Here is a 110,878-nt window from a genome sequence, read left to right as displayed (position 1 = left end):
GCTGGCCGCCGAGGTTCGCGCGCCGCTGGACGTCCTGGTGCGCGACCGGATCGTCGCCGAGGCACGCGGCAACCCGCTGGCCCTGCTCGAGCTGCCCAGGAGCGCGCCGGCCCACCAGCTGGCGGGCGGGTTCGACGTGCCCGAGGTGCTGAGCGTCCCGCGCCGTGTCGAGGAGAGCTTCCGGCGCCGCTCCGCCACCTTGCCGGCCGACACGCAGCGGCTCCTGCTGCTCGCCGCTGCCGACCCGACGGGCGACGTCGCGCTGCTGTGGCGCGGGGCCGCGCACCTGGGGATCGCCGCGGACGAGGCATCCCTGCCCGCGGAAGCGGCCGGGCTGCTCGAGATCGGCTCCAGGGTGCGGTTCCGCCATCCGCTGGTGCGCTCGGCCGTCTACCGGGCAGCGACGGCTCCGGACCAGCGTCGTGCCCACGGAGCGTTGGCCGTCGCCACCGACTCACGCAGCGACCCCGACCGGAGAGCCTGGCACCGCGCGCGGGCTGTGCTCGGCACCGACGAGGCGGCCGCCGCCGAGCTGGAGCGTTCGGCCGGGCGGGTGCGCGCCCACGGCGGGCTGGCCGCCGCCGCCGCGTTCCTCCAGCTTGCCGCCGAGCTGACCCCCGACCCCGCTGCGCGAGCGACACGGGCGCTCGAGGCCGCCCACGCCAAGCACGATGCCGGTGCGTCCGATGCCGCGCTCGAGCTGGTGAGCATGGCCGCGTCCGGGCCGCTCGATGCCCTGCAGCGCGCACGGCTCGAGCTCCTGCGCGCCCGGATCGCCTTCCACCAGACGCGGGGAAGTGACATGCCGGGGATGCTGCTCGACGTTGCGAAGACACTCGTCCCGCTGGACCCGGCGCTCGCCCGTGAGACGTACCTGCACGCTCTCGACGCGGCGATCCATGCCGGCTACCTGGCACGAGGGCGCGGCCTGCCAGAGGCGGCCGAAGCCGCCCGTGACGCGCCCGCGTCGCCCGGTCAGTCGCGGCCGGTCGACCTTCTCCTCACCGGTCTGGCCACGAGGTACACGCAGGGGTTCGAGGAGAGCGTCCCGGCCTTGCAGCGGGCACTGGACATGTTCGTCCAGCGAGAGCCTGGCGTCGAGGACGACGACCGCCAGTGGCTGTGGCTGGCGTGCCACGTCGCCTCGATGCTGTGGGACGACGAGGCACTGTACGTCCTGGCCGGTCGCGCGGTCCGGCTCGCCCGTGAGGCCGGCGCCATGTCCACGCTCCCTGCCGCGCTCAACGCCGTCGCCTCGATCCTCGTGCTCACCGGTGAGCTCGCCCGGTCCAGCGAGCTGGCCGCCGAGGAGGCCGCCATCACGCAGCTGACCGGGGCACCACCGTTGCCGAACGCCCGGCTCATGCTCTCTGCCTGGAGCGGTCGACGGCTCGAGACGGTGGACCGGTACGACGCCATGGTCAAGGAGGCGACCGAGCGCGGTGAGGGGGGCAACGTCGGCCTGGCTCAGGCCACGCTGGCCGCGCTGCACAACGGCTTGGGCAACTTCGCCGAGGGTCTCGCCGCGGCGGCACCGCCGTGCGACCACGACGACCTGGCGTACAGCAGCCTGGCCCTTCCCGAGCTCGTCGAAGCAGCAGTCCGCGCCGGCGAACCGGAACGCGCGGCAGCCGCGGCGGAGCAGCTCTCCTCCCGGGCTCGTGCCAGCGGGACGGACTTCGCGCTGGGGCTGGCCGCGCGGTCACGTGGCCTCACGACGATCGGTCCAGCCGCCGAGGACCACTACCGCGAGGCCATCGTCCGGCTGACCAGCTGCCGGTGGGCCGTCTTCCTCGCCCGCACCCATCTCGTCTACGGCGAGTGGCTGCGGCGGCAGGGCCGCCGCCAGGACGCCGGCGACCAGCTCCGCACCGCCCACCAGCAGCTCTCCGACATGGGGATCGAGGCCTATGCCGAACGAGCAGCCCGTGAGCTTCGCGCCCTCGGTGAGCACCCCCGAGCACGCACGCCCGGGGCGGCGTCGTCGCTCACGCCCCAGGAGGCGCAGATCGCGCGCCTCGTCGCCACCGGCGCGACGTCCCGGGAGGTCGCGACGCAGCTGTTCCTCAGCCCTCGCACGATCGAGTCCCACCTCCGCAACATCTTCCGCAAGCTGGGGATCACCTCCCGGCGGCAGCTGGACGCAGCTCAGCTGCCGTGACGGCGTCGCCGTGCGCGCGCCGGGAGGGGAGCGGGACAACCCCGTCCCGGTGGTCCGTGTCCGCGGACCCGCGGGCGCCGACCAGGCCCCTCGCCGCGGAGCGGAGCGCCTCCTCGAAGGACCGAGCGCTCTGGAACCGGCAGCCCGGGTCCTTGGCGAGCGCCGTGAGGAGGACCTCGTCGAGCTCCGGAGGGATCTCCGGGCGGTAGGTGCTTGCTCGCGGAGGGGCCTCGTGCACGTGCTGGTAGGCGACGGCAACCGCATGGTCACCGACGAAGGGTGGCCGTGCGGTCACCAGCTCGTAGAGCAGGCAGCCCGCCGAGTACAGGTCGCTGCGCGCGTCGGTGCTCTTCCCCTGGACCTGCTCGGGGGAGAGGTAGTCAGCGGTCCCGAGGAAGCCCTGGGTCGCCGTCTCGACGGGATCACCGACGAGGTGCGCGATCCCGAAGTCCACGACCTTGATCGCGCCGTCCGGCGTGACCATGACGTTGGCGGGCTTGATGTCCCGATGGACGACGCCCGCGCGGTGGCTGACCTCGAGAGTCGCCAGAACGGCGGTGAGGTACCAGACCGCCTCCTCCAGCGTGGGCGCGTGCTCGCGGAGGCGGCCGCGGAGGGACTGGCCGGCGATGTACTCCATGACGATGAACGGGGCGCCCGACCCGCCCGCCTCGTGACCGTCGTCGTCCACCTGGCCGACGTCATGGACCGTGACGATCCCGGGGTGGTCGAGGCGAGCCAGCGCCTGCGCCTCCCGCCGGAAGCGGTAGCGGTGCAGGGGGTCTCGCGCGAGGTCGCTGCGGAGCACCTTGACCGCGACCGGGCGCTCGAGACAGATGTCGCGAGCCAGGTGGACGACGGCCATCCCGCCCTCGCCGATGACGTGGCTGAGGACATAGCGTCCGCCGAGGATGCGATCGGGACTCATAACCTCTCCTGAGGGTCCGGTGGTCGGGCGGGGCCGAGGACGGCCGGCTCGTCCGGTACGGCCGCCGTCGCGTGCCGGCGACGCTGCGAGCGTTCCACCGGCGGCAGCGGCCTCGCGTCGGTGACGACCACGCAGGTCGTCCCTGACTGCCCTCGAGGAGACCCGGGGGAGGCAGGTGCCTCAGCGCCCGCCCGGGCGGTGTCGGTCCTCACCGGAAAGAGCGTGCGACGCGCCGTAGACTGGTTGGCGCCGCGCGGCCGTCGTCGCCGGCACCCCACCCCCGAACGTCTCTGAGGTCTGCCTGTGATCACCGCCCACGACGTCTCGATGCGCATCGGCGCACGCGAGCTGCTCCACGAGGCGACGTTCCGCGTCGACGCCGGGATGCGGATCGGGCTGGTCGGGCGCAACGGCGCCGGCAAGACCACCCTCACCAAGCTGCTGGCCGGCGAGGACGCGACCTCCGGCGTCGTCCAGCACACCGGCTCGATCACCCGCACCGGCGAGATCGGCTACCTCCCGCAGGACCCGCGGACCGGCGACATGGACGTCCTCGCCCGCGACCGCGTGTTCTCCGCCCGCGGCATCGACGGGATCCTGCGCCGCATCCGCAAGGCCGAGTCCGACATGGGCACCAAGACGGGTGACGCGCAGGCCAAGGCGATGGAGCGCTACTCGCGGCTCGACGCGGAGTTCGACGCCCAGGGCGGCTGGGCCGCGGAGTCCGAGGCCGCGCGCCTCACCTCCAACCTCGGCCTGCCCACCCGGGTCCTCGACCAGCCGCTCCACACCCTGTCCGGTGGCCAGCGCCGCCGCGTCGAGCTGGCCCGCATCCTCTTCTCCGGCGCCGAGACCCTCCTGCTCGACGAGCCGACCAACCACCTCGACCACGACTCGATCGTCTGGCTGCGCGAGTACCTCGCCGCGTACTCCGGCGGCCTCATCGTCATCTCCCACGACGTCGAGCTGCTCCGCGCGACCGTCAACACCGTCTTCCACCTCGACGCCACCCGGGGCGAGCTCGACGTCTACAACCTCGGCTGGGACGCCTACCTCAAGCAGCGCGAGCAGGACGAGCGCCGGCGCCGCAAGGAGCGGGCGAACGCCGAGAAGAAGGCCTCGGTCCTCCTCGCCCAGGCCGACAAGATGCGCGCCAAGGCCACCAAGGCCGTGGCCGCGCAGAACATGATCCGCCGCGCCGAGCGCATGGTCGCCGGTCTGGAGGACACGCGCCGCGCCGACAAGGTCGCCCACCTGCGGTTCCCCGACCCCGCACCCTGCGGCAAGGTGCCGCTCACCGCCGAGGGCCTGTCGAAGTCCTACGGCTCGCTCGAGGTCTTCACCGACGTCAACCTCGCCATCGACCGCGGCGCGAAGGTCGTCGTCCTCGGGCTCAACGGCGCCGGCAAGACCACGCTGCTGCGCATGCTCGGAGGGGTCGAGGAGCCGGACACCGGGGAGGTCGTCCCGGGGCACGGGCTCAAGGTCGGCTACTACGCCCAGGAGCACGAGACCCTCGACGTCGAGCGGACCGTCGTGGAGAACCTCCGCTCGGCGGCCCCGGACCTCACCGACACCCAGGTGCGCTCGGTCCTCGGCTCCTTCCTCTTCTCCGGGGACGACGCCGAGAAGCCCGCCAAGGTGCTGTCCGGCGGGGAGAAGACCCGCCTGGCTCTCGCCGTGCTCGTCGTGTCCTCGGCCAACGTCCTGCTCCTCGACGAGCCGACGAACAACCTCGACCCGGCCTCCCGCGAGGAGATCCTCGGGGCGCTGCGCACCTTCACCGGTGCCGTCGTCCTCGTCACCCACGACGAGGGCGCCGTCGAGGCGCTCGAGCCGGACCGCGTCCTCCTCCTGCCCGACGGCGACGAGGACCTGTGGAACGACTCCTACCGCGAGCTCATCGCCCTGGCCTGAGCCGGTCCGGACGTCAGGGAGTGGTCGGGGACGCGTCCTGGAGGCGGTCGGACGTCTGCCAGTACATGTCGACGTAGGAGAACTCGGTCCGGTAGCACTCGTCGTCGGCGCCGCTCTCGACCGCATCGGTGGAGACGACGTAGCTGTACTCCTGGCCGTCGAAGATCACCGAGCCCAGCTCGTGGCCGGCCCCGCTCAGGCACTCTTGATATCGGGTGAACGCAGCCTGGTACTCGTCGAGGGTCACCTCCCGGTCGTCGAGAGCCGCCGCCTGCTCGCTGGACGCCTCGGACAAGTCCATGTCGGTTGGTGAGTCGTCCATGCTCCCAGGAGTCGAGGCCGTACAGCCGCCGAGCGCCAACCCGAGTGCGAGGACCGCCGCCGGAGTGCCGCTCCTCGCCGTTGCCATGCTGACACTCTCCTCTAGTCGTCATCGTCTAGTGCCGACGAACATACCGATCCGAACCGCTGTCGTCACCCGACAGGAACCGAACGGGAGCCGCCGTGCCGCTCAGCTGCGGGTAACAACTCAGCGCTCGGTGGTGGGGGCGGGGAACAACTCAGCGCTCGGCGATGGGGCGGGGCGGGGAACGACTCAGCGCTCGGCGGTGGGGGGGGTGGGCGTGGGTGGGGCTACCGGTCCTGGAGCTGGGCGTCGATGAGGGCGTCCTCCTCGTCGGCGTCCGAGCGTCGGCGGGGCTGGCGCAACGGCGCCGCCGGGCGCTCCGGCACGCCTGCCAGCTCCTTCGCCTCCCGGCGCGCGAGGACGACGTAGCCGACGATCGCGCCGAGCCCGAAGACCCACCACTGGAAGGCGTAGGACAGGTGCGAGCCGGGGCTCGTGTCCGGGCGCGGGAAGGGTGTCAGCCCCTCGACGGGGGCGCCGTCCTCGGCGGTGGCCAGGAGGTACCCGTCGAGCATCTCGCCGCCCTCCACCCCGGCCGCCGCGGCCACGGTGCCCGGCTCGATCCGGTACACCTGGCCGGCCGGCGCGGTCCGCTCGTCGGCCCCCTCGGCCGCGCGCAGGCGTCCCTCGAGCGTCACCTCACCGGCGGGGTAGGCCGGCAGCTGCGGGTCGCCCTCCCCGAGCGGCACCCACCCGCGGTCGACGACGACGAGCCGGCCGCCGTCGTCGTCCTCCACCTCGAGGAGCGCGAGGACGCGCGCGGCGGCACTGCCGTCGACGGGACGGTTGCGCACGACCACCTGCTCGCCGGTGTAGCTGCCCTCGAGGACGACGCTGCGCCACACGAGGTCGGCGGGCACGGTGTCCTCGACGAGCTCCTCGACCGGCACCGGGGCGCTGTCGTAGTTGCCGTTGACGAGGGCGTTGGCGGCCGAGCGCTCCTCGTGCCGGCTCCACTGCCACGCACCGAGGAAGACGCAGGCCACCGCGATGACGAGGAAGGTGACGGCGAGGCCGACCCAGCGGCGGGAGAGCAGGAAGCGGTAGCGGCTCATAGGTCGGTGACCGGCACGACCTCACGCAGGAACGAGCGCGACCCGAGGAAGGTCTCCAGGTGCGTGCGGTGCTCCTCGCAGGCGAGCCAGGTCTTGCGGCGCTCCTCGGTGTGCAGCCGGGGGTTGTTCCACAGCAGGCCCCACGCGGCGGTCCGGCGGCAGCCCTTGGCGCTGCACACCTGCTCGGCGGGCGCGGTCTCGTCGGCCGGCGTGCTCACCTCAGGTAGCCACCTCTCAGGTCGATGGGCGGGTAGGTCGGGCGCTGCGCGGAGGAGGGCGCCTCGATCTCGGGGGCTTCCATCAGCGTATCCGCTGGGGCGGGGCGCTCCTTGCCCGCGTTGGCCAGGACGACGGCGAAGTACGGCAGGAGCACCGCACCGGCGACCATGACCCAGCGCAGCCAGCCGTCGGTGAAGAGGATCCCCACGAGGCAGCCGGAGCGGATGGCCATCGAGATGACGTAGCGGACCGCGCGGCCGTGGACGTCCTCGCTCAGCGGTCGCCCCACTGAGGTGATCGCGTGAACACGCTGTCTCCTGCTCACTGAGCAAGGGTAGTCCCCGGACGCCTCCCGCGCGTCGGGGCCGCCGTCGGCTACCGTTCCACCGGACGACATACAGGAGGACATCGTGAACGACACCGACGCACGCAGCGTGCTCGTCACCGGCGCGAGCCGGGGCATCGGCCGCGCCGTCGCCGAGGCCTTCGTCGCCGCGGGGGACAAGGTCGCGACCATCCACCGTGGTGGGGACCTGCCCGAGGGCGTCCTCGGGGTCCGCGGTGACATGCGCGACACCGCCGCCGTCGACGCCGCCATCGGCGAGATCGAGGCGGCCCACGGGCCCGTCGAGGTGCTCGTCGCCAACGCCGGCATGACCCGCGACCAGCTCCTCATGCGGATGAGCGACGAGGAGTTCGAGGAGGTCCTCGACGTCAACCTCACCGGCGTCTTCCGCTGCGTGCGGCGCGTGTCCAAGGGCATGATCCGCAAGCGCGGGGGCCGCATCATCCTCATGGGCTCCGTCGTCGGCATGTACGGCAACGCCGGACAGGTCAACTACTCCGCGACCAAGTCCGGCCTCATCGGCATGGCCCGGTCGATCACCCGCGAGCTCGGCTCGCGCGGGATCACCGCCAACGTCATCGCCCCCGGCTTCATCGACACCGACATGACCCGGGCGCTGCCCGAGGCGCAGCAGGAGAAGCTGCGTACCGCGATCCCCGCCGGCCGTTTCGGCGACGTCTCCGACATCGTCGGCGCCGTCCAGTACCTCGCCTCGCCCGCCGCCGCCTACGTCTCCGGGGCCGTCATCCCCGTCGACGGCGGACTCGGCATGGGCCACTGACCTCACCCTCGCGACAGGAGACAGCAATGGGACTTCTCGACGGCAAGACCCTCCTGGTCACCGGCGTCCTCAAGGACAACTCGATCGCCTTCCACGTGGCGCGCCTGGCGCAGGAGGAGGGGGCCACGGTCATCCTCACCTCCTTCGGGCGCCAGCTGCGGCTCACGCAGGTCACCGCCCGCCGGCTGCCCGTCCAGGCGCCCGTCGTGGAGCTGGACGTGACGAACCCCGAGGACCTCGCGGCCCTCGCCGACCGCGTGCGTGAGCACGCCGACCACCTCGACGGCGTGGTCCACTCGATCGGTTTCGCGCCCCAGTCCGTCATGGGCGGCAACTTCCTCGCGGGGGAGTGGGCCGACGTCGCCACCGCGATGGAGGTCTCCGCCTTCTCTCTCAAGTCGCTCGCCGTGGCCGCCCAGCCGCTGCTCACCAAGGGCGCCGGGATCGTCGGGCTCACCTTCGACGCGTCCTTCGCCTGGCCCGTCTACGACTGGATGGGCGTGGCCAAGGCCGCCTTCGAGTCCACCGCGCGCTACCTGGCCCGTGACCTCGGCCCCGAGGGCGTCCGCGTCAACCTCGTCTCCGCCGGCCCGATCCGCACGACGGCCGCGACCTCCATCCCCGGCTTCGAGCAGATGGAGAGCGTCTGGGCCGAGCGCGCCCCGCTCGGCTGGGACGTCAAGGACGCCGAGCCGGCCGCCCGCGCCGTCGTCGCCCTGTGCTCGGACTGGTTCCCGGCCACGACGGCGGAGATCGTGCACGTCGACGGCGGCGTCCACGCGATGGGGCAGTAGGTGACGCCCCGCACCCTCGTCCTGCTGCGCCACGCCCAGGCCGAGCCGGAGAACGGCCTGGGCGACGCGCAGCGCCCGCTGTCGGGGCACGGCCGGCGCCAGGCGGCCGCGCTGGGACCCGTCCTCGCGGCCGAGGTCGGCCACCTCGACGCCACGCTCGTCTCCAGCGCGCTACGGACGACCGAGACGTACAAGCTCGTCGCCTCCGGCTGGGACGGCGCTCCCGAGGCCGACGTCCGTGACGAGCTCTACGAGGCCGGACCGCGCGACGTGCTCGCCGTCCTCGCCGAGCTTCCCGACGACGTCCGCCGGGTCCTCGTCGTGGGCCACGAGCCGACGACCTCCGCCCTCGCCCACCTCCTCGACGGCGAGCGCAGCACCCTCGCCGAGATGGTGTCCCTCGGGATGAGCACCGCGAACGCCGCCGTGCTCGAGGTGCCGGTGCCGTGGGCCGAGCTCGGCCGCTCGACCGCCCGCCTCGTCACGGTGCTGCGCCCCGAGCTCTGAGCGCCTGCTCCTGATCCGCGCACAAGTCCGGCAGAGGGGCCGCTGATCGGCACCTGTCCCGGCGTGTCGCTCGCGTGTCGCCGACTTGTGTGCAGGTCAGCGACGGCGGTGGTGCGCCCTCAGCCGCCGAGCAGGCCCAGCACGGCGTCCAGGCGCGGGAAGGTCACGGCGGCGCGCGCCTGCTCCTGGACCACCGGCTTGGCGCAGTAGGCCACGCCCAGCCCGGCGGCACCGAGCATGTCGAGGTCGTTGGCGCCGTCGCCCACGGCCACCACCCGCTCCAGCGGCACGCCGTCCTCGGCCGCCCAGGTGCGCAGGTGGCGCTCCTTGGCGGCGCGGTCGACGACCGGCCCGGCCGTGCGACCGGTGAGCCGCCCGTCCTGCACCTCGAGCCGGTTCGCGACGACGTGGTCGATGCGCAGCTCCTCGGCGATGGGCCCGACCACCTCGAGGAAGCCGCCGGACACGAGGGCCACCTTCCCGCCGCGCTCGTGCACCGCGGCGACAAGTTCGCGCGCGCCCGCGGAGAGCTCGACGGCGTCGCGCACGGCGTCCACCACGCCGGTGTCCAGCCCGGCCAGGGTCGCGACCCGCTCGCGCAGGCTGGCGGCGAAGTCGAGCTCCCCGCGCATGGCCCGCTCGGTCACCTCGGCCACCTGCTCGCGGGTGCCGGCGTGCTCGGCGAGCAGCTCGATGACCTCGGCGGTGATGAGGGTGGAGTCGACGTCCATGACGAGCAGGCCCACGCCGTCGGCGGCGAGGGGACCGGCCGTCACCGCGACGTCCACCGCCAGTGCCGTGGCCGGCCCGCGCAGCTCGGCGGTGAGCGCGAGGTCGAGGTCGGCGGCGGCGCCGGGGCGCGCCGTTCCCTCCACGACCGCCCCGGACCAACCGGGGCGGGACGTGTCGGCGGTCGTGACGTCGTCGGCGACGGCGGTGAGCAGCTCGCGGGCGTGCTCGACGAGCGCGGGCAGGACCGGGCGGGCGGAGACAAGACCGATGCGGATCACCGGCCCAGATTACGGGGGCCCGGCGATGCGTCGCCCTTCCCGCTCATCCGCGGGCGCCGAGAGGGGCGACCGACGACCGGGAAGGGCGACGCAAGCGGCGGCCGGGCGCCCGCTCAGCGGCGGACCGTGGCGCCCTTGGGCACGACGGTGATGCCGGACTCGGTGACGACGAAGCCCCGCTCCATGTCGTGCTCCGGGTCCACGCCCACCTGGGCGCCGTCGGCGATGTGGACGTTCTTGTCGATGATCGCCCGGTCGACGACGGCGTTGCGGCCGACGTCGACGTTGTCGAAGAGCACGGAGTCCCGCACCGAGGACCAGGAGTTGATCTTCGTGTTCGGGGAGATGACCGAGCCCACGACCTCACCGCCGGAGACGATGACACCGGGGGAGACGAGGGAGTCCAGCGCGTGGCCCAGCCGCTCCCGGTGGCCGTAGACGAACTTCGCCGGCGGCATGCCGGGGTTCCCGGTGAACAGCGGCCACTCGTTGTTGTAGAGGTTGAAGACCGGGGAGACGGAGATGAGGTCCTGGTGGGCGTCGAAGTAGGCGTCGATCGTGCCGACGTCGCGCCAGTAGCCGCGGTCGCGGTCGGAGGCGCCGGGCACCTCGTTGTCCTTGAAGTCGTAGACGCCGGCCTGGCCGCGGTCGACGAACCACGGCACCAGGCTGCCGCCCATGTCGTGCTTGGAGCCGGAGTCCTCGGCGTCCACGCGCAGCGCCTCGATGAGCGCGTCGGTCGACACGACGTAGTTGCCCATGGAGGCGAGCACCTCGTCGGGGGCGTCCGGCAGGCCCTGCGCCTTGGCGGGCTTCTCGAGGAACGCGCGGATCCGCCTCGGGTCGGCGGGGTCGACGTCGATGACGCCCAGCTGGTCGGCCAGCGAGATCGGCTGGCGGATGCCCGCGACGGTCATCGCGGCACCCGAGTCGATGTGCTGGTCGACCATCTGGGAGAAGTCCATGCGGTAGATGTTGTCCGCGCCGACGATGACGACGATGTCGGGCTGCTCGTCGTCGATGAGGTTGAGCGACTGGTAGACCGCGTCGGCGCTGCCGAGGAACCAGTGCTTGCCCACCCGCTGCTGCGCGGGGACGGGGGCGACGTAGTTGCCCAGGTGCGTCGACAGCCGCCACGTCTTGGCGATGTGGCGGTCCAGGCTGTGGGACTTGTACTGCGTGAGCACGACGACGCGCAGGTAGCCGGAGTTGACGATGTTCGACAGGGCGAAGTCGATGAGCCGGTAGATCCCGCCGAAGGGGACGGCCGGCTTGGCGCGCTCCTCCGTCAGGGGCATGAGCCGTTTTCCCTCCCCGCCGGCGAGCACGATGGCAAGGACCTTGGGGTTGTGGGTGCGCCGAGGTGACATGCCGCTGACTCTAGGGCTGCTTAGATGGTCCTGCAGGTCTAATCACCGGTCCCGACAGGAGGGTCCAGCATGCGCGTCGACATGCTCACCAGGGAGTACCCGCCCCACGTGTACGGCGGGGCGGGGGTGCACGTCGCCGAGCTGGCCCGCGTGCTGCGCAGCCGTGCCGACGTCCGCGTCCACTGCTTCGACGGACCGCGGGAGGACGACGGCGTGCGCGGCTACTCCGCCGTCGCCGAGCTGGCGGGCACCAACGCCGCCCTGCAGACCTTCGGCGTGGACCTCGCCATGGCCGACGCCGTCCGCGGCACCGACATCGTCCACTCGCACACGTGGTACGCGAACCTCGCCGGGCACCTGGGCGGGCTGCTCCACGACGTCCCTCACGTCCTGTCGGCCCACTCCCTGGAGCCGCTGCGCCCGTGGAAGGCCGAGCAGCTCGGTGGCGGGTACGCGCTGTCCTCGTGGGCCGAGCGGACCGCCTACGAGGGTGCCGCGGGCGTCGTCGCGGTGAGCGGCGGGATGCGCGAGGACATCCTGCGCAGCTACCCGGCCGTGGACCCGGACAAGGTCACCGTCATCCACAACGGCATCGACCTCGCCGGCTGGCAGCGGCCCGCCGGGGAGGAGGCCGAGCGCGCCGAGCGGGTGGCCCGCTCGCACGGCATCGACCCGACGCGCCCCGCCGTCGTCTTCGTCGGGCGCATCACCCGGCAGAAGGGCCTGCCGCACCTGCTGCGCGCGGCCCGGGCACTGCCCGAGGACGTCCAGCTGGTCCTGTGCGCCGGCGCCCCGGACACCCCGGCGCTCATGGAGGAGGTCCAGGCCGGCGTCGAGGAGCTCAAGACCACCCGCGGGGGCGTGGTGTGGATCGAGCAGATGCTCTCCCGCGCCGACCTCATCGCCGTGCTCACGGCCTGCACCGTCTTCGTGTGCCCCTCGGTCTACGAGCCGCTCGGCATCGTCAACCTCGAGGCCATGGCGGTGGGCCTGCCCGTCGTCGGCTCCGCCACCGGCGGGATCCCCGAGGTCGTCGACGACGGCGTCACCGGCACCCTCGTCCCGATCGACCAGGTCACCGACGGGACCGGCACACCGGTGGACCCGGCGCGCTACGAGGCCGACCTTGCCGCCGCGCTCACCGCCGTCGTCGGCGACGAGAGCCGTGCGGCCGAGATGGGCGCCGCCGGACGACGCCGCGCCGAGGAGCACTTCTCCTGGGAGTCGATCGCCGACCGCACGCTCGCGTTCTACGAGCAGGTGCTCGCCGGGTCCTGAGGGCCCGGGCTCAGCGCGGGCGGGAGACGCCGCCGGAGACGTGGCTGACGCTCGCGGCGGCCAGCGCCCGCCGGGCGGTGTGCTCGAGGTCGCGCAGCACCTCGGCGCGGGCCGCACCCTGCCGGGCGACGACCGCACCGCCGTCGTCCTCGAGCGCGAGCTGGACGACGGCGAGCAGCCGCGCCGCGCGGGTCAGCACCTCCACCCGGGCGGGCGAGAGCCCCGGGGGCAGGAGGGCGCTGGAGACGTCCTCCCGCAGCAGGTGGGCCGCCTCGCGGGCGACGTCGGGACGCCAGCCGGCGAGGTCGAGCTGCTCGAGCGCGTCACCGGCCGTCACGAGCGCCCGGACGATCTCCTGACGAGCCTGCCGCAGCGAGCCGACGAGCCCGAGCAGCGTGGGGACGGGACGCTCGGCGAAGGGGAAGGGGTGCAGCACCCAGCGCACGAGGGTGCCGGGCTCGAGCTCGCTGCCGAAGGACTCGACCTGCGGCACCACGGCCCACGAGCCGCCCTCGGAGCGGATGAGCAGGCACTGGCCCGCGTCGACGGCGTCGAGCAGCGCCACCCCGGGCAGGCCGGCGACGTGCCCGGGCGCCGGCAGCACCGCGCCGACGTCGGTGAGATGGTCGCCCACGAGGCGCCCGGCCATCTCCCGCAGCGAGCGGACCTCGCCGTCGGGGCGGAGGACGACGTGCGTGTCCTCCCCGGCGACGGCGCTCAGAGCGGTCGTGACGACGTCACCACCCTCGCCGCTGCTGGAGGGGGTAGCGGCGACGACGGACGGGAGCCACAGCGCCCCGAGCACGGCGTGGGGGAGAACGAGTTCGGGCACGCCCCCACCGTAGACGGCCCGCGGGCCGGGTGACGGATAAGGTCGGTCCATGAGTGATGTGCTGGAGCTTGCCGACGTGACCCTGCGACGCGGGTCGAAGACGATCCTCGACGGCGTGGGCTGGTCCGTGAGCGACGGTGAGCGCTGGGTGGTGCTCGGCCCCAACGGCGCCGGGAAGACCACCGTGCTGCAGATGGCCGCCGGTCGCCTCTTCCCCAGCGAGGGCACGGTCCGTGTCCTCGGGGACCGGCTGGGCGCGGTCGACACCTCCGAGCTGCGCACCCGGATCGGCCTCGCCTCGGCCGCCCTCGCCGACCGCATCCCCGGCCACGAGCGCGTGCTCGACGTCGTGCTCACCGCCTCCTACGGCGTCACCGGCCGCTGGCGCGAGTCCTACGACGACTACGACACCTCCCGCGCCCGGGACCTGCTCGCCGCCTTCGGGGTGGAGCAGCTCACCGACCGGAACTTCGGGTCCCTCAGCGAGGGTGAGCGCAAGCGCGTCCAGATCGCCCGCGCGCTCATGACCGACCCCGAGCTGCTCCTCCTCGACGAGCCCGCCGCCGGCCTGGACCTCGGGGGCCGTGAGGAGCTCATGGCCGCCCTCGGGGAGATCGCCACCGACCGCCGCTCGCCCGTCATCGTCCTCGTCACCCACCACGTCGAGGAGATCCCCGCCGGCTTCACCCACGGGCTGCTCCTGCGCGACGGCCGGGTCGAGGCGACCGGGCCGCTCGAGGAGGTCCTCACCCCCCAGCACCTGTCACGGGCCTTCGGCCTCGACCTCGAGGTCGAGCGGCACCGGGGGCGCTGGAGCGCCCGGGCGGCGGGACGCGCCGGTTAGGATCGAGGCGAGGGAGGCACGACGATGGCGTTCTTGTGGTGGCTGGGCGGAGCACTCGTCCTCGGTGTGGTCGAGATGCTCACCGTCGACCTCATCTTCCTCATGTTCGCCGGCGGGGCGTTGGCCGCCGGCGGTGTGGCCGCGCTCGGGGCGCCGCTGTGGGCGCAGATCCTCACCTTCGCCGTCGTCTCGGTGATCCTCCTCGTCGTCGTGCGCCCCTGGGCGCTGGGTTACCTCAAGCGCTCCACCCCTGACTCGCTGACCAACGTCGCTGCGCACGTGGGCCGCAGCGCCGAGGTCCTCGTCGACGTCACCGACCGCGCCGGGCGGGTCAAGCTCGCCGGTGAGGTGTGGACGGCACGTGCCGCCGAGCCGGGCAGCCTGCTTCCGACCGGCACCACCGTCCAGGTGGTCCGCATCGACGGGGCGACCGCCGTCGTCGCGCCACTGCCCGTCACCTACCCCGAAGGAGCCATGTGAACGACAACATCGGGGGCCTCGTGCTCACCGTCGTGCTCGTCCTGCTCGCCCTCTTCGTCATCGTCGCGATCTGGCGGGCGGTGCGGATCGTGCCGCAGGCCGTCGCGCTCATCGTCGAGCGGCTGGGCAAGTTCAACACCGTGATGTACGCGGGCCTGCACTTCCTCATCCCGTTCGTCGACCGGGTCCGCGCCGGGGTGGACCTGCGCGAGCAGGTGGTCTCCTTCCCGCCGCAGCCGGTCATCACCTCCGACAACCTCGTCGTGTCGATCGACACGGTCATCTACTTCCAGGTGACCGACCCCAAGGCCGCGACCTACGAGATCGCCAACTACATCACCGGTATCGAGCAGCTGACGGTGACGACGCTGCGCAACGTCATCGGCTCGATGGACCTGGAGCAGACCCTCACCAGCCGCGACCAGATCAACGGCCAGCTGCGCGGGGTGCTCGACGAGGCCACCGGCCGCTGGGGCATCCGCGTCAACCGGGTGGAGCTCAAGTCGATCGACCCGCCGCAGAGCGTCCAGGGCGCGATGGAGCAGCAGATGCGTGCCGAGCGTGACCGCCGCGCCGCGATCCTCACCGCCGAGGGTGTCAAGCAGTCCCAGATCCTCACGGCCGAGGGTGAGAAGCAGGCCGCGATCCTCCGCGCCGAGGGCCAGGCGCAGTCCGCGATCCTCGAGGCCCAGGGTCAGTCGCGCGCGATCCTCCAGGTCTTCGACGCCATCCACCGCGGCAAGCCGGACCCCAAGCTCCTCGCCTACCAGTACCTGCAGATGCTGCCGGAGCTGGCGAACAAGGAGTCGAGCAAGTTCTTCGTCATCCCCACGGAGTTCACGGCGGCGCTCGGCGCCATCTCCAAGGGCTTCGGCGGCGGCGTACCGGGAGGCGACTCCGACGACGACGACGGACCTGCCCCTCAGGTCGACTTCGGCGCGCACGACAGCTCCATGGCCGCCGGCCTGGCCGAGACGAACCTCGAGGACCCGGACGAGGCCCTGGCCCGGGCGCGCCGTGAGGCGCAGCAGGCCACCTCCGAGGCGAACGCCGCCGGGGAGCGCTCGGGCCGGCCCTTCTCCGAGTCCGCCGAGCGCGGTCAGCGCCCGGCCGAGGAGGAGCACCGCCCCGCGGGCCGCCGTGCCGAGGACCAGTCCCGCTTCGCGCCCCCGGCGGGCGCCCCCGCGAGCCCGCCGCCCGCCCCCGGCACGCAGCGCCAGCCGCCGCCGCCCAGCGCCAACCAGCCCGGCCCCACGGCCGGTCCGCCTGCCACTGCCGACCCGGCCCAGGACCCGGACTGGCCCCAGCAGTAGCCCACGACGACGACGGCGCACCACCCCTTGCGGGTGGTGCGCCGTCATCGTCGGTGCGCGCCCTGAGCGAAATCGGTCGGGGGATGTCGGAGGGCCGTCTTACCCTTCTCGGAGCCGACCCACCGGGCGGCCACCCGAAAGGCTGACATGCTCCTCACCCTGCTGCGGCGCCACCTGCGCCCGTACCGCCGCGACGTCACGGTGGTCGTGCTGCTCCAGTTCGTCCAGACGCTCGCCGCACTGTCGCTGCCCAGCCTCAACGCCGACATCATCGACAACGGCGTGGTCGTGGGGGACACCGGCTACATCCTGCGGGTGGGCGGGATCATGCTCCTCATCAGCGCCGTCCAGGTCGCCTGCGCGGTGAGTGCCGTCTACCTCGGCGCGCGCGCCGCGACGAGCGTGGGCCGTGACCTGCGCCGCGCCGTCTTCACCCGGGTCCAGCGCTTCTCGGTGGCCGAGGCGGGCCGCTTCGGCGCGCCCTCCCTCATCACCCGCTCGACGAACGACGTCCAGCAGGTCCAGATGGTCACCCTCATGACCTTCACCGTCATCGTCATGGCGCCGATCATGATGGTCGGCGGCGTGGTGATGGCGCTGCGCCAGGACGTCGGGCTCTCGGCGCTGCTCCTCGTCGTCGTCCCGGTGCTGCTCGGGCTCATCGTCGTCATCGCGCTGCGCATGGGACCGCTCTTCAAGCTCATCCAGGGCCGCATCGACCGGATCAACCTCGTCATGCGCGAGCAGATCTCCGGCGTGCGGGTCATCCGCGCCTTCAACCGTCAGCCCAGCGAGCGGCAGCGCTTCGCCCGCGCCAACAGCGAGCTCATGGGCACGAGCCTGAGCGTCGGCTACCTCATGGCGCTGATGTTCCCCGCGGTCCAGGTGGTCATCAACGCCTCGTCCGTGGCGGTCGTGTGGTTCGGTGCCGGGCGCATCGACTCCGGGGCGATGGAGGTGGGCTCGCTCGTCGCCTTCCTCAACTACCTCATGCAGATCCTCATGTCGGTGCTCATGGCCTCGATGATGTTCATGATGGTGCCGCGCGCGGCGGTCTCCGCCGACCGCATCGAGGCCGTCCTCGGCACCGAGCCCGCGATCGTCGCCCCCGCACGGCCGCGCCGGCTCCCCGCCGGGCGCACGGTCATCGAGCTCGACCGCGTGAGCTTCGGCTACGCGGGCGCTGCCACCCCCGTCCTCCACGACGTCTCCCTGCGCCTGGAGCCGGGATGCACGACGGCGATCATCGGCTCCACCGGCTCCGGGAAGTCCACGCTCGTCAACCTGCTGCCGCGACTCGTCGACGCCACCGGCGGCGTCGTGCGGGCCGGGGGAGTGGACGTGCGCGAGCTCGAGCCCGCCGAGCTGCGGGCGCGGGTGTCCGTCGTCCCGCAGCGCGCCTACCTCTTCTCCGGCACCATCGCCTCCACCCTGCGCTTCGCCCGCCCCGGGGCCACCGACGAGGAGCTGTGGGCGGCGCTGGAGGCCGCCCAGGCGAGCGAGTTCGTCACGGGGCTGGGTCTGGACGCCCGCGTGGAGCAGGGCGGGTCGAACTTCTCCGGCGGGCAGCGCCAGCGCCTGGCCATCGCCCGCGCGCTCCTCAAGCCGGCCGACCTCTACGTCTTCGACGACTCCTTCTCCGCCCTCGACTACGCCACCGACGCCCGCCTGCGCGCCGGGCTGCCGGTGGCCACCGCGGGAGCCGCGGTCCTCATCGTCGCCCAGCGGGTGGCCACCATCCGCGACGCCGACGAGATCGTCGTCCTCGACGACGGCCGGGTGGTGGGCCGCGGCACCCATGCCGGCCTCATGGAGGACAACCCCACCTACCAGGAGATCGTGCTGTCCCAGCTGAGCGCGCAGGAGGCCGCATGAGCCACCACCGTCCGGGCCCCGGCGCCGGGGTCCCTCCCGGCGAGAAGTCGGCCAACTTCGGCGCCTCGCTGCGGCGCCTGCTGCGTGCGATGGCACCCGAGCGGGTCCGCCTGGTCGCCGTCCTCGTCCTCGCCGTCGTCGCGGTGGGGCTGCAGGTGCTCGGCCCCACGCTCCTCGGGCGCGCCACCGACATCGTCTTCAACGGTGTGGTCGGCCGGATGCTCCCGGAGGGCGCGAGCCTCGAGCAGGCCGTCGCGAACCTGCGCGCAGCCGGTGAGGACCAGGTCGCGCAGATGGTCAGCGGCATGGAGAACGTCGTGCCCGGGCAGGGCATCGACTTCGGTGCGCTCGGCCGGATGGCGCTGCTCGTGCTCGCCGTCTACGTCGGCTCGGCCCTGTTCCTCTGGGTGCAGGGGCGGATGCTCGCCGGCATCGTCCAGCGCACCGCCTTCCAGCTGCGCCGCGACGTCCAGGCCAAGATCGACCGCCTGCCGCTGCGCGAGCTCGACTCCCGCGCACGCGGCGACGTCCTGTCCCGGGTCACCAACGACATCGACAACGTCTCCCAGACACTCCAGCAGACGCTCTCGCAGGTGGTCACCTCGATCGTCACGGTCGTCGGGGTGCTCGTCATGATGTTCGTGCTGTCCTGGCAGCTCGCGCTCATCGCCCTCGTCACCGTGCCGGTGTCCGCGTGGGCGACGGCCACCATCGCCAAGCGGGCCCAGCCGCACTTCGTGGCCCAGTGGACGTCCACCGGGGACCTCGGCGGCAAGGTCGAGGAGGCCTTCACCGGGCACGAGCTCGTCACCGCCTTCAACGCCCAGGACTCCGTGCGCGAGGGCTTCGACGAGGACAACGAGCGGCTCTTCCGGGCGACCTTCCGCTCCCAGTTCATCTCCGGGACGATCATGCCGATGATGGGCTTCGTCGGGAACCTCAACTACGTGCTCGTCGCCGTCGTCGGCGGCCTGCGGGTGGCCTCCGGCGACCTCAGCCTCGGCTCGGTCCAGGCCTTCATCCAGTACTCCCGGCAGTTCACCCAGCCGCTGGCCCAGCTCGCCTCGATGGCCAACCTCGTCCAGTCCGGGGTGGCGTCCGCGGAGCGGATCTTCGACATCATGGACGCCCCGGAGCAGTCGGCCGACCCGGTGCCCGGGCAGCGGCCGGCGCAGGTCCGCGGTGCGGTGCGCCTGGAGGACGTCGCCTTCAGCTACGACCCCGCGCGCCCGCTCATCACCCGCCTCGACCTCGACGCGCGGCCCGGGCAGACGGTGGCCGTCGTCGGCCCCACCGGGGCGGGCAAGACCACCCTGGTCAACCTCCTCATGCGCTTCTACGAGATCGACTCCGGGCGCATCCTCATCGACGGCGTCGACACCCGCGACATGACGCGCCAGGACCTGCGCGAGCCGATCGGCATGGTCCTGCAGGACACCTGGCTCTTCGAGGGGACGATCGCGGAGAACATCGCCTTCGGCCGCGACGGCGCCACCGAGGAGGACGTGCACCGGGCGGCCGAGGCAGCGAGCGTGGACCGCTTCGTCCAGAGCCTGCCGGACGGCTACGACACCGTCATCGACGAGGAGGGCGGCGGCGTCTCCGCCGGTGAGAAGCAGCTCATCACGATCGCGCGCGCCTTCCTCGCCGAGCCCCAGCTCCTCATCCTCGACGAGGCCACCAGCTCGGTCGACACGCGCACCGAGATGCTCGTCCAGCAGGCGATGACCCGGCTGCGCAGCGGCCGCACGTCCTTTGTCATCGCCCACCGGCTGAGCACGATCCGGGACGCGGACGTCATCCTCGTCATGGAGCACGGTGACATCGTCGAGCAGGGCACCCACGACGAGCTCCTCGAGGCCGACGGCGCCTACGCCCGCCTCTACCGCAGCCAGTTCGCCGCCCCCGTCCTCGCCGAGGAGTAGCAGCAGCCCTCTCGGGGCCGACAGCCGGATCCCGCACGGCAGAATGGTCCGGTGCCGCTCATCCGCATCACCGACCCCGCCGACGACCGCCTCCTCGACTACACCGGCCTCACCGACCTCGCTTTGCGGCGTCGCCTGGAGACCGAGCGCGGCCTGTTCATGGCCGAGAGCACCAACGTCATCACCCGGGCGATCGACGCGGGCCACCGCCCCCGCTCCTTCCTCATGGCCGAGAAGTGGCTGGACACCATGGCACCCGTCATCACCCGGGCCTGCGGCGCCGACGACGGCGGGCCGGACGTGCCCGTCTTCGTCGCCGAGGAGCCGGTGCTCGAGGCGATCACCGGCTTCCACCTGCACCGCGGCGCGCTGGCGGCCATGCACCGCCCGCCGCTGCGTCCGGTGGAGGAGGTCGTGGCCGGTGCACGCCGCGTGGCGATCTTCGACGGCATGGTCGACCACACCAACCTCGGCGCCGCCTTCCGCAGCGCCGCGGCCCTCGGAGTGGACGCCGTCCTCATGACGCCCACCTCCGCCGACCCGCTCTACCGCCGCTCCGTCCGGGTCTCCATGGGCACCGTCTTCCAGGTGCCGTGGACCCGGCTGGAGACCTGGCCGGGGGCGATCGAGGAGGCGCAGCGCCTCGGCTACACGGTGGCTGCCCTGGCGCTGAGTGACGACTCGATCAGCCTCGACGAGTACGTCGCCGAGGGGCACGAGCGCTCGGCCTTCGTCTTCGGTCCCGAGGGCCACGGACTGGCACCGCGGGTCCTGGCGATGGCCGACCGCGTCGTCCGCATCCCCATGGCCGCCGGCGTGGACTCCCTCAACGTCGCCGCCTCGGCCGCCGTCGTCTTCTACGCGACCAGGTAGCCGACGACGGCGCACGGGCGCCCGAGCGGGCCGCTACCGTGGGAGCGTGCTCACCCGCCGGAGTCGGCCGACGCTGGCCGCGACGCTCCTCACCGTGGTGCTCATGGCCGGCTGCGTCGACGCAGGGCCCAGGACCGCGTACTGCGGACCGGCCGATCCCGTCGTCGCCCCTGCGGCCCCGAAGCCCGGGAGCGAGCTGCGCGTCGAGGTGAGCGCATTCGTCGATGCCGACGGCTGCGAGCAGAACCTGCCGGACGGCGCCCGGTACGAGATCCGGCTGACGTCCGAGCGGACGGCCTGGGACTCGGCCGAGGGGCGCTACACGGAGACCCTGGGCGTGCTGCAGCCCGACGGCGCCGGTGAGGCGACTGGCACGCTCCGCCTCCCGGACGAGGTCCCGCCCGGCGGGGCCGAGGTGTCCGTCGACCTCACCGGCGCCGAGACGATCTGCGAGACCGACCCGACGATGCAGTGCGCGCAGCACCCCTTCGCCTGGATCGACATCACCGGCTGAGTGACGTCAGTCGACGACGGCGGTCGCCTCGATCTCGACGAGGATCTCGGGGGTGTACAGCGCGCTCACGCCGATGAGCGAGGCCGCGGGCATCGGCAGCGACAGGCCGACCTCCTCGGCCACCGCCTGCACGCCCGCCATGAAGTCCGCGATGCGCTCCACCTCCCAGTCGGTGACGTACACCGTGAGCCGCACGACGTCGTCGAAGGTCGCCCCGCCGGCGCGCAGCCCGACGGCGACGTTCCGCAGGGCCTGGGCCACCTGGCCGGCGAGGCCCTCGGCGAGGACACCCTCGGCGTCCTGACCGACCTGGCCGGCGACGTGGACGTGGCGGGTGCCGGTGGCGACGGCGACGTGGTGGTACGGGGTGTCGGGGGCGAGTCCGGCGGGGCTGAGGCGGTGGACGGTCATGGGGTCTCCTCTAGGGTGTGCCGGAAGGGGGGACCCCTTCCTACCGACCGCACGGCGAGCACGTCAACGGAACCAGGTGTCATGAGCGATACCGCGTCACTGTCCGCGCAGGTCAGCGCCTCCCACCGGGAGCTCGTCGGGCAGGTGCTCGACCGCTGGAGCCTCCACGTGCTCAGCGAGCTGTGCGAGGGTCCCTGCCGCTTCAACGACCTCCGGCGGGCCGTCCCGGGAGTGACCCAGAAGTCGCTCACCGCCACGCTGCGCCGCCTCGAGCGCAACGGGCTCGTCAGCCGCACGGTGCTGGCCACCCGGCCCGTCGCCGTCGAGTACGCGATGACGCCCCTGGGCAAGACCGTGCGGGAGCCGGTCGACGCGCTGCTCGCGTGGTCGGCCGCGCACGCGGCGGAGGTCGAGGCGGCGCGCGACCGCTTCGACCTCGAGTAGCGCCGCCGTCAGGCGCGGCGGACGGTGACCGGCGGGGGAGCGGTGAGCGTGCGCGCGACGACGCAGTAGCGCTCGGTGAGCTCGAGCAGCTTGGCGACGGTGTCGTCGTCTGCGTCCGTGTCGACGTCCACGAGCACCTCGACCGAGGACAGGCCCACGGGCGCCTCGCGGTCCACCCCGAGGGTGCCGCGGGCGTCCCAGGTGCCGTTGGCGGTGACGCTCGCCGAGCGCAGCTCGATGCCCATCGCCGTCGCGACGGAGGAGAGCGTGACGCCGGCGCAGGCGACGAGCGCCTGGAGGACGATGTCCGCCGAGCAGGCCTGGCTGCCGTCACCGCCGGTGGCGGGGTGGAGACCGGCGACGACGTCTCCGGCCCACGTCGGCACGGTCGCCGTCAGCGCGCCCTGGTCCACCCGCGCCGTCGCGGTGCTCGTGACGAGCGCCCCGGTCGGGTCCTCCTTGTAGGCGTCCTTGAGCGGTCGCTGACGAGCCCGCAGCGCGGCCGAGGGGGTCTGGGCGTCGTCGGTGCTGGTCGCGGTCATCGTCGGGCGTCCTCCGTCGGTGGCGTGAGCGCTCCGCGCTCGGGCGTGTGCATCAGACCACACGCGTTCCGCCGTGGGCAACGCTTGCTCACGCTCCGGCGTACCCCTGCTGGCGCCAGGCCTCGTAGACACCGATGGCGGCGGAGTTCGACAGGTTCATCGACCGCACGCCGGGCACCATCGGGATGCGCACCCGCCCGGTGACACGCGGGTCGGCGAGCAGGTCGGCGGGCAGGCCGGTCGTCTCGGTCCCGAAGAGGAGCGCGTCACCGGGCGCGTAGCGGATCTCGGCGAAACCCGTGGTCGCGTGCCCCGTGAAGGCGTACACGCGGCCAGGTGCGACGGCCGCCAGGGCGGCGTCGACGTCCGGGTGGACGACCACGCGCGCGAGGTCGTGGTAGTCCAGGCCCGCCCGGCGCAGGTGCGCGTCGCTCAGCTCGTAGCCGAGCGGCTCGACGAGGTGGAGCGTCGCCCCGGTGCACGCGACCATCCGGATGGCGTTGCCGGTGTTCGGCGGGATCTTCGGCTCGTGGAAGATGACATGGAACACCGGGACATCCTCCCACCGGCGCGCGGGGGCCCGGGCGGAGGACATAACCTCGGCACAGACGGAAGGAGCAGGACATATGGGCAAGGTGACGGCGATCGTCAAGGCCGCGGCGAAGTTCGGGCCGGTGGTCTACCCGCTGGTGAAGAAGGGGGCCGCGATGCTGCGTGAGAACCCCGAGGCCGCCAGGCAGGTGCAGAAGGTGATCGACGGTCTCACCAAGGCGCGCGCCGCCCGCTCCCGCCCGGAGGGGCTGCGCCGGTCCGTCAACGTGCTGCGCGGGCAGGCCCAGCGCGCCCTCGCCGGCGCATCCACGCCCGAGGAGGTCACCCGCGCCGAGGGGTGGCTCGCCCAGGCCGACAAGCTCGACGGCGCGATCGAGCTCATGGCACTGCACGACCGCAAGGGCCAGACCACCGACGCCGCCGCCATCGAGGCCCGCGTCGAGGAGCTCTTCGCGCAGATCTTCACCGCGCTCGTCGAGCAGGACGGCGACCAGCGGCGTCTGCCGCCCGCCTGAGGAAATCGTCAGACGATTCCGCGGCTGGTTGAAATGTCGCGTCCGCGGGATTGCCGGCGCGGCGAAACTTCCTCGTGCGAACGGCGGAAATCGTCTCCTGCGAAGGTGGCGTTGACATTCTGTCGACACGTGTGTCCCGCGCGGAGGGCTTGGATGGCTGATGCCGGGCGACGCGCGGAAATCCGCTGTATTCCGCACTTCCGGGCCACTCCTCGTCCGGAAGAAGGACCGCCCGGTGCGGGGCACGGCGGCCGCCGGAACGCCGACGGTGTGGTCGTTGACACACTTTTTCCTCGCTGCTAGAAATCAGGTCAACGGGCGGCTTGGTTTTACATGAACGTCGATGATCGACGCTCTCCAGCGCGTCCAAGAAGGGTGCGCAGTGGGGGGCATCTCAGTCTTTACACCGTTCGTGCCGCGACGGCCCGAGCAGCTCGTTCCTCTCGGAGAGCTGGTCGCGCAGGACGGTCGCGGGGCGTTGTGGCAGGGCCAGTCGACGCTCGTCGAGACGAACCAGGGATTCGCGTTCCTCGCGGGTGCCGGTGTGCGCGTGCCGATCGGTGTCGGCGTCACGCTGACCCCGCTCCGCCACCCGTACTACGCGGCGATGGAGGCACGGTCGCTGGCCCTCGCCACCGGGTCGCGGGTGACCTTCGGCCTGGGGCCGGGCGGCACCAGCTTCCAGGTGGCGCTGCGCGGCGCGGCCTACCCGAGCCAGCTCGGTGCCATGCGGGACTACCTCGTGGCCGTCAGGCAGCTGCTGACCGGGGTCCCGGTCCAGGTGGAGACCGCGGACTTCGCGTGCGCCGCACGCCTGCCGTCGGCGCCCTCGGCACCGATCGAGCTCGGCTTCGGGGTGCTGCGACCGCGGATGGCACGGCTCGCCGGTGAGGTGGCTGACGCCGCGATCACCTGGCTGACGCCGGCCCGGTACCTGCGAGAGGTCGTCGTGCCAGCCCTGGAGGAGGGCGCGGCCGCCGCCGGGCGTCCGCGGCCGCGACTCGTGACGATCCTGCCCATCGCGCGGCGCCGCGCGAGGCACGAGCCCTACCAGCTCGCCATGGCGAGCAACTTCGCCCACTCCCGGGCACCGCACTACATCGACATGCTCGGCAAGGCGGGGATAGCGGTCGACGCCGCTGACCCGGTTGCCGGCGCCCGTGCCATCGTCGCGGGTGGCGCCTTCCTGTGCGGCGAGCCGGACGAGCTCGCCGAGATGGTGCAGGAGTACTGGGACGCGGGCGTCGACGAGATCGTCCTCAACGTCACCGGTGTCTACAACGTCGAAGGGCTCGAGGCCGCCCTCGAGGAGCTGCGGGTCCTGCTCGCGATGCTGCCCGCGGGTGCCGACGTCGCCCTCGTTCCCTGACCGGCACTGCCGCCGGTCCGAAGTCATGGAGGAAGTACCCATGGTGCACAGCGCCAAGCAGACCCTCGCCCGGTGGGCGACCGGGATCCCCAGCGGCGACCCGGCACAGGTGGTCGTCGTGTCGGCGACCGAACAGGCGGCCCGTGCACGTGCCGCCGGGCTCGCGACGGCGGACGCCACGGTGCTCGCCCCGACGGACGGTGACGGCGTGAGCTGGCACTACGACGGCGGCGTCGTCGAGCCCTACGCCGAGGTCGTCGTCGACGACTCCTTCGTCCTCCAGGTCGTCCCCTACGCGCTCGGTCGGTACACGCCGATCGGTGGCCCCACGCTGCTGCGGGTCACCGAGGTCTCCGACCTCGAGGCCTATCTCGCCGACGCCGACGACGCCGTCGCCTCGGGAACCTTCTCCGCGCTGGTGGCGGGCCCGTCCACGCTCCTCGCTGACGAGCCCGCCCTGGGCGGGTGGAGCGGGGACGGCGGCCCGGAGCAGCGCCTGTGGGTGGCCGCCGACGGTGCCGTCTCCACCGGTCCCTGGGGTGCGCGTCTGGGCGACGTCGACAGCTCCCTGGAGGAGGTGACCCTCGCCTGGCAGGCAGCCCAGGAAGGACGTGTGCCCTGCGCCGTCGCCCTCTCCGCTGCGGTCGCCGACGACGTGCGCGACGCCGCGCTCCGTGCCCGCCCCTGGCTCGGGCGCTACCTCCGGGCCGTCGGCGCCCTGCGCGGGCTCGCCGGTCGCGGACGTGACGGGGTCCGGGTCTCGGGTTTCGGTGGTCACCTCGACCCCGCCCTCGACGGGGCGGCCGACGCCACCGCCGACGACGCCCCGGTGCTGTGCTGGGACGAGGACCAGGCCTACCTCAGCAACGGCGCGGCGCGGCGTACGGTGCAGATCAGCCACGAGCTCGCGACCGTCGTGGAGAAGCTCATGGTGCTTGGGCCGGAGGCGTCCGAGGCGGTGCCGGCCACCGAGGCGGAGCGCGTGTCGGCCTACTTCGCCCAGGCGGGCTTCCGGCTGGGCACCAGCTCCTCACGGCCCACCGTGACGGTCGGCGGCTGATCGTGGACGGCCAGGGGGGGCGTACCGCGCTGTGGCCGGCGCTGTTGGACCCGGACCTGCAGGGCAGGGCCGAGCTGTGCGCGCTGAGCGCCTCGGGTGTGCGTGTCCGCTTCGCCGACGGCGTCGAGCGGCTGTGCGGGACCAGCGGGCTGTGGAACGTGCCCCTCGGCTACGGCAACGAGGCGGTGGCCCGGGCCGTGGGTGACGCGCTGCGGGAGGCGTCCTACCTCAGCGTGTTCCGGTACGAGAACGACTACGCCCGTCGCGCGGCTGAGGCTCTCGTCTCGGTCGCGGGGGCGGACGCCTACCGCCGGGTCATGTTCTCCACGTCCGGCGGGGTGGCCAACGACCTCGTCATGAAGGTCGCCCGGCACTACCAGATCGCGGCGGGGACGCCGCGGCGCTCCCTCGTCGTCGGCCTGCGCCACAGCTACCACGGCCTGTCCTTCGGTGGCTTCGCGCTCACCGGGGACGACCTCGGGCAGGCCCTCTACCGCGTGGACCAGCGCGAGGTCCGCCACGTCGCCGCGAACCGGGTCGAGGAGCTGGACGAGCTGATGAGGCGGCAGGGTGACCGGGTGGCGGCCGTCGTCGTCGAGCCGGTCCTCGGGACCGGCGCCGTGCCCCTCGAGGACGAGTTCGTCGAGAGGCTGCTCGCCCACCGGCGCACCCACGGGTTCCTTCTCGTCGCCGACGAGGTGGCCACCGGGTTCGGGCGGACCGGGCCGATGTTCGCCTCCCAGGGATGGCGTGAGCAGCCGGACGTGCTCATCACCTCGAAGGGCCTCACCAACGGGACGATGGCGGCCGCCGCCGTCCTCCTCGGGCCGGAGGTGTCCACCGTCCTCGACCCCGCCGTCGTCTCGCACGCCGAGACACAGGCCGGTACCCCGCCCACCTGCGCGGCCATCCTCGCGACGATCGAGGAGTTCCACGACCACGACGTCCTGGCACGCGGCCAGCTGCTCTCCGCGCTGCTCGACGAGCGGCTCGACGAGCTCGTCGCCGGTCACCCGATGCTCGCCTCGACCACCGGACGGGGGGCCTTCCGCGCGCTCGCCGTCCGCACTGCGGACGGCGAGGCCCTGGCCGACCCGCAGGTGCCGGCCCTCGTCGCCGCCATCCGCGCCGAGGGCGCCGTGGTCCACCCCGGCCCGGGTGGGGTCCAGCTCGTCCCCGCCCTCGTCTACACCCCGTCCGAGCTCGACGAGCTGTGTGACGCCGTCGTGCGCGGCCTGGACAGGTTCGCGGCGAGCGCCGCGGCCCTCCGGCCGGTGGGGAGCGCGCGATGATCCCGCGCACGACGGCCGTCACGCGCACCGTCCAGTCCGCTGCCGACCTGCTCAGCTGGGTCAGCGCCCTCGGCCCCGGTCGACTCGACGTCGTCGTCGACGAGGCCGTGGCACCCCACCCGCCCGTCGACGGGCTGCTGAGGACGCTGCAGCGCGCCGTGACGAACTGTGCCGTCCTCCCGCAGGGGCCGGGCAGCACCGCGGAGGATCTCGCTCGCCGGCTGCGCTCCGGCTCCGTGGTCGTCGCCGTGGGCGGCGGCAGCGTGATCGACCGTGCCAAGCTCGCGGTGCGCGCCGGCGCGGACGACTGCACGCCCTACCTGTCCACCCGTCACCGGGCCGCCATGGTCCTCCTGCCGCCTCGCCCCCTCGGCACGCGCCCGCTCGCCGCGGTGCCGACGACGCTGGGGACGGGCAGCGAGGTGAGCAAGGCCGCGGTCCACGTGGGCGGAGGGCGACGGCGGCTCGTCGTGGGGGAGGGGATCCAGCCGGACCTCGCCCTCCACGCCCCCCGCCTGACCACCGGGCTGCCCGACCACCTCGTCGCCGAGGGCGTCCTGGAGATCGTCGCGCGGCTCATCGGGCCGTACGTCGGGGACCCTCGCCCGCGGCCGGTGGAGGACGCCGTCGTCGAGGCGCTCCTGCGCGTCCTCGGACCGCTGCTCGTCCGCGCGGGCGACGGAGCGCTCACGCTCGAGGACCGTGCCCAGCTCCTGCGCATCGGGTCCATGTCCCACCAGGACGCCGTCGTCGACGGCCGGTCGCCGTACGCGGTCAAGTGGTGGGCACTGACGAACGAGATCTGTGCCGCGACAGGGGTACGCAAGGTTCCCGCCCTCACCGCCGTGCTGCCCGTCGTCATGGACCGGCTGCTGGGCGGCGACGGACGCTGGGGGTCGGCCGAGCGGCTGCGCCACGTCGCGCTCGTCCTGTCCCACGCCACGGCCGAGCTGCTGCCGGCCGCACCGGAGGCGGGGCTGCGTGCCCTCCTCCAGCACCTCGGGCTCCGGACCGCGCCCGCCGTCGCCGACCTCCCCGCCCCCCGCGTGGCCCACGCGGTCCACCGCGGGTGGGGCGCCGGGCTGCCGATGTTCGCCGGGTTCCGCGAGCACGAGCTCGTGAGCCTGGCCGAGGACGTCGCCCTGGAGGCAGCAGCACTGCCTCGGGCGCGAGAGCTTCCGCCGACCGGCGGTCGATCCATCCATGTCGAGGAGAGGAGGTGAATACACACATGGCAACGGACAACACCCTCCCCATGGTCGAGCTCGCGATGCAGGAGCTCGAGTCCATGGACGCCCCGTTCTGGGGCACCGCCATCAGCGTCGTGACTGGCGTCAGCGCGGTGTCGGGCGTGGGCGCCACGATCGTCAAGACCCTGATCGGCGCGTCGATCATCGCGACCTGACGCACTGTCCCGACGACTGCACGGGAGAGGAGGTGAGATGCAGGACAACGGACCCCTCGTCGAGCTCGGCATGCAGGAGCTCGAGCCGATGGACGCACTGGGCTGGTGGACCGGGTTCCAGGAGGGCGTGAAGATCACGATCGCCACGCTCGTGTTCTCGGCTGCCACGGCCGCGACCTAAGCAGGACTCCAACCCCCAGGTGGGTGGCGCTCGCACCGCCACCCACCTGGGGAGACCAGAGATAGGACAGAGATGACCGAAGAAGCCAAGGATAACCGCGGGGCAGGCGAGCGCGTCGCCTGGGTGCTCGTGGGTCTGCTCGCCCTCATTGCCGCGTCGCTGTTCGTGTTCGAGGGCGCTGCCCAGTCGACCGCGATCACCACCTCGCTCATCGTGGGGCTCGCCGCACTCGCCTGGGCGGGTGCTTCGGGTAAGAAGGGGCCATGACGGCGCCCCCGGTCCGCCTCGAGGCCCTGACCAAGAGGTACGGGAGCACGGTCGCGGTCGAGGAGCTGTCCTTCGAGGTGGCCGCGGGCCGGATCACCGGGCTGCTCGGCCGCAACGGTGCGGGCAAGACCACCTCCCTGCGTGCCCTGCTCGGGCTCGTGGCGCCGACGTCGGGGCGTGCCCTCGTCTTCGGGCAGCGCTACTCCGAGCTCGGCGACCCCCGACGGGTCGGGGTCTCCCTGGACGGCATCGGCACCCTCCCGGGCGTCACCGTGGCGGGCGAGCTGCGGACGTGGGCGACGGCGCTGCACCTGCCCCCGGCGAGCGTGGACCGCGCGCTCGCCGAGGTCGGTCTGGACGACGTCGCCGGCCGCCGGGTGGCCAAGCTCTCGCAGGGCATGCGTCAGCGGCTGTCCCTGGCGACCGCCTTTCTCGCGGACCCCGAGCTCATCGTCCTCGACGAGCCCGCGACCGGTCTGGACCCCTCGGGGATCCGCTGGCTGCGCACGGTCCTGCGCGAGCGTGCCGGCCGCGGGGCGACCATCCTCCTGTCCAGCCACCTGCTCGCGGAGGTCGAGGAGACCGTCGACGACGTCGTCATCATCGACCGGCGGCTGCACTACGCCGGCCCCCTGACGGACCTCACCGCCGGCGGCACGTACCGGCTGGAGGACCGCTTCTTCACCCTCATCGAGTCCCAGGAGGAGACCGTCCATGGCTGACCTCGTCAAGGCCGAGCTGCGCAAGCTCGTGTCCGCCGGCGGCACGTGGTCGCTGCTCGTCATCGGGATCGGCCTCGGAGCACTGTTCACCGAGGGCTTCACCCAGGCGGCGGCGGAAGCCCTCGCCGCGGGAGCCAGCGACCCGGCCACCGAGACCGCGACGATCGTGCGCTCCTGGTTCGCCATGAGCCTCCTGTCCGGGATCCTCGGCGCCATCGGCGTCACCCGCGAGTACGCCTCGGGGGTGATATCGCGCAGCGTCCTCGTCGCCGGCTCGCGCACCCGGGTCCTCGTGTCCAAGCTTGTCGCGGCCACCGCCGGCGGCCTCGTCCTGGGTGTGGTCGCCGCCGGCCTCTCGATCGCCCTCGCCCACGTCTCGATGGCTCGGATCGACTCCACCGTCGTGTGGTCCCGCGAAGCCACCCTCACGGTGCTCGGCGTCCTCGGGACGACGACCCTGTCCGCCGCCTGGGGCGCCTTCCTCGGCTGGATCATCCGCAACCAGGTGGCGACGATCCTCGTCATCGTCGGCCTCACTCTCATGATCGAGCCGGGCGTGCAGTCCTTCGCACCGGACGTCGCAGGCTTCCTGTTCACCATCGCGATGACCGGCGTCACGCTGGACGGCAAGGAGGGTCTGCTGTCGATCGGCGCCTCCTACGCCGTCCTCGCCGCGTGGCTGGTCGTCCTCGGTGTCGCTGCTCGCACGCTTCTCGTTCGCCGAGACCTTTCATGAGCCCGCGATCCACGGGCGGGGTCGCCGACCCGGTCCACCTCGACCGGCCACGACTCGCCGAGGACGTCGTGCTCCACCCGCCGGCAGAGCAGGACGCCCCGTGGATCCTGCAGAAGGGCACCCACCAGTACATCCGCATCGGGGAGGACCTCGCCGCTCTCTCCCGTGCGCTGGACGGTGCGGCGGACCACGCGTCCCTGGCCGGGGCACTCGGTCCGCGCTGGACCCCGGCACTCGTCGGTCAGGCGGTCGGGCAGCTCGCCGACAAGGGCATGATCGCCGACGGCCGCCCACCCGCCCGACGACGGCGCGTGCGGGTGCTCGGGCCGCACCGGATCCAGCTCACGCTGCTCCACCCGGAGCGTCTGCTGGCCGTGCTCCGGCCGGTGGCCGCCGTGGCCGGGCACCGCCTGTCCCTCGGTGCGGGTGCGCTCGTGGTGCTGGCCGGCCTCGTGGCTCTCGTGACCTTGCGCAGCGACGTCTCGCTCGCGATGGGCAGCCCGCTGCCGCTCGTCGGCTACCTCGCCGTCGGCGTCGGTTTCCTGCTCACGACCTGCGTCCACGAGCTGGCCCACGGCGCCGTGCTCACGGCCCTTGGCGGCCGACCGACGCGCATGGGCGTCATGCTCTTCTACTTCACCCCCGCCTTCTTCTGCGACGTCACGGACGGCTGGCGGCTGCCGCGGCGCCACCAGCGGGTGGTCGTCGCGCTCGCCGGGATCGCCGTCCAGCTGGTCGTGGGCGGGCTCGCCGCCCTCGCCGCGGTGGTGGCACCGCTCGAGGCCCGGCAGACCCTCCTCGTCTTCGCCGTCCTCACGTACGTGGCGTGCGTGATGAACCTGCTGCCCTTCATCAAGCTCGACGGCTACCTCGCGCTCATGAGCGCCCTGGACGTCCCCCACCTGCGGGAGAAGGCGATGGCCGACGCCCGCTCCTGGCTGGCGTCGACGTTCCTGGGCGCGCGACGGGAACGGTCCCTGCCGCAGCTGTCGTGGGCGGTGCCCTTCGGTCTGGGCTGCATGGGGATGCCGGTCTACATCGTCGGCACGTTGCTGCTCGTCCTGTCCGACATGCTCCTCGGTCTGGGCATCGTCGGCGCGACCGCGCTCCTGCTCGTCGCGGGCGGCGGCGTCGCGTACGTCGTCGTCGGGCTCGTCCGGCTCGGGCGGCAGGCGCGCCGCTGCGGTGCGCCCGTCGGCCGCACCGCCGCGGTGTCGATCGGGACGGCGGCCGCCGTCGTCGTCGCCGGCGCCGTCGTCCAGGTCCCCGTCACCGTGAACGGCGGGTACGTCGTGCACGACGGCGCCGCTCACCTCGTCCTCATGAACGGCGCCGACGACGTGGGGGCGGGAGCCGACGTCGCCCTCGTGAGACGCGGCCTCCTCACCTCCCACACCCTCACCTCGGCAGAGCTCACCGCGGAGGGGGCGAGACCGGTCCCGACGCCGTTCGAGGCCTTCCTCCCGGTCGCCGGCACCGACGTGAGCGTTCCCCTGCCCGGCCGTCCCCTCTCCGTCGCGGAGCTGCCTCCGGAACGGGTCGGGGGAGCGGTCGTCGACCTCGGCATGCTGCCCCTGTGGGGATGGCTCGCCCACACCTACCTGGAGCCGATGGGCCTCGAGCTCGCGGCCCCGCCCCACGACGAGGAGACGTCCCGGTGAACACGCAGTACCAGTTCTTCTGCCCGGCGGGCACGCCGTACTACGACGTCGTCCGGGTGGACGACGACTCGCACTTCGACGTGGCAGTCCCGGACGGTTGGACGAGGGCCACGAACGAGGAGTGGACCGTCCTCACGGTCCCGGACCGCACGCTGCCCGAGCAGGGCTGGAAGATCCACGTCTCCGCCACCCCGGACAGCGCCGAACGTGTGCTCGAGACCGTGGCCGGCTACTGCGCCGACCACGAGGTGGCCTTCAAGCACCTCCGGGGGCCGCGCATGCTGTTCTTCCGCAACAGCAAGTACGGGGACCGCGGCTCCAGCGGCAAGTTCATCACCATCTTTCCCGCCGGCACCGCGGAGCTGGAGCGGGTCCTCACCGAGCTGGGGGAGCTCCTCGACGGCGAGGAGGGTCCCTACGTCCTCAGTGACCTGCGGTGGCGCCGCGGTCCGCTGTACGTGCGGTACGGCGGCTTCAGCCACATCAGCGGCCCCGGGCCGGACGGCCGGATGGTGCCGTGCCTGCGCCGGCCCGACGGCACGCTGGAGCCCGACGTGCGCAAGCCCGGGTTCCGCGTGCCGCCGTGGGTGGAGCTGCCGGAGATTCTCGAGGAGGCGGTGGCGGCCCGCGGTGCGGGCACGCTGAGCGACTTCCCGTTCCGCCCCGAGGCGGCGCTGCACTTCTCCAACGGGGGTGGCGTCTACCGGGCGGTGGACACCCGCGACGGCTCACCCGTGCTTCTCAAGGAGGGGCGCCCGCTGGCCGGGCTCGACGAGGCCGGTGCCGACGGCGTCACGAGACTCGAGCGCGAACGCTGGGCCCTGGAGGTCCTCGCGGACGTGCCGGCCATCCCGAGGCTGGTGGACTACCGACGCGGTCACGAGCACTACTTCCTCGCCCGCGAGTTCGTCGACGGCGTGACGCTCGCCCAGGCGTTGCGCGAACGCAACCCCGCCCTGTCGGGGGCCGTTCCGGAGCCCGGCGACCACGACCGCTACACCGAGTGGGCCCTGCGAGTCCTTGCTGACATCGACACCTCGCTGCGGGCCATGCACGAGCGTGGCGTCGTCTTCGGCGACCTCCATCCCAACAACGTCATGGTGACGGCGGACGATCGTGTCTTCTTCATCGACCTCGAGACCGCCACGGACGACGTCGAGAACTTCTCCCCGCGGATCGGCGCTCCCGGCTTCCGGGCGCCCGCCACGGTTCGCGGCACCGCCGTGGACCGCTACGCGCTCGCGTGCACCCGGCTGTCGGTCTTCCTGCCGATGACCGTCGTCCTGCCCTGGCAGGAGGGAAAGGCCGAGCAGCTGATCGACGCAGTCCGCGCCCGGTTCCCGGTCCCGAGCTCCTTCGTCGCCTCCGTCCGCTCCGACCTCGCCGCGGCAGCGGGCTCCGCCGCCCACCCCGGCGAGACCGTCACCCTGGACGGCCACGACGACGCCGAGGCCCGGGTCCTCGCCGGCGTCCTGGGTCCGGTCACGCCCGAGCGGGAGGACCGCCTGTTCCCCGGGGACATCGGGCAGTTCACCGTGGGATCCGGCGGGACGACGTTCGCGCACGGTGCGACCGGGGTGCTGTGGGGGCTTCAGCAGCTCGGCGTCGAGGTGCCCGAGGAGCACGTCCAGTGGCTGTTCGACGGCCTCGACCGTACGCGGGGGCTCGGACCCGGCTTCGCCACCGGGCTGGCCGGCGTGGTCCACACCCTCGACGCCCTGGGCCGCCCGGAGGACGCCGCGCACGTGGCTGCGCACCTCACCGCGCTGCCGCTGGTCGGGCTGGGCCCGAGCATCGCCGACGGCGCCGCCGGGATCGGGCTCCTCCTGCTCGACCGCTACTCCGGCGGAGCGGACGCCTCCGGCCTCGACCGCGCCCTCGCGCTGGCCGACAAGCTCGCCGCTGACGTCACCGCTGCCCCGGAGCCGCACCCGCGCACCGGCCTGTGGTACGGCTGGACCGGTGCGGCGCTGCTGGCGCTGCGGCTCTTCGAGCACACGGCCGAGGAGCGCCACCTCGGGCTGGCACGCCAGGCCCTGCGCCGCGACCTCGCGGTGCTGCGCTGGGGCGAGGCGAGCGAGCAGCGGTGGCGCCTGCACACGGCGCTCGGCTCGGGCAGCGGCGGGGTCGCGCTCGTCCTGCGAGAGCTCGGGCGCCACGTCGACGAGCCGTGGGTCGCCGACGCCGCCCGTGACCTCACCGCTGCCGCCGAGCGCGCCGTCCTCGGCAGCGCGGGCTGGCTGCACGGTCAGGCCGGTGCCCTGCTCACCCTCGTCCACGCGGGTCGGGCGGCGGACGACCCGGCCGTCAGGGCCCACCTCGGCCTCCTCGACCTGTACGCCGTCGGAGACGCCGACCAGGTCTCCTTCCTCGGTCAGGAGCAGCTGCGGCTGTCGACGGACCTCACGACCGGGTCGGTCGGGGTCGCACTCGCCCTGCGAGCCGCTCGGACCGGTGAGCCCCTCGGAGTCCCCTTCCTCGGCAGCAACGCCCGCCAGCCGGCGGCCGCCGGGCGGGGCGCGCTCGGGGCCGTCCGATGAGCGCACCGGCCACCGACCGGCTCCCGGCCCCGGTCCTCCGCCTGCTCGCCGGGACCAGCGCCCGCGTCGTCGTCCACGACCTGTACGACGACGTCGGCGCGGAGGTCTACGCCGCGATCGTCCGGGCCGACCACGTCGAGGTCCGCGAGGTCCTGCGCGCCGTCGCACGGACGACGGGTCCGGTCCTCGAGCTGGCGGCCGGGGAGGGGCGCCTCACGCTGCCGCTGCTCGCCCTCGGCAGGTCCGTGACCGCCGTCGACCTGTCCGCCGCCATGCTCGCCCGGCTCGAGAAGCGGCTGGACGACGCTCCGCGCAGCTTCCGTGACCGGCTGCGGATGGTCCGCGCGGACATGAGTGAGATCGCCCTGGACGAGCTCTTCGGTGCCGTCGTCCTGGGGACGACCTCGGTGACGCTGCTCGACCCGGCCGCTCGCCGGCGTCTCTACGACCGCATCCGCCAGCACCTGGCGCCCGGTGGCCAGGTCGTCGTGTCGGTGGCGGAGGACACGGGCGAGGACGCGCCGGAGGAGGCGGCGGACCCGGTGTGGACCGAGGAGGGGCGCGGCTTCCTCCTCACCGAGCACCGCCCGCGCGGCGCGGGCTACCGGGACGTCGCGGTCCTGCCGCTCCCGCTCGAGGCAGGTGAGGACGGCGTCGTGGACGTGTGCACGTCACGCGTGCGGCTGCTCACGAGGAGCGAGCTGCTCGAGGAGACGACCCAGGCGGGGTTCGAGCTCGTGGATGTGGAGCCCGTGGCGACGTCGGGCACGCGCTTCGGGACCGTCCTCGTGACGCTCAGATGAGCGGCTGGTAGGGGACCGGCCGCCGCTCGCCCAGCAGCGGGTCGACGAAGGACCACGCCGCGCGCTCCTCGAGGACCAGCGGGTGCGTCCCGCCCACGAGCACCTTGACGGCGACGAACCCGGCGGCCCGCACGGCCGCCGGCAGGCGAGGACCGAGGTCGACGCGCAGGACCGGCAGCCCGACCGAGACGAGCTCGGAGACGAGGTCGGTCCCAGCCTGAGGGGAGGGGGTCTGGTCGAGGGGCTCGACCGGGCGCAGTCCCCGAGCCCACTCGGCCATCGCCGCCCGGCCCTCGCCGTACGCCCAGAAGTCGCAGCGGGCCTCACCCTGGTCGACGAAGGAGCCGCGGCCCGCGGGCCGCGGCTCCTTCGCGCGGGTGCGGAGCGCGAGGTAGATCTGCCACGCCTCGAGCACGGAGCGAGCGGCTCCGGCGGTGTCGTCGGCCGCGAGGGTCGCACCGGTGCCCACCGTGGTGCCGTCGTCGACCCAGGCGACGTAGGCGAAGCGGCCGGCAAGGGCCGTGTGGAGGCGCGCCGCCCGGACGCGGACCCCGGGCTGGTCGTCCACGAGCCGGCGGAGGTCGGGGTGCGGGGAGGTGAGGTCGAGCTCGACCGCGTCGGCGCGGTCCTGCCGGTACCAGGCCCGCATGAGGGCATCCCGCTCGAGCACCTCGCTCACGGCGGTCGCCGTCGCCGCCTCGACGGTGGTGTGCGCGGCCGCCCCGGACGGCGTGCCCTCCCACCACTCGGCGGCAGGACCCTGAACGGGGCAGTCCACCCACTCGGCGGGGACGAGCACGCGGGAGTCGTCACCGAGGCGCTCGGCGGTGTACCACGTCGTCGCGTCGTCGTCGGCCAGGGGGAAGTGGCCGGGCCACTCGTCCGCAGGCGCGAGCGGCTCGCCCGACGCGGCGAGAGCCGCCCGTGTGCCGGCCACGCCCTCACCGGGCAGCGGGGCGAGTGCGCGCCGCTCCACGGCCTCACCCAGCCCGCGCAGAGCGGCACCGTCGGCGCGCAGGTCGTAGGCGCCGGTGAGGTCGTGGAGCGTCGGCTCGTCCGTCCCGCCGAACCGGGTCCCGATGTCGACGACCATGAGGTAGAGGTGGGGCGGATCGGGGTGCCGGACGATCTGGAACGAGCGGGCCAGACCGGCCGCGGGGTCGAGGAGGTCGCGCACGCGGGCGGGTGTGATCTGGCTCATCACGGCCAGCATAGGTGTGGCGGCACGCCGCCGTGCGCGCTTGGCTCAGCGCTCCCGCCCGCGCAGCACCCCCGCCAGCAGCAGCGTCCCGACCGCGAGGACCGGCACGACGGCCAGGCCGGCCCGCAGGCCGGCGGCGTCACCGATCGCCCCGACGAGCGGCGGGGAGACGACGAAGGCCACGCGCATGAGCCAGGAGACGATGGTGAGGGCGTTCCCGGCCCGCATGCCCGGCATGTCGTCGGCCGCGTTCATCGCGGCGGGCACGAGCGTGGCGGAGCCGAAGCCGGCCAGCGCGAAGCCGGCGATGACGGCGACGGAGGACGGCCCGAGGACCACGAGCCCCATCCCGACGATGATGAGGGCGGCACCCAGGCGGGCGACGGCGCGCTGACCGAGGCGGTCGGTCATCGGGTCCCCGAGCACCCGGCCCACGAACTGGGCCCCGACCGTCGCGACGAAGGCGAGACCCGCCAGGGCCGGGCCGGCGTCGAGCTCCTGGGTGAGGAAGACCGCCGACCACGTGTTGCCGGCGTCCTCGACCATCGTCCCGCTCATCGCGATGAGGACGAGCGCCGCGAGGAGCACCGGCGGGCGGCGCAGCCACGCGGCCGCAGGGCCGCCGGCGGTGTGGTGCTCCTCGACGAGCGGCGGACCCACCGACATCCCGGCCGGGAGCGTGAAGCGCCGAGCGACGAACGCGACGAGCACCCACACGACGCTCGAGACGGTGAGGTGCAGGCCGAGCGGCACCTCGTTCGCGGCCGCCGCCGTGCCCATGAGGCCGCCGGTCACCGCCCCGGCGCTCCACACCGCGTGGAAGGAGTTGATGATCGAGCGGCCGTAGCCGCGCTGGACGGCGATCCCGTGGCTGTTCTGCCCGACGTCGGTGATCGAGTCGGCCGAGCCCGCGACGAACAGGGCGGCGACGATCAGCCACAGCGCCGGCGCCCACCCGACGGCGACGAGCCCGGCCGCCGTGAGCACGGTCCCGATGACGGCGACGTTCGCCGCCCCGAAACGGCGGATCGCCGCCGCGGCCGCCAGACCGGAGATGATCGCGCCCACGGGAAAAGCGATGACGACGAGCCCGAACTCGGTGTTCGTCAGGTCCAGCCCGGACTTGATCGCGGGGTAGCGGGGCAGCAGGTTGGAGAACAGCGCCCCGTTCGTGAAGAAGAGGGCGCCGGTGGCCACCCGGGCGTTGCGCAGGAGGCGCGACGGCGCGGGGCGGGAGGCGGTGCTCACTCCCCGGTGCCCTGCGCGGCCAGGCCCAGCCCCTCGACCGACTCGGCGCCGGGGAGCGCGAGGAGCACCTCGCCGGGCAGCAGCAGCTTGGACCGGCGCACGCCGCTTCCGACGATCACCGGCCCACCGGCGACCGCGGCGTCCACGAGCAGCCGCCACTCGGCGGGCAGGCCGACGGGCGTGATCCCGCCGTACTCCATGCCCGAGGTCTCCACGGCGCGGTCGGTGGGCCAGAAGGAGGCCTTGCGCACGTCGAGCAGTCGCCGGACGGTGGAGTTGACGTCCGCCCGCGTGGTCGCGCGGACCGCGCAGGCGGCCACCCGCTCCTCACCGGCCCGCTTGCCGGCGACGAGGACGCAGTTGACCGAGGCCTCCAGCGGCAGCTCGTAGGCCTCGGTCATCGCCGCGGTGTCGGCGAGCTCCGGGTCGATCTCGGTGACGTGGACCCGGTCGGCCTCCTCCAGTCGCTCGAGGGCGGCACGCACCGGCTCGGCGAGCAGGTCGGGGCGCTGCAGCGCCGGCACCCAGGTGAGGGTGCCGTACCGGACCGAGCCGTCCGCCGCCGTCGTCGTCGGCTCGCTCACCGCTGGTAGGTGGGGGTGATGACGGCGCGCGCGATGGTGTGGAAGAGCGCCGTGAAGGAGACCTTCGTCGGGCTGTCGTCCGCGTCGAGCTCGAGGGAGTCGGTGTCGAGCGCGTGGACGGCGAAGACGTAGCGGTGCGGGCGGTCCCCGGCGGGCGGGGCCGCGCCGGTGAAGTCGTGGGTGCCGCCGTCGTTGCGCACGTGGTAGGCCGCGCCGGGGAGCATGAGGTCGCTCTCGCCCCAGCCCTGCTCGAGCTCGGTGAGGTCGGCGGGCAGGTCGACGACGGTCCAGTGCCAGAAGCCGGCCGGCGTGGGGGCGTCGGGGTCGAAGCAGGTGACGAGGAAGCTCTGCGTCTCCTCGGGGAAGCCGGACCACGCGAGCTGGGGCGAGACGCTCTCGCCGTCGGCGGTGAACTGCCGGTCGAAGGGCTGCCCGTCGGTGATGTCGGTGCTCGTCACGGTGAAGGACGGCACGGGCGGCAGCAGGTCGTAGGGTGCGGGTGCAACGGGGCGCTGCAGATCCATCAAGGGCCTCCTCGAAAGTGGGGTCGCTCTCAACCTACGGCGTGGGGCCGCGGGATGCCGCGACGGGCACGCCGACGATGTCAGTCCCACCTGTCATGATCGAACAACTGTTCGATAGACTGTGGAGGTGGCGATGACCCCGGCCGAGCGCATGGCGACCGCACGCCGGGCCCTGGAGCGGGCCGAGGCGGCGGCCGGCCTGCGGACGCGGCTGGCGGTCGCCGCCGACGACGCCGCGTCCCCCCGCCCCGTCGCGTCCCACCTGGCCGCCGCGCCGGCTCCCGACACCGCGCCCGAGGGGCCGGGGGCTCCCGCCCCGGTCCCGCCGCGAGCCGGGGTGCCCACCGACGCGGACCACCTGCCCGTCCCGGCCCCGCTCGCCGGCTTCTTCCCGCCCGCCGGGCTGCGCCGGGGCAGCGTCGTCCAGGTCGGCGGCTCCTCCTCGCTCCTCCTCACCCTCCTGGCCGCCGCGCAGGGGGAGGGCTGGGTCGCGCTCGCGGCGCTGCCGGACATCGGCCTGCAGGCCGCCGCCGACGCCGGGCTGCACCTGGGCCGCAGCCTGCTCGTGCCCCGGCCCGGCCCGGAGGCCGCCTCCGTGGTCGGTGCCCTCGTCGACGGCGTCGACGTCCTGGCCGTCGGGGACTGCCGGGCCCTGAGCGCACGCGACCGGCGGCTGCTGTCGGCGCGGCTGCGCACCCGCGGGGCGGTGCTGCTGAGCACGGCGCACTGGCCCGGCGCCGACGTCGTGCTCCGGGCGGGGGAGGCCCGCACCGGCGGGCTCGGGCGCGGCTGGGGCCGGGTGGAGGCGGGGGAGATGACCGTCCACGGCCGTGGCCGCAGCGGCGTCGCCGGCCGGGTGCGGGTGCGCCTGACCTCCACGGGGCTGGACGTCGTGGCCGACGGCGCCCGCGAGGCCACCGGTCCGGTGCCCGCCGCGGCGGCGCCCGCCGTGGCGGCCGACGCCGGGGCGGCCGCCTCCCGGCTGCGGGCGGTGTCCTGATGACGGCGCCCACCGCGGGCCCGGCGCAGGCGGGAGCCGGGGTGTCGGCCCTGCGCCGGGCGGTGCTGTGGGTGCCGGACTGGCCGGTGGCCGCCGCCGTCGCCGAGGGCGCCGTCGGCAGCCACGAGCCGGTCGCCGTCCACGACTCCCGCGGCATCCTCGTCTGCTCGGCGGCCGCCCGCGCGGAGGGCGTGCGGCAGGGGATGCGGCGGCGCACCGCCCAGGGGCTGTGCCCCGGGCTCGTCCTGCTGGCCGCGGACGAGAACCGTGACGCCCGGGCCTTCGAGCCGCTCGTCCAGGCGGTCGAGGACGTCGTCGCGGGCGTCGAGGTCGCCCGTCCCGGGGTGCTGCTCATGGCCGCCCGCGGCCCGGCCCGTCACGCGGGCAGTGAGGAGGCACTGGCCGAGCTGCTCGTCGGGGCGGTCGCGGAGGACACCGGCGCCGAGTGCCAGGTGGGGGTGGCCGACGGCCTGCTCGCGGCGCTGCTCGCCGCCCGGGCCGGGATCGTCGTGCCGTCCGGGCAGGGGCCGGCCTTCCTCGCCCCGCAGGACGTGCGCCGCCTCGAGCTCGCCGCCACCACCCGCGAGCGGCGCGCCGAGCTCGCCGAGCTCACCGACCTGCTGCGCCGGCTCGGGCTGCGCACCCTCGGGGCGCTCGCTGCCCTGGCCCCGGGGGACGTCGCCGCCCGCTTCGGCAGCCTCGGGCTGCTCGCCCACCGCCTCGCCCGCGGCGGGGACGTCTCCGTCCCGGCGCCCCGCCGCCCCGAGCAGGACGTCACCGTGCGCACCGACCTCGACCCGCCCGCCGCCCGCTCCGACGTCGCCGCCTTCGCCGCCCGCGCCCTGGCCGAGGAGCTCGCCGAGCGGCTGCAGCGCCGCGGCGTCGTGTGCGGGCGCGTCCAGGTGCTCGCCCGCACCGAGGACGGTACCGAGCTGGCCCGCACCTGGCGCCTGGACGTCGCCCCCAGCCCCACCGACCTCACCGACCGCGTGCGCTGGCAGCTGGACGGCTGGCTCTCGGGCCGCAGCGCCCGCCCGCCCAGCGCGCCCCTCGTCCACCTCGAGCTGCTCGCCCAGGAGATCAGCCCGGCCGGTGTGGTGAGCGAGGGCCTGTGGGGCCGCCGCGGGCGCGGGGAGGTGCAGGCCGAGCGGGCCGCGCTGCGCGTGCAGGGCCTGCTCGGCGCCGAGGGCGTGCTCGTGCCCGTCCTCCAGGGCGGGCGCGACCCTCGCACCCGGGTGCGGCTGGTCGCCTGGGGTGACGACCCCGTGCCCGTGCTGCGTCCCGACGCGCCCTGGCCCGGCCGGCTGCCCGACCCCGCCCCGGCCACCCTCCTGGACGAGCGGCGCGCCGTCGTCGTCCTCGACGCCGCCGGCACCCCGGTCACGGTGGACGGACGCGTGCGGCTCAGCGGCGAGCCCGCCCGGGTGGTCGACGACGACGGGAGCCGGGAGGTCGTCGGCTGGGCCGGCCCGTGGCCGATGTGGGAGCGCTGGTGGGGCATGGGGCGCCGGCGCGCCTGGCTGCAGGTGGCCCTGTCCGACGGCGTCGCCCAGCTCCTCGCCCTCGAGTCGGGCCAGTGGTGGGTGGAGGGTCTGTACGACTGACCGTCACGGATGCCCGATCGGGCAGCGCAGACTGCCCGGCGGCTGACCGCTCAGGCCGGGCGACCGGCGTAGCGTGGTCACGTCATGACCCTCACCCGTGCCCTCCCTGTCCGGGCCGCCGAACGGCGCGTCACGTCGCCGAGGCACCCCGGGTCGAGCGCGCCCACCCGGCTGCCGGTGCCCGGCAGCCGGCGAGTGGTGGAGGCGGCGCGGCTCCTCGCGCTCCAGCGAACCGCCGGGAACCGGGCCGCTGCCTCCCTCGTGGTGCAACGGCTGGTCCCCGCCGATCGCGAGCTCCACACGACGTGCTTCGCCCGGAGCGTGTTCGAGCGCATGTCCGACGCCGAGCTGGAGCAGACGATCACGGCCGTCACCCGGCTGCTGCCGGTCCTCACCGAGGACGTCGACCGCGAGACCGCCCGCGGCAACCAGGAGGAGGCGCGCCGCGAGCAGGCGGTACGGCGCCTGCCCGACTTCGCGGCCCACCGGGCCGCCGTCGCAGGGGCCGGCACGCCGGGATCGCGGCGGACGGTGGTCGAGGCGCTGGTCACGTGGTCCCGCGAGCAGCTCGACGTGTACCCGGACCTCGTGCAGCGCTTCCGTCGGCAGCAGCAGCCCGACGTCGCCGAGAAGGTCCGGATCCTCGGGCAGGCGGCGGCCGGCGTCGCCCGCATGGAGTTCCTCCTCGGCGCCATGCTGCACCGGGGCGGCTCCTGGGAGACGTCCGGGAGCAACGCGGGCCCGATGGTGGACGACTACACGGGCGGCGGGTCGGCGGCCTGGTGCACGAGGTTCGCGACGTCGGCGCTCGCGGCGATCCGCGGCGACAGCGTGGCCGCGGCGTCCGGCTACAAGGTCGCCAACCCGACGGAGTTCACCGGCATCGACATCGAGACCGACGCCGCGCACGGAGGCCAGCTCGTCGGCACCCACCGCAGCCGCAGCTCGACCGCCACGGACAACCCGTTCGTCGAGCTGCGGGAGACGCTCGAGGGCATCTCCGCCGGCACGGTCACGGACCGGACCGCGCAGCAGGCGGCGGAGGCGTTCCTGCGGGACCGTGTCCGGCCGCAGGCCGGGGACATCCTGGTCACCCGGCGGGGGAGTGCGAACCCGAACAGCTTCGCCGCCGGCTCCCTGAGCCACACGCTCATGGTGGAGTCCCTCTCCGGCACCCGGATCAGCCTCGTCGAGGGCAACGCGAGCTCCGCCACCGACCGGGTGCACGGCCGGGTGCTCGACCTCACCGTCGTGGACGACGTCGAGGAGATCCTCTTCATCAGCCGGCCCAGCCTCGGCAGCGGGGTCAGCGACACCGAGGAGGCACAGATCGGCACCGTGGAGGCCGACGCGGCCGACCGGGTCGACGAGGCCGACATCCTGCAGCCGATCCAGGACCTCAACATCCTGCTCGAGGAGCTGGCCCGCTCCGAGGGCGACGTCACCGAAGGGGCACCCGGCGGCACGGTCGCCGAGGTGGTCGGCAACGACTGAGCCGGGAGCGGGCCCGCCCGCCCGCCGCCCCTGGCCGGGGCCTCAGACCGGGACGGACGCGAGAGCCAGTGCGCCAGCCCCCAGCGGGCCGGCGTCGCGCCCCAGCGTCCCGATGACGACATCGACGTCGGCGTTGAGCGGCAGCGCGGTGCGCGCCACCGACTCACGCACCGGACCCGCCAGCAGCTCACCGGCCCCGGCGAGGGCTCCGGTCAGCACGATCGCCTGGGGGTTGAGCGCGTTGCACAGCCACGCCGCGACCTGCCCCGTCGCCTCCCCGGCGTCCCGCAGGGCCCGGCGGCACGCCGGGTCCCCGGCCGCGGCGCCCTCGAGCACCTCGCGGGGAGTCGGCAGCCGGCCGTGCTGGACGGCCAGCGCCGCGAGCACGGCCGGCACCCCGGCGTACACCTCGAGGCACCCCCGGCCCCCGCACCGGCACAGCGGCCCGCGCGGGTCGACCGGCACGTGCCCGAACTCCCCGGCACCGCCGCGGCGGCCGGTCTGCACCTGCCGGTCGATGACCACGGCCCCGCCGACGCCGGCGTGCAGCTTGACCAGCACCAGGTCCTCGTAGGGGCGGGCCGCTCCCCACAGCAGCTCCGCGCGCGCCGCGCAGTTCGCGTCGTTGTCCGCCACCACCGGCACCCCGAGGGCGTCGGCGAGCGCGGCCGGGAGGTCGAGGTCCTCCCACCCCTGGCGCATCCCGCGTGGCCTGGTCGGCACGGGCGGTCGGTAGGTCCCCAGACCCAGGGCGAGGGCGAGCCCGACACCGAGCAGCGGGGCCGCGCCCGGGCGTGCGGTCAGCTCACGAACGAGGTCGAGGGTGGCGTCCAGGGCGTCGCCGGCACCGTAGGCGAGGGGGAGGCGCCGGACGGCGCCCGGGCCCTGCCCGTGCCCGGCGTCGACCACCCGGGCGCGCACGTGGGAGGCGCCGAACTCGACACCGACGACCTCGCCGCGCCGGGCGTCCAGGGTGAGGAGCGTCCCCGGCCGCCCCCGTCCCCGGCCCGCGCGTGGGTCGCCGGGCCGGACCGGCGCCGCCGCCGCACCGGTCTCCTCGAGCGTGCCGTTCGCCAGGAGTGCGGCGGTGACCCCGGAGACGGTCGACTTCGGCAGGCCGGTGCGCCGGGCGAGCTCGGCGCGCGTCATCGGCCCGTGCGCGCGCAGGGCGGCGACGGCGCGGGAGGTGGCGTCGCGAAGGTCGGTCACGGGGACGACGGTACCGACATTTACGCCGAAATTGAACCATTGACACCCTCTCCGGGCGCTCATAGGTTCTGGAGCGTCCGTATTTACACTGGCCCCGGCCACCGTCGATCCCGGAGCACCCATGGCCCGCACCGTTGCCGCCCTCGTCGCCGCGTCCGCCCTCACCATCCCGGCCCTGCTCGGCCCACCCGCCGCCGCCTCCCCACCCGAGCCCGAGCGGCTGGAGTCGCAGGCCGTGGGGGAGTCCGTCCCGGCACCCACCGTCACCGGACCGCTGGGGAGCACGAGCCCGGTCGGCGACCCCAGCCACGGCTACCCGTTCCTCGCCACCGACGTCGACCTGAACGCCGCGGGCTACGTCGAGGAGGAGTTCCTCGTCTCGGGGGAGGCCACCCGCTACGCCGCCGACGGGAGCACCGACGCGACCGTCACCAGCACCGGCCACCCGTACACGACCCGTGTCGTCGTCCGCCGCCCGGCTGACGACGAGGACTTCAACGGCGTCGTCATCGCCGAGTGGCTCAACGTCTCCAACCAGTGGGACCAGGAGGTCGACTGGTTCCAGACGCACGAGCACCTCATGCGCGAGGGCTACACGTGGGTCGGCGTCTCCGCCCAGCGTGCCGGCGTGCACTCGGCCACCGGCCTCAAGGCGTGGAGCCCGGAGCGCTACGGCGCGCTCGACCTCACCGACGGCGGCACCGTCGAGGACGACACCCTGTCCTACGACGTGTTCAGCCAGGCCGTGAAGGCGCTACGGGACCCGGCGGGCACCGACCCGCTCGGGCCGCTCGACCCGGAGTACGTCATCGCCACCGGCCACTCGCAGTCCGCGGGGCGGCTGCACACGTACTACAACAGCATCCAGCCGCTGACCGACATCCTCGACGCCGTCGTCCTGCACGGCGGTGGCGGTGAGGTGCGCACCGACCTCGACACGCCCCTGTTCAAGCTCAACTCCGAGGGTGACGTCGCGATCAACCTCCTCGGGGCGGCCGAGCGTCAGCCGGACTCGGACGTGCTGCGGACCTGGGAGGTGGCCGGCGCCTCGCACGGCGACTGGAAGCTCATCACCGACTACGGACCGCTGCGCCTGCGCGACATCGGCACGCTGCCCGGCGGCCACCCCGACCTCCCGCAGACCTGCGACCTGCCCTCCCTGTCGCGGGTGCCCCAGCACCAGGTGCAGGCCGCGGTGTACGACCACACCGTCGCGTGGGTCGCCGACGGCGTCCAGCCGCCGACGGCGGACCCGATCGAGCTGGACGAGGAGGGCGAGATCGTCCGCGACGAGCTCGGCCTGGCCCAGGGCGGCATCCGCCTGCCGGCGCAGGACGTGCCCGTGCGGGTCAACAGCGGCGTCAACTCCGGTCCCGGCTTCTGCTTCCTCGACGGCAGCTCGGTCCCGCTGGCCGAGGACGTGCTCGCCGAGCTCTACCCCACGCCCCAGGCGTACGCCGAGCAGGTCGCCGCCGCCACCGAGCACGCGGCGGAGCAGGGGTACGTGCCGGCGAACGTCGCCGTGGACCAGGCGTGGTACTCCGACCTCGCCTACCTCGTGGGCGACCTCGCCGGGGAGGGGCGGATTCCCGAGGCGCTCGCCGTCGAGCTCGCCACTACGGCGGGACATGCCCTGCGGCACGCCGACGACGGCGAGCTCGACCTCGCCGTCGAGCAGCTCGAGCGCGTCGTCGCTCAGGTCAGCGACTCCGACGTCGACGACGCGGCGCAGGCGGCCGTGCTGCGTCAGGCGATGGCCGCACTCGCCGTGCTCCCCGAGCGCGAGCCGGAGCCCGAGCCGGAGCCGGCCCAGCGGTACGGCTTCTTCCTCACCAACGGCTGGACGGGTGGCAACGCCGACGTCGCCTTCCAGTACGGCCGGCACACCGACGAGGTGCTGGTGGGCGACTGGGACGGTGACGGCGAGGACACCCTCACCGTGCGCCGCGGGAACCGCTTCTACGTCAACAACGCCGCTCGCGGCGGGGACGCCGAGCGCGTCGTCGTCTACGGCCGGGCCGGGGACATCGTCCTCGTCGGTGACTGGGACGGCGACGGGCGCGACACCCTCGCGGTGCGCCGCGGTGCGGAGTACCACGTCCGCGACACCATGGCGTCGGGTCCTGCGGACGTCGTCGTGCAGTACGGCCGCGCGGGCGACGCGGTCGTCGTGGCCGACTGGGACGGTGACGGCGCGGACACGTTCGCGGTCCGCCGTGGGTCCCGCTACCACGTGAAGAACGCCATCGCCGGTGGCGACGCCGACGTCGTGCTCAGCTACGGCCGCCCGGGTGACACCACCCTGGCCGGTGACTGGGACGGGGACGGCCGCGACACCTTCGCCGTCCGGCGCGGTGCGACGTACCACGTGAAGAACACGCTCGCGGGCGGGGACGCCGACCGGGTCCTCACCTACGGGCGCTCTGGTGACGCTGTCCTCGTCGGTGACTGGGACGGCAACGGCACCGACACCCTGGGTGTGCGCCGCACCCCCTGACCGGGCGCGCCGAGGCCCGCACCCCGCCCGCCGGGGTGCGGGCCTCGCTACGTCCGTTCCCGCAGCGGTACGAAGCGATAGCTGCCGAAGGCGCGGGTCGTCAGCTCCCCACCGGCGAGGTCCGCGACGACGAGCTCGCCGCGGACCGGGATGACCATGCGGCCGCCGTCGGCGAGCTGGTCGACCAGGGCCCGGGGGAGACGGCGTGCCTCGGCGGAGACGAGCACCCGGTCGAAGGGCGCGTCCCCGGGCAGGCCGAGCTCGCCGGGAACGGCGGGCTCTATCCGGGCGGAGGCGCGGGCGGCCGCGAGGTTGGCGCGTCCCGCCTCGACGAGTGGCGGCTCGAGCTCGACACCGAGCACCTCACCGTCCGGCGCGACGAGCCGGGCGAGGATCGCCGTCGTCCACCCGGACCCCGAGCCGACGTCGAGCACGCGGTGACCAGGTCGGGCGTCGAGCAGGGTGAGCATCCGCGCCACGGTGCTCGGCTGTGAGCAGGTGGCGCCGTGGCCGATCGCCAGCGGCTGGTCGGCGTCGGCGAAGCGGTGCTGGTCCGGAGGGAGGAACGTGCGCCGGTCGACGGCGGTCATCGCCTCCCGGACCCGCGGGTCGACGTCGTCGGTCATCTCCGGTCCTCGCGCGTGTCCGGCCCGGTCGGTCAGTCGTCGCCGTCGGGCGGGGCGAACCAGTCCGGCGGCGTGCTGCCCGGCACCGGCACCTCCTGCCACGTCTCGAGGACCGGCACGTCGATGCCGCTGCCGGCAGGACCGGCGAAGCGAAGCATCTCCATCTCCGGGGAGAGCGGTGTGTCCCTGTCGGCCTCGGCGAGGCGTGCCTGGTCGCGGTCGACGACGTCGTCGGTGCTCATGAGGCGACGGTACTCCGGGGGACGCCACGGGGCACGGGTTGGGGCACCCGCGCGTGAGGCCTACACTCGAACACATGTACGACCGGAGGCTGGGGTGACCCCCCGCTACGCCGAGCTACACGCACACTCGGCCTTCAGCTTCCTCGACGGCGCCAACCAGCCCGAGGAGCTCGCGGTCGAGGCGCACCGCCTCGGCCTGTCGGCGCTCGCCGTCACCGACCACGACGGTCTGTACGGCGTCGTCCGCTTCGCCGAGGCCGCCCGCCGGATCGGGCTGCCCGCCGTCATCGGCGCCGAGCTCACCCTCGGTGCCGCCGAGCGTGCCACCGGCCAGATGGACCCGCCCGGCACCCACCTCCTCGCCCTGGCCCGAGGGCCGCAGGGCTACCGCAGCCTGTCCCGCGCCATCGCCGAGGCGCACCTCGCCACGGGGGAGAAGGGCCGCAGCGACTACCGGCTGCCGGCGCTCGCGGACGCCGCCGACGGCCAGTGGCTCGTCCTCACCGGCTGCCGCAAGGGGGCGGTGCGCCGCGCCCTGGAGACCGGTGGTCCTGGTGCGGCCCGCGCCGCCCTGGACGAGCTCAGCGCCCTCTTCGGCCGGGAGAACGTCGCCGTCGAGATCACCGACACCGGCGACCCGCTCGACTCCACCCGCAACGACGCCCTCGCCGAGCTCGCCGCCGCGGCGCGCCTCCCGCTCGTCGCCACCGGCGCCGTCCACTGCGCCCGCCCCGCCGACCAGCCGCTCGCCGACGTCCTGGCCGCGATCCGGGCCCGGGCCACCCTGGAGGAGATCGACGGCTGGCGCCCGCCCACGGCCGCCCACCTGCGCTCGGCGGCGGAGATGGCCGCCATCCACGCCCGCCACCCGCTGGCGGTGGCCACGGCCGCGGACCTCGGGGCCGAGTGCGCCTTCGACCTCGCGCTCGTCGCCCCCAACCTGCCGCCGCACCCCGTCCCGCCCGGGCACACCGAGGCCACCTGGCTGCGCGAGCTCACCTACCGCGGCGCGGCCGAGCGCTACGGGCCGCGTGGGGCCGAGCGCATCCCCGGCGCCTACGCGATGATCGAGCACGAGCTCGACGTCATCATCGACCTCGACTTCCCCGGCTACTTCCTCATCGTCCACGAGATCGTCGCCTTCTGCCGCGAGCAGGGCATCCTGTGCCAGGGCCGCGGCTCGGCCGCCAACTCCGCGGTGTGCTTCGCGCTCGGGATCACCGCCGTCGACGCCGTCCAGCACCGCCTCCTCTTCGAGCGGTTCCTCTCCCCGGGTCGCTCCGGCCCGCCCGACATCGACCTCGACATCGAGTCCGGGCGCCGCGAGGAGGTCATCCAGTTCGTCTACGAGCGCTACGGGCGAACCCACGCCGCCCAGGTCGCCAACGTCATCTCCTACCGCCCCCGCTCGGCGGTCCGCGACGCCGCCCGCGCGCTCGGCTACGACCTCGGCCAGCAGGACGCGTGGAGCAAGTCGATCGAGCGGTGGCGCAGCCTGCGCACGCCCGACGACGGCGGGGACGCGCGCGGCGCCCGTGACGGTCGTGGGCCCTCACCCGCCGACGACGTCGCCGGCATCCCCGACGACGTCGTCGACATCGCCGAGCGGATGCTGCGCCTGCCCCGCCACCTGGGCATCCACTCCGGGGGGATGGTGCTGTGCGACCGTCCCGTCGTCGAGGTCTGCCCGGTGGAGTGGGCCACGATGCCCGGGCGTACCGTCCTGCAGTGGGACAAGGACGACTGCGCCGACGCCGGGCTGGTGAAGTTCGACCTCCTCGGCCTGGGCATGCTCACCGCGCTGCGTCTGGCCTTCGCCGAGGTCAACGCCCACGCGGCGCCGGGCACCCCGCCGGTGGGCCTGCACTCCCTGCCGCAGGAGGACCCCCGCGTCTACGACCTCCTGTGCGCGGCGGACACCGTGGGCCTGTTCCAGGTCGAGTCCCGCGCCCAGATGGCCACCCTCCCGCGCCTGCGGCCACGGAGCTTCTACGACATCGTCGTCGAGGTCGCGCTCATCCGCCCGGGCCCGATCCAGGGCGACTCGGTCAACCCGTACATCAACCGCCGTCGGGGCCGGGAGGAGGTCACCTACCTCCACCCGCTGCTCGAGCCGGCGCTGTCCAAGACCCTCGGGGTGCCGCTGTTCCAGGAGCAGCTCATGCAGATCGCCATCGACGTCGCGGACTTCAGCCCGGGGGAGGCGGACCAGCTGCGCAAGGCGATGGGCTCCAAGCGCTCCACCGAGCGGATGGAGGCGCTGCGCGGACGGCTCCTCGAGGGCATGGCCCGCAAGGGCGTCACCGGGGAGGTCGCGGAGCAGATCTACGACAAGCTCAAGGCCTTCGCGGACTTCGGCTTCCCCGAGTCCCACGCCTTCTCCTTCGCCTACCTCGTCTACGCCAGCGCGTGGCTCAAGGTGCACCACCCCGAGGCGTTCTACGCGGCGCTGCTCGCCGCGCAGCCGATGGGCTTCTACTCCCCGCAGACCCTCGTCGCCGATGCCCGCCGCCACGGCGTGCGGGTGCTGCGCGCCGACGTCCAGACCTCCCAGGTCCAGGCCGTCGTGGAGCGGAGTAACACCTCAGCTCTCGGCGGGGAGGAAAGCGGGGGAGGGGGAGGGGACGGGCTCGTCCACCCGCACCCGCACCTGGCGGTCCGGCTCGGGCTGGCCCCCGTCCGGGGCATCGGGGAGAGGACGGCCGAGCGGGTCGTGGCCGAGCGGGAGGCGAACGGCCCCTTCGCCGACATCGCCGACCTCGCCCGGCGGGTGCGGCTCACCGCCGCCCAGCTGGAGGCCCTCGCCACGGCGGGTGCGCTGGACTGCTTCGGCCTGGAGCGGCGCGCGGCGCTGTGGGCCGCCGGGGTGCTGGCGGGGGAGCACGCCACCCTGCCGCACACCGCCGTCGGGTACGAGGCCCCGATGCTGCCGGGGATGGACGAGGTGGAGACCGCCGTCGCGGACGTGTGGGCCACCGGCGTGTCCACCGACAGCTTCCCCACCCAGTTCCTGCGCCCCGAGCTCACCACCCGGGGGATCAGCAGCATCGCCGGGCTGGAGACCCGCGAGGTCGGCAGCAGGGTGGAGGTGGCCGGCGTCGTCACCCACCGGCAGCGGCCGGGGACGGCGGGCGGCGTCACCTTCCTCTCCCTGGAGGACGAGACAGGGCTGCTCAACGTCGTGTGCAGCCCCGGGCTGTGGGCGCGCTACCGGCAGGTGGCGCGCACGAGCGCGGCCCTCGTCGTGCGCGGGACGATCGAGCGCGGCGACGGCGTGCTCAACCTCGTCGCCGACCACGTGCGCGACCTGCCGCTGCGGGTGTCCTCGCGCTCCCGCGACTTCCGCTGAGTCAGCCCCGCACGCCGCCGACCGAGGCGCTGTCCTCGGTAGCCGCGGCGTCGGCGCTCTCGTTGTGCCGCTGCCGTCGCCGCTGCACCCCTTCGGCGATGCCGCGTGGGTCGGGCAGCTCGCCCTCGACGGGCGGGTCGGGCACGTGGAGGGCCGAGTACACGGCCCAGACGACGGCGAGGAGCGGGATTGCGATGATCGCGCCGAGCAGCCCGGCGAGGAAGGTGCCCGCGGTGACGCCGAGGGCGACGACGACCGGGTGGAGCGAGACCTGCCGGCCCATGACGAGCGGCTGGAGGAGGTGCCCCTCGATCTGACCGATGAGGGCGATGCCGATCGTCACGACGAGGGCGTCGACGATGCCGCCGGCGGCCAGCGCGACGACGGCTGCGATGACCATCGCGGCCGGAGCGCCGATGAGCGGGATGAAGGCACCGATGAAGACGAGCACCGCGAGGGGGGCGGCGAGCGGCACCCCGACGATGGCGAGGAGGATGAAGGCGAGCGCGCCGTCGGCGGTGGCGATGATGACCGTGCCGCGGGCGTAGCCGGCGAAGGTGTACCAGCCCGAGCTGGCGGCGCGGTGGACACTCTCCCGGGAGCGGGCCGGCAGCTGGTTGATGAACCAGCGCCACATGTCCCCGCCGCGCAGGAGGAAGAACACCGTGACGAAGATGCTCAGCGCGAGGACGGTGAAGATGAGGGCGACGGCGCCGGCGTTGCTCAGCACCTGGCCGGCGAGCGTCCCGGCGTTCTGCGACACGTACTCCTGGGCCTCCGCGACGAGCCCGTTGATCCAGTCGTAGATCTCGGCCTGGGTGAAGTGGACGGGCAGCGGTCCGGTCTCGAGGAACTCGAAGATGTCGTCGATGCCCTGGCCGAACTGGTCGGCCAGGTCCTCCCACTGCCCGGCGACGGAGCTGATGACGTAGGTGAGGATCCCCGCGACGACGGCCAGCGAACCGAGCATGGCCACGGCCGTGGCCAGGGCACGTGGCATCACGCGCGCGAGGGCGCTCACCACCGGGTACAGGACGGAGGTGATGACGAGCGCGAGGAAGACGGCGATGAACACGGCCTGGATACGCGTCGTCGCGAAGACGACCATCGCCACGACGATGACGATCCCGATGAGCAGCCAGGCCATGAGCCCGTAGCGGCGCAGCCACCGCGGCACGTCGAAGGGGTCGCGCTCGGCGTGCTTCGCGCGCTCCGGCATGCGCCTCACCGACACCCGCCCCGCCGACGACGACGCCCGCGGCATGCGCGCCGCTCGCGCCAGGCTCCGGTCGGGCGTGGAGGACGGCGACGGCGCGCTGCCGTCCGCGGGCGGGCCACCTGGCTGCGGTCGGCGGGTGCGGACCTTGCCGAAAAGCCTCATCCGGGCGGCCTCCTCGTGTGCTGGACGTGCCCAGTGTGGCGCACCGCGCGCCTCGTAGCCCGACGACACGGCCGACCCCGCACCGGCGCATCGCAGCGGCCGTTCGTGGCGCTCGCCACACTCGGCGCCGAAGGGCTGTCCGGGTTCGAAACGGGCCTCGCGGCCGTGCTACATTTTGGGACGTCGCCAGCGGCCCAGGCTGCCGGAGACACCACTCGTCCGGGTGGCGGAATAGGTAGACGCGCTAGCTTGAGGTGCTAGTGCCCGTATTAGGGCGTGGGGGTTCAAGTCCCCCCTCGGACACAGACGAGGACCCGTACGATCTCAGGCGAGAGCCGGGATCGGCGGGTCTTCCTCGTTCATCAGCCCGCCGGGTGCCGCCCGTCGTGAGGGCCGCCGCGCAACGACGAGATGACGGGTCGAGTGGGCGACGAGGGGACGGCCCGCTCGCATCTGCGCGTCGAGCCCTCGCAGCGTCCGCTCGTCCCTCGACACCGAGAAGTCGGGCACCCACCAGACGCACTTGCGCAGGATCCACACGACGGCGCCCACGTCGTGGAACGCCATGCGGCACACGGCCCGTTCGAGCGCCACCACCTCCAGGCCGGCCGCCTCCGCCTCCGCGACCTCCAGCCGCGGGTCGCGGCTCCGCACGCCGCCGGGGAGCGGGCCCACGAAGCGCTCGATGAGCTCGAAGGCCGACCCGGGACCGACGTGCTGGGCGACGTAGTGCCCACCGGGGACGAGGACACGCCTGATCTCCCTCCAGTCCGGGCGGACGGGGTGCCGCGCGGTGACGAGCTCGAAGGTGCCGTCAGGGAACGGGAGTGGTGCGCCGTCGTCGGTCTCGACGACGCGAACGCCGCGAGGGCCGAGGAGGGCACGCGCCCGCTCGGCGTTCGGCGGCCAGCTCTCGGTCGCGACCATCGTCGGCGGGAAGGTCGGCACCTCGGCGAGCACCTCCCCTCCGCCGGTGTCGATGTCGAGGGCGGAGGTGACCTCGCCCAGCCGGGCGGCCAGCAGACGGCTGTACCCCCACGGTGGCCGTTCCTCGGTGGCACGACCGGCGAGCCACTCGAAGCGCCACCCCGTGGTGTCGGCTGCCTCGGCCTCGGCGACCAGCTCCTCGAAGGACCTCATGGACGCAGGCTCGCCCGCGGTGGGTGACGGGTCAACGGATTTGCGCGCGGCGCTCAGGTGAGGTGGTCGTGCTCGCCGCTGACCCACTCGATGTACCGCTGCGCGGAGCGCTCGACGACCTCACCGGCACCGGCGGGCACGACGTCACGGAAGTTGTTGTAGAGCCGCTCGAACTCCAGCCGGGCCACCTGGTCGGCGATGCGCCGGACGACGGCCGCGGAGAGCGGGATGCGGTTGGGGTAGCTGCGCAGGAAGCTGACGGTCCGTCCCTGCGGGCCGGGGAAGATGCCGTCCCCCGCGAGGAGCACGCCCCGCCCGTCGGCGCCCGTGACGAGCGCGACGGTGCTGCCGGGGAAGTGGCCGCCGATCTGCTCGAGCCGGACGCCCGGCACGATCTCGTGCGTCTGGTCCCACAGTCGCACCGCCGGCGTGTGGAGCGGGAGGAAGGAGGCGTCCGCGCGGGCGACGAGGACGGGCGCGTCGTCGAAGGTCCGGCTGTACAGCGACTGCACGCCGTACATGTGCGGGTGGCTGGCGACGATCGCCGCGAGCCCGCCACGGGACTCGATCGCCGCGACGGCGGCGTCGTCGATGAGGCCCGGGACGTCGAACAGGACGTTGCCGCGGTCCGTGACGACGAGCTTGCCGGTCTGCCCGATGCCGACGGACGGTGCGGTCCCGATCCCGACGAGGCCCGGCTCGATCTCCTCCACGACGGTGCGGTGACCGGCCCCGGCCAGCTCACCCACCGTCGTCCAGACCTGTCCGCTGCGCGGCACCCACTGCCGCTCGTCGTCGCAGATGGCGCACACCGGCGGCAGCGGTTCGCGCCCGTACTCGACGGCGCAGGTCGCGCACACGACGTGGTCCGTGGCGTCACGCAGCACGGCGGTCCGGTCACTCATGGCGGTGTCCTCGTCTGGTCGGTGAGCGTCCTGCCGGGAGAGTAGCGCCCCCTCACGAGGCCGGCGATGAGATCTTCCGATGGAGGCGCACCTGTGACTGATGTGACGGATGTGACAACCGAGAACCGTTCAACCTTGCTCGACACCTGCCGATACTTCTGGGGACGCCCCGTGCGCTCACCACCGCCCGCAACCCGGAAGTTCGCCTTTCCATGCCACTGTTCAGGGCTGTTCGCCCCACGCTCGTCGTCACCTCACTGGTCCTCGCGGGCACGATCCCCGCCGCGGCCGGCGCCACCACCCAGGAGGAGCCGGTCACCGTCGTCGCCCTCACCTCTGCGGACGGCAGCCTCACCGGGCTCGCCGACGAGGGGCTGGCGCCGCTGCAGCAGAGCGCGCGCTCCATGAGCGCGCAGTCGGTCCCCGACACCGATGACGTCGCCGTCCTCACCGCCCCCATCGCCACCGAGGAGTTCTACGTCGCGGGCGTCACCTGGGACGGTGCGGACGCCTTCCCGCAGGATGCCGCCGTCTCCATCCGCGTGATGGAGGGCGGTGCGTGGCAGGACTGGGCACAGCTCGAGGTCGAGAGCGGGGCCGACCAGCCGGGCACCACCGGCGGCACCGAGCCCTACATCGCGGCGGGCGCCGAAGCCGTCCAGGTGCAGATCACCGGGGACGCGGAGCGGCTGCCCGCGAACGTCCGGCTCAGCCTCACCCCGGAGTGGCCGGGCGAGGAGGAGGTCGTGCTCGAGGAGGACGCCCCCGCTGCCGCGGCCGCCCCGGCCACCGACCCGCTCGCGCCAATGCCCCCGGCTGCACTGCCCTTCCAGCAGCAGGCCACGCGCGCCGCTGCGGCCCCGGCAGCCGAGGCCACCACGCAGGCCGCGACGGCCACCCGCGCCGCCGTGTCGGTCCCGCGCCCCTCGATCACCAGCCGCGCCGGATGGGGCGCCAACGAGTCGCAGATGAAGTGGCGCCCGTCCTACGCGACCCTGCGCGCCACCGTCATCCACCACACGGCCGGGTCCAACACCTACACCCGGGCCCAGAGCCCGAGCATCGTGCGGGGCATCTACAGCTACCACGCCATCACCCGCGGGTGGGGCGACATCGGCTACAACTTCCTCGTCGACAAGTGGGGACGGATCTACGAGGGCCGCAGCGGCTCCCTCGCCTCACCCACCGGGAAGATGCCGGTCGGCGCGCACGCGGCGCCGTTCAACACCGGGACCGTGGGCCTGAGCATCATGGGCGACTACACGAAGGTCGGCGTCCCGAGCGCCGCGATGAACGCCATGGCCGACATCCTCGCCTGGCAGTTCGGACGCGCGGGCCTCACGGCGACGGCGAGCTCCGGCATGGTCTCGCCGGGCACCTACGCCCGACCCAAGGGACAGAACCTGGGCCGAGTCTTCGCCCACCGCGACGTCTCCGCCACCGCCTGCCCCGGGGACGACATCTACTCCCGGATGGGCTGGCTCGCCCGTGCCACCGACCAGCGGGTCGGCTCGGCCACCTCGGCGCCCGCACCGGCACCCGCGCCGACGACGCCGCCCAAGCCCGCGGCGCCCGCGCCCATCGCGGACCCGCTCACGCACACCGGCATGGTCTACCTCAACAACGACTGGACCCCGTGGTCGAGCGTCCACTTCCCGTTCGGGGACACGCGCTCGGAGGTCTTCGTCGGTGACTGGGACGGGGACGGCACCGACACGCTCGCCATCCGCAAGGGCAACACCTTCTACGTCCACGGGCGCAACGCGGCCGGCGCGCTCCAGTCGGTGGTCCGGTACGGCCGCGCGACCGACGAGGTGCTCGTGGGCGACTGGGACGGGGACGGTACCGACACCTTCGCGGTCCGGCGTGGCAAGACCTTCTACGTGAAGAACACGATCTCCTCCGGCGACGCCGACCACGTCTTCGTCTACGGACGCACGGGTGACGAGGTGCTCGTGGGGGACTGGGACACCGACGGCGAGGACACCTTCGCGGTGCGCCGCCGCAACGTCTTCCACGTGAAGAACCGCATCTCCGGCGGGCCGGCGGACACGGTCATCACCTACGGCCGCGCCGACGACCGCGTCCTCGTGGGGGACTGGGACGGCAACGGCGTCGACACCTTCGCCGTGCGGCGCGGCATCGCCTACCACGTGAAGAACCGCATCTCCGGCGGGCCGGCGGACCTCGTCCTCAACTACGGGCGGCGCAACGACGTCGTCCTCGTGGGTGACTGGAACGGCGACGGCACCGACACGCTCGGGGTCCACCGACCCTGAGCTCAGCCGAGCAGGGCGGCCGGGCCGCGCAGCACCCCCAACCACGCGCTGGCGAGCAGGACGGCGCCGACGGTGCCGAGCACCCCGGCCGCCAGCGCCCAGTCGGCGCGGGTGACGGCGACCGGCCGCCACGTCGTGCGGGGACCGAGCCCGAGGCCGCGGGACTCCAGTGACTGCGCCATCCGCTCCCCGCGACGCACGGTGACGACGAGCAGCGTGAAGACCACGCGGCCGAGGTGGCGGGGGCCGCGTGGCGGGCGGCCACCGCGGCCGAGTGGCGCCCGCACGGCGTGGGCGTGCTGGATCGTCGTCCACTCCCGGGGCATGTCCTGGAGGAGCCGGTACCCGGCGAGCACCGCGTAGGCGACCCGGGGGCTGAGCCGGGCGTTCTGCCGCAGGCTGTGCATGAGCGCCACGGCGTCGGTCGACAGGAGGAAGCCGGTCGCGAGCACCCCGATGAGCAGGGTGCGGACCGCCAGCGCCCCGCCCACCGACAGGCCCTCGGCCGTCACCCGCAGCGCACCCGCCTGCCACAGCACCTCACCGGGCCGGCTGAGCACGTTGACGACGAGCACCCCGAGCGCGAAGGCAGCGAAGGGCACGTGCGCCAGGAGCAGCGTCCGCGGTGTCGCGCTGGTCGCCGTGGCGACGCCCGCCAGTGCCAGCAGGTAGAGCACGGCGGGAGTGAGCGGGTCCAGCACGAACATCACCACCAGCGAGACGACGAAGACGATCCCGAGCTTGACCGTCGGGTTGCGCCGGTCGAGCGGGGGAGCGGCCGCGCTCATCGCACCGCCTCGACGGGCGCCGTCGGCGTGCTCACCGCTGCGTCGAGGGCGAGCAGTGCGCGGCGTACCGCCGCCGGCTCACCGACCTCCTCCAGCAGCCAGGCGACCAGCGGCGGCAGGGTGAGCCCGCCCCGGCGCCGCACCTCGGCGTCCCGCAGCACCGGGACCGTGGGGCCGTCGGCGACCACCCCGCCCTCGCCGAGCACGACGACGCGGTCCGCCACCGTCACCACGGTCCGCAGGTCGTGGCTCGAGACGACGACGGCGCGTCCGGCGTCGGCCGCCGCACGCAGCGCCGTCGTGGTCGCGATGGTGTCCCGGCGGTCCAGGCCCAGCGTCGGCTCGTCGGCGAAGAGGCAGGGCCGCTCGTGGGCGAGCATCGCCGCGAGGCTGAGCCGGCGCTTCTCCCCGCCGGAGAGGCGGAACGGGCTCTGCCCGGCGAGGTGCTCGAGGCGGTGCGCGCGCAGCTGCCTCTCGACGACCTCGTCCACCGGGCCGGTGAGACCGTGGGCGATCTCCTCGGCGACGGTGTGCGCGACGAACTGGTGCTCGGCGTTCTGGAACACCATCCCCGCGCGCTCACCCTCCACGGTCCCGGCCGCCGGCCTGAGGAGGCCGGCGAGCGTGAGGAGCAGGGAGGTCTTGCCCACCCCGTTGCGGCCGAGCAGGGCGACCACCTCACCGGTGCGCAGCTCGAGGTCGACGCCGGCCAGCAGGGGCGGTGGGTCGAGCGGGCCGGCCGTGCGCCGCCGTCGGCGTGCCGGGACGTGTCGCGCGACGGCCAGCCCGCGGGTGCGGAGCGCGACCTCCCCGGTGGCGGGACCGGCCGTGGCCACGGCGTCGGGTGCCTGCGCGAGCTGCCGGAGCAGGTCCCGGCTCGCCGGGGAAACCAGCCCGCCGTCACCGCCGCTGAGGGTCCGCAGCTCGGCGTCCAGCGGGAGCCAGCACCCGGCTCGCAGCAGGGCGCCCGCGTGGTCGTGCAGGACCTGATCCGTGGCGCCGTCGGCGACGACGCGCCCGCCCTCGTCGAGCACCACGGCCCGCCCCGGCAGCACGGCCGGCCCGCCCTCCCCGGCGAGGTCGTCGAGGCGGTGCTCGACGAGGACGACGGTCGTCCCGGGCCGGGACGATGCCCCTTCCAGGGCCCTGCGCACGTCGGCCACGCCCTCCGGGTCGAGCATCGAGGTCGGCTCGTCGAGGAGCAGCACGTCGGGGGCGGTGACGAGGGCTGCCGCCAGCGCCACCCGCTGTGCCTCCCCGCCGGAGAGCTCACCCGTCACGCGTTCGCGCAGGTGCCTCGCGCCCACGGTCGCGAGCACGGAGTCGACCCGTGGGCCGATGTCCGACGGGTCGGTGGCGTGGTTCTCCAGGGGCAGGGCGACCTCCTGGTCGACCGTGGGCAGGCAGACCGCCGCCGCGGGGTCCTGGGCGACCACCGCCACGTGGCGGGACAGGTCGACCACGGCTGCGTCGGCCGTGCGGGTGCCGGCGACGGTCACCTCACCGTCCAGCCGCGCCGTCACCGTGTGGGGCACGACGCCGGTGATGCAGTGCAGGACGGTCGACTTGCCCGATCCGGACGGGCCGAGCAGCAGGACGTGCTCGCCGGGCCGCACCCGCAGGTCGACACCGACGAGCACCGGATCCGTGCGGCGCGGGACGGTGACGGACACGCCCTCGAGCACCACCGGGTCGGTCGGGTGCTCAGGCACGGGCGGTGGCCTCCCGTCCGATGGCGAAGTTGTCGACGACGCCGGTCCGCGCGAGGGCGTCCACGACGACCTTGGCGAGCAGCCCGCCGAGCACCACGCCGGAGACCAGCTGGAGAACGAGACGCAGGGCGAAGATGTCCTGGCCGTACCAGCCGGAGCGGAACGCCGAGTAGAAGAACACCAGCCCGGCGCCCAGCAGCCCGGAGACCGCGAAGACGGCCCACCCGAACCGGCGGTACCGGGTCGCCGCGAAGGCGAGCTCGCTCCCCAGCCCCTGGATCGCTGCGGCGATGACGAGGGTCGGGCCCACCGGCGAACCGAGGAAGACCACCTCGACCACCGAGGCGATGATCTCGGCCGCGATCCCGGCGAAGGGACGCCGCACGATGGCGATGACGATCGGCGCGACGATCAACCAGCCGCCGAGGAGCACGTGCTGAGCGAGGTCACCGGCCGGCCCCATGAGGATCGCCAGCCCGTTCCACGCCTGCACGAGCACCCAGTACACGAAGCCGAAGACGACCCCGAGCACGACCATGAGCATGAGGTCCTTCAGCTCCCAGAAGGGAGCCCGGGTACGGCCCGGCAGCGCGCCGGTCACTGGGCCGGTCCCGCGCTCGGGGAGGCGATCGACACGGTGAGGTGCGAGACGACGTGCGGCACGTGGGCACCGACCTGCGCCCACGCGTCGACGGCGGTGGCGAGCACGTCGGCGACGTCCCCGCTGAGCCGGGTGGCGTAGTGGGCCGCGGCGGACGCCGTCCCGCGCCGCTGAGCGGCGGCGATGGCAGCCTCGATGTGAGCCATGTGGTCGCCGTCGTCGGAGCCGCCGTCGAGCAGCGGGTAGAGCGACCAGTGCGCGGTGGCCGCCACGCCGGTGGCCTCGACGGTCACGGGTTCCGGGGTGGGCAGGCTGGTGACGGCGAGGTCGCAGGTCCGCTCGCCCGGGCAGCCGCGCGAGAGGAGGACGTGGGCGACGACGTGCCCTCCGTCGCTGCGGCGGGCGGCCGCGGCGATGACGCCGGTGAGGTAGCGCGCCAGGCGCTCCTCGGCCGGCGCCCCGGTGGCGCCGACGTAGGTGCTCACGTCGTCGGTCTCCAGCACGAGGCCGTCGGTGAGGCCGGCCGCCTCGACGTCCTCGAGCGCGCCGAGGATGACCGGGACGAAGTCGTCGCAGTGCGGGTGGATGCTGAAGCGGGCGCCGATCCCGAGCTTCTCGGGCGCGGCGGTCGGCTGGATCGTGCTCTGGGTGGTGCTCATCTGGGCCCTCTCAGGCCCCAGGGGTACCTCGAAGCCCCACCGACGACATGTCGGTGGGTGCCCTGCTCCCTACGCCGGTACGAACCGGATCAGGTTGACGGGTCTGCGGACCTTCCGCACTCTCAGCGCCTGCTGGCGCTCCCCGGGGGTGTGGCCCGAGCCTAGGCAGGCGTCGCAGCGGTGTCCACCCCGTCCCACGGACCTCTCAGCGGGTGGCGGGGCCGACGTCGTCGGCGAAGCTGCGCGGGGAGAAGGCCCGCACCTCCTCGAGGGTGGCCGACAGCCCGGGATCGTTGTCGAGGTACTTCCTCGTCTCCCGCGCCACGAGACCCGACAGGATGACGAGGCCGATGAGGTTGGGGATGGCCATGAGCCCGTTCATGACGTCGGCGAAGCTCCACACGACGTCCAGGGACACCGTGGCACCGACGTAGACCGCGAGGGAGAACACGACCCGGTAGGGCATGACCCCGCCGCGCCCGACGAGGCGCTCGATGCACCGCTCGCCGTAGTAGGACCAGCCGAGCACCGTGGAGAAGGCGAACATCGCCAGGGCGATCGTGACGATGTAGTGGCCCCACTGACCGGGCAGGCCGGTGCTGAACGCGGCACCGGTCATCGTGCCGGCCTCCGTCTCCGTGCGCCACGCGCCGGTGGTGACGATGACGAGACCGGTGAACGTGACGACGACGAGCGTGTCGATGAACGTCTGGGTCATCGACACCAGGCCCTGCCGCACCGGGTGGGAGGTCTTGGCCGCGGCGGCGGCGATGGCGGCCGAGCCCATCCCGGACTCGTTGGAGAACATGCCGCGGGCCGCGCCCATCTGGACCGCGATGATGATCGTCGACCCGATGAACCCACCGGTCGCCGCGGTGCCGCTGAACGCGTCGGTGAAGACGAGGGCGATGGCCGCGGGGATGTCGGTGATGTTGACGAGGAGGATGAACAGCGCCCCGACGACGTAGAAGACGATCATCACGGGAACGAAGCCCGCGGTGACCCGGCCGATCGACTTGATCCCGCCGACGAGCACGACGAACGCGGCGACGGCCAGCACCGCACCGGTCACCCACCGGGCGACGCCGAAGGAGCCCTCGAGGTTCTCGGCGACGGCGTTGCCCTGGACGAGGTTGCCGATGCCGAAGGAGGCGATGATGGCCATGACTGTGAACATCAGTCCGAGCACCTTGCCCAGTGGTCCCTTGATGCCGCGTTCCAGGTAGTACTGCGGACCCCCGGACTTCTCGCCGGCGGAGTCGGTGCGGCGGTAGTAGACGCCGAGGAAGGCCTCGGTGTACTTCGAGGCCATCCCGACGAGACCGGTCACCCACATCCAGAACAGCGCGCCCGGCCCGCCGATGCTGATCGCGGTGGCGACACCGACGATGTTGCCGGTGCCGACGGTGGCCGACAGGGCCGTGGTGAGGGCCTGGAACTGGGAGACGTCGCCGTCCTCGGCGCCGGCGTCCTTGCGCTTGATGATGCCCAGCCGCAGGGCGGCCCCGAGCTTGCGGAACTGCAGGCCGCGCAGCCGGACCGTGAGGAGCAGCCCGACGCCGAAGAGCAGCGGGATGAGGACGAAGGGCCCCCACACCACCCCCGACACGTCGCCGAAGAACGTGTTGAGGTCGTCGACCAGCTGGTCCATGTGTGCTCCCCGGGCGTCGGTGCGGCGCGATGGCCGCTACTGTGCCACGGGTCACAGACACCCGTGGTGATCTCGCGCGGGCGAGTTGCGTCAGGCGACGGTGACGACGCCGCGCACCAGCGTCGCCGTGGCGCCGAGGACGACGACGGCCACGGCGACGCGCCGCGCCGTTGCCGGCGGGACGCGGCGGGCCACGGAGCCCCCCACGATCACGCCCGCCGGGACGGCGGCCACCGCGGCGGCGGCGAGGGGCCACCCGGGCAACGCGCCCGCGACGGCGCCGGTCGCCGTCTTCGTCAGCAGGGAGACGAGCCCCATGGTGAGGAAGATCGGCTGGAGCGTGGCGGCGAAGGCGCGCTGCGGCCAGCGGGTCGCCTGGGCGTAGAGGAGGACGGCCGGCCCGCCCACGCCCACCGCCGTGTTGAGGAAGCCACCGGTGAGCCCGGCGACGGGCGCCGCGGCGCGGCCTAGGTCGGGCAGCTGCCAGGCCAGCGCCATCGGGGCGAGGGCGAGCAGCAGCGCGGCGCCGATGACCACCTCGAGCCAGCCGGCGTCCACCGCGGCGACGAGCAGCGCGGCCGGGACCGAGCCGACGACGATCGTCGGCGCGATGCGCCAGAACCGCGGCCAGTCGATGTCACGGCGCATGACGACCGTGAGGGCGAGCGCGGAGACGACCGTCGTGATGTTCGTGAGCACGACGCCGGCCACCGGGCCGATGAGCAGCACGAAGGTGGGGGAGACCACCAGGCCGGTGCCCATCCCGCTCGTGCGCTGGAGCACGGCACCGAGCACGACGGCGCCCAGCACGGCGGCCAGCACCCAGACGTCCATGTCCCGTGCCGGTGCTCAGGTGCCGCAGTAGGTGACGAACGCCGTCTCCGGAGGGGCCGGGAGGGTGTAGCGCTCCAGGCCGGGTCGCTCCTCGTAGGGGCGCGTGACGGCCTCGAGCAGCTCACGGACCGGGCCCAGGTCCCCGGCGGTGGCGGCGTCCAGCGCCTCCTCGAGGAGGTGGTTGCGGGGGATGTAGACGGGGTTGTGGCGCTCCATGAGCGTCGCGTCCGGGGTCGTCGCCCGCCACTGCTCGAGCCAGCGCCCGAGCCGGGCGTCGAAGCCGGGCAGCTCACGCACCGGCGCCGGGTCACCGTGCGCCGCCGAGGTGAGGGCACGGAAGAAGGTCGTGTGGTCGGGGCGCGCGGCGACGAGGAGCGCGGTGAGGTCGGTGACCAGCCGCTCCGCGCCGTCGTCGTCCTCGGTGAGACCGAGCTTGGCGCGCATGCCGGCCGTCCACGCGGCGCTGTACCGGGCGGGGAAGGTGTTGACGAGGTCGGTGAGGACACGGACCGCCTCGTCCTCGTCGGTGTCGACGAGGGGGAGGAGCGCCTCGGCGAGGCGAGCGAGGTTCCACTGCGCGATGACCGGCTGGTTCCCGTAGGCGTAGCGGCCGCGGGCGTCGATCGAGCTGAAGACGGTCTCCGGGTCGACGGCCTCCATGAAGGCGCAGGGTCCGTAGTCGATGGTCTCCCCGGAGATCGTCATGTTGTCGGTGTTCATCACGCCGTGGACGAAACCGACGAGCATCCACCGGGCGACGAGGGAGGCCTGCGCGTCCATGACCGCCTCGACGAGCGCGAGGTAGGGGTTGTCCGCCGCAGCGGCGTGGGGATGGTGGCGGGCGATCGCGTGGTCGGCGAGACGGCGCAGCAGGTCGAGGTCGCCGGTGGCGCGCGCGTACTGGAAGGTGCCCACGCGCAGGTGGCTGGCGGCGACGCGGGCGAGGACCGCGCCGGGCAGGAGCGTCTCGCGTCGCACGGTGGCGCCGGTGGCGACGACGGCGAGGGAGCGGGTGGTGGGCACGCCAAGCGCGTGCATCGCCTCGCTGACGACGTACTCGCGCAGCATCGGGCCGACGGCGGCGAGCCCGTCACCGCCCCGGGCGAAGGGTGTGGGGCCGGAGCCCTTGAGGTGGAGGTCGCGCGCCTCGCCGCTCGTGCCGGTGAGCTCGCCGAGCAGGAGGGCGCGACCGTCGCCGAGGCGGGGGGAGTAGGAGCCGAACTGGTGGCCCGCGTAGCCCATGGCGACGGGCGTGGCGCCGTCGGGCACGGTGGTGCCGACGAGCAGGCCGACGCCCTCCGGGCTGCGCAGCTCCTCGGGGTCGAGGCCGAGCTCGGTGGCGAGCGGCTCGTTGAGGAGGAGCAGCGTGGGTGTCGGGACCCCTACTGCCTGCCACGGGACGGCGAGCTCGGGGAGCTCGCGGGCGAAGCGGTCACCGAGGAGGTGGCCGGCGGGAGCGGTGGTGCTCATCGCTCGACGATACGTCCGCGGTGGGGCCGGCGCTCGGTACCGTTCGTCACGTGCACATCGGCATCGACCTCGCCTGGAACACCCGACGCCGGACCGGCCTGGCGGCGGTGGACGACGCCGGCGCGCTCGTCGCGTCCGGGAGCGCGGTCTCCGACGCGGAGATCGACGACTGGCTCGGCGCCCTGCCGGCTCCTGTCCTCACCGTGGCGATCGACGCGCCGCTCGTCGTCCCCAACGCCACGGGCATGCGCGAGTGCGAGCGGCTGGTGGGGCGGGCGTACGGCCGGTACGACGCGAGCTGTCACGCGAGCAACCGCTCGATCCCGTACTTCGACCCGCCGCGCGCGTGGACGCTCGCCGCGCGGCACGGGTGGGCGACCGACCCCTCGCACCAGGGGAGCGTCGCGGCGCCGGCGGCGGTGGAGGTGTACCCGCACGCCGCCATGGTCGGGCTGTTCGGGCTGGGCCGGATCCTCAAGTACAAGAGCGGTCCGGTGCTCGGGCGGCGGGCGGCGCTGGTCGAGCTGCTGGACCGGATGGAGGGGATCGGGGTCCTCTGCCTGCTGGCGAACGACCGGTGGCGCGAGGTCCGGCAGGCCGTCGAGGAGGCCACCCGGCCGATGCACCTCGACCGCGTCGAGGACGAGGTCGACGCCGTCATGTGCGCGCACCTGGCGTGGCTGTGGCACCACGAGCCGCAGGCGCTGCACGTCTTCGGTGACGCGGACAGCGGGTACATCGTCGCGCCGCCGGCGCCGACGCATCCGGCGACGCCGCGGGTGGCGGCAACGAAGGCGGCGTCGGCGGCCCCTGGGCCGACCCCTCCGGCGCCGGTGACGACGGTCGCGCCTCGTGATGACGACCCCGTCGCCGTCGTCGACGTCGTCGGCCGCCCCACGGCCTGGGCTGGTGGAACGCTGGAGAGGGCGTGGAAGGACGCGGTCCGCCGCGCGCTCGCCCCGCACCGCGTCCCTGCTCCCTGGCGTCTCGCCGTCGAGCTGGAGTTCCGGCTCGGGGCAGACCAGCGAGGGCGGAACGAGCCGGACCTCGACAACCTGGTCAAGAGCACCGTCGACGCACTGGACGACGTTCTCGGTGCCCGGCCGGGCGCCTTCCGCCGCCGACAGGCGGACGACGTGCGCGTCGACCGTATCGTCGCGTCGAAGCGGCCGGTGCGCGACGGGGAGCCCGCCGGTGCGTGGATCACGCTACGGGTGTCGCCGCACGCATGGTGAGCAGCGGCTGTGCACCCGTCGCGGCCGAATGTCAGACCCCGTCTGTAACGTCGCTCACATGGACGACGACGGCGCAGCACCGGACGGTGGCAGGGGAGCCACCGCCGCCGGCAGCGTGCCGTCGGGTCCGCTCACCGTGGCGGCGCTCGAGTCGTGGCGGGTGATGCTCGGCGAGGTCGACCGGGCAGTGAGCGACGCCGAGCGCGTCGACATGCTGCGGGCGCTGGAGGAGCTGAAGTCGGCCGCGTGCGCCGCGCAGGCCCGGCTCTCGGTGGACCTGGACGCCTCCCAGCGCGCGGAGCAGGCGCGGGCCGGTGTCCCGCTGTCGCGGCGGGGCGCGGGCGTCGGGGCGCAGGTTGCGCTCGCGCGGCGGGAGTCCCCGCACCGCGGTGGGCGGCTGCTCGGCCTCGCCAAGGCGCTCGTCGTCGAGATGCCCCACACCTACCGGGCGCTGCAGGACGGGCTGCTGAGCGAGTGGCGGGCCACCCTCCTTGTCCGCGAGTCGGCCTGCCTGTCCATCGAGGACCGCACCGCCTTCGACGCCGAGCTGGCGGCAGACCCGGCGCAGCTCGAGGGTCTGGGGGACCGGCAGCTGGTCGCCCGTGCCAAGAAGGTCGCCTACCGCCTGGACGCCGCCTCGGTGGTCCGCCGGGCACGCAAGGCCGAGGGGGAGCGCTGCGTGAGTCTGCGGCCCGCCCCCGACACGATGAGCTACCTCACCGGGCTGCTGCCCGTCGCGCAGGGCGTGGCGGTGCTCGCCGCGCTCAGCAGGGCCGCGGACTCCGCCCGCGCACAGGGGGACGCACGCAGCCGCGGGCAGGTCATGGCCGACACCCTCGTCGAGCGGGTCACCGGCCAGGAGGCGGCGGACGCCGTGCCGGTCGAGGTGCAGCTCGTCATGACCGAGCGCACGCTCCTCGCCGGCGACGAGGAGCCCGCCCACATCCCCGGGTACGGGACCGTCCCGGGCGGCTGGGCGCGGCGCCTGGTGGCCCGCCGGCTCGGCACGCCGGACCTGCGTGGCGTCACCCGCACGACCAGTGTGTGGCTGCGCCGGCTCTTCACCTCCCCGACCACCGGCCAGCTGGTGCGGATGGACTCCCGCCGCCGCACCGTGCCACCCGGCCTGGCGCGCTTCATCGCCGCCCGGGACCAGACGTGCCGCACCCCGTGGTGCGACGCGCCGGTCCGGCACGTCGACCACGTCGTCCCCTGGAGCGAGGGCGGGAGGACGGAGGCGGACGGCCTGGAGGGCTACTGCGAGGCGTGCAACTACGCCAAGCAGGCACCGGGCTGGCGCGCGAGGGCCGGGCCACCCGGGGGCGAGGACGGCCACGTCGTCGAGACCACCAGCCCCACCGGGCACCGCTACCGCTCCAGGGCGCCGGCCCTCCCCGGCCAACCCCCACCGGACGAGCGAGAGCCGGCGGACACCGACCCGGACAGTGCCGCCGAGCGCTACCTCCTCGATCTCCACCGTGTCGCCTGAGCCTGGAACTGAGCGATCCCTCACATCCGGTCTGGTCGGGTCGATCGGACCGAGGAGACCGACCGAGCGGCGAGGAGACACCGTGACCACACCCCCCGAGGGCCACCCGACCAACCCTTACGCCCCGGTCCCGCCGCCGGGTTCGGTGCCCCCTCCCTACGGTGCCGCACCGGTCCCGTCGTACGGGGACCCGGTCGGCGGCCCCGGGTACCAGCCGTCCTTCCCAGGTGCCCCGCAGCCGCCGCGGCGCGGCCTCAAGGGCTGGCAGGTCGCGGCGATCGCCACGACCACCGGCGTGCTCGGCCTCGCCGTTGGCATCGGCATCGGGAGCGCGGGCGACGACGACGCCCCGGCTGCGGCCCCCACCCCCATCGCCCGGACCGAGGAGCCGAGCGCCGAGCCGGCCGAGGACGACGCGACCGAGGCCGCGGACGACGAGGCCGCCGAGGGAGCCCCTGCGGACGAGGAGGAGGGCACCCGCTCGAACCCCTACCCCGTCGGCACCCCCGTGACCGACGGCGAGTGGGAGGTGACGCTCGGCGGGCCCCGCGAGGGCTGGTCGGAGATCGAGGCGGAGAACCAGTTCAACGAGGCGCCGGCCGAGGGCACCGAGTTCTACCTTGTCCCGGTGACCGCCACCTACCTCGGCGACGAGACCGGGCTGCCGTGGATGGACCTGTCCGTCCAGTTCGTCGGGAGCGACGCCCGCACCTACACCGACAGCTGCGGCGTCATCCCCGGTGACCTCATGGACGTCGACGAGCTCTACGAGGGCGGCGTCGCCGAGGGCAACATCTGCGTCGCCGTCCCCGAGGGCGCCGACGGTCTGTGGACGCTCAGCACCGGCTGGGGCGGCAACACCGTCTTCTTCACCGCCGCTGACTGAGGGACGTCAGGCGCGTTCGCGCTCCTGGGCGCGAGCCGCTGCGATCCGCTCGACGTCCACCGCCGAGCGCTGCAGCGGCGGGATGATCTCGTCGTCGGGCGTGATGATGACGAGGTCGTTGTCCATGTGGTCGGCCATGGCGTGCACCGCGTCGATGAAGTCACCGCGCCGGACGGCGTCGACGATGCGCTCGTGCTCCACCTGCATGGTCTGCGCGTCACTCCCGTGGGTGAGGCGGTCGACGTGCCCCGGCGCCGAGAGCTTCTCGGTGATCCCGGCGTACAGCGAGGCGAGCAGCCGGTTCTTCGCGGCGTCGAAGAGCAGGTAGTGGAAGCGGGAGGCGAGCTCCACGCTCGTGTCCCGCGGTCCGACGGCCGGGCACTGCCCGCCGCGCAGCGACTGCGCGACCGAGGCCTCGAGCGCCGCGATGTCCTCGGGCGTCCGGTGCAGCGCCGCCTGCTGCGCGGCCTCTACCTCCAGCGCGCGGCGGTAGCTGAGCAGCTCCTCGAGCGTGTAGGCCGTGAGGAACTCCGAGAGCACCGCACTCGTCGGGGCGCTGGAGCGGACGAAGGTGCCGCGTCCCGGCAGCGTCTCGAGCATGCCGATGCTCGCGAGCGAGCGGACGGCCTCGCGAATCGTCGAGCGGCCCACGCCGAGGGTCTCGGCGAGCTCCGGCTCGATCGGGATGCGCGAGCCGACCTCCCACGCGCCGGTGGTGATCTGCCGGCGCAGGTAGGCCAGCGTGTTCCGGGCGCGCTCGGTGCCGCTGCTGGTGACCATCCCGCGAGTATAGGAAGGGGTGACCGCTCAGCTGGCGAGCCGCGGCGCACCGGTCGCGCCCCTCCACGGCGCACGCTGCGTCGGACTCCGCGGTCGGTGTGCTCGGCCACCGTGGTGCGACTTCATCTGATGTTACGGTGAGCCCGTTTGCGACGCCGTCCCGAGGAGCCCGCCACCATGTCCCACCCCGCTGCGCCCTACGACGCCCTCCTGCTGTGCTCCTTCGGTGGTCCGAACAGGACGGAGGACGTCGTGCCCTTCCTGCGCAACGTCGTGCGCGGCAAGGGGATCCCCGACGAGCGGCTCGAGGAGGTCGGTGAGCACTACTTCGCCTTCGACGGCAAGAGCCCGATCAACGAGCAGAACCTCGCCCTGCGCGCCGCCCTCGCGGCCGAGCTGCGCGAGCGGGGCGTCGAGCTCCCGGTCCTGTGGGGCAACCGCAACTGGCACCCCTACACGGTCGACACCCTCCGGGACGCCGTCGCCTTCGGTGCCCGTCGCATCCTCGTCCTCGTCACGAGCGCCTACGCCTCCTACTCCGGCAGCCGCCAGTACCGCGAGCACCTCGCGGCGGCCGTGAGCGAGCTCGGCGTCGACGCCGAGGGCCTCGAGATCGACGTCCTGCGCCCCTTCTTCAACGACCCGGGCTTCGTCGACGCCAACACCGATGCCGTCCTCGCGGCCGTGGAGCAGCTGCCCGCGGGCGAGGGCGTCCACATCGCCTACGTCACCCACTCGATCCCCGACACCATGCAGGACGCGTCGGCCGCCACCGGCCCCGGCTACCGCGAGCAGCACGAGGACGTCCGGGCCGCCATCGACGCCACCCTGCGCGAGCGCGGCCTGACCGTCACCTCGTCGCTGTCCTACTGCTCGCGCTCGGGCGACCCGCGTACGCCGTGGCTCGAGCCGGACGTCAACGACCACCTCGCCCAGCTCGCCGAGGACGGCGTCACGCGCGTCGTCATCGCCCCGATCGGCTTCATCTCCGACCACATGGAGGTGGCCTGGGACCTGGACACCGAGGCGATGGAGACGGCCCGCGAGCTCGGCATGGACGCGGCCCGCGCCGCGACGGCGGGCATCGCGCCGGTCTTCGTCTCCGGGCTCGTCGACCTCGTCCTCGAGCGCGCCGCCCGCGAGCGGGGCGAGGAGCCGCAGGTGACCGTGCGCGGGCAGCTGCCGGCCTTCCCCGACGTCGCCCCGCCCGGCAGCTGCCGGATGCGCCACGGTGAGGTCACCGGCATCCCGGTCCTCGCCGGCACCGCCGACTGACCCCGTCCCACCACACCAGGAGGAAGAGCCCGTGAGCTCCGCCCAGCCCCAGTCCGCCTACGTCATGTACTCCGTGTTCCGGGCGATCCAGCCGCTGCCCGAGGAGGACGACGTGCGCGCCGGCCTCGTCCGCGACGTCCTCGCGGACCTGGCGGACGTCCCTGGCCTCACCGTGCGCGGCTGGTACGACGTCGCGGGCTTCCGGGCCGACGCCGACCTCATGGTGTGGTGGTGGGCCGAGGACGTCGAGGCGGTGCAGGAGGCCTACCACCGGCTCCTCGCCAGCAACCTCGGCGGCGCCCTGGAGCCGGTGTGGTCCCAGGTGGGCACCCACCGCCCCGCGGAGTTCAACCGCGGGCACCTGCCCTCCTTCATCATGGGCGAGGAGCCGCGCGGCTTCCTCTGCGTCTACCCCTTCGTCCGCAGCTACGAGTGGTACCTGCTGCCCCCGGAGGAGCGCAGCACCATGCTCCGCGACCACGGCCTGGCGGCCCGCGACTACGGCGACGTGCGCGCCAACACGATCGCGGCCTTCGCGCTGGGTGACTACGAGTGGCTGCTCGGCTTCGAGGCCGACGACCTCGGCCGCATCGTCGACCTCATGCGTGACCTGCGCGCCACCGAGGCCCGCCGCCACGTCCGCGAGGAGGTCCCCTTCTTCACGGGCCCGCGCCGCGAGCTCGGTGAGATCGTGGAGAAGCTGCCCCGCGGCTAGCGAGCCGGCGCGACGGCGGCCGTGCTGCATCCCGGCACGGCGCCGCCGCGCACCTCGAAGCGCACGTGGTGGCGCGCGTGGGCGACGGCGGCCAGCAGGTCGTCGAAGTAGTGGTGCTCGTCCCCGAGGGCGTCGAGGACCCCGACGGCGGCCGACATCCTCAGCTGCTGCGCGTCCAGCCCCTTGAGGAGCACGGTGATCCCGCGCCGGCGCAGGTCGGTGATGATCTCGCCGAGCGCGTGGGCTCCGGAGGCGTCCATGACGCGCACCTCGCGCAGGGCGAGGACGACGACGCGCACGTCCTTGACCGCCGTCATCTCGTCGAGGAAGCGCTTGGTCCCGCCGAAGAAGAGCGCGCCGCGGAAGTGGTAGACGGCGACGTGCTCGTCGAGGAGCGCGTCCTCCTCCTCGGGGGCGAGCTCCGGCGGGAGGTCGCGCCGGGTGAGGCCCGAGACGCGCGCCATCGCCCGTAGTGCGAGGAGCGCGGCGACCGCGACGCCGACCTGGACCGCGACGACGAGGTCGAAGACGATTGTCACGACGACGGTGGAGAGGTAGACGACGGCGTCGGCCCGGGTGGCGCGCAGGATCGCGCGTCCGGTGCGCAGGTCGATCATCCGGAACGCGGTGACGACGAGGACACCGGCGAGGGCCGACATCGGGATGAGCGCGACGACCGGCGTGAGAGCCAGGACGATGAGGACGAGCACGACGGCGTGGCTCGCGGCGGCCACACGGGTGCGCGCGCCGGCGCGGACGTTGACGGCGGTGCGGGCGATCGCACCGGTCGCCGGCATGCCGCCGAAGAGCCCGCTGGCGACGTTGGCCATGCCCTGGCCGACGAGCTCGCGGTTGGCGTCGGTGTCCGGCACGGTCTCGACCATGCCGTCCGCCACCCGCGCCGAGAGCAGACTCTCCAGCGCCGCGAGGGCCGCGATCGCCATGGCCGACGGGAGCATGGCCGCGAGTGCGGAGGAGTCCCAGGCGGGCACCTGGAGGGAGGGCAACGCGTCGGGCAGGGCGCCGATCCGGTCGACGTCGAGCGACGTGAGCTCGACGACGACGGTGGCGACGGCGACGGCGACGAGCGAGGCCGGCAGCGACCGGCGCAACCGGGAGAGCACGACCATGAGGACGACGACGCCGACGGTCACCGCCAGCGGGGCCACCGCACGCTCCCAGTCGGTGACGCGCAGCGTCTCCACGGCGGCGGACCCGGCGTTCTCCACCTGGGGGCGCTCGGTGTCGAGGGCGAGGGGGACCTGCTGGAGGAGGATGATGACGCCGATGCCGAGAGTGAACCCCTCGACCACCGGCCACGGGATGACGGAGACGAGTCGTCCCATCCCCACGAGCCCCATGATGACGACGAGGACACCGGCGAGGATCGACAGCGCGAAGACCGCCTCCGTCCCGTAGCGCGCCACCACGGGGATGAGCACGACGGTCATGGCGCCGGTCGGTCCCGACACCTGCAGGTGCGAGCCGCCGAGCACGGCGGCGACGAGGCCTGCGACGATGGCGGTGATGAGCCCGGCCGCCGGACCCACGCCGGACGCGACGCCGAAGCCCAGGGCCAGCGGGAGCGCGACGACGCCGACCGTGACGCCGGCGACGAGGTCTCCGCGCCAGGAGCGCGACAGGCCCGTGTAGTCCGAGCGGCGGGGAAGCGTGAGCGAGGCGACGTGGCGGAGGGCCGAGCGCCAGGTCGGGCGTGGGGCGAGGGGAGTGGGGCCGCTCATCGTGCCTGCCCGTCGCTGCCCAGAGCCTCTCTGGTCCGGCCGTGCGAGCCGAGGAGGAAGGTGCGCGCGGCGTCGAGCATGGTCGCGAGAGAGTCGTCGACGAGCGTGTAGGTGACGGTGTTGCCCTGCCGGGACTTGGCCACCACCCCGGCGCGGCGCAGGACGGCCAGGTGCTGCGACAGGTGGGAGGCCTCGATGCCGATCTCCGTGAGGAGGGTGCTCACCGGCCGGTCGCCGTCGCGCAGGAGCTCGAGGGCCCTGATCCGGACCGGGTGCCCGAGTGCCTTGAAGAGCTCCGCCTTCATGACGTAGACGGGCGTGTCGATGGCGCGGTCGGGCACGGGTCCTCCAGGACGAGGCAACAGATGACTTGACGACTATATCAAGTCGCCAAGCCGCGCCTGAGGAGTGGTTGACGTCTGCTCGTACATGTGTTCGACTGCCGTCATGCGGTGGGACGGGCAGGAGATCACGGCCGAGGACGACGCCGCGCTGCCGGGGCTGCGGAAGATGGCGGGCCTGGTCCGGACCGTCCGCACGCCCGAGTTCGCGGGCATCGTCTTCCACGAGGTGACGGCGCGCTCGGTGCTCAACCGGGTGCCGGCCGCCTCGCGCATGCCCTTCCGCTGGACCGTCAACCCCTTCCGGGGCTGCAGCCACGCCTGCGTGTACTGCTACGCCCGTTCCACCCACACGTACCTCGACATGGACGTCGGCGCCGACTTCGACAGCCAGATCGTCGTCAAGGTCAACGCTCCCGAGGTGCTCGCCCGAGACCTGGCCAAGCCCTCCTGGACGCGCGAGCAGGTGGCGCTCGGGACGAACACCGACCCGTACCAGCGCGCCGAGGGCCGCTACCGGCTCATGCCCGGCATCATCGGCGCGCTCGTCGCGTCCGGCACGCCGCTGTCGGTCCTCACCAAGGGCACCCTCCTGCGCCGTGACCTGCCGCTGCTCGGTGAGGCCGCCGCGCACGTGCCCGTGTCGCTCGGCATCTCCCTCGCCGTCCTCGACGCCGACCTCCAGCACCTCCTCGAGCCGGGGACACCCAGCCCGCGCGCCCGCCTCGACCTCGTGCGCGCGATCCGCGAGACCGGCCTGGACTGCCACGTCATGGTCGCCCCGGTCCTGCCGTGGGTCACCGACTCCCGTGAGCACCTCGACGCCCTTCTCGCCGCCATCGCCGAGGCCGGTGCCACCTCGGCCTCGGTCATGGCCGCGCACCTGCGCCCGGGCGTCAAGGACTGGTACCTGCAGTGGCTGGAGATGCACCGGCCCGCGCTCGTGCCCGAGTACCGGCGCCTGTACGGCCGCGGCTCCTACGCGCCGGACGCGTACCGCACGTGGCTCGCCGAGCGGGTGCGGCCGCTGCTGCGCCGCCACGGCCTGGCCCGCGGCTCCCGGCTGCGGGCTCCGGAGCGGGAGCCGGAGGCACCCGCCCAGGCCCCGGACGCCGTCATGCAGGCGGCCCTGTTCTGAGGGCTGGCACACTGGCCTGATGCCGGTCCCGGAGTTCGTCACCGCCCTGCGTGCCCACGTCGGGACGGCGCCGCTGTGGCTCTCCGGCGTGACCGCCGTCGTCCTCGACGGCGACCAGGTGCTCCTCGGCCGCCGCGCCGACAACGGGATGTGGGCGGCGATCAGCGGCATCCTCGACCCCGGCGAGCAGCCCGCCCGCGCCGCCGTGCGCGAGGTGCTCGAGGAGACGGGCGTCGTCGCCCGCGTCCTCGCGCTCGCGTCGGTCGACAGCGGCGACGTCGTCACCTATCCCAACGGGGACCAGGCGCAGTACCTCTCGCTCGCCTTCCTGTGCGAGTACGTGTCCGGGCAGGCGCGCGTCGCCGACGACGAGTCCCTCGAGGTGGGCTGGTTCCCCCTGGACACGCTGCCGCAGGCGCTCGCGCCGTCGTCGGCCACGCGCATCGCCGACGCCCTCGCCGCCCGCGCGGACCCGGCCGCCGGTCCGCGGTTCGTGCGCTGAGCTCAGCCCTCCGGCGTCGCCGGCGGCAGGGTGTCGCCCCGCGCCTCGGCCATCGACATGGCGTACTCCCGCGAGCGGTCCCACGGACGCGTCCACCCGAGCTCGTCGAAGACGCCGTCGAGCAGGTTCCCGGTGAAGCCCCACACCCAGCCGCCCTGCACCGCGAAGCCGGCGCTGCCGTGGCCGTGGATCGTCACCGTGGAGCGCCCGGCGGGGTCGAGGAGGTCGCTGACCGGCAGCCGCAGCGTGTGAAGCACCTCGCCCGCCTCCACGCGCGCGAGGTCGCCCGGGTCGGCCGCCCAGCCGACCACGGGCGTGACGAGGAAGCGGCTGATCGGCACGGCCACCTCGGGCAGCGTGCCGATGACGTCGACGCGCCCGGGCACCAGGCCGATCTCCTCGTGCGCCTCGCGCAGCGCGGTGGCGGCAGGCCCGGTGTCGCCCGCGTCGGCGCGCCCACCGGGCAGCGCGATCTGCCCGGGGTGGTGGCGCAGCAGCGGGGAGCGCTGCACGAGGTAGAGGTCGAGGCCGGGGAAGACGTCCGGCCGCGCGGCGGTCGGGGTGAGGAGGAGGAGCACGGCCGCCGGCCGGTACTCCGCGCGCGCCTGGGCGTCGACCCGGTGCACCTCCGGCGGCTGTGCCAGCTCACCGGCGGCGCCCCTCGCGACGAGCCGCTCGAGGTCGCTGCGCGCCTGCGCCAGGTGCCGGTCCACCGCGCCACCATAGTCACCCCCGGGACGCCAGCCACTCCTCGGCGACGGCGACGACGCGGTCGTCCTGCGCGCCCGGCTCCCCGCGGAAGGTGTTGGACGTGACCAGCCACAGCCGCCCGTCCGGCGCGACCGTCACCGTCCGCAGGCGTCCGTACTCTCCCTCGAGGAGGCGCTGCGGCTCGCCGGTGCCGCCGTCCGGCGCCAGCGCCACCCGCCACAGGGACTGTCCGCGCAGCGCCGCCACGTACACGGCGTCGTCGGTCACGGCGATGCCGCTGGGGGAGGCGTCCGCCGGGCGCCAGGTGACGAGCGGGTCCGCGTAGTCGGCGGTCTCGGCGGTGCCCTCCACCTCGGGCCATCCGTAGTTGGCACCCGCCTCGACGAGGTTGAGCTCGTCCCACGTGTCCTGCCCGAACTCCGAGGCGAACATCCGCCCCTCGGCGTCCCAGCCCAGGCCCTGGACGTTGCGGTGCCCCAGCGACCACACCGGCGAGCCCGCGTCCGGGTTGCCGGGGGCCGGCGCGCCGTCCTCGTCGACCCGCAGGATCTTCCCGCCGAGCGAGTCCGGGTCCTGCGACGTCGACGGGACGGCGGCGTCCCCGGTGGCGACGTAGAGGTAGCCGTCCGGGCCGAAGTGGATGCGCCCGCCCGAGTGGTAGGTCTCGCGCGGGATGCCCTCGAGGACGACGGCGTCGGGCACGAGCCGCTCGCCGTCGTGCACCATCCGCAGCACCCGGTTGTCCGACCCGGTGGTGAGGTAGACGAAGACGCGGCCGTTGTCGGCGAAGTCCGGCGAGACGGCGATCCCCAGCAGCCCCGTCTCGTTCTCCGCGGCCACCCCGGGCACGGTCGCGAGCTCGCGCGGCTCCTCGCCCGGGACGAGCTCGAGCACCCGGGCGGTGTCGCGTTCGGTCACCAGGGCCGTGCCGTCGGGCAGGAACGCCACGCCCCACGGGACGTCGAGGCCGGTGGCCAGCACCTCCGGCTCCTGAGGGACGGGCTCGGTCGTCGTCGTCGTCGGCTCGGGAGCGGGCGCCGTCGTCGTCGGGCTCGGGACGGACGCCTGCTCCTTGGCCTCCTCGCCACCCCCGCACGCGGTGAGGACGACGACGGCGAGCAGGCCCGCCGTCGTCGTCCTCGCGGTGCGGGTCATCTCAGAAGACGGGCTTGCCGCCCGTGACGCCCAGGACGGTCCCGGAGACGTAGCTCGCGTCGTCGGTGGCGAGGTAGACGAAGGCCGTGGCGACCTCGATCGGGTGGCCGGCCCGGCCGAGCGGGGCGTTCTTGCCGAACTCCGGCAGGGACTCCGCGGGCTTGGTGGCCGGCTGGAGCGGCGTCCAGATCGGGCCGGGCGCCACGGCGTTGACGCGGATGCCCCGGGGGCCGAGCTCGGCGGCGAGGTTGACGGTGAAGTTGTTGATCGCGGCCTTCGTCGAGGCGTAGTCGAGCAGCGTCTCCGAGGGCTGGAAGGCCTGGATCGAGGTGCAGTTGATGACGCTCGCGCCCGGCTCGAGGTCGTCGAGCAGCGCCTTGGTCAGCCAGAAGATCGAGAAGATGTTCGTCTCGTAGGTCTGGCGCAGCTGCTCGTCGCTGATGTCCGCGAGGGAGTCCTGGGCCATCTGGTAGCCAGCGTTGTTGACGAGGACGTCGATCCCGCCGAGCCCCTCGACGGCGGCCCGGGCCAGGGCGATGTTCGCCTCCTCGGTGCGCTGGTCGGTGGGGAGGAGGAGGCAGCGGCGGCCGGCGGCCTCGACGTGCTTCCTCGTCTCCTCGGCGTCCTCCTGCTCGACCTCGAGGTAGGAGATCGCGACGTCGGCGCCCTCCTTGGCGAAGGCGATCGCGGTGGCCCGGCCGATGCCGGAGTCGCCGCCGGTGATGAGGGCACGCTTGCCCTCGAGGCGGCCGCGACCCACGTAGCTGGTCTCGCCGTGGTCGGGCACGGGGTCGAGCCGGTCGGTCCGGCCCGGCCAGGGCTGGCTCTGCTCCGGGAAGTCCTTCATTGCCTGGGTGTCGATGTCCATGCCCCCATCCTTCGGCCAGCGCTGCCGGGTCGCATCCGGTGCGGCCGGTCCCGACTCAGTCGGCGGGGGTCCACACCGCGAGGCGGTGCCCGCTCGGGTCCTCCAGCTCGAAACGGCGTCCGCCCGGGAAGGTGTACGGCGACGCGACGACGCGCCCGCCGGCGTGCTCCACCGCCGCGACGCTCGCCTCGAGGTCCTCGCTGTAGAGGATGACGAGCGGCCCACCCGGGCGGACGTCCTCGGACAGCACGAGACCGCCCATCTCCCGGCCCTCCCCGCCGCGGATGCCGCTGTACGCGGGGCCGTAGTCGGTGAACTCCCAGCCGAAGGCCGCGCCGTAGAACCTCTGCGCCACGGCGAGGTCGTGGACCGGGATCTCGATGTAGTCGATGCGGTGGTGTCTGCTCATGTCCGGACGGTAGACCTCGGCACCGACACCCGGTCGGTAACGTGCGGTGTCATGGAACCCTTCGCCCTGGACGACGGTGACCTCGTCCTCGAGAGCCCCACCCTCGCCGACGTCGACCGCGTCACCGAGGTCTGCCAGGACCCGGTGGTCCAGCGCTGGACCACCGTGCCCTCGCCCTACCGGCGCGAGCACGCGGTGGGCTTCATCGGCAGCTTCGTCGCCGACGGGTGGGAGCGCGGGGACAACCTCACCTGGGCGCTGCGCCAGGGCGGGCGACTGGTGGGGATGGTCGGTGTCTCGCGGGCCGACGGGTCGGGGGAGATCGGCTACTGGCTCGCCCCGGAGGCCCGTGGTCTGGGGCTCATGCACCGCGCCGTCGGGCTCGTGCTCGACACCGCCTTCGGCCCGCTCGGGATGGAGCGCGTGGAGTGGCGCGCCGACGTCGGCAACTGGGCGTCCTGGCGGGTCGCGTGGCGCCACGGCTTCCGCCGCGAGGGACAGGTGCGGGGGATGGGCGTGCACGGTGAGCGCCGTGTGGACCAGTGGATCGGCACGCTCCTGCGTGAGGACCCGCGCGAGCCGGCCCACCCGTGGGACGGGCCGGTCGCCGGCGTCGTGCCCGCCGACGCGCGCGACCCGGAGGCCCTCGTGCGCCAGTTCCACGAGCACTTCGGTGTCCCGGTGGCCAAGGACGCACCGTCGGTCGACCGCGACCGCGTCCACCTGCGCATGGCGCTCGTCGCCGAGGAGCTCGCGGAGCTCGTCACCGCGGTCTACGGCGCCGCGGCGGGGCAGGAGATGGAGGGAGCCTTCACCCGCGCCGTCGCCGCCGACGACGGCGCCCGCGACACCGTGGCGGCTGCCGACGCCCTGGCCGACCTCGTCTACGTCCTGTACGGCATGGCGCAGGAGTGCGCGGTCCCGCTGCCGGAGGTGCTCGCCGAGGTGCACGCGGCCAACCTGTCCAAGCTCGGTGCCGACGGCCGGCCGCTGCTCCGCGAGGACGGCAAGGTCCTCAAGGCGCCCGGCTACCGGCCCCCGGACGTGGCCGGTGTCCTCGCGCGGTGGGCGGCGGACGGCACTGCGGGTGGGGGCGCGGCGACCCCGTGACCGGCGGGTCCCGGGCGCGGACGCTGCGCCCCGCCCCGATCACGGCCCGCCCGCCGGCAGTACCGGGATCCGCCGGCGGTGCGTAGCCTGGTCCGCAGACGGCCGCACTGTCCGCGGCCGGCGTCCCTTCGGTCGGGGGGAGTGTCCCGGTGCCCGCACCCGGCCATGTGCCACGACGCCGTTGGTGGCGCCGCGCCCTCGTCTCCCGGTACGGCGCGCGGGGACGCGACCTCGCCCGCGCGGTCGACGCCGAGTACTCCGTTCTCGTCGCCGCGCGCCCACCGTGGGGCGAGGAGAACCGGGCGCTGCGCTTCCACGTCCGCCAGGCGATCCTCCCGGACCTGGCGGCCTACCGGGTGCTGAGCCGTGAGCACGGTGACGCTGCGGTGGCCAGGGCCGAGGTCCGGGACCTCATGACGGCGCAGCTGCTCCCGGTCCTGCGCGTCGTCGGTGTCCTCGACCGGGTGGGCGTGCCCTTCGCGCGGATGCGCCGCCTGACGCGGTGGCTGGTCCCGCGCGCGTTCCCGCCGGCGGGCTTCACCATCGGATGGAGCCAGGACGACGCCCACGGCCTGCGGTTCGACGTCACCACCTGCTTCTACCTGCGGGTGCTGCGTCACTACGGCGCCCCCGAGCTGACGGGAGTCTTCTGCTACGGCGATCAGGTGGTCTACGAGCAGATGCCGCGCAGCGTGCGCTTCTCCCGGTCCGGCACCCTGGCGACCGGCGCCGGTCGCTGCGACTTCCTCCTGCAGCCCACGGGGCCTGCGGGCAGGGAGACAATGACCCCATGACCGACACCACCCTCGCCGCGGACAACCCCTTCGCGCGCCCCTCGCACCTGCCCTACGAGCTCCCGGACTTCTCCGCCGTCCGCCACGAGCACCTGCGCCCCGCCACGCTCGCCGGCCTCGCGGAGCAGCGGGCCGAGTGGGAGGCCATCGCCACGGACCCGGCCGAGCCGGACGTCGCCAACACCCTCGAGGCGCTCGAGCGCTCCGGCTCCCTGCTGCGCCGGGTGGGACCGGTCCTCAGCACCCTCGTCTCCTCCTGCGCGGACGACGAGTTGCGCGAGCTCGAGGCCGAGCTCGCCCCGCTCCAGTCGGCGCACTGGGACGCCCTGTACCTCGACCGCCGGATCTTCGACCGGCTCGAGGCGCTCGCCGGGCAGGACCTCGACCCCGAGACCGCCTGGCTGCTGCGCACCTACCGCAAGGACTTCGTCCGCGCCGGCGTCCAGCTCGACGACGAGAGCCAGGCTCGGCTGCGCGAGCTCAACTCCCGCCTCACCACCCTGGAGACGGAGTTCTCCCAGCGCGTGGTCAAGGCGATGGACGCGGGCGCCGTCCACGTCACCGACGCCACCCGGCTCGCCGGGCTGGACGAGGGCACCGTCGCCGGGCTCGCCCAGGCCGCCGCCGACCGCGGCCGCGACGGTCACCTCATCACCCTCCAGCTGCCGACCCAGCAGGCGCTCCTCGCCCAGCTCGAGGACCGCACGCTGCGGGAGGAGCTCCTCACCGCCTCCGTGCAGCGGGGGACCGGCGGCGACGAGGCCAGCGACACCCGCGCCACGCTCCTGGAGATCGCCCGCCTCCGGGCCGAGCGCGCCCGGCTGCTCGGCTACGAGCACCACGCCGCCTACGTCGCCGAGGACGGCACCGCCGGTACCACCGCCGCCGTCAACGAGATGCTCGGGCGCCTCGCCCCGCCCGCCGTCGCCAACGCCGCGGCCGAGGCCGAGGACCTGGCCGAGGCGCACGGCGCCCCCGTCGAGCCGTGGGACTGGTCGTTCCTCGCGGAGAAGGTCCGCCAGGAGCGCTTCAGCCTCGACGACTCCGTCCTCCGTCCCTACCTCGAGCTCGAGCGCGTCCTGCGCGACGGCGTCTTCCACGCTGCGCACCGGCTCTTCGGCATCACGCTCACCGAGCGGCCCGAGCTGGCCGGCTACGCCGACGGCGTGCGCGTGTGGGAGGTCAGCGAGGAGGACGGCAGCCCGCTCGGCCTGTTCGTCGGTGACTACTACGCCCGCGAGGGCAAGCGCGGCGGGGCGTGGATGCACAACCTCGTCGACCAGTCCCACCTGCTCGGCCAGCGTCCCGTCGTCGTCAACAACCTCAACATCACCCGCCCCGCGCCGGGGGAGCCCACCCTGCTCACCTGGGACGAGGTCATCACGGCGTTCCACGAGTTCGGCCACGCCCTGCACGGCCTGTTCTCGAACGTCCACCACCCCTCCCTGTCCGGCGCCAACGTGCCCCGCGACTTCGTCGAGTACCCCTCGCAGGTCAACGAGATGTGGGCACGCGACCCCGAGGTCCTCGCCCGCTACGCCCGCCACCACCAGACCGGCGAGCCCATGCCCACCGAGCTGCTCGACGCGCTGCTCGCCTCCGCCCAGTACGGCGAGGGCTTCGCGACCACCGAGTACCTCGGCGCCGCGCTCCTGGACCAGGCCTGGCACCAGGTGACCCCCGAGGAGGTCCCCACCGACCGCGAGGAGGTCGAGGCCTTCTCCGCCCGGGCGCTGGAGCGTGCCGGCGCGTCGGTGCGCCTCGTACCGCCGCGCTACCGCTCGACGTACTTCAACCACACCTTCGGCGGCGGCTACGACGCGGGCTACTACTCCTACATCTGGAGCGAGGTCCTCGACGCCGACACGGTCCGGTGGTTCGAGACGGACGCACCGACGGACGACGACGGCCGGCCGGGTCGCGCCGCCGGGCAGCGGTTCCGCGAGGTGCTCCTCTCGCGCGGCCACAGCGCCGATCCGTTGAGCTTCTACCGCGAGCTCCGCGGCCGCGACTCCGACATCCAGCCCCTGCTGGAACGCCGCGGCCTCACCGCCGGGTAACCCCGACCCCTCGGCCCGGCGGTGCGCCCTCGCGTCGAGGGCGGCACCGCCGGGAGCGCGGCCGACCGTCCACACGTCGATGTGGCTCAGCCGGCCCGGTCACGCGTCCTGCGGTGCTCCCTGACGGGACAGCGGTGCGTCGGTCCGATCGTCCACGCGTGCACGGCAGCCAATCAGCAGGCGGGCGACCATGTCCTGGGCCTCGGCGCGGCGGTAGCTCGGTCCGAGGATGCACAGGTTGCCGACGGCGCGCATCAGCGTGTGGGCGGTGACGCCGGGGTCGATCTCGCCGGCGGCCACGCCCGCATCGAGGAGCGAGGTGCAGGCGGGCACGAGCGTGTCGAGCATCAGGGTGTGCAGGCTGAGGAGGCTCGGGTCCTCGGACTGCAGCGCGACGCCGAGCCCGTGCTTGGTGACGAGGAACTCCACGAATGCGTCGATCCATCGCGCCAGCGCTTCCGTCGGAGCGACCGGCTCCTCCAGGAGCGTCGGGGCGAGTGCCGCGCACTCGTCGAGCTGGTGACGGTAGACGGCGGTGACCAGCTCGGCCCGCGTGGGGAAGTGCCGGTAGACAGTCCCCACGCCGACGTCGGCACGCCGCGCGATGTCGCGGATGGGTGCCTGCACCCCCTGCTCCAGGAACACGGCCGACGCCGCGCTCAGCAGCGCGGCGCGGTTGCGCTCCATGGCGGCCTGGCGCGCTCCGATCGGCTCCGCCATACGTCCTCCTTGTTCGCGGAACAATGTTCCGCTACAGTGACGGAACAGCGTTCCGCCAATTATGGCAGATGCCTCCAGGGAAGGAAGCCGCACCATGCCCGACCAGCCCGTACAGATCGTCTCCGTCAAGCCCGTCCCCGTGCCGACCACCGGGCGAGGCGTCGACCTCGAGGTCAAGGTCACCGCACCGGTCTCCGGCGGACAGCTCCCGGTGATCGTCTTCTCGCACGGGAACGCGTGGTCGCTCGACGGGTACGGCCCGCTCGTCGACCGATGGGCGGCGGCCGGGTTCATCGTCGTGCAGCCCACGCACCTCGACTCGCGGCGCCACGGCATCGGCATCGACGACCCACGCTTCGCCAGCATCTGGCGGACCCGGATCGCCGACCTGCACGCCGTCCTGGACGGCCTCGACGACGTCCTCGACCGAGCCGCCCCCGTCACCGCCCGCGTCGACCGCGATCGGGTCGCCGTCGTCGGGCACTCGTGGGGCGGACAGACCGCGGGGGCCATTCTCGGTGCCGGCGTGCTCGACGCCGACGGCAACCCCGGGGAGAGCTTCATCCACCCGGCGGCTGCGGCGGGTGTGCTGATCGGGACGACCGGGACCGGGGACTCGCTCACCGCGTTCGCGCGGGAGCACCTGCCCTTCATGCGCCCGGACTACTCGACCATGACCACCCCCGCGCTCATCGTCGCAGGAGGCAGGGACCAGTCCGCCATGTCCACGCGCGGGCCCGACTGGTTCACCGATGCCTACCACCTGAGCCCCGCACCCAAGAGGCTGCTCACCATCGCCGAGGCCGAGCACACGTTCGGCGGCGTCGCGGGCGAGAAGGTCGCCGAGACCACGGACGAGGATCCCGCGCGCGTGGCGTTCGTCGCGGACGCCGTCTCCGCCTACCTTCTCGACGTCCTCGACCGGGAGGCCGGTCCCTGGGCAGCTCTCGAGGACGAGGCCGAGACCGCCGGCAGCGCCTACGACATCAACACCACGTGAACGAGGCGTCGAGCGGGAGCTCGGCGCGGTCGGCCCGCTGCTTCGCGGTGCGCGGCGCACCACGCGGGCAGGGGGCTGTCGAGCTGACGTGCCCCTCCTGCGCCGACAGCTGAGTTCTTCCCCGTAACAACTCAGCTGTCGGCGCGAGAGGGGAGGGTTCGGGAGCCCGCGCTAGGGTCGCGTGCATGGCCCATCCCGCTTCGCAGCCCACGTCCGCTCCCACTGACGAGGTCGTCGAGATCTGCCGGCAGCTCATCCGGATCGACACGTCCAACTACGGCGACGGCTCGGGCCCGGGGGAGCGCAAGGCCGCGGAGTACGTCGCGGAGCTGCTCGCCGAGGTCGGCTGGGAGCCGGAGCTCATCGAGTCCGAGCCCGGCCGTGCCTCGGTGGTGCTGCGCATCGCGGGCACCGACCCCTCCCTGCCGGCGCTCGTCCTCCACGGCCACACCGACGTCGTCCCGGCGCAGGCCGAGGACTGGCAGGTGGACCCCTTCGGCGCCGAGGTGCGCGACGGCATGATCTGGGGCCGCGGCGCGGTGGACATGAAGGACATGGACGCGATGATCCTCGCGGTCGTCCGCGACATGGCCCGCACCGGCTGGCGGCCGCGGCGCGACGTCGTCGTCGCCCTCTTCGCCGACGAGGAGGCGGGCGGTGCCAAGGGCGCCCGTTGGCTCGTCGACCACCGCCCCGAGCTCTTCGAGGGGGCCACCGAGGCGATCAGCGAGGTCGGCGGTTACTCGGTGGAGGTCGACGGCCGCCGCGTCTACCTCCTCCAGACTGCCGAGAAGGGGATCGCCTGGCTGCGGCTGCTCGCCGAGGGCACCGCCGGGCACGGCTCCCAGGTCAACACCGACAACGCCGTCACCCGGCTCGCCGGGGCCGTCGCGCGGATCGGCGCGCACTCCTGGCCGCTGCACCTCACCGGCACCGTGCGCCAGCTGCTCAGCGGAGTCGCCGACCTCACCGGCACCACCTTCGACCCGCAGGACCCCGAGGGCATCGACCGCCTCGTCCGCGCCCTGCGGCCGGCGCAGAAGTTCGTCGGGGCCACCCTGCGCACCGGTGCGAACCCCACCCAGCTGAGCGCCGGGTACAAGGCCAACGTCATCCCCGGCAGCGCGGAGGCCGCCCTCGACGTGCGCTTCCTGCCGGGGGAGGAGGAGTCGGTCCGCGCCACGCTCGACGGGCTCGCCGGGCCGGGCGTGCGGATCGAGCCGATCCACACCGACCGTGCCCTGGAGGTGCCCTTCGAGGGCGAGCTCGTGGACCACATGGTCGCCGCGATCGACGCCGAGGACCCGGGCGCCGTCGTCCTGCCCTACATGCTCTCCGGCGGCACCGACAACAAGTCCCTCGCGCGCCTGGGCATCACCGGCTACGGTTTCGCACCGCTGCAGCTCCCGGCCGAGCTCGACTTCGCGGGCATGTTCCACGGCGTCGACGAGCGCGTGCCGGTGGACGCCCTGCGCTTCGGGGTGCGCGTGCTCGAGCGGCTGCTGCGCACCGCCTGACCCGGTCTACAGGGTGCTACGGACCTTGATGATCTTGCGGCGCAGCCATACCTTGCGGCTGCCCCCCATGTAGAGACGGGTGCGAGCCAGCTCCCAGCGGCCGTACTCGGCCTCCTCGGTGAGGAGCTGCCGCACCTGCGAGCGGCTGGCCGTCGGCGGCAGCGACAGCACGCGGAACTCGTACTGGGAGGAGCTGCGGACATCGGGACGGGGCGAAGTTTCAGGGGTGTACCAGACCATGTCGTGACCCATTGTCTCCCATCGCCACCGCTGCCCGGACGGGCTGTGCCCATTCCTACCAGGCGCGATACGGTCATCCCATGTCAATCGACCCGCGCGCCGCTCTGGATCGCTTCATCGCCGCGCTCGAAGCGCACTTCGAGCTCGCCAGCAGTGCGCAGGACCCCGAGTCCCCCGCCATCGACGACGCCGCCGCCACGGTGGAGGACGCGTTCTTCACCTACGACGACGCCCTCTACACCGCCTACCAGGTCGAGGTGCCCCTCGAGGCCTACGGCGACGACGACGACGATCTCGACGAGGACGACGACCTCGAGGACTTCAGCCTCGACGAGGAGGAGGAGTAGGCCTCACTCGGCGCTGACGTCGTCCAGCGCCCGGCGGATCGCGCCGGGCAGCTCGAGGTCGCTGCCCGCGAGCACGCCGCGCAGCTGCGTGGCCGTGCGGGCCCCGACGATCGCCGAGCTCACGCCCGGCGCGTCACGCACCCAGGCGAGGGCGACCTCCAACGGGGTGCGGCCGAGCCCGTCGGCCGCCGTCGCGACCGCCTCGACGACTCCGCGCGAGCGGTCGGTGAGGTAGGGCTCGACGAAGCCGCGCAGGTGGGGCGACGCCGCCCGGGAGTCCGCCGGGACGGTGCTGCGGTACTTGCCGGTGAGCACACCGCGGCCCAGCGGCGACCACGCGAGGACGCCCGCGCCCAGCGCCTGCGCGCCCGGCAGCACCTCGTGCTCGATGCTGCGCTCGAGCAGCGAGTACTCGACCTCGACGGCGGTCAGGCCGGTCGCGTCCGCGTCGAGGTTCGCCGCGGCGTACCCGAGGTACCAGGCCGGGTGGTTGGACAGGCCGGCGTACCGCGTACGCCCGGTCGCCACGGCGTGCCGCAGCGCCGAGAGCGTCTCCTCCGGCGGGACCTCGGGGTCGTGGGACTGGACGAGCCACAGGTCGAGGTGGTCGGTGCCGAGGGCGGCGAGCGACTCGTCGAGGGTGTCGAGGAGCGTGGCACGCGAGGCGTCCAGCCGGTGGCCGCTGGAGGTGCGGCGCACGCCCGCCTTGGAGCAGAGCACGACGTCGCGGCGGTCCACCTCGGCGAGGAGGCTGCCGAGCAGGGCCTCGGCCGCGCCGTCGCCGTAGGAGGCGGCCGTGTCGACGAGGGTGCCGCCGGCGTCGAGGAAGAGCGAGAGCTGCTCGGCCGCCTCGTGCTCGTCGGTGTCCCGCCCCCAGGTCATCGTGCCCAGCCCGAGTGACGACACGAGCAGCCCGCTGCGCCCGGCCCTGCGAAGTTCCATGGCGCTCACGCTACCGGCGGGCGCGCCACGTAAGGTGATCCCTCGTGACGTGGTGGGAAGCAATCGTGCTCGGCGTGGTCCAGGGACTCACGGAGTTCCTCCCGATCTCCTCCAGTGCGCACCTGCGCATCGTGGGGGACCTGCTGCCCGGTGGGGGTGACCCCGGGGCGGCCTTCACGGCGATCACCCAGCTCGGCACCGAGACGGCGGTGCTCATCTACTTCCGCAAGGACATCTGGCGCATCATCCGCGCCTGGTTCGGAGCCCTGCCGGTGGGGCCGTGGCGGGGCACGGTGCCGAAGGAGGACCCCGACGCCCGGATGGGCTGGTACATCATCATCGGCTCGGTGCCGATCGTCGTCTTCGGCCTGCTCTTCCAGGACGCGATCGAGACCTCGCTGCGCCACCTGTACATCACCGCCGCGATGCTCGCCGGCTTCGCGATCCTCCTCGGCGTCGCGGACCGCCTGGGCCGCAAGCGCAAGGAGCTGCGCGAGCTCACGCTGCGCGACGGCCTCCTCTTCGGCCTCGCCCAGTCCCTCGCCCTCGTCCCTGGCGTCTCGCGCTCCGGAGGGACGATCACCATGGGACTGCTGCTCGGATACACGCGTGAGGCGGCGGCGCGGTACTCCTTCCTCCTGGCGATCCCCGCCGTCTTCGGCTCGGGCTTCTACCAGCTGCTGGGCGCGGACCCCGCCCCGGACGCACCCGGCGCGGGGGCGACGGCGATCGCGACCGTCGTCGCCTTCGGTGTCGGCTTCCTCGTCATCATCGCCTTCCTCAAGATCGTCTCGACGTACTCCTACATGCCCTTCGTGATCTACCGGATCGTCCTGGCGGTGCTCGTCGTCGCGGGCGTGGCCGCCGGCGTCCTCGACCCGCTGGGGGCTGCGGCCGGCGCCGAGTAGGGGCTCGGACGGCGACGTGATCGAGCTCTCCCGCCCATAGTTGACGCATCAACTATGATGGGGGCATGACGAACACCGCGACGCCCTCCCTTCCCGGCACCAACACGCGTGCCGCCGCCAACCGCGACCTGCTCGCCGCCGACACCGAGATGGGGCCGGTCACCCTCCTCGTGGGTGACCTCGACCTGCTCACCCGCTACTACGTCGAGGGCCTGGCCCTGACGGTGCTGAGCGCCGAGGGCGACGAGACCGTGCTCGGCCGCGGCTCTCGCCCCCTCGTCGTGCTGCGCCACGACCCGAGCCTGCCGCGCGGCAGCCGGCGCGACGCCGGCCTGTTCCACACCGCGATCCTCTTCGAGGACGCCGCGGCCCTGGCCTCCGCCGTCGCCTCCCTCGCGCGCCTGGCGCCGCAGAGCTTCGTCGGGAGCTCGGACCACCTCGTGTCCGAGGCCTTCTACTTCACCGACCCCGAGGGCAACGGCATCGAGCTCTACCTCGACCGCCCCCGCGACACGTGGCGCTGGACCGACGGCCAGGTGGCGATGGACACGATCGGCCTGGACCCCAACGCCTACCTCGGCGAGCACCTCGACACGGGCCGCCTGGCCACGGCGACGACCGACCCCGCCGTCGTGGGGCACGTGCACCTCCAGGTGGGGGACACGACGACGGCGCGCCGGTTCTACGTCGACACCCTCGGCTTCGAGGCGACCTTCGAGATGCCGAGCGCGCTGTTCGTCTCCGCCGGCGGCTACCACCACCACATGGCGATGAACACGTGGAACAGCGCGGGCGCCGGCCCGCGCGTGCCCGCACTGGGGCTCGGCGTCGTCGACATCGTCGTGCCCGACGCCGAGGAGATCGGCGCCCTCACCGACCGGCTGCGCACCCGCGGGTGGGCGTTCCGTGACGACGGTCGCACCCTCGAGGTCGAGGACCCGTGGCGCAACCTCGTCCGAGTCGTGGCCGCCGCGCGCTGACGGTTAGGCTGCCCCTCGTGCACTCCTGGCCCGCCCCTGACCTTCCCCAGCTCCCCGGACGTGGCCACCAGGTCCACCTCACCGACTCCGGCAGCGGCGGGCTCGTCGCGACGGCCGCGGAAGGTCCCGCAAGCCTCTACGTCTGCGGGATCACCCCCTACGACTCCACCCACCTGGGGCACGCCAACACCTACCTCGCCTTCGACCTGCTCGTCCGCGCCTGGCGCGACTCCGGCCGCGAGGTGCAGTACGTCCAGAACGTCACCGATGTCGACGACCCCCTGCTCGAGCGGGCGACCCTCACCGGCGTCGACTGGCGCGACCTGGCCGCCGAGCAGACCGAGCTCTTCCGCGGGGACATGACGGCGCTGCGCGTCGTGCCCCCGGCGCACTACGTGGGGGCGGTCGAGACGATCCCGCTCGTCGTCGACGCCGTGGAGGAGCTGCTCGCGAGCGGCGCCGCCTACCGCGTGGAGGAGCCCGACGCCCAGGGCCACGGCGTCGGGGACGTCTACGCCGACACCGCCGCGGACCCGCACTTCGCCACCGAGAGCGGCCTGGGCGCGGCCGAGATGGCCGAGTTCTTCGCCGAGCGCGGCGGTGACCCCGACCGCGCCGGCAAGCGCCAGGCCCTCGACCCGCTGCTGTGGCGCACCGCCCGCCCGGGTGAGCCGCAGTGGGACGGCGGGAGCCTCGGGTCCGGGCGCCCCGGCTGGCACATCGAGTGCGCGAGCATCGTCCGGGAGTTCCTCGGCGTGCCCGTCGAGGTCCAGGCCGGCGGCAGCGACCTCGTCTTCCCGCACCACGCCTGCAGCGAGTCCCACCTGCGCATGCTCACCGGCCGCGACAGCGCCGTGGGCGTCCACGCGCACGGTGGCATGGTGGCCTACGACGGCGCCAAGATCAGCAAGTCGCTGGGCAACCTCGTGCTCGTCTCCCAGCTCGTCGCCTCGGGCGTCGACCCGATGGCCGTGCGCCTGGTCATGCTCTCCCACCACTACCGCGAGGACTGGGAGTACACCCCCGCCCAGCTCGAGACCGCCACTGAGCGCCTGGCGCTGTGGCGCCGCGCGATGACCGCCGAGCGCGGCTTCGACGCCACCGGCATGCTCGAGCAGGTCCGCACTGCCCTCGCAGGCGACCTCGACGCCCCCAGCGCCCTCCACGCCGTCGACGCGTGGGTGGCGGCCTCCGAGCACGACGACGGTGCCGCGCGGACCGAGCCCGAGCGCGGCCCCGTGCTCGCCGCCCGGACGGTTGACGCCCTCCTCGGCGTGGCCGTCCACCCCTGATCCCGTGCTCCCCGTCGCCGTCCTCCTCGTCGGGCTGGGCGGCGCGGTGCTCGCACGGCAGGTCCCCGCCGTCCAGGCACGGCTGAGCACGGCGGCGACGACGATCCTCGCGCTCCTCGGTGCGGCGCTGGCGGGTCTGCCGCTGGTCATCGCCGGAGGCGGGTGGTGGGTGCTCGTCCCGGCAGCGGCCGGCACGGCGGCCCTCGTCGCGCTCGGCGCCGTCGTCAACGAGCGGGTGCTCACGCGGCTGCGGGAACGCTCGGCCGAGGGGCCCACGGTGTCCGAGCGCGTGGAGGAGTGGGCCGAGGGGCACCACGTCGGGCCGCGCGGGACCAACCTGCTCGCCGTCGTCGTCGGGTCGTGGCGGCGGGCGGTGGACGTCCGGGTGACGGGGCTCGCGGCGGAGATGACCTACTACGGGCTCATCTCGCTCGTGCCGCTCCTCACCGCCCTCGGCGCGAGCCTCGGGTTCCTCGAGCGGCTGGTCGGGGCGGAGGCGGTGACGCGGATCGAGGAGTCCCTCGTCGACGCCGTGTCCACCGTCTTCGCCGAGCAGGTCGCCGCGGACGTGCTCGCCCCGCTCATCGAGGGCCTGCTCCGCGAGGAGCGCGCCGGCATCGCCGTCGGTAGCGTGCTCGTCGCGCTGTGGCTCGCGAGCCGGATGTTCCGGGCCGCGATCCGGGCGCTGGACGACGCCTACCGGGTACCGGAGCGGCGCGGCCTCGTCGGCCAGTACGCGCTGGGCATCGCCCTGGCGCTGGGTGCCGTCATCACCCTGCTCGTCATCCTCGCGCTCGTCGTCGTCGGTCCGTTGCTGGGCGACGGGCAGGAGATCGCCGACCAGCTCGGGCTCGGTGCCGTCTTCCAGGTGTCGTGGTCGGTGCTGCGGTGGCCGGCCCTTGCGGTGGTGACGACGACGTACCTCACCGTGCTCTACCGCTACGGGCCCAACGTCACGACGACGTGGCGCCGCTGCCTGCCCGGCGCGGCCGTCGGCACGGTGGGCCTTGTGCTCGTGTCGGTCGGCTTCAGCGCCTACCTGCGGGTGGCGGGGCCGGGCGCGCCGGGCGGCGAGAACGTCGAGGGCGCGGCGGTGACGGCGGCGGCCCAGACGATCGGGCTCGTGCTCGCCGGGGTGGTGTGGCTGTGGCTGAGCAGCATCGTCACGCTGACCGGCGGGGTGGTCAACGCCGAGCTGGCGGAGGTTCAGCGCACGGGCGGCGGGGGAGGGGTGCCCCCACCCTTGTCCCGGCGGCGCAGGTAGCGCTCGAACTCGCGGGCGATCGCCTCGCCGGTGGCCTCGGGCAGCTCGGCGGTGTCCTTGGCCTCCTCGAGCTGGCGCACGTACTCGGCCACCTCGGGGTCCTGCTCGGCCAGCTCGTCGACGCCCGCCTGCCAGGCGCGCGCCTCCTCGACGAGGTCGCCGAGGGGCAGGGGCTCACCGACGAGCTCCTCCAGGGCCCCGAGGAGGGCGAGCGTGGCCTTGGGGGAGGGCGGCTGGGCGACGTAGTGGGGCACCGCGGCCCACAGCGACATCGCGTGCATCCCGCGCTCCTGGGCGAGCTGGGCGAGGACGCTGACAATCCCGGCAGCCCCCTCGTACTCCGAGCTCTCCACCCCGAGGAGCGCCTGGACGCCGGGGTCGTCGCTCGTCACCTGGCACGGCACCGGCCGCGTGTGGGGGACGTCGGCGAGGAGCGCGCCGATGCTCACGACGCTGCCCACCTCCCACTCCTCGGCCACGTCGAGGATCTCCTCGCAGAAGTCGAGCCAGCGGAAGGACGGCTCGATGCCCTGGACGAGGACCACCGTGCGGCCGGCGACGGGCGTGCGCGCCACCGAGATCGTCGTCGTCGGCCACTTGAGCACGCGCACGCCGTCCTCGTCACGCACGCTCATCGGGCGGTTGACCTGGAAGTCGTGGAAGTCCTGCGGGTCCAGGTCGTGCACGTCGTGCGCGCCCCACGCCTCGGCGACCACCTGCAGCGTCTGGCTCGCGGAGGAGCCGGCGTCGTTCCAGCCCTCGAAGGCGGCGAGGAGGATGGCAGGGGTGCGCTCGGTGCCCTCGTCGGGTGCCGTGCTGGGGTCGGGCTGCTCGGTCATCCCCTCAGCCTATGCGCGCGGCGCCATGGAGGTGGTTCCGACCAAGTAGATGGCGGACTCGCCCTCGCCTCGGTAGGGCGCTAAGCAAGAGAGGAAGAACTCACACACGCAAATCTAGATAGCGCAACTCGGCATTCCTCCGGTACGCCAGGTGCAGCCTACCGGTGCTCTGACGGTGTCGGCCCCGACTTACCCCGTCCACCCTTCGTCAACTTGATTACATTTGGCCCCTCGCCGATATCGAACTTCACGTAATAGGGCTTGTTTCCTTGTCCGCCCTCGTGAGCGACCTCGACAAGTGACTGCCGGAGCTCAGCTTCGCTAATGCCCCACCGCTCGGCAGCGAAGTCTACGGCTACTTTCTGCATATCCTCGGGTACTTCGTTCCAGAGGGATGTCGAGTTGAGAGTACGTAGGAGACTGTGCACCCTGTCAGTGTCGACGCTTCGCCCGGGTCTTGGGCCCGCCTCGCTTTCGGAAGCCGACTCGCCATTGAGGAGAAAGTCGTCCAATTCGGAAGCTCTGGCTGGCACCCCTTCGGGGATGGCCGCCACGCTCTCCGCCTGCGGCGCGCGGACTGCGGACAGGCCTGTGCCGTTCCCAAACGACGGCGTCCATGCGAATCCCGTAATTCCCATCAGGGCAAAAAGGGCGACCGAAATTATCAGCGCCGACACGATTATGCTGTCAACAGGAGCGCTGACTGTGACGGCGCAATCGCCGCCCTCGACGCATTGCGGTGCGACCACGCGCGCGGTGCGAGGCCATACAACGTACCCCGCGGCTGCTAGTGCGACCAGCAGTGCGACGAGTCCTGAGACGATGCGCTGCCACGTGTAGAGTTCGTGGAGGGGGAGCGAGTCTTCATTGTCTGCGGCCACCCAGCCAGCCTATCTCGCGGAGCGCACGCTCCGAGGAGCTTTGCGCGGCTCTCGTCAACTGAGGTGCGCGCTGGGTCATCGAGCGTCCGCCACCGATGGCCGCCTGGCGCTCGGCTGCTACGGGCGCAGAGGCCGATCGCTCAGTTCCTGCGTCCGGGCGCGAAGTGTGTGGAGCTTCTGCTGGCCGAACTGATGAGCGAATCCCAGCGCTAATTCGGTCGCGGTCGCCAGTAGGTCGTCGTCCGACTTGGATGCCGGGACGGACGCGTCGATCTCCTCGAGTTCCAGCAAGGGATTATTCCCGTGTGTCAGCCCGTTCATGCTGTGGTCGCTGACATGCAGACTGGTCATCGCCTCAGGATTTCCCGGCTTCCACATCGTGACGCGTACGGCTGCACCATCGGTGATGCGGCGCGCCTGCATCCATGCCCGTGCCAGAAGTACACCCGCTCCGATTGTCCTCTCGGCTTGTAGCAAGCTTACCCTAACGCTATCGCCCGGTTGTCCATCGCGAGGCAGGGCCACAGGATTGGCTAGGAGCATTCTTCCATCGTAGTGAAGGTCGGCGAACTGGAGGGCTGAGTCGAAGGCGCTAGCCCCAGGCGGGTGGTACTGGAATGTCCAGCGTCTGAGGCCGCTCCGGCAGTCGTTCGCTATGGGATCCAAGAGTGACGGCAGGTCCGCGCTCTGTAGTGAGTTCTCTATGATGGACGTTTCGAAAATCACATCTCTCGCTATGCGCGAGTCGGGGTCCCCGATGGCGAGCGGCACGGATCCATAGGGTGCGACGGCGATCGCAATCCACCGCGTGTTCGTTTCGCCCAGTGGTGAGGTAGGTGATGCTCTGCGGGAGGATCTGGCGAGAAGGTTAGATAGTCGGGTGTTGAGGTCCCCCTGCCGTGCGAAACGCGCGAGGTACGCGCGTTCGATTTCCCGCTCCCGCATGATCTCGGTGCCTGAACCGTGCCGGAATGGTGCGGCGGGAGCGTTCCGGAGGTCTGACTTGTGCTCATAGAAATGGGGGGCGTTTGTGGAGTCTGGTACCTGGACGAGGAGGTACCCCTCCTGTTGGTTGCCCACATGAACCGCTTCGACTATTGGCCGAACCAGAGGTCGAACCCGCGTGGCAAGGATCTGATGTATGGATTGCTCGGGCTCGGGGGTGAGTTCGAAAGGAGCGGCGGCCAGATGCTTTTCGGCACCCTCCTCGCCTATCCCGAAGACGATGAGTCCGCCGCCGCTGTTGGCCATCGCGGCGACGTCCTTCGCGAGTTCGGCCCTGGCGTGCTCATCCGAGCGCAACTGGGCCTTGAAATCGAGGGCCTCGTCCTCTTCGAGGTCGGCGGCTACTGCCCGGGCGATGTCGTCCGCAGTAAGCGGCCTCGCATCAATGCCGAGCAACTCGTGGAGTCTGCTCCATGTAATCGGCATGTTTGAGAGCCTAGGACTAGTTGGTGGCTCCCGGGGTGGGTTCGTGGCGTTCAGTCTGCCGTTCGGGCTAGAAGTGGGAGTCGAGATGCCCTAGCGGTCCCACTCCGTCCGTAGCGCGACGCCGGGCTTTGAGTCGGCGGATGGCGTGAGGGTTGCACCCTTACGCGGCGCTGTCGCGGCGGGTGCTCGGGTCCTCACCGTGGCGCATGAGCGGAAGGTGCTCGACGGTGTGCGCGGCGCGCGTGAGCCCGCGGCCGGCCGTGCGCACCCCGGGGCCGAGGCGCTCCGGGCCCTTGCGGGCGCCGGCGTCGAGGAGGTCGCGCAACCGGTCGAGCACGGACAGCGGAACGGCCGCGACGACGCTCCCCGGGGGACGGCGCGCGACGACGGGGTGGGCGCGGGTCGGGAGACGCGCCGCACGACCTCCCACAGCACACCGGGCCGGCGCAGGTCGCGGGCGCTCACCGCCTGCTGCAGGCGGGGGAGGAGGACGTCCTCCTCGTCGCGGACGTCGTCGCGCAGGACGACGGTGACGCGGTCGAGGACCGCGCCGCGCTCGGGGTCGCCGTGGCCCATGCCCTCGAGACGAGTGACGAGCTCGTTGACCTCCTGGTGCTCCTGCTCGACCTCAAGGCTCAGCTCGTGACCGTCGGGCAGCACCCGGCGCAGGGTCGGCCACAGGACGGACTCCTCGGCGAAGGCGTGCGGGAACACGAGGCGGTAGATCCGCTGGATGACGGCGGCCTGCTCCTCCCCGCTCGTGCGGTGGAGGTCGTGGAGCAGGCGGTCGAGGGTGACGTGGTCCTTCTTCTGGCGGGTGAGGACGCTCACCCACCCGCCGAGCTCGGCCACGGTCTGGTCCGCGATGAAACGGGACATTGGTGCCTCTTCGCTGGTCCTGGCCTCACCGTACGCCCGCTCGGCCGTCTGCGAACCCCGGCAGGACACCGCACCCTCCCGGGTAGCCTGGACGCGTATTTGCCGTGCGACGCAGCGCCGACGACCGGTCGGACGTGGCGCCGTCGCTGACCGATGGAGACCTGCTTGACCCTCGCGAACTCAGCCACGTCCGCTCGCCCCTGGAAGGCGCTGCGGCTCCCCGCCGCCGTTCTGTGGGACATGGACGGGACCCTCGTGGACACCGAGCCGTACTGGATCGCCACCGAGACCGCGCTGGCGTCCGAGCACGGCGGCACGTGGACCCACGAGCAGGGGCTGGCGATGGTCGGCAAGCCAATCACTCACACGGCGGCCAAGCTGCGGGAGCTGGGTGTGCCCGGCACGGACGACGAGGTCGCGGAGGAGCTCGTCCGCCGCGTCACCCAGCACATCCGCACCGACGGGCCGCCGTGGCGGCCCGGTGCCCGGGAGGTCCTCACTGCTCTCGTCGAGGCCGGCGTGCCGTGCGCGCTCGTCACGATGTCCTACCGGTCGATGGCCGAGGCCGTCATCGAGACCCTGCCCGCCGGCACCTTCTCTGCCGTCGTCACCGGTGACGAGGTCACCCACAGCAAGCCCCACCCCGAGCCCTACCTGAAGGCGGCGGAGATGCTCGGCGTCGACATCCGCGAGTGCGTCGCCGTCGAGGACTCCGTGCCGGGCGTCGCCTCTGCGCAGGCCTCGGGCGCCGCGACGATCGCCGTACCGCTCATGGTCGAGATCGCGCCGACGTCCGGGCTCAGCATGCTGAGCACGCTCGAAGGCCTCACCCTGGACGAGATCGCGACCATCGCGGTCGGTGAGCCGCTCATCAGGTAGTTCCATTTCTTCGCGCGGTACTCCCTACTGAGTCCAGGAATAGTCCCCATCTGTCTACCTCCTACTTCCCGTAGGCGAGGAAGGTGGCACGAATTCGACAAGGGTCGGGATCTGCCCGCGGCATCGCGCGCACTCCGTCCACGCTGGCCTTCGCGCCATGGCTAACTGGGGCTTGAGGAGCGGCCCTGTGCCAAGGTGGTCCTATGGTGACCACAGTGCTTCCGCAGTGGCTGTGGGGCGGCGAGCCCCTTGAGTTCTTGAAGATTGCCGGACTGCGGGCACGAGACGGCGGACAAGGCCTCCGTATTCAAACGGAAGAGGCCTATCTACGCCGTCGTCGTGCTTCCCTAGTTAATGAGGCCGAGGTTATAGATTGGCGAGGTCGCAAGCAGGCGGGATTCCATTCCTTAGCCGATGTCGCTGACCCTAAGTTAGAAGAGCCCATCCTCCGTGAACTGATGGAAAGTGGCCTCGTGCCGGAGCGCGTGGAGCCGATTGACCTGCCAACGTTCCTGCAGCTTCTCCGGCTCGACCTCACGCTCGCCAGAGCGGATGGATTGCCGGCTGCGTGCGAGGCCGCGGTCGCTAACTTGCGCGATCCTGCCGTGAGCTCTGGCTATGTCGAAGCGATCCCGCATGCGGCCGTGCATACGATCAGTCGATCTAGGCGGCTCGTTCACCGTGTGAAACTCATATCAGTACTTGTCAGATTACGCCACGACGAGCGGCTCGCGGCTGGTGATGTAAGTGAAGCTCTAGCCGACCACGAGAGTGGTCGAAGAATTTTCTCTTCGTCCGGCGGCTTGGGCGACGGTGTCTATGGTATGGATGCATACATTGCGCCATTGATGGCTGCGATTAGTCCCGCCGTATGGGGGTTCACGGTCACCCGGATGCATGGCACGTTGATTGTATCTTTCGGGCAGCATCTCCCAGGAACGGCGCCTGTGCCCAATGAACTGCTCCGGATGCTCTCAAGCGTAGGGCCAGACGCGCCTACGGCACTCCGCCCGTTTGGATCGCCTGAAGTGCCAGCCGCCGCCATTTCCTGGTGGGCGGAGAGGTTGGACGCGCTATTTGCGGTGCTAACAGACCCCCAGGTGTTCGAGGGGCCCGGCGGGGAGTATGAGCCGATCGCTGCCTTGCAGAACCTACTAAGTGTGGAACAGGTTTTTCGAAGGGTGAACTCGATCCTCCTGGCCCATCATGACACGCATGCGCGCCGCCCAGCTTTCTTTACCGTGATGGATACGCTTACCACCCTGAATCGGTGGATTCTCTCGAAGATGGCGGACTATGACCACGCGCAAGCGGTATTAAGGAAACTCCAGTCGTCGATCCCGCAGGCAGCACAGGAACTCCTGCTCCCTGCAGCGCGGCGCGGGGTTGAAGCGCTTCGGAAGCTGCAAGATGGATTCTTCCTGCGCGAAGCTGACGGAAAAGTGCGGTTAAGGCAAGACGGCACCGCTATGGGTATCGTCCCAGCCACCGCAAAGTATGTGGATATGTTGCGCGACGCCACTCACGGGTTCACTACGGTCCGGGGAGGCGCGGCCCAGCGGAGCGAGGTTTCAAGGATGGTGGCGATTCACGACGGGGCAGTGCCGCACGATCTTGGGCTACTCGGGTGGCTGTACCTTCTCGACGTACTCGACAATCCAGAGCGGCTTCGCCGAATCTTGAGCGCAGATGTGAGGCGTTGACTGCCCGTCGACATCCGTGGTGGACCGGCTTGGAAGGTGTGCGTGTCGGTCAGGGTGTCAGGGCTGATGTCCGGTGCTCTATGGCGGGATCGCGCCACGATTCGGGCCCGGCATGCCGAAAAGGCTCGCCGGGCTGACACTGACGGACGTGCCACGTCGCGGCCGGAGAGCCGCGCGCCCGACAGTCCAGGGGGACCCATGACCGTTCCCGTCGTCACCCTCAACAGCGGCGTCCGCATCCCGCAGCTCGGCTTCGGCGTGTTCCAGGTGCCGGTCGAGGAGACCCAGCGCGCCGTCGAGACTGCCCTCGAGGCGGGCTACCGGCACATCGACACCGCGGCCGCGTACCGCAATGAGGAGGGCGTGGGCGCCGCGCTGCGTGCTGTCGGCCTGCCGCGCGAGGAGGTGTTCGTCACGACGAAGCTCAGCAACGACGACCACGGCCGGGGAGAGACCCTTGCCGCCTTCGCCGCCTCCAGCCGGGCGCTGCGCCTCGACGTCGTCGACCTCTACCTCGTCCACTGGCCGCTGCCGAGCAGGGACCGCTACGTCGAGGCCTGGAAGGTGCTGGAGAAGCTGCAGGCCGACGGCGCGGTACGGGCCATCGGCGTGTCGAACTTCCTGCCCGAGCACCTGGACCGCCTGCGTGCGGAGGCCGACGTCGTCCCGGCGGTCAACCAGGTCGAGGTGCACCCCGGCTTCCAGAACCGCGCCGTGAGCGAGGCGTCCGAGCGCGCCGGGATCGCCGTCGAGGCCTACTCGCCGCTCGGTCAGGGTGCGGCGCTGGACAAGGCGGAGGTCACCCGGACCGCCGCGGCGCTCGGTGTCACCCCGGCCCAGGTCGTCCTGCGGTGGCACGTGCAGCGCGGGCGCATCGTCATCCCCAAGTCGGTCACGCCCGAGCGGGTGCGCGAGAACATCGACCTCTTCGGGTTCGAGCTCGACGAGGACCAGCTCGCCGCCATCGACGCCCTCGACGCCGGTGAGCGCATCGGCGGGGACCCCGCGACCGTCAGCTGACCGGCGAGCGTGGAGGCGGCGCTACGCCGTCGCCACCCCCGTGGGAACCGCCCCGGCCGTGCGCCCGACGGCGGCGAGGAGCCGGTCCATGCCCTCCTGCGGCGGCTGCGGCGGCGTGCCGCCGAAGGAGGGGCACAGGTCGCGGAAGCTGCACCAGTCGCACAGCCGCGACACGCGCGGGCGGAAGTCCCCGGTCTGCGCGGCGCGGGTGATGGCGGCCCAGATCGACTCCACCTGGTCCTCCGTGGCGAGCAGCTCGTTCTCCGTGGGGTCGAGCGAAAGGACCTGACCGTCGGCCAGGTAGACGAGCTGGAGGCGGCGCGGCGGGGTGCCGGTGAGGCGCCACAGCATGAGGCCGTAGAAGCGCATCTGGAACAGGGCGTCCGCGGCGTACTGCGGCCGTGGGGAGCGGCCGGTCTTGTAGTCGACCACCCGCACGGCACCGTTCGGTGCGACGTCCATCCGGTCGACGAAGCCGCGCAGCATGATGCCCGAGCCCAGCTCGACCTCGAGCAGCTTCTCCCGCTCCGCCGGCTCCAGCCGCTGCGGGTTCTCCACCTGGAAGTACCGCTCGACGAGCTCGCGCGCGGACACGAGCCACGCCTGCAGCTCCTCCGGGGTCCCGAACATCTCCTCGACCTCGGGCCGCTCGGTGCGCAGCTCCTCCCACGCGGGGGCGAGCAGCCCGACGCCAGCGGCCGGGTCCCGGCGCGCGGCGGGCAGGTCGTAGAGCCGCTCGAGCACGCTGTGCACGAGGGTGCCCTTGACCGCGGCGGGACTCGGCGGCTCGGGAAGCCGGTCGACGAGACGGAAGCGGAACAGCAGCGGGCACTGCATGAAGTCCTTGGCGCGCGAGGGCGACAGGGCCACCGGGCGCAGCTCCGCCGGCTCCGCCGCGGGGGCGGCCTGGGCGGGGGACTCGGTGCTGCTCACTGCCATGCCGCCACTGTATGCCGGGGGTCCGACACGGCCGGGGAGGCCCGCGCACGCTGTGGGCAACGTCGCGCGGGGACATAAGGTGCAGGAATGGCACGGCTGGGTGAGCGCACCTCCTCGGGCTGGGTGATCGGGCACGTCAGGGGAGTCCCCGTCGTCTTCGCCCCGTCCTGGTTCGTCATGGCCGTGGTCCTCGGGGTCCTCGTGGCACCGACGATCACGCGGGTGGTGCCCGGCGCCGGGACCGCCGCCACCGTCCTGGCCGCGGCGAGCGTCCCGCTCATGCTGCTCATCGGCGTGCTTGCCCACGAGCTCGCCCACGGCATGGCGGGCCACGCCGTCGGGTCCCCGCCGCGCGAGTACGTCCTCACCCTGTGGGGCGGGCACACCCAGTTCACCTCCGACATGCGCAGCCCCGGCGCGTCCGCGCTCGTCTCCGTCGTCGGCCCCCTCGCCAACGCCGTCCTCGCGCTGCTCTCCTGGGGCGCGATCGGACTGGTCGACTCGCCGCTCGCCTCGGTCGTGTGGCAGATCGCCGCACTGAGCAACACCGTCGTCGCCGTCTTCAACCTGCTCCCCGGCTACCCGCTCGACGGCGGCCGCATCCTCGAGGCCGTCGTCTGGAAGGTGACGGGGGACCGGCTCACCGGGACGAGCGTCGCCGGGTGGGGCGGGCGCGTCGTCGCCGTCCTCGTCGTCGTCGTCGGGATCGGCAGGCCCCTCATGGTCGGCGTGCGCCCGACGATCTTCACCGTCCTGTGGGTGGCGCTGCTCGCCGGCTACCTGTGGACCGCCTCGAGCCAGGCCGTCAACCTCGCCCGCGCCCGCCGCAACGCCGCCCACATCGACCTGCGGCTCATCGCCGAGCCCGCCCTCGCGCTGCCCGCCTCCGCCCCCGTCGCGGCGGCCGACACGGTGGGGCAGCAGCGCGTCGTCCTCCTCGACGACGGCGGCCGGGTGAGCGGCCTCGTCGACCCCTCGGTCCTCGCCCAGGTCCCGTCGCACGCCCGTCCCACCACGCCGCTGTCCGCCGTCGCCTCGGTGCTGCCGGCCGAGAGCGTCGTCACCGAGCTCACGGGCGCCGACGGCGTGGGCGCGGCCGCCCGCGCCGCCCGCACGAGCCCCCTCGTCGTCCTCGTCGACGGGCCGGCCGGGGTCGTCGGGCTGCTGTCCATCGACCGCCTCGAGGAGGCACTGCGCCGCGCGTCGCGGTGAACCGGCCCGCGATGTCGGTGCCCGGTCCTACCCTCCCGTCATGAGGAGGTGGTGACAGTGCCGCACCCGCGGATGTACGACGACGACGATCCCTACCTGGCCCGCCTGCGCCCCCTCGCGCTCGGCTTCCCTGCCGCGACGGAGGTCGAGACCTTCGGGCGCCCCACCTTCCGGGCGCGCAAGATGTTCGCGATCTACGGCGGGGGCACGAAGGGGCCGCAGGACACACGGCGGCGCTACGACCACGGGCTCATCGTCCTCCCCGACGGGGAGGAGGAGCTCGCCGCGCTCCAGGAGGACCCGCGCGCCTTCGTCCCCGCGTACTACGGGCCTTTCGGCTGGGTGGGCCTCGACCTCGCCGCCGTCGCCCCGGAGGAGGTCGACTGGCAGGAGGTCGCCGAGCTCCTCGACGGCTCCTACCGGCAGGTGGCCGGCCCGCGTCTCGTGCGGCGCCTGGACGAGGACGGCGGACCGGCCGGGAGAGGGGGCGCCTGAGGTCTTCCCGCCGGCCCCGCGCGGTGCCACCCTGGAGACATGTGCCGCAACATCCGTCCCCTGCACAACTTCGCGCCGCCCGCGGCGGACGACGAGGTCCACGCCGCTGCGCTGCAGTACGTGCGCAAGGTCGCCGGCATGACCAAGCCCTCGCAGGCCAACGCCGAGGCTTTCGAGCACGCTGTCGAGCACGTCGCCGCCGCCACCCGCGAGCTGCTCGACTCGCTCGTCACCCACGCCCCGCCCAAGGACCGCGAGGTCGAGGCCGCCAAGGCGCGCGAGCGCAGCCGGCGCCGCTTCGCCGAGCAGCAGCCCGCCTGACGGCCGGGCGCGGGGCCGGACGGCGGGAGAAAGTAGGGCCCGTAGACTCGTCGACCGTGACTTCCGAACCCGCCACCGACCTCCCGCTCGGCCCCGCCCGCCGCCGCGGCCCTCTGATGATCGGGGAGCGGGTGCAGCTGACCGACCCGAAGGGGCGCCTGCACACCATCACCCTCGACCCGCAGGCCACCTTCCAGACGCACCGCGGCTACCTGCGACACGACGCGATCATCGGCGGCGACGAGGGCGTCGTCGCCGCCACCACCGGCGGGGTCGAGTACCTCGTGCTGCGCCCGCTGCTGGCCGACCACGTCCTGTCGATGCCGCGCGGCGCCGCCGTCATCTATCCCAAGGACGCCTCGCAGATCGTCGCGATGGCCGACATCTTCCCCGGCGCGCGAGTGGTCGAGGCGGGAGTCGGGTCCGGCGCGCTGAGCATGTCGCTGCTCCAGGCCGTCGGACCGCAGGGCCGGCTGCTCTCCGTGGAGCGCCGTGCAGACTTCGCCGAGATCGCGCGGTCCAACGCCCGTGCCTGGTTCGGCGAGGACCACCCCGCGTGGGAGGTCGTCGTGGGCGACCTGGCCGAGGTGCTGCCGACCGCCGTCGAACCCGGGTCCGTGGACCGCATCGTCCTCGACATGCTCGCCCCCTGGGAGAACCTCGCCGTCGCGGCCGACGCGCTCGCCCCCGGCGGCGTCCTCATCGCCTACGTCGCCTCGACCACCCAGCTCTCCCGCTTCGTCGAGGACGCCAAGGCCACCGAGCAGTTCACCGAGCCGCGCGCGTGGGAGACGCTCCTGCGCGGCTGGCACCTCGAGGGCCTGGCGGTGCGTCCGGACCACCGCATGGTCGGCCACACCGGCTTCCTCGTCACCACACGGCGCATGGCCCCGGGTGTCACGCCGCCGCTGCGCAAGCGTCGCCCCGCCAAGGGTGCCTACCCGGTGGAGGAGGACTGGGCCGAGGACCTCGGTGAGCGCACCGTCTCGGACAAGAAGCTGCGCCGCGTGCGCCGCGACCAGGACCGCGCCGAGCAGCTGCGCGCCACCGGACACGGCGGGGACGCCCCCCGGGCCGAGGACGACGGCCGGGACGAGGCCGAGCCGCCCACCCTCTGACCCGCGCCTGCGGTCCCCACGGTGGGTGACCTACCGTGGGGGCGGTGCCGAGCAGGGAAGGGGCCGACATGGCCGAGGCTGGGATGGACGACTTCCGCGCGAACCGCGTGCGCGAGCTGGAGCAGCAGGCGATCAGCCTGGCGACAAAGAACGAACGGCTCGCCACCGCGCTCCAGGGCGCCCGCGACCAGCTCGCCACCCTGCAGGAGCAGCTCGACGCCCTCTCCCGCCCGCCCGCCAGCATCGCCACCGTCCTGTCGGTCCACGTCGCCGAGCGCGAGCTCGAGGTGCTGTCCTCCGGACGCCGGCTGCGCGTGGCCGTCGCGCCGTCGCTGCCGCTGGGCACGCTGCGCGCCGGCCAGCACGTGCGCCTCAACGAGTCCCTCGTCGCCGTCCAGCCGGGCGGCTTCGAGGACACCGGCGAGCTCGTCGCCGTCAAGGAGGTCGTCGACGATGCCCGCGTGCTCGTCGTCGCCCGTTCCGACGACGAGCGCGTGCTGCGTCTGTCGGCGCCCCTCGCCGCTGCCGGCGTGCGGGTGGGGGACACCGTGCTGGCGGACCTGCGCAGCGGCTTCGCGCTCGAGCACGTCGAGCGCTCGGAGGTCGAGGACCTCCTCCTGGAGGAGACACCGGACGTCGACTACGGCGACATCGGCGGGCTCGGCACCCAGATCGAGCAGATCCGTGACGCCGTCGAGCTGCCGTTCCTCCACCCCGAGCTGTACCGCGAGCACGGCCTCAAGCCGCCCAAGGGCGTCCTGCTGTACGGCCCGCCCGGCTGCGGCAAGACCCTCATCGCCAAGGCGGTGGCCACCTCGCTGGCCACTGCCGCGGGCCAGGGTGACGGGCACCGTCCCGGCAGCTACTTCATCAACGTCAAGGGCCCCGAGCTCCTCAACAAGTACGTCGGGGAGACCGAGCGCCAGATCCGCGTCATCTTCGCGCGTGCCCGGGAGAAGGCGGCCCTCGGGCTGCCCGTCGTCGTCTTCTTCGACGAGATGGACTCCCTGTTCCGCACCCGCGGCACCGGCGTGTCCAGCGACGTCGAGACGACGATCGTGCCGCAGCTGCTCAGCGAGATCGACGGCGTGGAGAAGCTCGAGAACGTCGTCATCATCGGCGCCTCCAACCGCGAGGACATGATCGACCCGGCGATCCTGCGCCCCGGCCGACTCGACGTGAAGATCAAGATCGAGCGTCCCGACGCCGACGGTGCCCGCCAGATCCTCGCCAAGTACCTCACCCCCGACCTCCCCATCCACCCCGAGGAGGTCGAGCGCCACGGCGACGCCGCCGGCGCGGTGGCCGCGATGGGCGAGGCCGTCGTCGAGCGCCTCTACTCGACCACCCACGACAACCGCTTCCTCGAGGTCACCTACGCCAGCGGCGACAAGGAGGTCCTGTACTTCAAGGACTTCGCCTCCGGGGCGATGATGGCGAACATCGTCGACCGCGCGAAGAAGGCGGCGATCAAGGACCTCATCGCCACCGGCGAGCGCGGCCTGCGCACCGCGCACCTGCTCGCCGGGTACGCCGCCGAGATGCGCGAGAACGAGGACCTGCCCTCGACGACCAACCCCGACGACTGGGCCCGGGTGGCCGGCAAGAAGGGCGAGCGCATCGTCTTCATGCGCACCCTCGGCGGTTCGGGCGCGGCCGAGGGCGCCGAGCCGACGCGGGTCGTGGAGACCCGCGACTACCTGTGAGCGGAGCGGGCCGATGACCGTGCACCGGATGATGGGCATCGAGACCGAGTACGGGGTCCTGCAGCCCGGGCAGCCGATGGCCAACCCGATGGCGCTGTCGGCCGCCGTCGTCGTCGCCTACGCGCAGACGCTGGGCGAGGGCGCGACGGCGCGGTGGGACTACGAGGGGGAGGACCCGCTGGCCGACGCCCGCGGCTTCCGGCTCGACCGCGCCGCCGCGCACCCCGACCAGCTCACCGACTCCCCGGCCGAGCGGGCCGCGGCGCTGGGACGCTTCCACCGCCGTCGCCCGGGCGCGGACGAGCCGGCCTCCGCGGCGACGTCGCTCGTCCTGACCAACGGCGCGCGGCTGTACGTCGACCACGCCCACCCCGAGTACTCCAGCCCCGAGGTCACCGGCCCGCGCGACGCGGTGCGGTGGGACCGGGCGGGGGAGGAGGTCATGCGCCGCGCGGCCGCCGCGCTGGCCGCCGAGCCCGCCATGCCGGACGTGGCGCTGTACAAGAACAACGTCGACGGCAAGGGCCAGTCCTACGGGACCCACGAGAACTACCTCATGGACCGGGAGGTGCCCTTCGGGGACGTCGTCCGCTACCTCACGCCCTTCCTCGTCACCCGGCAGGTGTTCACGGGCGCCGGCCGGGTGGGCCTGGGGCAGCGCTCGGAGGTGCCGGGTTTCCAGCTGTCCCAGCGGGCCGACTACATCGAGAACGACGTCGGCCTCGAGACGACCTTCAACCGGCCCATCATCAACACCCGCGACGAGCCGCACGCCGACGCGTCACGCTACCGGCGGCTGCACGTCATCGTCGGGGACGCCAACCTCCTCGAGGTGGCGACCTGGCTCAAGCTCGCCACGACCTCCCTCGTGCTGTGGCTGCTCGAGCAGGACGCGGTGCCGCTGGCCCTGGACGCGATGGCACTGGACGACGCCGTGGCCGAGACGCGGCTTGTCAGCCACGACACGACGCTCACCCACCGGCTGACCCTCGCGGACGGGCGGCAGATGACGGCGCTGGAGATCCAGCGGGTCTACCTCGACGTCATCCGCGACGCCCTCGGCGAGGACGTCGACGGCGAGACGCGCGACGTCCTGGACCGCTGGGAGTCCCTGCTCACCCGGCTGGGCGAGGACCCGATGTCCTGCGCCGCCGAGGTGGAGTGGGTGGCCAAGATCCGACTGCTCGAGGGCATGCGCCGGCGCGACGGCATCGGCTGGGACGACCCGCGGCTGGCCGCGCTCGACCTCCAGTGGTCCGACGTGCGCCCCGAGCGCAGCATCTACCAGCGCCTCGCCGCGTCCGGCGCCGTCGAGCTCGTCGTCAGCCCGGAGGAGGTCGCCGAGGCGGTGCACGCCGCGCCCACCGACACGCGGGCGTGGTTCCGCGGGGAGACGATCCGTCGCTACGGCGCCGGCGTGGCCGCTGCCGGGTGGGAGTCGGTGGTCCTCGACGTCCCCGGCGAGGAGCACCTCGTGCGCCTGCCCATGGCCGAGCCCGCGCGTGGGAGCCGCGAGCACGTGGGGGAGGCGCTGGACGCCAGCGCCGACGTCACCACGCTTCTCGAGGAGCTGCGCCGCCGCCACGGCTGAACGCTCTCACGCATGCTCCTGGCGTGGCTCAGCGTTCGTGGGTGAGGGCGAAGAGGATGTGCGTGCCACCGTCCGCGGCGCCGGGCTCGGAGCACGCGTCGACCTCGTGTCGCAGGAAGCGCGACCACCGGTCCGGGTCGGCTTCCACGGGGCCCAGCACGTCGTCGTTGCCCAACGACGCCCAGTTGCTCGCACTCATGGCGAGGAGCCTGCCGCCCGCTGCGACGGCGAGCCGGTCGATGTCCCGGGCTCGGAACATCTGGCAGACGTGGTCGGCGCCCGGAACGTGCCTGAGGTCGCCCGTGCGAAGGACCGCGTCGTTGACGTCCTCGCCGACGGCAGCGGCCAGCTGCACGACCCCGGGAAGCTGGTGGCGCCAGGTGCCGAGCATCGACATGACGGAGGCGACGACGGTGCCACCCGGCCTGGTGATCCGGAGCAGGCCACGCAGGGCCGCCTCGGTGTCCTCGAACGCGTAGGAGAGCGGGCCACCGAACGCGAGGACGACGTCGAACTCACCGTCGGCGTACCTGCTGGTGTCGCAGACGTCGAGGAGCTCGCGGCGTTGCACCGCCGACTCCGACCGCGTCCCGGCGAGGTGCGCGCGGTTGAGCTCGAGCTGCACGGGAGAGATGTCGGTGACGACCACCGAGCAGCCGTGGTCGGCGAGCTCCGTGGTGAACCGGCCGGGCCCGGCGCCGATCTCGAGGACCCGTTGCCCGTGGGTGACGAAGCGTGCCAGGAAACGGCGGTGCACCTCGACGCTGACCCGCCCCGCGATGTCGACCGACAGACGGTCGTGCTCGCCGTCCGCGAACCGGTCGTAGTAGTCACGGACGCGAGCTCGGTCTCGGGCAGTCACATCGATGATCATCCCGGCTTCGCCGAGTCCTGCTGTCTCACGACACGCCTGCTTGTCGGCGTGGACACGAGCTCGAGCACGCCGCGCCAGGTGACCGTCGGCTTGTATAGGCTGGCACCCTCCGACCAGCGTCGTGGGAGTTGCCTTGCCCGAGTCTGCCCGCAAGCGGCGCGTGACGCTGCGCCGGTTCCGTCCCGGTCTGCTCGCGGCGTCCCGGTTTCTGCCCCGGCCGGTGCGCCCGCTGCTGGTGTGGGTGGCCCGGCTGACGACCGCCTCGGTCGTCGCCTATCTGCTGACGGTGTGGCTCATCGAGGGTCCTGTCGACCTGACGGGTGCGCTCACCGCTCTCCTGGTGGTGCAGGCGTCTGCGGCGGCGAGTCTGCAGATGGGCGTGGTCCGGGTGGGGGCCGTCCTGACCGGTGTGCTGATCGCGGTCACGCTGACCTCGTGGGTGGGCCTGAGCTGGTGGACCCTTGGCGCGGCGGTCGCCCTGGCGCTGCTGCTGGCTGCGGTCCTGCGTCTCGGCGACCAGAGACTCGAGACAGCGATCAGCGCGATGCTCATCCTGGGCACGGGCGGACAGGAGATCGCGGCGGAGACCCGCGTGCTCACGACCCTCATCGGTGCGGGCGTGGGGATGACGTTCAACGTGCTCCTGCCGCCGCCGGTTCCCGTCCGGGCCGCGGTGACCGACGTGCGCAACGTCGCGGGCAGGCAGGCTGCCTGCCTGCGGGCAGCGGCCTCGTCGATGACCCAGAGCCCGGTCACCAAGGGCGCGGTGGGAGCTTGGCTTGACGAGGCACGCGTCATCGCTCAGACCGTGGAGCGCACGGAGGCAGCGATCAACGCGGTCACCGACCTGCGCCGGCTCAACCCCCGGGCGATCGGCGCCCCTGAGGTGGAACCGGTCCTGCGGGCGGGCCTGAGCTCCCTCGATCGCTCCTTGCTCGCGATCCGTGCCCTCTTCGCGACCATGTTCACCGAGGCTCCCGAGCATGAGACGCCCGACGACGGCTATGGCGAGCAGGTCCGCCCCGCGTTCGCTGTCCTGCTCGGTCACGTCGCGGACTGCCTCGACGCCTTCGGCGCGCTCATCGAGGCCGAGGCCGAGAACTCGGAGGCAGAGGTCGAGCGGCAGCTGGCCGAGACGCTGGGCGTCGCGGGCGAGGCGCGGGCGGTCCTCACCGAGCTGCTCCTGGTCGACCCGCGTGAGGAGACCGACCTCTGGCTGCTGCGCGGCTCGATCCTCTCTGCGGTCGACCAGGTGCTGGACCCGATGAGGCTGGAGGACCGTGCCCGGCTCCGGATGCAGCGTCAGTCGCGCAAGGCACGCGCATCCCGCCCAGGCAGTGTGCTCACCCGCGACATCCTCATGGCGCAGTCGGCCGACCGCCTTCGCTCGCTCGCCGCCCGCCCTGCCCACGTCTCGCGAACCGCCCGCCTCGCCCTGCGGCGAGGCACGGACCGACGCCCGGGGCGGCGTCGGGAGTAGAGCTGCCGACGCGCCACCGCGACGGTATCGGCGGGGACGACCCGAGAGTGGCCGTGCTCGGCCTCGAGCGGTCCGCCGTGCGCCCCGAGCGCAGCATCGACCAGCGTCCGGTGGAGCCCGGACGTCGCCACGCTGCTCGAGGAGCTGCGCGGCCGCCACGGCCGAATGCCCCGCTCACGGCGAGGGGATCAGTCCGCGTCCGGCCACGGCCATCGCAGGCCGAGGAGGCGTGCGCCGACGGCGTCGTTGACCCGCGTGGGCAGGGCCGCGTTCATGGGCGCCGACGTCGGGCTGGACGGTGCGGGTCTGGAGCGCGCCCACGAGCTTGAGCATGCCGCTGATGTGCTGGGCGTACAGCTCGCGGTAGGCGCCCGTCATGCCGTCCTCCATGGCGGCGAGCATCGACTGGATCTCGCGCCACGGGCCGTGTCGGTCGGGCCCGCTTCGACGACGGACACAGCGATGTGCCAGGGCCGGAGCTCGACCCTGAGCACGTCCGCCAGTGCCTCGAGGGTGGCCGTGGACGCGCAGGAGGCGGAGGCGCCCTCCTCGTCACCGGGGCCCGGGCGCCCGTCGAGGAGATGAAGACGATCCGGCCGCCGGCGGCGCGAATCCCGGGGGAGCGCCGCCCGGGTGACAGCCACCGCGCGGCTGCCGAAGCGCTGTGACGGAGTCCCGCGGACGGATCCTGCGGTGGACCGTAGCGCTACACCTGTTGCGTACCTCACAACCCTCTGGGTAGGGTCCCAGAGAACGATGCAACGCCGCTGGGTGCGGAATCGGGGCCTTACCCTGCGACGTGAGAGCCGTGAAGCAATCCGAGGCGGGCAGGTTCCAAGGATGAGGCAGGCGATCGTCACCCTGTATGTCGTCGCTACCGGGGCGGCACTTACCGTGGCCCTGAGCGGGCCAGGGGAGGGACTGCTTCTGGCCGCACTGGTTGTGGTTGCCGCAGTGGTCCTTGCGGTGCTTCCACTGATGGTCTGGCTCAGCGATCGACGGCGGCGCGCAGCAGTCTCGCCGACTCGCCTGGTTGGTACCTATGCAGCGTCGGGGATTGCCACGATGGTGTCAGTTTTCATCTTCGATGGCTCCCTTGTCCCCACAGCACTAGTCATGGGTGCGGTGGGGGCGCTCTTGATGTGGACGTTAGGCGACTTGCTAGAAGCAGACGAAGATCGGGTGGCCCGGAGCCGGAGTGAAGCCTCGGCATAAGGTCGAGTCTGCCACCATAGTTGCCGTAAGGGCGGGCACCGTCGGTGCCGTACGGCGCTGTCGCCGATCAGCACGTGACCTAGCGCCGACAGCACCGTGACGAAGCGTCCCGTAAGCCAATCGCCCGATGACGCATCGCCTTATGCCGCTCCTTGGCAGTAGTGCCGGAGAAGAGCTCCCCGGTGGGTCGTTTCCTCGATCCCTGTGAATCCCTCCTCGCCATACGGGTCGATATGGAGGTTGGTGGATTCGCCGAACTCGGTGATGTACTGCCGGACGAGGTCGTCCTCACCGCTCACTGTGGTCCACACCTGGGCGTCGGAGGTGGTGGATCGGTAGGTGACCTCAAAGGTGAGCTCCTCGGGGGTGCCCTCGCGGAAGGTGACAGATCCAGTAGTACCTTCTGGGCCGCTGACACGCTCCACCTCAACCGTGTCCTGTTCCTCGCTGGCCGCATCGCCCGCGTCTGCGCGATAGGAGAGCACGCACTCGACGGTCGTCGGTATTCGGTCATCCTCTGCATCACTGCTTGAGGTGCATCCCGAGAGCACGATCAAACCCAGCAGGATTGCGCTGTGTCGTCGTTACCACATCATGACCCAGAGTTGAGTCCCCGATAGTGGTGTAGCGCGGTCGTCGAGCTCGTCGTCGTTGTAGACGTAGACGCGGCCACCGCGTGATCCTTCGAGTGAACCTCTCACAGCACCCTCGAACGGAGTCATCACGATGACCGCTCCTCACATTGTCGACCCTGCCGGCCTGCTCGGTGAAGCCCTGGCCGAGGCCAGCCCCGATCTGATGCGCTCACTGCTGCAGACCGTGATCAACGCGCTGCTCTCTGCCGATGCCGACGCGGTCGTGGGCGCCGAGTACGGGCGCCAGACCCCGAGCCGTGTCGCCCAGCGCAACGGCTACCGCCACCGCGACCTGGACACCCGCGTCGGGACCA

General features: G+C 73.1%; 107 protein-coding genes, 1 tRNA gene and 1 riboswitch (1 of these 109 cut by a window edge). Of the genes, 62 read left to right on the top strand and 46 right to left on the bottom strand.

Translation table 11 applies throughout. The features are described 5' to 3' along the window. Nucleotides 1-2,161, top strand: partial view of an ATP-binding protein gene (locus DSZ44_RS13125; RefSeq protein WP_110853081.1) — the 3' portion only. 584 nt of this gene lie to the left of the window's left edge; only the last 2,161 of its 2,745 coding nucleotides appear in the window; the start codon falls outside the window, past its left edge; the stop codon is at nt 2,159-2,161. On the opposite strand, the gene DSZ44_RS13120 is transcribed toward DSZ44_RS13125, so the two are convergent. Continuing rightward, nucleotides 2,121-3,089: a protein kinase domain-containing protein gene (locus DSZ44_RS13120; protein ID WP_110853080.1), complete on the bottom strand. Its 969-nt coding sequence runs from the start codon at nt 3,087-3,089 to the stop codon at nt 2,121-2,123. The genes DSZ44_RS13125 and DSZ44_RS13120 overlap by 41 nt on opposite strands. A 303-nt stretch (nt 3,090-3,392) precedes the next feature. On the opposite strand from DSZ44_RS13120, the gene DSZ44_RS13115 reads away from it, so the two are divergent. Next, nucleotides 3,393-5,006, top strand: coding sequence for an ABC-F family ATP-binding cassette domain-containing protein (locus tag DSZ44_RS13115; protein ID WP_110853079.1), 1,614 nt, complete (start codon nt 3,393-3,395; stop codon nt 5,004-5,006). Nucleotides 5,007-5,019: 13 nt separating this feature from the next. Here the strand turns inward: DSZ44_RS13115 and DSZ44_RS13110 are convergent, their stop codons facing one another. The 4 genes from DSZ44_RS13110 to DSZ44_RS18350 form a co-directional block, all read right to left on the bottom strand. After that, complete coding sequence (locus tag DSZ44_RS13110; RefSeq protein WP_146237553.1) at nt 5,020-5,328, bottom strand: hypothetical protein; 309 nt, start codon at nt 5,326-5,328, stop codon at nt 5,020-5,022. Between the two features lie 311 nt (nt 5,329-5,639). Further along, entirely contained in the window at nt 5,640-6,467 is an 828-nt protein-coding gene (locus tag DSZ44_RS13105) for an SURF1 family cytochrome oxidase biogenesis protein (protein WP_110853077.1), read from the bottom strand. After that, the gene (locus DSZ44_RS13100) at nt 6,464-6,685 is read right to left on the bottom strand and encodes a hypothetical protein (RefSeq protein WP_110853076.1); all 222 of its coding nucleotides are present in this window, start codon (nt 6,683-6,685) and stop codon (nt 6,464-6,466) included. The genes DSZ44_RS13105 and DSZ44_RS13100 overlap by 4 nt, the downstream gene beginning before the upstream one ends. Beyond that, nucleotides 6,682-7,011, bottom strand: coding sequence for a DUF3099 domain-containing protein (locus DSZ44_RS18350; protein ID WP_181424639.1), 330 nt, complete (start codon nt 7,009-7,011; stop codon nt 6,682-6,684). Before DSZ44_RS18350 ends, DSZ44_RS13100 begins: the two co-directional genes overlap by 4 nt. 85 nt (nt 7,012-7,096) lie before the next feature. Between DSZ44_RS18350 and fabG the strand changes: the two genes are divergently transcribed. Genes fabG through DSZ44_RS13080 form a run of 3 tightly spaced genes read left to right on the top strand, consistent with a single transcriptional unit; the run spans nt 7,097 to nt 9,114 of the window. Further along, nucleotides 7,097-7,813: a 3-oxoacyl-ACP reductase FabG gene (gene fabG / locus DSZ44_RS13090; protein ID WP_110853074.1), complete on the top strand. Its 717-nt coding sequence runs from the start codon at nt 7,097-7,099 to the stop codon at nt 7,811-7,813. Nucleotides 7,814-7,839: 26 nt separating this feature from the next. Beyond that, a complete protein-coding gene (gene fabI, locus DSZ44_RS13085; RefSeq protein WP_110853073.1) occupies nt 7,840-8,607 on the top strand; it encodes an enoyl-ACP reductase FabI in 768 nt (255 codons plus the stop codon). Continuing rightward, nucleotides 8,608-9,114, top strand: a complete 507-nt coding sequence (locus DSZ44_RS13080) for a SixA phosphatase family protein (RefSeq protein WP_110853072.1) — start codon at nt 8,608-8,610, stop codon at nt 9,112-9,114. It begins immediately after the preceding gene. Nucleotides 9,115-9,233: 119 nt separating this feature from the next. Here DSZ44_RS13080 and serB read toward each other — a convergent pair whose 3' ends face one another. After that, a complete protein-coding gene (gene serB, locus DSZ44_RS13075) occupies nt 9,234-9,929 on the bottom strand; it encodes a phosphoserine phosphatase SerB (RefSeq protein ID WP_502530290.1) in 696 nt (231 codons plus the stop codon). 308 nt (nt 9,930-10,237) lie between these two features. After that, the gene (gene glgC / locus DSZ44_RS13070) at nt 10,238-11,494 is read right to left on the bottom strand and encodes a glucose-1-phosphate adenylyltransferase (protein ID WP_110853071.1); all 1,257 of its coding nucleotides are present in this window, start codon (nt 11,492-11,494) and stop codon (nt 10,238-10,240) included. 69 nt (nt 11,495-11,563) lie between these two features. On the opposite strand from glgC, the gene glgA reads away from it, so the two are divergent. Further along, a complete protein-coding gene (gene glgA / locus DSZ44_RS13065; RefSeq protein WP_110853070.1) occupies nt 11,564-12,772 on the top strand; it encodes a glycogen synthase in 1,209 nt (402 codons plus the stop codon). A 10-nt stretch (nt 12,773-12,782) separates the two neighbouring features. On the opposite strand, the gene DSZ44_RS13060 is transcribed toward glgA, so the two are convergent. Beyond that, the gene (locus DSZ44_RS13060) at nt 12,783-13,604 is read right to left on the bottom strand and encodes an Rv1486c family protein (protein ID WP_110853069.1); all 822 of its coding nucleotides are present in this window, start codon (nt 13,602-13,604) and stop codon (nt 12,783-12,785) included. A gap of 49 nt (nt 13,605-13,653) precedes the next feature. Between DSZ44_RS13060 and DSZ44_RS13055 the strand changes: the two genes are divergently transcribed. From DSZ44_RS13055 to DSZ44_RS13025, 7 genes are all read left to right on the top strand, one after another. Beyond that, nucleotides 13,654-14,448 carry an ABC transporter ATP-binding protein gene (locus DSZ44_RS13055; RefSeq protein WP_110853068.1) on the top strand — a complete coding sequence of 265 codons (795 nt, stop codon included), beginning with the start codon at nt 13,654-13,656 and terminating at the stop codon, nt 14,446-14,448. A gap of 24 nt (nt 14,449-14,472) precedes the next feature. Further along, a complete protein-coding gene (locus DSZ44_RS13050; protein ID WP_110853067.1) occupies nt 14,473-14,928 on the top strand; it encodes an NfeD family protein in 456 nt (151 codons plus the stop codon). Then, nucleotides 14,925-16,241, top strand: a complete 1,317-nt coding sequence (locus tag DSZ44_RS13045; RefSeq protein ID WP_110853066.1) for an SPFH domain-containing protein — start codon at nt 14,925-14,927, stop codon at nt 16,239-16,241. Before DSZ44_RS13050 ends, DSZ44_RS13045 begins: the two co-directional genes overlap by 4 nt. A 147-nt stretch (nt 16,242-16,388) precedes the next feature. Next, nucleotides 16,389-18,116 carry an ABC transporter ATP-binding protein gene (locus DSZ44_RS13040; RefSeq protein WP_110853065.1) on the top strand — a complete coding sequence of 576 codons (1,728 nt, stop codon included), beginning with the start codon at nt 16,389-16,391 and terminating at the stop codon, nt 18,114-18,116. Next, nucleotides 18,113-20,041 carry an ABC transporter ATP-binding protein gene (locus DSZ44_RS13035; RefSeq protein WP_110853064.1) on the top strand — a complete coding sequence of 643 codons (1,929 nt, stop codon included), beginning with the start codon at nt 18,113-18,115 and terminating at the stop codon, nt 20,039-20,041. The genes DSZ44_RS13040 and DSZ44_RS13035 overlap by 4 nt, the downstream gene beginning before the upstream one ends. 51 nt (nt 20,042-20,092) lie before the next feature. Continuing rightward, entirely contained in the window at nt 20,093-20,914 is an 822-nt protein-coding gene (locus DSZ44_RS13030) for a TrmH family RNA methyltransferase (RefSeq protein WP_110853063.1), read from the top strand. 46 nt (nt 20,915-20,960) lie between these two features. Next, nucleotides 20,961-21,428 carry a hypothetical protein gene (locus DSZ44_RS13025; protein WP_110853062.1) on the top strand — a complete coding sequence of 156 codons (468 nt, stop codon included), beginning with the start codon at nt 20,961-20,963 and terminating at the stop codon, nt 21,426-21,428. Between the two features lie 6 nt (nt 21,429-21,434). Here the strand turns inward: DSZ44_RS13025 and DSZ44_RS13020 are convergent, their stop codons facing one another. Beyond that, a complete protein-coding gene (locus DSZ44_RS13020) occupies nt 21,435-21,839 on the bottom strand; it encodes a RidA family protein (RefSeq protein ID WP_110853061.1) in 405 nt (134 codons plus the stop codon). 81 nt (nt 21,840-21,920) lie between these two features. Here DSZ44_RS13020 and DSZ44_RS13015 point away from each other — a divergent pair, with 81 nt between their 5' ends. After that, nucleotides 21,921-22,283 carry a winged helix-turn-helix transcriptional regulator gene (locus DSZ44_RS13015; protein WP_110853060.1) on the top strand — a complete coding sequence of 121 codons (363 nt, stop codon included), beginning with the start codon at nt 21,921-21,923 and terminating at the stop codon, nt 22,281-22,283. Between the two features lie 8 nt (nt 22,284-22,291). Here DSZ44_RS13015 and DSZ44_RS13010 read toward each other — a convergent pair whose 3' ends face one another. Then, nucleotides 22,292-22,825 carry an OsmC family protein gene (locus tag DSZ44_RS13010; RefSeq protein ID WP_110853059.1) on the bottom strand — a complete coding sequence of 178 codons (534 nt, stop codon included), beginning with the start codon at nt 22,823-22,825 and terminating at the stop codon, nt 22,292-22,294. An 88-nt stretch (nt 22,826-22,913) separates the two neighbouring features. Further along, the gene (locus DSZ44_RS13005) at nt 22,914-23,375 is read right to left on the bottom strand and encodes a tRNA (cytidine(34)-2'-O)-methyltransferase (protein ID WP_110853058.1); all 462 of its coding nucleotides are present in this window, start codon (nt 23,373-23,375) and stop codon (nt 22,914-22,916) included. A 76-nt stretch (nt 23,376-23,451) separates the two neighbouring features. Between DSZ44_RS13005 and DSZ44_RS13000 the strand changes: the two genes are divergently transcribed. From DSZ44_RS13000 to mpaM, 13 genes are all read left to right on the top strand, one after another. Beyond that, on the top strand, nt 23,452-23,892 hold the full coding sequence (locus DSZ44_RS13000; protein WP_110853057.1) for a hypothetical protein: 441 nt from the start codon (nt 23,452-23,454) through the stop codon (nt 23,890-23,892). 412 nt (nt 23,893-24,304) lie between these two features. After that, complete coding sequence (locus DSZ44_RS12995) at nt 24,305-25,261, top strand: LLM class flavin-dependent oxidoreductase (protein ID WP_220035192.1); 957 nt, start codon at nt 24,305-24,307, stop codon at nt 25,259-25,261. Nucleotides 25,262-25,301: 40 nt separating this feature from the next. Then, nucleotides 25,302-26,321 carry a daptide biosynthesis RiPP recognition protein gene (mpaB, locus tag DSZ44_RS12990; RefSeq protein ID WP_110853055.1) on the top strand — a complete coding sequence of 340 codons (1,020 nt, stop codon included), beginning with the start codon at nt 25,302-25,304 and terminating at the stop codon, nt 26,319-26,321. A gap of 2 nt (nt 26,322-26,323) precedes the next feature. Beyond that, a complete protein-coding gene (mpaD, locus tag DSZ44_RS12985; RefSeq protein WP_258369488.1) occupies nt 26,324-27,613 on the top strand; it encodes a daptide-type RiPP biosynthesis aminotransferase in 1,290 nt (429 codons plus the stop codon). Beyond that, entirely contained in the window at nt 27,610-28,836 is a 1,227-nt protein-coding gene (gene mpaC / locus DSZ44_RS12980; protein WP_110853054.1) for a daptide-type RiPP biosynthesis dehydogenase, read from the top strand. The genes mpaD and mpaC overlap by 4 nt, the downstream gene beginning before the upstream one ends. Nucleotides 28,837-28,844: 8 nt before the next feature. Continuing rightward, a complete protein-coding gene (locus DSZ44_RS18345) occupies nt 28,845-29,018 on the top strand; it encodes a hypothetical protein (RefSeq protein WP_181424637.1) in 174 nt (57 codons plus the stop codon). Between the two features lie 37 nt (nt 29,019-29,055). Further along, nucleotides 29,056-29,199: a daptide-type RiPP gene (locus DSZ44_RS18340; protein WP_181424636.1), complete on the top strand. Its 144-nt coding sequence runs from the start codon at nt 29,056-29,058 to the stop codon at nt 29,197-29,199. A 72-nt stretch (nt 29,200-29,271) separates the two neighbouring features. Next, entirely contained in the window at nt 29,272-29,466 is a 195-nt protein-coding gene (locus DSZ44_RS12975) for a hypothetical protein (protein ID WP_110853053.1), read from the top strand. After that, nucleotides 29,463-30,188 carry an ABC transporter ATP-binding protein gene (locus tag DSZ44_RS12970; RefSeq protein WP_110853052.1) on the top strand — a complete coding sequence of 242 codons (726 nt, stop codon included), beginning with the start codon at nt 29,463-29,465 and terminating at the stop codon, nt 30,186-30,188. Before DSZ44_RS12975 ends, DSZ44_RS12970 begins: the two co-directional genes overlap by 4 nt. Further along, nucleotides 30,181-30,924 (top strand): ABC transporter permease, encoded by a 744-nt coding sequence (locus DSZ44_RS12965; RefSeq protein ID WP_110853051.1) that lies wholly within the window; start codon nt 30,181-30,183, stop codon nt 30,922-30,924. The genes DSZ44_RS12970 and DSZ44_RS12965 overlap by 8 nt, the downstream gene beginning before the upstream one ends. Next, entirely contained in the window at nt 30,921-32,585 is a 1,665-nt protein-coding gene (gene mpaP / locus DSZ44_RS12960; protein WP_110853050.1) for a daptide biosynthesis intramembrane metalloprotease, read from the top strand. Before DSZ44_RS12965 ends, mpaP begins: the two co-directional genes overlap by 4 nt. Beyond that, on the top strand, nt 32,582-35,125 hold the full coding sequence (gene lanKC / locus DSZ44_RS12955) for a class III lanthionine synthetase LanKC (protein WP_110853049.1): 2,544 nt from the start codon (nt 32,582-32,584) through the stop codon (nt 35,123-35,125). The genes mpaP and lanKC overlap by 4 nt, the downstream gene beginning before the upstream one ends. Further along, the gene (mpaM, locus tag DSZ44_RS12950; protein ID WP_110853048.1) at nt 35,122-35,928 is read left to right on the top strand and encodes a daptide-type RiPP biosynthesis methyltransferase; all 807 of its coding nucleotides are present in this window, start codon (nt 35,122-35,124) and stop codon (nt 35,926-35,928) included. Before lanKC ends, mpaM begins: the two co-directional genes overlap by 4 nt. Here the strand turns inward: mpaM and DSZ44_RS12945 are convergent. The 4 genes from DSZ44_RS12945 to DSZ44_RS12930 are packed head-to-tail and all read right to left on the bottom strand — an operon-like array spanning nt 35,921 to nt 39,485. After that, nucleotides 35,921-37,129 carry a YcaO-like family protein gene (locus tag DSZ44_RS12945; RefSeq protein WP_146237552.1) on the bottom strand — a complete coding sequence of 403 codons (1,209 nt, stop codon included), beginning with the start codon at nt 37,127-37,129 and terminating at the stop codon, nt 35,921-35,923. The genes mpaM and DSZ44_RS12945 overlap by 8 nt on opposite strands. A 45-nt stretch (nt 37,130-37,174) precedes the next feature. Beyond that, nucleotides 37,175-38,377 (bottom strand): MFS transporter, encoded by a 1,203-nt coding sequence (locus tag DSZ44_RS12940; RefSeq protein WP_110853046.1) that lies wholly within the window; start codon nt 38,375-38,377, stop codon nt 37,175-37,177. Further along, the gene (locus DSZ44_RS12935; protein WP_110853045.1) at nt 38,374-38,961 is read right to left on the bottom strand and encodes a YbaK/EbsC family protein; all 588 of its coding nucleotides are present in this window, start codon (nt 38,959-38,961) and stop codon (nt 38,374-38,376) included. Before DSZ44_RS12935 ends, DSZ44_RS12940 begins: the two co-directional genes overlap by 4 nt. Then, a complete protein-coding gene (locus DSZ44_RS12930) occupies nt 38,958-39,485 on the bottom strand; it encodes a YbhB/YbcL family Raf kinase inhibitor-like protein (protein WP_110853044.1) in 528 nt (175 codons plus the stop codon). Before DSZ44_RS12930 ends, DSZ44_RS12935 begins: the two co-directional genes overlap by 4 nt. A 133-nt stretch (nt 39,486-39,618) precedes the next feature. Between DSZ44_RS12930 and imuA' the strand changes: the two genes are divergently transcribed. The 3 genes from imuA' to DSZ44_RS12915 all read left to right on the top strand — a co-directional run bounded on the left by imuA' (nt 39,619) and on the right by DSZ44_RS12915 (nt 43,583). After that, nucleotides 39,619-40,485 carry a DnaE2-dependent mutagenesis accessory factor ImuA' gene (imuA', locus tag DSZ44_RS12925; RefSeq protein ID WP_110853043.1) on the top strand — a complete coding sequence of 289 codons (867 nt, stop codon included), beginning with the start codon at nt 39,619-39,621 and terminating at the stop codon, nt 40,483-40,485. Between the two features lie 41 nt (nt 40,486-40,526). Continuing rightward, entirely contained in the window at nt 40,527-42,089 is a 1,563-nt protein-coding gene (locus DSZ44_RS12920) for a Y-family DNA polymerase (RefSeq protein ID WP_110853099.1), read from the top strand. 84 nt (nt 42,090-42,173) lie between these two features. Next, a complete protein-coding gene (locus DSZ44_RS12915) occupies nt 42,174-43,583 on the top strand; it encodes a CHAP domain-containing protein (RefSeq protein ID WP_146237550.1) in 1,410 nt (469 codons plus the stop codon). Nucleotides 43,584-43,625: 42 nt separating this feature from the next. Here DSZ44_RS12915 and DSZ44_RS12910 read toward each other — a convergent pair whose 3' ends face one another. Beyond that, complete coding sequence (locus DSZ44_RS12910; protein ID WP_181424635.1) at nt 43,626-44,792, bottom strand: ROK family transcriptional regulator; 1,167 nt, start codon at nt 44,790-44,792, stop codon at nt 43,626-43,628. Between the two features lie 121 nt (nt 44,793-44,913). Between DSZ44_RS12910 and DSZ44_RS12905 the strand changes: the two genes are divergently transcribed. Then, nucleotides 44,914-47,289 (top strand): alpha/beta hydrolase domain-containing protein, encoded by a 2,376-nt coding sequence (locus tag DSZ44_RS12905; protein WP_146237548.1) that lies wholly within the window; start codon nt 44,914-44,916, stop codon nt 47,287-47,289. Between the two features lie 47 nt (nt 47,290-47,336). Here DSZ44_RS12905 and DSZ44_RS12900 read toward each other — a convergent pair whose 3' ends face one another. Together DSZ44_RS12900 and DSZ44_RS12895 are read right to left on the bottom strand one after the other, a co-directional pair. Next, complete coding sequence (locus DSZ44_RS12900; RefSeq protein ID WP_110853039.1) at nt 47,337-47,915, bottom strand: protein-L-isoaspartate O-methyltransferase family protein; 579 nt, start codon at nt 47,913-47,915, stop codon at nt 47,337-47,339. A 32-nt stretch (nt 47,916-47,947) separates the two neighbouring features. Continuing rightward, nucleotides 47,948-48,157: a hypothetical protein gene (locus DSZ44_RS12895; protein WP_110853038.1), complete on the bottom strand. Its 210-nt coding sequence runs from the start codon at nt 48,155-48,157 to the stop codon at nt 47,948-47,950. On the opposite strand from DSZ44_RS12895, the gene DSZ44_RS12890 reads away from it, so the two are divergent. Continuing rightward, nucleotides 48,156-51,506: an error-prone DNA polymerase gene (locus DSZ44_RS12890; protein WP_110853098.1), complete on the top strand. Its 3,351-nt coding sequence runs from the start codon at nt 48,156-48,158 to the stop codon at nt 51,504-51,506. The genes DSZ44_RS12895 and DSZ44_RS12890 overlap by 2 nt on opposite strands. Nucleotide 51,507: 1 nt before the next feature. Here the strand turns inward: DSZ44_RS12890 and DSZ44_RS12885 are convergent, their stop codons facing one another. Then, a complete protein-coding gene (locus DSZ44_RS12885) occupies nt 51,508-52,725 on the bottom strand; it encodes an AI-2E family transporter (RefSeq protein ID WP_258369487.1) in 1,218 nt (405 codons plus the stop codon). Between the two features lie 379 nt (nt 52,726-53,104). Between DSZ44_RS12885 and DSZ44_RS12880 the strand changes: the two genes are divergently transcribed. Then, nucleotides 53,105-53,190: transfer RNA gene (locus DSZ44_RS12880), tRNA-Leu, on the top strand. Between the two features lie 21 nt (nt 53,191-53,211). On the opposite strand, the gene DSZ44_RS12875 is transcribed toward DSZ44_RS12880, so the two are convergent. Next, nucleotides 53,212-54,027 carry a class I SAM-dependent methyltransferase gene (locus tag DSZ44_RS12875; RefSeq protein WP_110853036.1) on the bottom strand — a complete coding sequence of 272 codons (816 nt, stop codon included), beginning with the start codon at nt 54,025-54,027 and terminating at the stop codon, nt 53,212-53,214. Nucleotides 54,028-54,080: 53 nt separating this feature from the next. Continuing rightward, on the bottom strand, nt 54,081-54,932 hold the full coding sequence (locus DSZ44_RS12870; RefSeq protein WP_110853035.1) for an MBL fold metallo-hydrolase: 852 nt from the start codon (nt 54,930-54,932) through the stop codon (nt 54,081-54,083). A 212-nt stretch (nt 54,933-55,144) separates the two neighbouring features. Between DSZ44_RS12870 and DSZ44_RS12865 the strand changes: the two genes are divergently transcribed. Next, nucleotides 55,145-57,211: a peptidoglycan recognition protein family protein gene (locus tag DSZ44_RS12865; RefSeq protein WP_110853034.1), complete on the top strand. Its 2,067-nt coding sequence runs from the start codon at nt 55,145-55,147 to the stop codon at nt 57,209-57,211. 2 nt (nt 57,212-57,213) lie between these two features. Here DSZ44_RS12865 and DSZ44_RS12860 read toward each other — a convergent pair whose 3' ends face one another. From DSZ44_RS12860 to DSZ44_RS12830, 7 genes are all read right to left on the bottom strand, one after another. Then, entirely contained in the window at nt 57,214-57,999 is a 786-nt protein-coding gene (locus DSZ44_RS12860) for an energy-coupling factor transporter transmembrane component T family protein (protein ID WP_110853033.1), read from the bottom strand. After that, nucleotides 57,996-59,711 carry an ABC transporter ATP-binding protein gene (locus DSZ44_RS12855; RefSeq protein ID WP_110853032.1) on the bottom strand — a complete coding sequence of 572 codons (1,716 nt, stop codon included), beginning with the start codon at nt 59,709-59,711 and terminating at the stop codon, nt 57,996-57,998. Before DSZ44_RS12855 ends, DSZ44_RS12860 begins: the two co-directional genes overlap by 4 nt. Next, nucleotides 59,704-60,312 (bottom strand): ECF transporter S component, encoded by a 609-nt coding sequence (locus DSZ44_RS12850; RefSeq protein WP_258369486.1) that lies wholly within the window; start codon nt 60,310-60,312, stop codon nt 59,704-59,706. Before DSZ44_RS12850 ends, DSZ44_RS12855 begins: the two co-directional genes overlap by 8 nt. Continuing rightward, nucleotides 60,309-60,971: a YkoF family thiamine/hydroxymethylpyrimidine-binding protein gene (locus DSZ44_RS12845; RefSeq protein WP_110853031.1), complete on the bottom strand. Its 663-nt coding sequence runs from the start codon at nt 60,969-60,971 to the stop codon at nt 60,309-60,311. The genes DSZ44_RS12850 and DSZ44_RS12845 overlap by 4 nt, the downstream gene beginning before the upstream one ends. A 47-nt stretch (nt 60,972-61,018) precedes the next feature. Then, a riboswitch (TPP riboswitch) is annotated at nt 61,019-61,126 on the bottom strand. A 50-nt stretch (nt 61,127-61,176) separates the two neighbouring features. After that, a complete protein-coding gene (locus DSZ44_RS12840; RefSeq protein WP_110853030.1) occupies nt 61,177-62,622 on the bottom strand; it encodes an alanine/glycine:cation symporter family protein in 1,446 nt (481 codons plus the stop codon). Between the two features lie 90 nt (nt 62,623-62,712). After that, on the bottom strand, nt 62,713-63,456 hold the full coding sequence (locus DSZ44_RS12835; RefSeq protein WP_110853029.1) for a sulfite exporter TauE/SafE family protein: 744 nt from the start codon (nt 63,454-63,456) through the stop codon (nt 62,713-62,715). 15 nt (nt 63,457-63,471) lie between these two features. Then, a complete protein-coding gene (locus tag DSZ44_RS12830) occupies nt 63,472-64,926 on the bottom strand; it encodes a protein adenylyltransferase SelO (RefSeq protein ID WP_110853028.1) in 1,455 nt (484 codons plus the stop codon). A gap of 50 nt (nt 64,927-64,976) precedes the next feature. Here DSZ44_RS12830 and DSZ44_RS12825 point away from each other — a divergent pair, with 50 nt between their 5' ends. The 3 genes from DSZ44_RS12825 to DSZ44_RS12815 all read left to right on the top strand — a co-directional run bounded on the left by DSZ44_RS12825 (nt 64,977) and on the right by DSZ44_RS12815 (nt 68,536). Then, nucleotides 64,977-66,161 (top strand): DUF429 domain-containing protein, encoded by a 1,185-nt coding sequence (locus tag DSZ44_RS12825; RefSeq protein ID WP_181424634.1) that lies wholly within the window; start codon nt 64,977-64,979, stop codon nt 66,159-66,161. Between the two features lie 58 nt (nt 66,162-66,219). Further along, nucleotides 66,220-67,650, top strand: coding sequence for an HNH endonuclease (locus DSZ44_RS12820; RefSeq protein WP_258369484.1), 1,431 nt, complete (start codon nt 66,220-66,222; stop codon nt 67,648-67,650). An 82-nt stretch (nt 67,651-67,732) separates the two neighbouring features. Beyond that, nucleotides 67,733-68,536, top strand: a complete 804-nt coding sequence (locus tag DSZ44_RS12815) for a hypothetical protein (protein ID WP_110853026.1) — start codon at nt 67,733-67,735, stop codon at nt 68,534-68,536. A 6-nt stretch (nt 68,537-68,542) separates the two neighbouring features. Here DSZ44_RS12815 and DSZ44_RS12810 read toward each other — a convergent pair whose 3' ends face one another. Beyond that, entirely contained in the window at nt 68,543-69,316 is a 774-nt protein-coding gene (locus DSZ44_RS12810) for a FadR/GntR family transcriptional regulator (RefSeq protein ID WP_110853025.1), read from the bottom strand. Between the two features lie 177 nt (nt 69,317-69,493). Between DSZ44_RS12810 and DSZ44_RS12805 the strand changes: the two genes are divergently transcribed. After that, nucleotides 69,494-70,591 carry a ferrochelatase gene (locus DSZ44_RS12805; protein WP_110853024.1) on the top strand — a complete coding sequence of 366 codons (1,098 nt, stop codon included), beginning with the start codon at nt 69,494-69,496 and terminating at the stop codon, nt 70,589-70,591. A 64-nt stretch (nt 70,592-70,655) separates the two neighbouring features. After that, nucleotides 70,656-71,306, top strand: a complete 651-nt coding sequence (gene hemQ, locus DSZ44_RS12800) for a hydrogen peroxide-dependent heme synthase (protein ID WP_110853095.1) — start codon at nt 70,656-70,658, stop codon at nt 71,304-71,306. Here hemQ and DSZ44_RS12795 read toward each other — a convergent pair. After that, on the bottom strand, nt 71,303-73,048 hold the full coding sequence (locus tag DSZ44_RS12795; protein ID WP_110853023.1) for a SulP family inorganic anion transporter: 1,746 nt from the start codon (nt 73,046-73,048) through the stop codon (nt 71,303-71,305). The two genes, hemQ and DSZ44_RS12795, sit on opposite strands and share 4 nt — an antisense overlap. Then, the gene (locus DSZ44_RS12790; protein ID WP_258369483.1) at nt 73,045-73,389 is read right to left on the bottom strand and encodes an ArsR/SmtB family transcription factor; all 345 of its coding nucleotides are present in this window, start codon (nt 73,387-73,389) and stop codon (nt 73,045-73,047) included. Before DSZ44_RS12790 ends, DSZ44_RS12795 begins: the two co-directional genes overlap by 4 nt. A gap of 106 nt (nt 73,390-73,495) precedes the next feature. Here DSZ44_RS12790 and DSZ44_RS12785 point away from each other — a divergent pair, with 106 nt between their 5' ends. Beyond that, nucleotides 73,496-74,527, top strand: a complete 1,032-nt coding sequence (locus tag DSZ44_RS12785; RefSeq protein ID WP_110853022.1) for an Rv2578c family radical SAM protein — start codon at nt 73,496-73,498, stop codon at nt 74,525-74,527. A 19-nt stretch (nt 74,528-74,546) separates the two neighbouring features. Beyond that, complete coding sequence (locus tag DSZ44_RS12780) at nt 74,547-75,029, top strand: NUDIX hydrolase (protein ID WP_110853021.1); 483 nt, start codon at nt 74,547-74,549, stop codon at nt 75,027-75,029. A gap of 2 nt (nt 75,030-75,031) precedes the next feature. Here DSZ44_RS12780 and DSZ44_RS12775 read toward each other — a convergent pair whose 3' ends face one another. Genes DSZ44_RS12775 through DSZ44_RS12760 form a run of 4 tightly spaced genes read right to left on the bottom strand, consistent with a single transcriptional unit; the run spans nt 75,032 to nt 78,172 of the window. Further along, nucleotides 75,032-75,742 carry an NUDIX hydrolase gene (locus tag DSZ44_RS12775; RefSeq protein ID WP_258369482.1) on the bottom strand — a complete coding sequence of 237 codons (711 nt, stop codon included), beginning with the start codon at nt 75,740-75,742 and terminating at the stop codon, nt 75,032-75,034. A gap of 13 nt (nt 75,743-75,755) precedes the next feature. Further along, complete coding sequence (locus DSZ44_RS12770) at nt 75,756-76,895, bottom strand: PQQ-dependent sugar dehydrogenase (protein WP_110853020.1); 1,140 nt, start codon at nt 76,893-76,895, stop codon at nt 75,756-75,758. Between the two features lies 1 nt (nt 76,896). Beyond that, complete coding sequence (locus tag DSZ44_RS12765; RefSeq protein WP_110853019.1) at nt 76,897-77,763, bottom strand: SDR family oxidoreductase; 867 nt, start codon at nt 77,761-77,763, stop codon at nt 76,897-76,899. Between the two features lie 55 nt (nt 77,764-77,818). Beyond that, nucleotides 77,819-78,172 carry a VOC family protein gene (locus DSZ44_RS12760; RefSeq protein ID WP_110853018.1) on the bottom strand — a complete coding sequence of 118 codons (354 nt, stop codon included), beginning with the start codon at nt 78,170-78,172 and terminating at the stop codon, nt 77,819-77,821. A gap of 51 nt (nt 78,173-78,223) precedes the next feature. Between DSZ44_RS12760 and DSZ44_RS18970 the strand changes: the two genes are divergently transcribed. The 3 genes from DSZ44_RS18970 to DSZ44_RS12745 all read left to right on the top strand — a co-directional run bounded on the left by DSZ44_RS18970 (nt 78,224) and on the right by DSZ44_RS12745 (nt 82,136). Next, nucleotides 78,224-79,282, top strand: coding sequence for a GNAT family N-acetyltransferase (locus DSZ44_RS18970; protein WP_110853017.1), 1,059 nt, complete (start codon nt 78,224-78,226; stop codon nt 79,280-79,282). A 149-nt stretch (nt 79,283-79,431) separates the two neighbouring features. Continuing rightward, nucleotides 79,432-80,076, top strand: coding sequence for an L-2-amino-thiazoline-4-carboxylic acid hydrolase (locus DSZ44_RS18965; RefSeq protein ID WP_146237547.1), 645 nt, complete (start codon nt 79,432-79,434; stop codon nt 80,074-80,076). Next, complete coding sequence (locus DSZ44_RS12745) at nt 80,073-82,136, top strand: M3 family metallopeptidase (RefSeq protein WP_110853015.1); 2,064 nt, start codon at nt 80,073-80,075, stop codon at nt 82,134-82,136. The genes DSZ44_RS18965 and DSZ44_RS12745 overlap by 4 nt, the downstream gene beginning before the upstream one ends. 99 nt (nt 82,137-82,235) lie before the next feature. On the opposite strand, the gene DSZ44_RS12740 is transcribed toward DSZ44_RS12745, so the two are convergent. Further along, entirely contained in the window at nt 82,236-82,856 is a 621-nt protein-coding gene (locus tag DSZ44_RS12740) for a TetR/AcrR family transcriptional regulator (protein WP_110853014.1), read from the bottom strand. 94 nt (nt 82,857-82,950) lie between these two features. On the opposite strand from DSZ44_RS12740, the gene DSZ44_RS12735 reads away from it, so the two are divergent. Continuing rightward, nucleotides 82,951-83,856 (top strand): alpha/beta hydrolase family protein, encoded by a 906-nt coding sequence (locus DSZ44_RS12735; RefSeq protein WP_110853013.1) that lies wholly within the window; start codon nt 82,951-82,953, stop codon nt 83,854-83,856. 185 nt (nt 83,857-84,041) lie between these two features. Next, entirely contained in the window at nt 84,042-85,373 is a 1,332-nt protein-coding gene (locus DSZ44_RS12730; RefSeq protein WP_110853012.1) for a M20/M25/M40 family metallo-hydrolase, read from the top strand. 6 nt (nt 85,374-85,379) lie between these two features. On the opposite strand, the gene DSZ44_RS12725 is transcribed toward DSZ44_RS12730, so the two are convergent. After that, nucleotides 85,380-85,613, bottom strand: a complete 234-nt coding sequence (locus DSZ44_RS12725) for a DUF5703 family protein (protein WP_110853092.1) — start codon at nt 85,611-85,613, stop codon at nt 85,380-85,382. A gap of 80 nt (nt 85,614-85,693) precedes the next feature. On the opposite strand from DSZ44_RS12725, the gene DSZ44_RS12720 reads away from it, so the two are divergent. Then, nucleotides 85,694-85,960: a DNA primase gene (locus tag DSZ44_RS12720; protein ID WP_110853011.1), complete on the top strand. Its 267-nt coding sequence runs from the start codon at nt 85,694-85,696 to the stop codon at nt 85,958-85,960. A gap of 3 nt (nt 85,961-85,963) precedes the next feature. On the opposite strand, the gene DSZ44_RS12715 is transcribed toward DSZ44_RS12720, so the two are convergent. Continuing rightward, nucleotides 85,964-86,902, bottom strand: coding sequence for an aldo/keto reductase (locus DSZ44_RS12715; RefSeq protein ID WP_110853010.1), 939 nt, complete (start codon nt 86,900-86,902; stop codon nt 85,964-85,966). Nucleotides 86,903-86,946: 44 nt separating this feature from the next. Here DSZ44_RS12715 and DSZ44_RS12710 point away from each other — a divergent pair, with 44 nt between their 5' ends. The 4 genes from DSZ44_RS12710 to DSZ44_RS12695 all read left to right on the top strand — a co-directional run bounded on the left by DSZ44_RS12710 (nt 86,947) and on the right by DSZ44_RS12695 (nt 91,346). Continuing rightward, a complete protein-coding gene (locus DSZ44_RS12710) occupies nt 86,947-87,810 on the top strand; it encodes an undecaprenyl-diphosphate phosphatase (protein WP_110853009.1) in 864 nt (287 codons plus the stop codon). Nucleotides 87,811-87,875: 65 nt separating this feature from the next. Continuing rightward, nucleotides 87,876-88,790: a VOC family protein gene (locus DSZ44_RS12705; RefSeq protein ID WP_258369480.1), complete on the top strand. Its 915-nt coding sequence runs from the start codon at nt 87,876-87,878 to the stop codon at nt 88,788-88,790. Nucleotides 88,791-88,807: 17 nt separating this feature from the next. After that, complete coding sequence (gene mshC / locus DSZ44_RS12700; protein WP_110853008.1) at nt 88,808-90,082, top strand: cysteine--1-D-myo-inosityl 2-amino-2-deoxy-alpha-D-glucopyranoside ligase; 1,275 nt, start codon at nt 88,808-88,810, stop codon at nt 90,080-90,082. 4 nt (nt 90,083-90,086) lie between these two features. Continuing rightward, on the top strand, nt 90,087-91,346 hold the full coding sequence (locus DSZ44_RS12695; RefSeq protein ID WP_110853007.1) for a YihY/virulence factor BrkB family protein: 1,260 nt from the start codon (nt 90,087-90,089) through the stop codon (nt 91,344-91,346). Here DSZ44_RS12695 and DSZ44_RS12690 read toward each other — a convergent pair. The 4 genes from DSZ44_RS12690 to DSZ44_RS12680 all read right to left on the bottom strand — a co-directional run bounded on the left by DSZ44_RS12690 (nt 91,289) and on the right by DSZ44_RS12680 (nt 95,376). Next, on the bottom strand, nt 91,289-92,185 hold the full coding sequence (locus DSZ44_RS12690) for a PAC2 family protein (RefSeq protein ID WP_110853006.1): 897 nt from the start codon (nt 92,183-92,185) through the stop codon (nt 91,289-91,291). The two genes, DSZ44_RS12695 and DSZ44_RS12690, sit on opposite strands and share 58 nt — an antisense overlap. 158 nt (nt 92,186-92,343) lie before the next feature. After that, nucleotides 92,344-93,066 (bottom strand): hypothetical protein, encoded by a 723-nt coding sequence (locus DSZ44_RS18100; RefSeq protein ID WP_146237546.1) that lies wholly within the window; start codon nt 93,064-93,066, stop codon nt 92,344-92,346. Between the two features lie 117 nt (nt 93,067-93,183). After that, nucleotides 93,184-94,497: an AlbA family DNA-binding domain-containing protein gene (locus tag DSZ44_RS12685; RefSeq protein ID WP_110853005.1), complete on the bottom strand. Its 1,314-nt coding sequence runs from the start codon at nt 94,495-94,497 to the stop codon at nt 93,184-93,186. Between the two features lie 90 nt (nt 94,498-94,587). Beyond that, nucleotides 94,588-95,376: a hemerythrin domain-containing protein gene (locus DSZ44_RS12680; RefSeq protein ID WP_220035190.1), complete on the bottom strand. Its 789-nt coding sequence runs from the start codon at nt 95,374-95,376 to the stop codon at nt 94,588-94,590. Nucleotides 95,377-95,541: 165 nt separating this feature from the next. On the opposite strand from DSZ44_RS12680, the gene DSZ44_RS12675 reads away from it, so the two are divergent. The 3 genes from DSZ44_RS12675 to DSZ44_RS12660 all read left to right on the top strand — a co-directional run bounded on the left by DSZ44_RS12675 (nt 95,542) and on the right by DSZ44_RS12660 (nt 98,978). Further along, nucleotides 95,542-96,255: an HAD family hydrolase gene (locus tag DSZ44_RS12675; protein WP_258369479.1), complete on the top strand. Its 714-nt coding sequence runs from the start codon at nt 95,542-95,544 to the stop codon at nt 96,253-96,255. 203 nt (nt 96,256-96,458) lie between these two features. Next, nucleotides 96,459-97,958 carry a hypothetical protein gene (locus DSZ44_RS18095; protein ID WP_146237545.1) on the top strand — a complete coding sequence of 500 codons (1,500 nt, stop codon included), beginning with the start codon at nt 96,459-96,461 and terminating at the stop codon, nt 97,956-97,958. 198 nt (nt 97,959-98,156) lie between these two features. Then, a complete protein-coding gene (locus tag DSZ44_RS12660) occupies nt 98,157-98,978 on the top strand; it encodes an aldo/keto reductase (protein WP_110853001.1) in 822 nt (273 codons plus the stop codon). Between the two features lie 21 nt (nt 98,979-98,999). Here the strand turns inward: DSZ44_RS12660 and DSZ44_RS12655 are convergent, their stop codons facing one another. Continuing rightward, nucleotides 99,000-99,917 (bottom strand): RecB family exonuclease, encoded by a 918-nt coding sequence (locus DSZ44_RS12655; RefSeq protein WP_110853000.1) that lies wholly within the window; start codon nt 99,915-99,917, stop codon nt 99,000-99,002. 87 nt (nt 99,918-100,004) lie between these two features. Here DSZ44_RS12655 and DSZ44_RS12650 point away from each other — a divergent pair, with 87 nt between their 5' ends. The 6 genes from DSZ44_RS12650 to dop all read left to right on the top strand — a co-directional run bounded on the left by DSZ44_RS12650 (nt 100,005) and on the right by dop (nt 106,360). Beyond that, nucleotides 100,005-101,129, top strand: coding sequence for a site-2 protease family protein (locus DSZ44_RS12650; protein WP_110852999.1), 1,125 nt, complete (start codon nt 100,005-100,007; stop codon nt 101,127-101,129). A 57-nt stretch (nt 101,130-101,186) separates the two neighbouring features. Beyond that, nucleotides 101,187-101,624 carry an MmcQ/YjbR family DNA-binding protein gene (locus DSZ44_RS12645; RefSeq protein WP_110852998.1) on the top strand — a complete coding sequence of 146 codons (438 nt, stop codon included), beginning with the start codon at nt 101,187-101,189 and terminating at the stop codon, nt 101,622-101,624. A gap of 39 nt (nt 101,625-101,663) precedes the next feature. Further along, the gene (locus tag DSZ44_RS12640) at nt 101,664-101,945 is read left to right on the top strand and encodes a DUF2277 domain-containing protein (RefSeq protein WP_110852997.1); all 282 of its coding nucleotides are present in this window, start codon (nt 101,664-101,666) and stop codon (nt 101,943-101,945) included. Nucleotides 101,946-102,061: 116 nt separating this feature from the next. Then, nucleotides 102,062-103,063 (top strand): tRNA (adenine-N1)-methyltransferase, encoded by a 1,002-nt coding sequence (locus DSZ44_RS12635; protein ID WP_110853090.1) that lies wholly within the window; start codon nt 102,062-102,064, stop codon nt 103,061-103,063. A 68-nt stretch (nt 103,064-103,131) separates the two neighbouring features. Beyond that, the gene (gene arc / locus DSZ44_RS12630) at nt 103,132-104,769 is read left to right on the top strand and encodes a proteasome ATPase (protein ID WP_110852996.1); all 1,638 of its coding nucleotides are present in this window, start codon (nt 103,132-103,134) and stop codon (nt 104,767-104,769) included. 13 nt (nt 104,770-104,782) lie between these two features. Then, a complete protein-coding gene (gene dop, locus DSZ44_RS12625) occupies nt 104,783-106,360 on the top strand; it encodes a depupylase/deamidase Dop (protein WP_110852995.1) in 1,578 nt (525 codons plus the stop codon). A 28-nt stretch (nt 106,361-106,388) separates the two neighbouring features. Here dop and DSZ44_RS12620 read toward each other — a convergent pair whose 3' ends face one another. Next, nucleotides 106,389-107,222 carry a class I SAM-dependent methyltransferase gene (locus DSZ44_RS12620; RefSeq protein ID WP_110853089.1) on the bottom strand — a complete coding sequence of 278 codons (834 nt, stop codon included), beginning with the start codon at nt 107,220-107,222 and terminating at the stop codon, nt 106,389-106,391. 145 nt (nt 107,223-107,367) lie between these two features. Between DSZ44_RS12620 and DSZ44_RS12615 the strand changes: the two genes are divergently transcribed. Continuing rightward, nucleotides 107,368-108,714 (top strand): FUSC family protein, encoded by a 1,347-nt coding sequence (locus DSZ44_RS12615; RefSeq protein WP_258369477.1) that lies wholly within the window; start codon nt 107,368-107,370, stop codon nt 108,712-108,714. Between the two features lie 174 nt (nt 108,715-108,888). Here DSZ44_RS12615 and DSZ44_RS18090 read toward each other — a convergent pair whose 3' ends face one another. After that, on the bottom strand, nt 108,889-109,116 hold the full coding sequence (locus tag DSZ44_RS18090) for a hypothetical protein (RefSeq protein WP_146237544.1): 228 nt from the start codon (nt 109,114-109,116) through the stop codon (nt 108,889-108,891). A gap of 953 nt (nt 109,117-110,069) precedes the next feature. Continuing rightward, on the bottom strand, nt 110,070-110,486 hold the full coding sequence (locus DSZ44_RS12605) for a hypothetical protein (RefSeq protein ID WP_146237543.1): 417 nt from the start codon (nt 110,484-110,486) through the stop codon (nt 110,070-110,072). 169 nt (nt 110,487-110,655) lie between these two features. On the opposite strand from DSZ44_RS12605, the gene DSZ44_RS12600 reads away from it, so the two are divergent. After that, nucleotides 110,656-110,878: transposase (locus tag DSZ44_RS12600; RefSeq protein WP_181424633.1), on the top strand; the 223-nt coding region annotated here is incomplete at its 3' end.

This window comes from Georgenia satyanarayanai (assembly GCF_900116375.1).
GTDB lineage: Bacteria > Actinomycetota > Actinomycetes > Actinomycetales > Actinomycetaceae > Oceanitalea > Oceanitalea nanhaiensis.
The sequence above is the reverse complement of the archived record's forward strand: the minus strand, read 5'-3'. Positions and strand labels throughout refer to the sequence as shown.

What these genes read in the sequence shown, in the direction of transcription:
- DSZ44_RS12690 (WP_110853006.1), bottom strand. Translation starts at nt 92,185, where the DNA reads ATGACCGAGCAGCCCGACCCCAGCACGGCACCCGACGAGGGCACCGAG.
- DSZ44_RS12730 (WP_110853012.1), top strand. Translation starts at nt 84,042, where the DNA reads ATGGCCCATCCCGCTTCGCAGCCCACGTCCGCTCCCACTGACGAGGTC.
- DSZ44_RS18090 (WP_146237544.1), bottom strand. Translation starts at nt 109,116, where the DNA reads ATGCTCGCCGCCATGGAGGACGGCATGACGGGCGCCTACCGCGAGCTG.
- DSZ44_RS12830 (WP_110853028.1), bottom strand. Translation starts at nt 64,926, where the DNA reads ATGAGCACCACCGCTCCCGCCGGCCACCTCCTCGGTGACCGCTTCGCC.
- DSZ44_RS12845 (WP_110853031.1), bottom strand. Translation starts at nt 60,971, where the DNA reads ATGAGCACCACCCAGAGCACGATCCAGCCGACCGCCGCGCCCGAGAAG.
- DSZ44_RS12720 (WP_110853011.1), top strand. Translation starts at nt 85,694, where the DNA reads ATGTCAATCGACCCGCGCGCCGCTCTGGATCGCTTCATCGCCGCGCTC.
- DSZ44_RS12785 (WP_110853022.1), top strand. Translation starts at nt 73,496, where the DNA reads ATGCGGTGGGACGGGCAGGAGATCACGGCCGAGGACGACGCCGCGCTG.
- DSZ44_RS12885 (WP_258369487.1), bottom strand. Translation starts at nt 52,725, where the DNA reads ATGCCGGAGCGCGCGAAGCACGCCGAGCGCGACCCCTTCGACGTGCCG.
- DSZ44_RS12805 (WP_110853024.1), top strand. Translation starts at nt 69,494, where the DNA reads ATGTCCCACCCCGCTGCGCCCTACGACGCCCTCCTGCTGTGCTCCTTC.
- DSZ44_RS13010 (WP_110853059.1), bottom strand. Translation starts at nt 22,825, where the DNA reads ATGACCGCGACCAGCACCGACGACGCCCAGACCCCCTCGGCCGCGCTG.
- DSZ44_RS12905 (WP_146237548.1), top strand. Translation starts at nt 44,914, where the DNA reads ATGGCCCGCACCGTTGCCGCCCTCGTCGCCGCGTCCGCCCTCACCATC.
- fabI (WP_110853073.1), top strand. Translation starts at nt 7,840, where the DNA reads ATGGGACTTCTCGACGGCAAGACCCTCCTGGTCACCGGCGTCCTCAAG.
- DSZ44_RS12860 (WP_110853033.1), bottom strand. Translation starts at nt 57,999, where the DNA reads ATGAGCGCGGCCGCTCCCCCGCTCGACCGGCGCAACCCGACGGTCAAG.
- DSZ44_RS12685 (WP_110853005.1), bottom strand. Translation starts at nt 94,497, where the DNA reads ATGCCGATTACATGGAGCAGACTCCACGAGTTGCTCGGCATTGATGCG.
- DSZ44_RS13120 (WP_110853080.1), bottom strand. Translation starts at nt 3,089, where the DNA reads ATGAGTCCCGATCGCATCCTCGGCGGACGCTATGTCCTCAGCCACGTC.
- DSZ44_RS12900 (WP_110853039.1), bottom strand. Translation starts at nt 47,915, where the DNA reads ATGACCGACGACGTCGACCCGCGGGTCCGGGAGGCGATGACCGCCGTC.
- DSZ44_RS12780 (WP_110853021.1), top strand. Translation starts at nt 74,547, where the DNA reads ATGCCGGTCCCGGAGTTCGTCACCGCCCTGCGTGCCCACGTCGGGACG.
- DSZ44_RS18970 (WP_110853017.1), top strand. Translation starts at nt 78,224, where the DNA reads ATGGAACCCTTCGCCCTGGACGACGGTGACCTCGTCCTCGAGAGCCCC.
- DSZ44_RS12795 (WP_110853023.1), bottom strand. Translation starts at nt 73,048, where the DNA reads ATGAGCGGCCCCACTCCCCTCGCCCCACGCCCGACCTGGCGCTCGGCC.
- DSZ44_RS12765 (WP_110853019.1), bottom strand. Translation starts at nt 77,763, where the DNA reads ATGGACATCGACACCCAGGCAATGAAGGACTTCCCGGAGCAGAGCCAG.
- imuA' (WP_110853043.1), top strand. Translation starts at nt 39,619, where the DNA reads ATGACCCCGGCCGAGCGCATGGCGACCGCACGCCGGGCCCTGGAGCGG.
- DSZ44_RS12745 (WP_110853015.1), top strand. Translation starts at nt 80,073, where the DNA reads ATGACCGACACCACCCTCGCCGCGGACAACCCCTTCGCGCGCCCCTCG.
- DSZ44_RS13050 (WP_110853067.1), top strand. Translation starts at nt 14,473, where the DNA reads ATGGCGTTCTTGTGGTGGCTGGGCGGAGCACTCGTCCTCGGTGTGGTC.
- DSZ44_RS13105 (WP_110853077.1), bottom strand. Translation starts at nt 6,467, where the DNA reads ATGAGCCGCTACCGCTTCCTGCTCTCCCGCCGCTGGGTCGGCCTCGCC.
- DSZ44_RS12865 (WP_110853034.1), top strand. Translation starts at nt 55,145, where the DNA reads ATGCCACTGTTCAGGGCTGTTCGCCCCACGCTCGTCGTCACCTCACTG.
- DSZ44_RS12870 (WP_110853035.1), bottom strand. Translation starts at nt 54,932, where the DNA reads ATGAGTGACCGGACCGCCGTGCTGCGTGACGCCACGGACCACGTCGTG.
- DSZ44_RS12740 (WP_110853014.1), bottom strand. Translation starts at nt 82,856, where the DNA reads ATGGCGGAGCCGATCGGAGCGCGCCAGGCCGCCATGGAGCGCAACCGC.
- DSZ44_RS12895 (WP_110853038.1), bottom strand. Translation starts at nt 48,157, where the DNA reads ATGAGCACCGACGACGTCGTCGACCGCGACCAGGCACGCCTCGCCGAG.
- DSZ44_RS18340 (WP_181424636.1), top strand. Translation starts at nt 29,056, where the DNA reads ATGCAGGACAACGGACCCCTCGTCGAGCTCGGCATGCAGGAGCTCGAG.
- DSZ44_RS12760 (WP_110853018.1), bottom strand. Translation starts at nt 78,172, where the DNA reads ATGAGCAGACACCACCGCATCGACTACATCGAGATCCCGGTCCACGAC.
- DSZ44_RS12810 (WP_110853025.1), bottom strand. Translation starts at nt 69,316, where the DNA reads ATGGTCACCAGCAGCGGCACCGAGCGCGCCCGGAACACGCTGGCCTAC.
- dop (WP_110852995.1), top strand. Translation starts at nt 104,783, where the DNA reads ATGACCGTGCACCGGATGATGGGCATCGAGACCGAGTACGGGGTCCTG.
- DSZ44_RS13055 (WP_110853068.1), top strand. Translation starts at nt 13,654, where the DNA reads ATGAGTGATGTGCTGGAGCTTGCCGACGTGACCCTGCGACGCGGGTCG.
- DSZ44_RS13020 (WP_110853061.1), bottom strand. Translation starts at nt 21,839, where the DNA reads ATGACCGTCCACCGCCTCAGCCCCGCCGGACTCGCCCCCGACACCCCG.
- DSZ44_RS12965 (WP_110853051.1), top strand. Translation starts at nt 30,181, where the DNA reads ATGGCTGACCTCGTCAAGGCCGAGCTGCGCAAGCTCGTGTCCGCCGGC.
- DSZ44_RS12875 (WP_110853036.1), bottom strand. Translation starts at nt 54,027, where the DNA reads ATGAGGTCCTTCGAGGAGCTGGTCGCCGAGGCCGAGGCAGCCGACACC.
- DSZ44_RS12890 (WP_110853098.1), top strand. Translation starts at nt 48,156, where the DNA reads ATGAGGCGACGGTACTCCGGGGGACGCCACGGGGCACGGGTTGGGGCA.
- DSZ44_RS12840 (WP_110853030.1), bottom strand. Translation starts at nt 62,622, where the DNA reads ATGGACCAGCTGGTCGACGACCTCAACACGTTCTTCGGCGACGTGTCG.
- DSZ44_RS12705 (WP_258369480.1), top strand. Translation starts at nt 87,876, where the DNA reads ATGACGAACACCGCGACGCCCTCCCTTCCCGGCACCAACACGCGTGCC.
- mpaP (WP_110853050.1), top strand. Translation starts at nt 30,921, where the DNA reads ATGAGCCCGCGATCCACGGGCGGGGTCGCCGACCCGGTCCACCTCGAC.
- DSZ44_RS13035 (WP_110853064.1), top strand. Translation starts at nt 18,113, where the DNA reads ATGAGCCACCACCGTCCGGGCCCCGGCGCCGGGGTCCCTCCCGGCGAG.
- mpaB (WP_110853055.1), top strand. Translation starts at nt 25,302, where the DNA reads ATGGTGCACAGCGCCAAGCAGACCCTCGCCCGGTGGGCGACCGGGATC.
- mpaC (WP_110853054.1), top strand. Translation starts at nt 27,610, where the DNA reads ATGATCCCGCGCACGACGGCCGTCACGCGCACCGTCCAGTCCGCTGCC.
- DSZ44_RS12930 (WP_110853044.1), bottom strand. Translation starts at nt 39,485, where the DNA reads ATGGATCTGCAGCGCCCCGTTGCACCCGCACCCTACGACCTGCTGCCG.
- DSZ44_RS12655 (WP_110853000.1), bottom strand. Translation starts at nt 99,917, where the DNA reads ATGGCAGTGAGCAGCACCGAGTCCCCCGCCCAGGCCGCCCCCGCGGCG.
- DSZ44_RS13000 (WP_110853057.1), top strand. Translation starts at nt 23,452, where the DNA reads ATGGGCAAGGTGACGGCGATCGTCAAGGCCGCGGCGAAGTTCGGGCCG.
- mpaM (WP_110853048.1), top strand. Translation starts at nt 35,122, where the DNA reads ATGAGCGCACCGGCCACCGACCGGCTCCCGGCCCCGGTCCTCCGCCTG.
- DSZ44_RS12640 (WP_110852997.1), top strand. Translation starts at nt 101,664, where the DNA reads ATGTGCCGCAACATCCGTCCCCTGCACAACTTCGCGCCGCCCGCGGCG.
- DSZ44_RS13040 (WP_110853065.1), top strand. Translation starts at nt 16,389, where the DNA reads ATGCTCCTCACCCTGCTGCGGCGCCACCTGCGCCCGTACCGCCGCGAC.
- glgC (WP_110853071.1), bottom strand. Translation starts at nt 11,494, where the DNA reads ATGTCACCTCGGCGCACCCACAACCCCAAGGTCCTTGCCATCGTGCTC.
- DSZ44_RS12725 (WP_110853092.1), bottom strand. Translation starts at nt 85,613, where the DNA reads ATGGTCTGGTACACCCCTGAAACTTCGCCCCGTCCCGATGTCCGCAGC.
- DSZ44_RS12820 (WP_258369484.1), top strand. Translation starts at nt 66,220, where the DNA reads ATGGACGACGACGGCGCAGCACCGGACGGTGGCAGGGGAGCCACCGCC.
- DSZ44_RS13110 (WP_146237553.1), bottom strand. Translation starts at nt 5,328, where the DNA reads ATGGACGACTCACCAACCGACATGGACTTGTCCGAGGCGTCCAGCGAG.
- DSZ44_RS12970 (WP_110853052.1), top strand. Translation starts at nt 29,463, where the DNA reads ATGACGGCGCCCCCGGTCCGCCTCGAGGCCCTGACCAAGAGGTACGGG.
- hemQ (WP_110853095.1), top strand. Translation starts at nt 70,656, where the DNA reads ATGTACTCCGTGTTCCGGGCGATCCAGCCGCTGCCCGAGGAGGACGAC.
- DSZ44_RS12635 (WP_110853090.1), top strand. Translation starts at nt 102,062, where the DNA reads ATGATCGGGGAGCGGGTGCAGCTGACCGACCCGAAGGGGCGCCTGCAC.
- DSZ44_RS12650 (WP_110852999.1), top strand. Translation starts at nt 100,005, where the DNA reads ATGGCACGGCTGGGTGAGCGCACCTCCTCGGGCTGGGTGATCGGGCAC.
- DSZ44_RS12770 (WP_110853020.1), bottom strand. Translation starts at nt 76,895, where the DNA reads ATGACCCGCACCGCGAGGACGACGACGGCGGGCCTGCTCGCCGTCGTC.
- arc (WP_110852996.1), top strand. Translation starts at nt 103,132, where the DNA reads ATGGCCGAGGCTGGGATGGACGACTTCCGCGCGAACCGCGTGCGCGAG.
- DSZ44_RS18095 (WP_146237545.1), top strand. Translation starts at nt 96,459, where the DNA reads ATGGTGACCACAGTGCTTCCGCAGTGGCTGTGGGGCGGCGAGCCCCTT.
- DSZ44_RS12660 (WP_110853001.1), top strand. Translation starts at nt 98,157, where the DNA reads ATGACCGTTCCCGTCGTCACCCTCAACAGCGGCGTCCGCATCCCGCAG.
- DSZ44_RS13015 (WP_110853060.1), top strand. Translation starts at nt 21,921, where the DNA reads ATGAGCGATACCGCGTCACTGTCCGCGCAGGTCAGCGCCTCCCACCGG.
- DSZ44_RS12945 (WP_146237552.1), bottom strand. Translation starts at nt 37,129, where the DNA reads ATGAGCCAGATCACACCCGCCCGCGTGCGCGACCTCCTCGACCCCGCG.
- DSZ44_RS12975 (WP_110853053.1), top strand. Translation starts at nt 29,272, where the DNA reads ATGACCGAAGAAGCCAAGGATAACCGCGGGGCAGGCGAGCGCGTCGCC.
- DSZ44_RS12735 (WP_110853013.1), top strand. Translation starts at nt 82,951, where the DNA reads ATGCCCGACCAGCCCGTACAGATCGTCTCCGTCAAGCCCGTCCCCGTG.
- glgA (WP_110853070.1), top strand. Translation starts at nt 11,564, where the DNA reads ATGCGCGTCGACATGCTCACCAGGGAGTACCCGCCCCACGTGTACGGC.
- DSZ44_RS18345 (WP_181424637.1), top strand. Translation starts at nt 28,845, where the DNA reads ATGGCAACGGACAACACCCTCCCCATGGTCGAGCTCGCGATGCAGGAG.
- DSZ44_RS12715 (WP_110853010.1), bottom strand. Translation starts at nt 86,902, where the DNA reads ATGGAACTTCGCAGGGCCGGGCGCAGCGGGCTGCTCGTGTCGTCACTC.
- DSZ44_RS12680 (WP_220035190.1), bottom strand. Translation starts at nt 95,376, where the DNA reads ATGTCCCGTTTCATCGCGGACCAGACCGTGGCCGAGCTCGGCGGGTGG.
- DSZ44_RS12915 (WP_146237550.1), top strand. Translation starts at nt 42,174, where the DNA reads ATGACCCTCACCCGTGCCCTCCCTGTCCGGGCCGCCGAACGGCGCGTC.
- DSZ44_RS12835 (WP_110853029.1), bottom strand. Translation starts at nt 63,456, where the DNA reads ATGGACGTCTGGGTGCTGGCCGCCGTGCTGGGCGCCGTCGTGCTCGGT.